The sequence below is a fragment of the Geodermatophilus sp. SYSU D01036 genome, assembly GCF_054050435.1.
The window spans coordinates 1-113,903 of sequence record NZ_JBJGZJ010000003.1; the positions used below are offsets into that span (position 1 = coordinate 1).

106 protein-coding genes, 1 tRNA gene and 3 rRNA genes (1 of these 110 running past the window's edge) are annotated in these 113,903 nt (G+C 75.5%); 76 read left to right on the forward strand and 34 right to left on the reverse strand.

Features of this window, described 5'->3' with window-relative positions; genetic code table 11:
* The 5 genes from ACI8AR_RS04520 to ACI8AR_RS04540 all read left to right on the forward strand — a co-directional run.
* Positions 1-116, forward strand: a 16S ribosomal RNA gene (locus ACI8AR_RS04520); the annotation flags it as partial.
* Positions 117-555: 439 nt separating this feature from the next.
* Positions 556-3,695: ribosomal RNA gene (locus ACI8AR_RS04525) — 23S ribosomal RNA — on the forward strand.
* 110 nt (positions 3,696-3,805) lie between these two features.
* Positions 3,806-3,922, forward strand: a 5S ribosomal RNA gene (gene rrf, locus ACI8AR_RS04530).
* A 925-nt stretch (positions 3,923-4,847) separates the two neighbouring features.
* On the forward strand, positions 4,848-5,723 hold the full coding sequence (locus tag ACI8AR_RS04535; protein ID WP_457049906.1) for a tetratricopeptide repeat protein: 876 nt from the start codon (positions 4,848-4,850) through the stop codon (positions 5,721-5,723).
* Positions 5,724-5,822: 99 nt separating this feature from the next.
* A complete protein-coding gene (locus tag ACI8AR_RS04540) occupies positions 5,823-6,182 on the forward strand; it encodes a single-stranded DNA-binding protein (RefSeq protein ID WP_457049907.1) in 360 nt (119 codons plus the stop codon).
* Positions 6,183-6,211: 29 nt separating this feature from the next.
* Here the strand turns inward: ACI8AR_RS04540 and ACI8AR_RS04545 are convergent, their stop codons facing one another.
* Positions 6,212-7,537, reverse strand: a complete 1,326-nt coding sequence (locus tag ACI8AR_RS04545; RefSeq protein WP_457049908.1) for a DUF1015 domain-containing protein — start codon at positions 7,535-7,537, stop codon at positions 6,212-6,214.
* Between the two features lie 114 nt (positions 7,538-7,651).
* Between ACI8AR_RS04545 and ACI8AR_RS04550 the strand changes: the two genes are divergently transcribed.
* From ACI8AR_RS04550 to ACI8AR_RS04580, 7 genes are all read left to right on the forward strand, one after another.
* On the forward strand, positions 7,652-8,083 hold the full coding sequence (locus ACI8AR_RS04550) for a tetratricopeptide repeat protein (protein WP_456943493.1): 432 nt from the start codon (positions 7,652-7,654) through the stop codon (positions 8,081-8,083).
* A complete protein-coding gene (locus tag ACI8AR_RS04555) occupies positions 8,080-9,156 on the forward strand; it encodes an HAD-IIA family hydrolase (RefSeq protein WP_457049909.1) in 1,077 nt (358 codons plus the stop codon). Before ACI8AR_RS04550 ends, ACI8AR_RS04555 begins: the two co-directional genes overlap by 4 nt.
* A 175-nt stretch (positions 9,157-9,331) precedes the next feature.
* The gene (locus tag ACI8AR_RS04560; protein WP_457049910.1) at positions 9,332-9,583 is read left to right on the forward strand and encodes a hypothetical protein; all 252 of its coding nucleotides are present in this window, start codon (positions 9,332-9,334) and stop codon (positions 9,581-9,583) included.
* On the forward strand, positions 9,583-10,380 hold the full coding sequence (locus tag ACI8AR_RS04565) for a TlyA family RNA methyltransferase (RefSeq protein WP_457049911.1): 798 nt from the start codon (positions 9,583-9,585) through the stop codon (positions 10,378-10,380). The genes ACI8AR_RS04560 and ACI8AR_RS04565 overlap by 1 nt, the downstream gene beginning before the upstream one ends.
* A 112-nt stretch (positions 10,381-10,492) precedes the next feature.
* Positions 10,493-11,545 (forward strand): NAD kinase, encoded by a 1,053-nt coding sequence (locus tag ACI8AR_RS04570; protein ID WP_457049912.1) that lies wholly within the window; start codon positions 10,493-10,495, stop codon positions 11,543-11,545.
* A complete protein-coding gene (gene recN, locus ACI8AR_RS04575) occupies positions 11,520-13,394 on the forward strand; it encodes a DNA repair protein RecN (RefSeq protein WP_457049913.1) in 1,875 nt (624 codons plus the stop codon). Before ACI8AR_RS04570 ends, recN begins: the two co-directional genes overlap by 26 nt.
* Before the next feature lie 149 nt (positions 13,395-13,543).
* A complete protein-coding gene (locus tag ACI8AR_RS04580; protein WP_457049914.1) occupies positions 13,544-14,260 on the forward strand; it encodes a methylase in 717 nt (238 codons plus the stop codon).
* Between the two features lie 10 nt (positions 14,261-14,270).
* Here the strand turns inward: ACI8AR_RS04580 and ACI8AR_RS04585 are convergent, their stop codons facing one another.
* Both ACI8AR_RS04585 and ACI8AR_RS04590 read right to left on the reverse strand, forming a co-directional pair.
* A complete protein-coding gene (locus tag ACI8AR_RS04585) occupies positions 14,271-14,987 on the reverse strand; it encodes a hypothetical protein (protein WP_457049915.1) in 717 nt (238 codons plus the stop codon).
* 45 nt (positions 14,988-15,032) lie between these two features.
* Positions 15,033-15,653 (reverse strand): TetR/AcrR family transcriptional regulator, encoded by a 621-nt coding sequence (locus ACI8AR_RS04590; RefSeq protein ID WP_456902372.1) that lies wholly within the window; start codon positions 15,651-15,653, stop codon positions 15,033-15,035.
* 441 nt (positions 15,654-16,094) lie between these two features.
* On the opposite strand from ACI8AR_RS04590, the gene steA reads away from it, so the two are divergent.
* The 8 genes from steA to ACI8AR_RS04630 are packed head-to-tail and all read left to right on the forward strand — an operon-like array spanning position 16,095 to position 26,443.
* Positions 16,095-17,231 (forward strand): putative cytokinetic ring protein SteA, encoded by a 1,137-nt coding sequence (gene steA, locus ACI8AR_RS04595; protein ID WP_457049916.1) that lies wholly within the window; start codon positions 16,095-16,097, stop codon positions 17,229-17,231.
* Positions 17,228-18,178, forward strand: coding sequence for a copper transporter (locus ACI8AR_RS04600; RefSeq protein ID WP_457049917.1), 951 nt, complete (start codon positions 17,228-17,230; stop codon positions 18,176-18,178). Before steA ends, ACI8AR_RS04600 begins: the two co-directional genes overlap by 4 nt.
* Complete coding sequence (locus tag ACI8AR_RS04605; RefSeq protein ID WP_457049918.1) at positions 18,175-18,999, forward strand: hypothetical protein; 825 nt, start codon at positions 18,175-18,177, stop codon at positions 18,997-18,999. Before ACI8AR_RS04600 ends, ACI8AR_RS04605 begins: the two co-directional genes overlap by 4 nt.
* Positions 18,996-20,642: a murein biosynthesis integral membrane protein MurJ gene (gene murJ, locus ACI8AR_RS04610; protein ID WP_457049919.1), complete on the forward strand. Its 1,647-nt coding sequence runs from the start codon at positions 18,996-18,998 to the stop codon at positions 20,640-20,642. The genes ACI8AR_RS04605 and murJ overlap by 4 nt, the downstream gene beginning before the upstream one ends.
* Entirely contained in the window at positions 20,635-21,765 is a 1,131-nt protein-coding gene (locus ACI8AR_RS04615) for a glycosyltransferase family 4 protein (RefSeq protein ID WP_457049920.1), read from the forward strand. The genes murJ and ACI8AR_RS04615 overlap by 8 nt, the downstream gene beginning before the upstream one ends.
* Complete coding sequence (locus ACI8AR_RS04620; RefSeq protein WP_457049921.1) at positions 21,762-24,128, forward strand: hypothetical protein; 2,367 nt, start codon at positions 21,762-21,764, stop codon at positions 24,126-24,128. The genes ACI8AR_RS04615 and ACI8AR_RS04620 overlap by 4 nt, the downstream gene beginning before the upstream one ends.
* Positions 24,121-25,842 carry a CTP synthase gene (locus ACI8AR_RS04625; RefSeq protein ID WP_457049922.1) on the forward strand — a complete coding sequence of 574 codons (1,722 nt, stop codon included), beginning with the start codon at positions 24,121-24,123 and terminating at the stop codon, positions 25,840-25,842. The genes ACI8AR_RS04620 and ACI8AR_RS04625 overlap by 8 nt, the downstream gene beginning before the upstream one ends.
* A 1-nt stretch (position 25,843) precedes the next feature.
* A complete protein-coding gene (locus ACI8AR_RS04630) occupies positions 25,844-26,443 on the forward strand; it encodes an NUDIX domain-containing protein (RefSeq protein ID WP_457049923.1) in 600 nt (199 codons plus the stop codon).
* An 86-nt stretch (positions 26,444-26,529) separates the two neighbouring features.
* Here ACI8AR_RS04630 and ACI8AR_RS04635 read toward each other — a convergent pair whose 3' ends face one another.
* Together ACI8AR_RS04635 and ACI8AR_RS04640 are read right to left on the reverse strand one after the other, a co-directional pair.
* The gene (locus ACI8AR_RS04635; RefSeq protein WP_457049924.1) at positions 26,530-27,201 is read right to left on the reverse strand and encodes a hypothetical protein; all 672 of its coding nucleotides are present in this window, start codon (positions 27,199-27,201) and stop codon (positions 26,530-26,532) included.
* A gap of 48 nt (positions 27,202-27,249) precedes the next feature.
* Positions 27,250-27,963: a hypothetical protein gene (locus tag ACI8AR_RS04640; protein WP_457049925.1), complete on the reverse strand. Its 714-nt coding sequence runs from the start codon at positions 27,961-27,963 to the stop codon at positions 27,250-27,252.
* 179 nt (positions 27,964-28,142) lie between these two features.
* Between ACI8AR_RS04640 and ald the strand changes: the two genes are divergently transcribed.
* From ald to ACI8AR_RS04685, 9 genes are all read left to right on the forward strand, one after another.
* A complete protein-coding gene (gene ald, locus ACI8AR_RS04645; RefSeq protein ID WP_456902380.1) occupies positions 28,143-29,258 on the forward strand; it encodes an alanine dehydrogenase in 1,116 nt (371 codons plus the stop codon).
* A gap of 35 nt (positions 29,259-29,293) precedes the next feature.
* Positions 29,294-30,223, forward strand: a complete 930-nt coding sequence (locus tag ACI8AR_RS04650; protein ID WP_457049926.1) for a site-specific tyrosine recombinase XerD — start codon at positions 29,294-29,296, stop codon at positions 30,221-30,223.
* Between the two features lie 200 nt (positions 30,224-30,423).
* On the forward strand, positions 30,424-31,329 hold the full coding sequence (locus tag ACI8AR_RS04655; RefSeq protein WP_457049927.1) for a ParA family protein: 906 nt from the start codon (positions 30,424-30,426) through the stop codon (positions 31,327-31,329).
* Entirely contained in the window at positions 31,326-31,820 is a 495-nt protein-coding gene (locus ACI8AR_RS04660) for a hypothetical protein (RefSeq protein WP_457049928.1), read from the forward strand. The genes ACI8AR_RS04655 and ACI8AR_RS04660 overlap by 4 nt, the downstream gene beginning before the upstream one ends.
* A 31-nt stretch (positions 31,821-31,851) precedes the next feature.
* Positions 31,852-32,703: a segregation and condensation protein A gene (locus ACI8AR_RS04665; RefSeq protein ID WP_457049929.1), complete on the forward strand. Its 852-nt coding sequence runs from the start codon at positions 31,852-31,854 to the stop codon at positions 32,701-32,703.
* Positions 32,700-33,536 carry an SMC-Scp complex subunit ScpB gene (gene scpB, locus ACI8AR_RS04670; RefSeq protein ID WP_457049930.1) on the forward strand — a complete coding sequence of 279 codons (837 nt, stop codon included), beginning with the start codon at positions 32,700-32,702 and terminating at the stop codon, positions 33,534-33,536. The genes ACI8AR_RS04665 and scpB overlap by 4 nt, the downstream gene beginning before the upstream one ends.
* Positions 33,533-33,946: a hypothetical protein gene (locus ACI8AR_RS04675; protein WP_457049931.1), complete on the forward strand. Its 414-nt coding sequence runs from the start codon at positions 33,533-33,535 to the stop codon at positions 33,944-33,946. The genes scpB and ACI8AR_RS04675 overlap by 4 nt, the downstream gene beginning before the upstream one ends.
* A gap of 55 nt (positions 33,947-34,001) precedes the next feature.
* Complete coding sequence (locus ACI8AR_RS04680; RefSeq protein ID WP_457049932.1) at positions 34,002-34,868, forward strand: pseudouridine synthase; 867 nt, start codon at positions 34,002-34,004, stop codon at positions 34,866-34,868.
* Between the two features lie 176 nt (positions 34,869-35,044).
* Positions 35,045-35,926: a hypothetical protein gene (locus ACI8AR_RS04685; protein WP_457049933.1), complete on the forward strand. Its 882-nt coding sequence runs from the start codon at positions 35,045-35,047 to the stop codon at positions 35,924-35,926.
* A 77-nt stretch (positions 35,927-36,003) separates the two neighbouring features.
* Here ACI8AR_RS04685 and ACI8AR_RS04690 read toward each other — a convergent pair whose 3' ends face one another.
* Positions 36,004-38,349 (reverse strand): beta-xylosidase/alpha-l-arabinosidase, encoded by a 2,346-nt coding sequence (locus ACI8AR_RS04690; protein WP_457049934.1) that lies wholly within the window; start codon positions 38,347-38,349, stop codon positions 36,004-36,006.
* Between the two features lie 73 nt (positions 38,350-38,422).
* The gene (locus ACI8AR_RS04695; RefSeq protein WP_456938387.1) at positions 38,423-39,430 is read right to left on the reverse strand and encodes a LacI family DNA-binding transcriptional regulator; all 1,008 of its coding nucleotides are present in this window, start codon (positions 39,428-39,430) and stop codon (positions 38,423-38,425) included.
* A 454-nt stretch (positions 39,431-39,884) separates the two neighbouring features.
* Here ACI8AR_RS04695 and ACI8AR_RS04700 point away from each other — a divergent pair, with 454 nt between their 5' ends.
* From ACI8AR_RS04700 to ACI8AR_RS04710, 3 genes are read left to right on the forward strand one after another with little or no spacing between them, the layout of a single operon-like run.
* The gene (locus tag ACI8AR_RS04700; RefSeq protein ID WP_457049935.1) at positions 39,885-41,069 is read left to right on the forward strand and encodes an extracellular solute-binding protein; all 1,185 of its coding nucleotides are present in this window, start codon (positions 39,885-39,887) and stop codon (positions 41,067-41,069) included.
* A gap of 55 nt (positions 41,070-41,124) precedes the next feature.
* On the forward strand, positions 41,125-42,063 hold the full coding sequence (locus tag ACI8AR_RS04705) for a carbohydrate ABC transporter permease (protein WP_456938389.1): 939 nt from the start codon (positions 41,125-41,127) through the stop codon (positions 42,061-42,063).
* Entirely contained in the window at positions 42,060-42,950 is an 891-nt protein-coding gene (locus ACI8AR_RS04710; protein ID WP_457049936.1) for a carbohydrate ABC transporter permease, read from the forward strand. Before ACI8AR_RS04705 ends, ACI8AR_RS04710 begins: the two co-directional genes overlap by 4 nt.
* 1 nt (position 42,951) lies before the next feature.
* On the opposite strand, the gene ACI8AR_RS04715 is transcribed toward ACI8AR_RS04710, so the two are convergent.
* The gene (locus tag ACI8AR_RS04715; RefSeq protein ID WP_457049937.1) at positions 42,952-44,160 is read right to left on the reverse strand and encodes an ROK family protein; all 1,209 of its coding nucleotides are present in this window, start codon (positions 44,158-44,160) and stop codon (positions 42,952-42,954) included.
* A 125-nt stretch (positions 44,161-44,285) separates the two neighbouring features.
* Between ACI8AR_RS04715 and xylA the strand changes: the two genes are divergently transcribed.
* Genes xylA through ACI8AR_RS04735 form a run of 4 tightly spaced genes read left to right on the forward strand, consistent with a single transcriptional unit; the run spans position 44,286 to position 48,916 of the window.
* The gene (gene xylA, locus ACI8AR_RS04720; RefSeq protein WP_457049938.1) at positions 44,286-45,470 is read left to right on the forward strand and encodes a xylose isomerase; all 1,185 of its coding nucleotides are present in this window, start codon (positions 44,286-44,288) and stop codon (positions 45,468-45,470) included.
* The gene (gene xylB, locus ACI8AR_RS04725; protein ID WP_457049939.1) at positions 45,470-46,879 is read left to right on the forward strand and encodes a xylulokinase; all 1,410 of its coding nucleotides are present in this window, start codon (positions 45,470-45,472) and stop codon (positions 46,877-46,879) included. Before xylA ends, xylB begins: the two co-directional genes overlap by 1 nt.
* Before the next feature lie 49 nt (positions 46,880-46,928).
* Positions 46,929-48,002, forward strand: coding sequence for an ABC transporter ATP-binding protein (locus ACI8AR_RS04730; protein WP_457049940.1), 1,074 nt, complete (start codon positions 46,929-46,931; stop codon positions 48,000-48,002).
* Complete coding sequence (locus ACI8AR_RS04735; protein WP_457049941.1) at positions 47,999-48,916, forward strand: aldose 1-epimerase family protein; 918 nt, start codon at positions 47,999-48,001, stop codon at positions 48,914-48,916. Before ACI8AR_RS04730 ends, ACI8AR_RS04735 begins: the two co-directional genes overlap by 4 nt.
* A 15-nt stretch (positions 48,917-48,931) precedes the next feature.
* Here the strand turns inward: ACI8AR_RS04735 and ACI8AR_RS04740 are convergent, their stop codons facing one another.
* From ACI8AR_RS04740 to ACI8AR_RS04750, 3 genes are all read right to left on the reverse strand, one after another.
* A complete protein-coding gene (locus ACI8AR_RS04740; RefSeq protein ID WP_456928749.1) occupies positions 48,932-49,186 on the reverse strand; it encodes a hypothetical protein in 255 nt (84 codons plus the stop codon).
* A complete protein-coding gene (locus tag ACI8AR_RS04745; RefSeq protein ID WP_457049942.1) occupies positions 49,183-49,521 on the reverse strand; it encodes a hypothetical protein in 339 nt (112 codons plus the stop codon). The genes ACI8AR_RS04740 and ACI8AR_RS04745 overlap by 4 nt, the downstream gene beginning before the upstream one ends.
* A gap of 121 nt (positions 49,522-49,642) precedes the next feature.
* A complete protein-coding gene (locus tag ACI8AR_RS04750; protein WP_457049943.1) occupies positions 49,643-51,046 on the reverse strand; it encodes an FAD-binding oxidoreductase in 1,404 nt (467 codons plus the stop codon).
* Between the two features lie 339 nt (positions 51,047-51,385).
* On the opposite strand from ACI8AR_RS04750, the gene aroH reads away from it, so the two are divergent.
* From aroH to ACI8AR_RS04770, 4 genes are all read left to right on the forward strand, one after another.
* Positions 51,386-51,748: a chorismate mutase gene (gene aroH / locus ACI8AR_RS04755; protein ID WP_456938400.1), complete on the forward strand. Its 363-nt coding sequence runs from the start codon at positions 51,386-51,388 to the stop codon at positions 51,746-51,748.
* 44 nt (positions 51,749-51,792) lie between these two features.
* Positions 51,793-52,491 carry a (d)CMP kinase gene (cmk, locus tag ACI8AR_RS04760; protein WP_457049944.1) on the forward strand — a complete coding sequence of 233 codons (699 nt, stop codon included), beginning with the start codon at positions 51,793-51,795 and terminating at the stop codon, positions 52,489-52,491.
* Positions 52,488-53,834, forward strand: coding sequence for a ribosome biogenesis GTPase Der (gene der, locus ACI8AR_RS04765; protein WP_457049945.1), 1,347 nt, complete (start codon positions 52,488-52,490; stop codon positions 53,832-53,834). The genes cmk and der overlap by 4 nt, the downstream gene beginning before the upstream one ends.
* Positions 53,835-54,029: 195 nt before the next feature.
* Complete coding sequence (locus ACI8AR_RS04770) at positions 54,030-55,496, forward strand: M1 family metallopeptidase (protein WP_457049946.1); 1,467 nt, start codon at positions 54,030-54,032, stop codon at positions 55,494-55,496.
* 58 nt (positions 55,497-55,554) lie between these two features.
* Here the strand turns inward: ACI8AR_RS04770 and ACI8AR_RS04775 are convergent, their stop codons facing one another.
* Positions 55,555-57,078, reverse strand: coding sequence for an MDR family MFS transporter (locus tag ACI8AR_RS04775; RefSeq protein ID WP_457049947.1), 1,524 nt, complete (start codon positions 57,076-57,078; stop codon positions 55,555-55,557).
* 129 nt (positions 57,079-57,207) lie between these two features.
* Between ACI8AR_RS04775 and ACI8AR_RS04780 the strand changes: the two genes are divergently transcribed.
* Positions 57,208-57,281, forward strand: a tRNA-Pro gene (locus ACI8AR_RS04780).
* Positions 57,282-57,621: 340 nt separating this feature from the next.
* Here the strand turns inward: ACI8AR_RS04780 and ACI8AR_RS04785 are convergent.
* The 10 genes from ACI8AR_RS04785 to ACI8AR_RS04830 form a co-directional block, all read right to left on the reverse strand.
* A complete protein-coding gene (locus ACI8AR_RS04785) occupies positions 57,622-59,037 on the reverse strand; it encodes an NAD-dependent succinate-semialdehyde dehydrogenase (RefSeq protein WP_457049948.1) in 1,416 nt (471 codons plus the stop codon).
* 22 nt (positions 59,038-59,059) lie between these two features.
* Positions 59,060-59,761, reverse strand: a complete 702-nt coding sequence (locus ACI8AR_RS04790; RefSeq protein WP_457049949.1) for an SRPBCC domain-containing protein — start codon at positions 59,759-59,761, stop codon at positions 59,060-59,062.
* A gap of 38 nt (positions 59,762-59,799) precedes the next feature.
* Positions 59,800-60,483, reverse strand: a complete 684-nt coding sequence (locus tag ACI8AR_RS04795; RefSeq protein ID WP_457049950.1) for a phosphoglycerate mutase family protein — start codon at positions 60,481-60,483, stop codon at positions 59,800-59,802.
* The gene (locus tag ACI8AR_RS04800; protein WP_457049951.1) at positions 60,476-60,769 is read right to left on the reverse strand and encodes a putative quinol monooxygenase; all 294 of its coding nucleotides are present in this window, start codon (positions 60,767-60,769) and stop codon (positions 60,476-60,478) included. The genes ACI8AR_RS04795 and ACI8AR_RS04800 overlap by 8 nt, the downstream gene beginning before the upstream one ends.
* A gap of 1 nt (position 60,770) precedes the next feature.
* Positions 60,771-61,619, reverse strand: a complete 849-nt coding sequence (locus ACI8AR_RS04805; protein ID WP_457049952.1) for a fumarylacetoacetate hydrolase family protein — start codon at positions 61,617-61,619, stop codon at positions 60,771-60,773.
* Positions 61,616-62,071, reverse strand: coding sequence for a (2Fe-2S)-binding protein (locus tag ACI8AR_RS04810; RefSeq protein WP_457049953.1), 456 nt, complete (start codon positions 62,069-62,071; stop codon positions 61,616-61,618). Before ACI8AR_RS04810 ends, ACI8AR_RS04805 begins: the two co-directional genes overlap by 4 nt.
* On the reverse strand, positions 62,068-64,197 hold the full coding sequence (locus ACI8AR_RS04815; protein WP_457049954.1) for a xanthine dehydrogenase family protein molybdopterin-binding subunit: 2,130 nt from the start codon (positions 64,195-64,197) through the stop codon (positions 62,068-62,070). The genes ACI8AR_RS04810 and ACI8AR_RS04815 overlap by 4 nt, the downstream gene beginning before the upstream one ends.
* On the reverse strand, positions 64,194-65,039 hold the full coding sequence (locus tag ACI8AR_RS04820; protein ID WP_457050183.1) for an FAD binding domain-containing protein: 846 nt from the start codon (positions 65,037-65,039) through the stop codon (positions 64,194-64,196). Before ACI8AR_RS04820 ends, ACI8AR_RS04815 begins: the two co-directional genes overlap by 4 nt.
* Before the next feature lie 106 nt (positions 65,040-65,145).
* Positions 65,146-66,024, reverse strand: coding sequence for a PEP/pyruvate-binding domain-containing protein (locus tag ACI8AR_RS04825; RefSeq protein ID WP_457049955.1), 879 nt, complete (start codon positions 66,022-66,024; stop codon positions 65,146-65,148).
* Positions 66,025-66,034: 10 nt separating this feature from the next.
* Positions 66,035-67,798 (reverse strand): PEP-utilizing enzyme, encoded by a 1,764-nt coding sequence (locus ACI8AR_RS04830; protein WP_457049956.1) that lies wholly within the window; start codon positions 67,796-67,798, stop codon positions 66,035-66,037.
* A 253-nt stretch (positions 67,799-68,051) separates the two neighbouring features.
* On the opposite strand from ACI8AR_RS04830, the gene ACI8AR_RS04835 reads away from it, so the two are divergent.
* Complete coding sequence (locus tag ACI8AR_RS04835; RefSeq protein WP_457049957.1) at positions 68,052-68,717, forward strand: GntR family transcriptional regulator; 666 nt, start codon at positions 68,052-68,054, stop codon at positions 68,715-68,717.
* A 50-nt stretch (positions 68,718-68,767) separates the two neighbouring features.
* A complete protein-coding gene (locus tag ACI8AR_RS04840) occupies positions 68,768-69,652 on the forward strand; it encodes an MBL fold metallo-hydrolase (protein WP_457049958.1) in 885 nt (294 codons plus the stop codon).
* A 266-nt stretch (positions 69,653-69,918) separates the two neighbouring features.
* Here the strand turns inward: ACI8AR_RS04840 and ACI8AR_RS04845 are convergent, their stop codons facing one another.
* Positions 69,919-70,224 (reverse strand): antibiotic biosynthesis monooxygenase family protein, encoded by a 306-nt coding sequence (locus ACI8AR_RS04845; protein ID WP_457049959.1) that lies wholly within the window; start codon positions 70,222-70,224, stop codon positions 69,919-69,921.
* A 282-nt stretch (positions 70,225-70,506) separates the two neighbouring features.
* Here ACI8AR_RS04845 and ACI8AR_RS04850 point away from each other — a divergent pair, with 282 nt between their 5' ends.
* Positions 70,507-70,686, forward strand: coding sequence for a hypothetical protein (locus ACI8AR_RS04850; protein WP_457049960.1), 180 nt, complete (start codon positions 70,507-70,509; stop codon positions 70,684-70,686).
* A 244-nt stretch (positions 70,687-70,930) separates the two neighbouring features.
* Here the strand turns inward: ACI8AR_RS04850 and zwf are convergent, their stop codons facing one another.
* Positions 70,931-72,421, reverse strand: a complete 1,491-nt coding sequence (zwf, locus tag ACI8AR_RS04855; protein WP_457049961.1) for a glucose-6-phosphate dehydrogenase — start codon at positions 72,419-72,421, stop codon at positions 70,931-70,933.
* Positions 72,422-72,614: 193 nt separating this feature from the next.
* Here zwf and ACI8AR_RS04860 point away from each other — a divergent pair, with 193 nt between their 5' ends.
* Positions 72,615-72,890 (forward strand): hypothetical protein, encoded by a 276-nt coding sequence (locus ACI8AR_RS04860; protein WP_457049962.1) that lies wholly within the window; start codon positions 72,615-72,617, stop codon positions 72,888-72,890.
* A 408-nt stretch (positions 72,891-73,298) separates the two neighbouring features.
* Here ACI8AR_RS04860 and ACI8AR_RS04865 read toward each other — a convergent pair whose 3' ends face one another.
* Both ACI8AR_RS04865 and ACI8AR_RS04870 read right to left on the reverse strand, forming a co-directional pair.
* A complete protein-coding gene (locus tag ACI8AR_RS04865; protein WP_457049963.1) occupies positions 73,299-74,276 on the reverse strand; it encodes a helix-turn-helix transcriptional regulator in 978 nt (325 codons plus the stop codon).
* 35 nt (positions 74,277-74,311) lie between these two features.
* Positions 74,312-75,274, reverse strand: a complete 963-nt coding sequence (locus ACI8AR_RS04870; protein WP_457049964.1) for an AraC family transcriptional regulator — start codon at positions 75,272-75,274, stop codon at positions 74,312-74,314.
* Positions 75,275-76,052: 778 nt separating this feature from the next.
* Here ACI8AR_RS04870 and ACI8AR_RS04875 point away from each other — a divergent pair.
* Positions 76,053-76,271 carry a hypothetical protein gene (locus ACI8AR_RS04875; protein ID WP_457049965.1) on the forward strand — a complete coding sequence of 73 codons (219 nt, stop codon included), beginning with the start codon at positions 76,053-76,055 and terminating at the stop codon, positions 76,269-76,271.
* A gap of 75 nt (positions 76,272-76,346) precedes the next feature.
* On the opposite strand, the gene trhA is transcribed toward ACI8AR_RS04875, so the two are convergent.
* Complete coding sequence (gene trhA, locus ACI8AR_RS04880) at positions 76,347-77,003, reverse strand: PAQR family membrane homeostasis protein TrhA (protein WP_457049966.1); 657 nt, start codon at positions 77,001-77,003, stop codon at positions 76,347-76,349.
* A gap of 743 nt (positions 77,004-77,746) precedes the next feature.
* Between trhA and ACI8AR_RS04885 the strand changes: the two genes are divergently transcribed.
* The 4 genes from ACI8AR_RS04885 to ACI8AR_RS04900 all read left to right on the forward strand — a co-directional run bounded on the left by ACI8AR_RS04885 (position 77,747) and on the right by ACI8AR_RS04900 (position 81,223).
* Entirely contained in the window at positions 77,747-78,478 is a 732-nt protein-coding gene (locus ACI8AR_RS04885; RefSeq protein WP_457049967.1) for a GAF domain-containing protein, read from the forward strand.
* 326 nt (positions 78,479-78,804) lie between these two features.
* Positions 78,805-79,467, forward strand: a complete 663-nt coding sequence (locus ACI8AR_RS04890) for an ANTAR domain-containing protein (RefSeq protein WP_457049968.1) — start codon at positions 78,805-78,807, stop codon at positions 79,465-79,467.
* A 188-nt stretch (positions 79,468-79,655) separates the two neighbouring features.
* Positions 79,656-80,069: a VOC family protein gene (locus tag ACI8AR_RS04895; protein ID WP_457049969.1), complete on the forward strand. Its 414-nt coding sequence runs from the start codon at positions 79,656-79,658 to the stop codon at positions 80,067-80,069.
* Between the two features lie 185 nt (positions 80,070-80,254).
* Positions 80,255-81,223, forward strand: a complete 969-nt coding sequence (locus tag ACI8AR_RS04900) for an SDR family oxidoreductase (RefSeq protein WP_457049970.1) — start codon at positions 80,255-80,257, stop codon at positions 81,221-81,223.
* 20 nt (positions 81,224-81,243) lie between these two features.
* Here the strand turns inward: ACI8AR_RS04900 and ACI8AR_RS04905 are convergent, their stop codons facing one another.
* On the reverse strand, positions 81,244-82,104 hold the full coding sequence (locus ACI8AR_RS04905) for a helix-turn-helix transcriptional regulator (protein WP_457049971.1): 861 nt from the start codon (positions 82,102-82,104) through the stop codon (positions 81,244-81,246).
* Positions 82,105-82,323: 219 nt separating this feature from the next.
* Here ACI8AR_RS04905 and ACI8AR_RS04910 point away from each other — a divergent pair, with 219 nt between their 5' ends.
* From ACI8AR_RS04910 to ACI8AR_RS04970, 13 genes are all read left to right on the forward strand, one after another.
* Positions 82,324-83,511 (forward strand): MFS transporter, encoded by a 1,188-nt coding sequence (locus ACI8AR_RS04910; RefSeq protein WP_457049972.1) that lies wholly within the window; start codon positions 82,324-82,326, stop codon positions 83,509-83,511.
* On the forward strand, positions 83,508-83,729 hold the full coding sequence (locus ACI8AR_RS04915; RefSeq protein ID WP_457049973.1) for a hypothetical protein: 222 nt from the start codon (positions 83,508-83,510) through the stop codon (positions 83,727-83,729). The genes ACI8AR_RS04910 and ACI8AR_RS04915 overlap by 4 nt, the downstream gene beginning before the upstream one ends.
* Before the next feature lie 120 nt (positions 83,730-83,849).
* On the forward strand, positions 83,850-84,425 hold the full coding sequence (locus ACI8AR_RS04920; RefSeq protein ID WP_457050184.1) for an alcohol dehydrogenase catalytic domain-containing protein: 576 nt from the start codon (positions 83,850-83,852) through the stop codon (positions 84,423-84,425).
* Positions 84,323-84,781, forward strand: coding sequence for a zinc-binding dehydrogenase (locus ACI8AR_RS04925; protein ID WP_457049974.1), 459 nt, complete (start codon positions 84,323-84,325; stop codon positions 84,779-84,781). Before ACI8AR_RS04920 ends, ACI8AR_RS04925 begins: the two co-directional genes overlap by 103 nt.
* 105 nt (positions 84,782-84,886) lie before the next feature.
* The gene (locus tag ACI8AR_RS04930) at positions 84,887-86,728 is read left to right on the forward strand and encodes a GMC family oxidoreductase (protein ID WP_457049975.1); all 1,842 of its coding nucleotides are present in this window, start codon (positions 84,887-84,889) and stop codon (positions 86,726-86,728) included.
* A gap of 94 nt (positions 86,729-86,822) precedes the next feature.
* Entirely contained in the window at positions 86,823-87,263 is a 441-nt protein-coding gene (locus ACI8AR_RS04935) for a YciI family protein (RefSeq protein WP_457049976.1), read from the forward strand.
* A complete protein-coding gene (locus tag ACI8AR_RS04940; protein ID WP_457049977.1) occupies positions 87,260-88,417 on the forward strand; it encodes an RNA polymerase sigma factor in 1,158 nt (385 codons plus the stop codon). Before ACI8AR_RS04935 ends, ACI8AR_RS04940 begins: the two co-directional genes overlap by 4 nt.
* A 94-nt stretch (positions 88,418-88,511) precedes the next feature.
* Positions 88,512-89,978 (forward strand): serine/threonine-protein kinase, encoded by a 1,467-nt coding sequence (locus tag ACI8AR_RS04945; RefSeq protein ID WP_457049978.1) that lies wholly within the window; start codon positions 88,512-88,514, stop codon positions 89,976-89,978.
* A gap of 93 nt (positions 89,979-90,071) precedes the next feature.
* Positions 90,072-90,209 (forward strand): hypothetical protein, encoded by a 138-nt coding sequence (locus tag ACI8AR_RS04950; protein ID WP_457049979.1) that lies wholly within the window; start codon positions 90,072-90,074, stop codon positions 90,207-90,209.
* A 345-nt stretch (positions 90,210-90,554) separates the two neighbouring features.
* Entirely contained in the window at positions 90,555-92,369 is a 1,815-nt protein-coding gene (locus ACI8AR_RS04955; protein ID WP_457049980.1) for a glycosyltransferase family 2 protein, read from the forward strand.
* Complete coding sequence (gene glxA / locus ACI8AR_RS04960; RefSeq protein ID WP_457049981.1) at positions 92,366-94,321, forward strand: radical copper oxidase GlxA; 1,956 nt, start codon at positions 92,366-92,368, stop codon at positions 94,319-94,321. Before ACI8AR_RS04955 ends, glxA begins: the two co-directional genes overlap by 4 nt.
* On the forward strand, positions 94,318-95,364 hold the full coding sequence (locus ACI8AR_RS04965) for a glycoside hydrolase family 6 protein (RefSeq protein WP_457049982.1): 1,047 nt from the start codon (positions 94,318-94,320) through the stop codon (positions 95,362-95,364). The genes glxA and ACI8AR_RS04965 overlap by 4 nt, the downstream gene beginning before the upstream one ends.
* A 404-nt stretch (positions 95,365-95,768) precedes the next feature.
* The gene (locus ACI8AR_RS04970; protein WP_457049983.1) at positions 95,769-96,146 is read left to right on the forward strand and encodes an amphi-Trp domain-containing protein; all 378 of its coding nucleotides are present in this window, start codon (positions 95,769-95,771) and stop codon (positions 96,144-96,146) included.
* A gap of 18 nt (positions 96,147-96,164) precedes the next feature.
* Here the strand turns inward: ACI8AR_RS04970 and ACI8AR_RS04975 are convergent, their stop codons facing one another.
* Positions 96,165-96,818 (reverse strand): ATP-binding protein, encoded by a 654-nt coding sequence (locus tag ACI8AR_RS04975; protein ID WP_457049984.1) that lies wholly within the window; start codon positions 96,816-96,818, stop codon positions 96,165-96,167.
* A gap of 172 nt (positions 96,819-96,990) precedes the next feature.
* Here ACI8AR_RS04975 and ACI8AR_RS04980 point away from each other — a divergent pair, with 172 nt between their 5' ends.
* Positions 96,991-97,185 (forward strand): hypothetical protein, encoded by a 195-nt coding sequence (locus tag ACI8AR_RS04980; protein ID WP_457049985.1) that lies wholly within the window; start codon positions 96,991-96,993, stop codon positions 97,183-97,185.
* A gap of 184 nt (positions 97,186-97,369) precedes the next feature.
* Entirely contained in the window at positions 97,370-97,855 is a 486-nt protein-coding gene (locus ACI8AR_RS04985; RefSeq protein WP_457049986.1) for a universal stress protein, read from the forward strand.
* Positions 97,856-97,880: 25 nt separating this feature from the next.
* On the opposite strand, the gene ACI8AR_RS04990 is transcribed toward ACI8AR_RS04985, so the two are convergent.
* Positions 97,881-98,378 carry an Lrp/AsnC family transcriptional regulator gene (locus ACI8AR_RS04990; RefSeq protein WP_457049987.1) on the reverse strand — a complete coding sequence of 166 codons (498 nt, stop codon included), beginning with the start codon at positions 98,376-98,378 and terminating at the stop codon, positions 97,881-97,883.
* Positions 98,379-98,533: 155 nt separating this feature from the next.
* Here ACI8AR_RS04990 and hppD point away from each other — a divergent pair, with 155 nt between their 5' ends.
* Both hppD and ACI8AR_RS05000 read left to right on the forward strand, forming a co-directional pair.
* The gene (gene hppD / locus ACI8AR_RS04995) at positions 98,534-99,739 is read left to right on the forward strand and encodes a 4-hydroxyphenylpyruvate dioxygenase (protein ID WP_457049988.1); all 1,206 of its coding nucleotides are present in this window, start codon (positions 98,534-98,536) and stop codon (positions 99,737-99,739) included.
* A gap of 91 nt (positions 99,740-99,830) precedes the next feature.
* Positions 99,831-101,036, forward strand: coding sequence for a homogentisate 1,2-dioxygenase (locus tag ACI8AR_RS05000; protein WP_457049989.1), 1,206 nt, complete (start codon positions 99,831-99,833; stop codon positions 101,034-101,036).
* On the opposite strand, the gene ACI8AR_RS05005 is transcribed toward ACI8AR_RS05000, so the two are convergent.
* Positions 100,997-101,617: a hypothetical protein gene (locus ACI8AR_RS05005; RefSeq protein ID WP_457049990.1), complete on the reverse strand. Its 621-nt coding sequence runs from the start codon at positions 101,615-101,617 to the stop codon at positions 100,997-100,999. The genes ACI8AR_RS05000 and ACI8AR_RS05005 overlap by 40 nt on opposite strands.
* A gap of 219 nt (positions 101,618-101,836) precedes the next feature.
* Here ACI8AR_RS05005 and ACI8AR_RS05010 point away from each other — a divergent pair, with 219 nt between their 5' ends.
* Complete coding sequence (locus tag ACI8AR_RS05010; protein WP_457049991.1) at positions 101,837-102,697, forward strand: MIP/aquaporin family protein; 861 nt, start codon at positions 101,837-101,839, stop codon at positions 102,695-102,697.
* On the opposite strand, the gene ACI8AR_RS05015 is transcribed toward ACI8AR_RS05010, so the two are convergent.
* Positions 102,672-103,244 carry an N-acetyltransferase family protein gene (locus tag ACI8AR_RS05015; RefSeq protein WP_457049992.1) on the reverse strand — a complete coding sequence of 191 codons (573 nt, stop codon included), beginning with the start codon at positions 103,242-103,244 and terminating at the stop codon, positions 102,672-102,674. The two genes, ACI8AR_RS05010 and ACI8AR_RS05015, sit on opposite strands and share 26 nt — an antisense overlap.
* A 231-nt stretch (positions 103,245-103,475) precedes the next feature.
* Positions 103,476-104,141 carry a histidine phosphatase family protein gene (locus tag ACI8AR_RS05020; protein ID WP_457049993.1) on the reverse strand — a complete coding sequence of 222 codons (666 nt, stop codon included), beginning with the start codon at positions 104,139-104,141 and terminating at the stop codon, positions 103,476-103,478.
* A gap of 403 nt (positions 104,142-104,544) precedes the next feature.
* Between ACI8AR_RS05020 and ACI8AR_RS05025 the strand changes: the two genes are divergently transcribed.
* Positions 104,545-105,888, forward strand: a complete 1,344-nt coding sequence (locus ACI8AR_RS05025; protein WP_457049994.1) for a cation:proton antiporter — start codon at positions 104,545-104,547, stop codon at positions 105,886-105,888.
* Positions 105,889-105,935: 47 nt separating this feature from the next.
* Positions 105,936-107,627: a sulfate adenylyltransferase gene (gene sat / locus ACI8AR_RS05030; RefSeq protein WP_457050185.1), complete on the forward strand. Its 1,692-nt coding sequence runs from the start codon at positions 105,936-105,938 to the stop codon at positions 107,625-107,627.
* Positions 107,628-107,677: 50 nt separating this feature from the next.
* Here sat and ACI8AR_RS05035 read toward each other — a convergent pair whose 3' ends face one another.
* On the reverse strand, positions 107,678-108,571 hold the full coding sequence (locus ACI8AR_RS05035; protein ID WP_457049995.1) for a sulfotransferase domain-containing protein: 894 nt from the start codon (positions 108,569-108,571) through the stop codon (positions 107,678-107,680).
* A gap of 202 nt (positions 108,572-108,773) precedes the next feature.
* Here ACI8AR_RS05035 and ACI8AR_RS05040 point away from each other — a divergent pair, with 202 nt between their 5' ends.
* From ACI8AR_RS05040 to ACI8AR_RS05065, 6 genes are all read left to right on the forward strand, one after another.
* Entirely contained in the window at positions 108,774-110,093 is a 1,320-nt protein-coding gene (locus tag ACI8AR_RS05040; protein ID WP_457049996.1) for a UDP-glucose dehydrogenase family protein, read from the forward strand.
* A gap of 326 nt (positions 110,094-110,419) precedes the next feature.
* Positions 110,420-111,055 carry a sensor histidine kinase gene (locus ACI8AR_RS05045; protein ID WP_457049997.1) on the forward strand — a complete coding sequence of 212 codons (636 nt, stop codon included), beginning with the start codon at positions 110,420-110,422 and terminating at the stop codon, positions 111,053-111,055.
* A gap of 7 nt (positions 111,056-111,062) precedes the next feature.
* Positions 111,063-111,803: a response regulator gene (locus ACI8AR_RS05050; RefSeq protein ID WP_457049998.1), complete on the forward strand. Its 741-nt coding sequence runs from the start codon at positions 111,063-111,065 to the stop codon at positions 111,801-111,803.
* Positions 111,775-112,422 (forward strand): response regulator transcription factor, encoded by a 648-nt coding sequence (locus tag ACI8AR_RS05055; RefSeq protein WP_457049999.1) that lies wholly within the window; start codon positions 111,775-111,777, stop codon positions 112,420-112,422. The genes ACI8AR_RS05050 and ACI8AR_RS05055 overlap by 29 nt, the downstream gene beginning before the upstream one ends.
* 199 nt (positions 112,423-112,621) lie before the next feature.
* Positions 112,622-113,596: an NAD-dependent epimerase/dehydratase family protein gene (locus ACI8AR_RS05060; RefSeq protein ID WP_457050000.1), complete on the forward strand. Its 975-nt coding sequence runs from the start codon at positions 112,622-112,624 to the stop codon at positions 113,594-113,596.
* 122 nt (positions 113,597-113,718) lie between these two features.
* Positions 113,719-113,903: the 5' end (the start) of a sugar transferase gene (locus ACI8AR_RS05065; protein ID WP_457050001.1), read on the forward strand. The gene runs 1,174 nt beyond the window's last position; 185 of the gene's 1,359 nt are visible here — the first part of the coding sequence; its start codon is at positions 113,719-113,721; its stop codon lies off the right edge, out of view.

Sequence of the window (113,903 nt, forward strand, 5' to 3'; positions counted from 1 at the left end):
CGAAGCCGGTGGCCCAACCCCTTACCGGGAGGGAGCCGTCGAAGGCGGGATCGGCGATTGGGACGAAGTCGTAACAAGGTAGCCGTACCGGAAGGTGCGGCTGGATCACCTCCTTTCTAAGGAGCACCGACCGGCCAGCCCTGCTGCGCCGGTCCAAGCCATGCCCGGACCGAGGACCCGGTGCCCAGCAGGGGCGCCGGGCGGGTGTTCGGGATGGTGCTCGAGGGTGGAACGCTGACCAGTTCGGCCGCCGGCTCGCCGCCGGCTCCCAGTACTGCCCGTCAGGGCGTGGACCGGAGTCGCGGGTGGGACGGGGGGTCGTAGGCACGCTGTTGGGTCCTGAGGGAGCGGACCGGCCGGGGAACCGGTTGGGTCTGCGCCTTCGTCCGGGCCCGTCCCGATCTCACATCGCCGCACCTCGTGCGGGCCGGTGGGGTCAGTGGGGGCGGGTGACGGGTCGGTCGTTGAGAACTGCACAGTGGACGCGAGCATCTTTTGAGCTCCGACTCCGCAGGGGTCGGAGTTCTCAGTTCGATGGTTTGTGGGTTTGTGTGTGGTCAAGATGTTGAGGGCACACGGTGGATGCCTGGGCACCAGGAGCCGATGAAGGACGTGGGAGGCTGCGATAAGCCTCGGGGAGCTGCCAACCGAGCGTTGATCCGAGGGTGTCCGAATGGGGAAACCCCGCACCAGTCATGTGGTGTGACCCGCGCCTGAACACATAGGGCGTGTGGAGGGAACGTGGGGAAGTGAAACATCTCAGTACCCACAGGAGAAGAAAACAACCGTGATTCCGTGAGTAGTGGCGAGCGAAAGCGGAGGAGGCTAAACCGTTTCCATGTGATACCCGGCAGGGGTTGTGGAGGCGGGGTCGTGGGACGCGTGTGTGCCGGTGCTGCCGCGCCGGCGGGAAGTCAGAAAAGATCGTGGTTAGGGGAAGGCCTCTGGAAGGGGTCGCCGTAGAGGGTGAGAGCCCCGTACCCGAAAGCCCGGTCTCTTCCTGGCACGTGTTCCCAAGTAGCACCGAGCCCGTGGAATTCGGTGTGAATCGGGCGGGACCACCCGCTAAGCCTGAATACTCCCTGGTGACCGATAGCGGACGAGTACCGTGAGGGAAAGGTGAAAAGTACCCCGGGAGGGGAGTGAAATAGTTCCTGAAACCGTGTGCCTACAAGCCGTCAGGGCCGTGAAGCCGCGCCTCGTGCGCGGGCGGTGATGGCGTGCCTTTTGAAGAATGAGCCTGCGAGTTAGCGGTACGTGGCGAGGTTAACCCGTGAGGGGTAGCCGTAGCGAAAGCGAGTCCGAACAGGGCGAGTCCAGTCGCGTGCTCTAGACCCGAAGCCGGGTGATCTACCCATGGCCAGGTTGAAGCGCGGGTAAGACCGCGTGGAGGACCGAACCCACCAGGGTTGAAAACCTGGGGGATGAGCTGTGGGTAGGGGTGAAAGGCCAATCAAACCCGGTGATAGCTGGTTCTCCCCGAAATGCATTTAGGTGCAGCGTCGCGTGTTTCTTGCCGGAGGTAGAGCACTGGATGGCCGATGGGCCCCACAAGGTTACTGACGTCAACCAAACTCCGAATGCCGGTAAGTGAGAGCGCGGCAGTGAGACTGCGGGCGATAAGGTTCGTAGTCGAGAGGGAAACAGCCCAGATCATCGGCTAAGGCCCCTAAGCGTGTGCTAAGTGGAAAAGGATGTGGGATCGCAGTGACAACCAGGAGGTTGGCTTAGAAGCAGCCATCCTTGAAAGAGTGCGTAATAGCTCACTGGTCAAGTGGTTCCGCGCCGACAATGTAGCGGGGCTCAAGCACACCGCCGAAGCCGTGGCACTCACGCGACAGCCCGTCGGTTCTCCTCGCGAGGACCGGCCAGGTGCGTGGGTGGGTAGGGGAGCGTCGTGTGGCGGGTGAAGCGGCGGCGGAAGCCAGCCGTGGACGCCACGCGAGTGAGAATGCAGGCATGAGTAGCGAGAGGGGAGTGAGAACCTCCCCCGCCGGAAGACCAAGGGTTCCTGGGCCAGGCTAATCCGCCCAGGGTGAGTCGGGACCTAAGGCGAGGCCGACAGGCGTAGTCGATGGACAACGGGTTGATATTCCCGTACCCGCGAAGGAGCGCCCCTGCCCAGGCCAGTGATGCTGACCCACCGAAACCGGTGCCGGCTCTCGAGCCGGTGCTGGGAGTAGCTGGGGACCCGAGCTGGTAGTAGGCAAGCGATGGGGTGACGCAGGAAGGTAGTCGGGCCGGTGAGTGGTGGTACCGGTGCAAGGGTGTGGCCCGCGCCATAGGCAAATCCGTGGCGCACACAGGGTGAGGCCTGACGCGTAGCCGAATGAGGCGAATCCGATGATCCTATGCTGCCGAGAAAAGCCTCTAGCGAGTTCCGAGCGGCCCGTACCCCAAACCAACTCAGGTGGTCAGGTAGAGAATACCGAGGCGATCGAGCGAACTGTGGTTAAGGAACTCGGCAAAATGCCCCCGTAACTTCGGGAGAAGGGGGGCCCCCGTTCGTGAACCGCCTCGCGCGGGGCAGCGGAGGGGGGCCGCAGAGACCAGTGAGAAGCGACTGTTTACTAAAAACACAGGTCCGTGCGAAGTCGTAAGACGAGGTATACGGACTGACGCCTGCCCGGTGCTGGAACGTTAAGGGGACGGGTTAGCCCTTCGGGGCGAAGCTCAGAACTCAAGCGCCAGTAAACGGCGGTGGTAACTATAACCATCCTAAGGTAGCGAAATTCCTTGTCGGGTAAGTTCCGACCTGCACGAATGGCGTAACGACTTCTCAGCTGTCTCAACCACAGGCTCGGCGAAATTGCACTACGAGTAAAGATGCTCGTTACGCGCGGCAGGACGGAAAGACCCCGGGACCTTCACTACAGCTTGATATTGGTGTTCGGTTCGGCTTGTGTAGGATAGGTGGGAGACTGGGAAGCCGGCACGCCAGTGTCGGTGGAGTCGCCGTTGAAATACCACTCTGGTCGAATTGGATGTCTAACCTCGGTCCGTGATCCGGATCAGGAACAGTGTCAGGTGGGTAGTTTAACTGGGGCGGTTGCCTCCCAAAATGTAACGGAGGCGCCCAAAGGTTCCCTCAGCCTGGTTGGCAATCAGGTGTCGAGTGCAAGTGCACAAGGGAGCTTGACTGTGAGACCGACGGGTCGAGCAGGAGCGAAAGCTGGGACTAGTGACCCGGCACCGGCATGTGGAAGCGGTGTCGCTCAACGGATAAAAGGTACCCCGGGGATAACAGGCTGATCTTCCCCAAGAGTCCATATCGACGGGATGGTTTGGCACCTCGATGTCGGCTCGTCGCATCCTGGGGCTGGAGTAGGTCCCAAGGGTTGGGCTGTTCGCCCATTAAAGCGGTACGCGAGCTGGGTTTAGAACGTCGTGAGACAGTTCGGTCCCTATCCGCCGTGCGCGTAAGAGACTTGCGAAGAGCTGTCCCTAGTACGAGAGGACCGGGACGGACGAACCTCTGGTGTGCCAGTTGTACCGCCAGGTGCACTGCTGGTTGGCTACGTTCGGCAGGGATAACCGCTGAAAGCATCTAAGCGGGAAGCTCGCTTCAAGATGAGGTCTCTCACCGGGTCAACCGGGTAAGGCCCCCGCCCAGACCAGCGGGTTGATAGGCCGGAAGTGGAAGCGCCGCAAGGCGTGCGAGCTGACCGGTACTAACAGGCCGAGGGCTTGACCACACACCTCTACACACTTCGTGTCTCGCGTCCACTGTGCGGTTCTGAACGCACCCGACCCCCCACCCCCGACAATTGTTCGCGGGGTGGGGCCGGGACACCGTTCACAGCGTTACGGCGGCCATGGCGAGAGGGAAACGCCCGGCTCCATTCCGAACCCGGAAGCTAAGCCTCTCAGCGCCGATGGTACTGCCCCGGAGACGGGGTGGGAGAGTAGGACGCCGCCGGACAACCATTCAGGAACGGGGGTCGGAGCCATTGGCTCCGGCCCCCGTTTCGCGTGTCCGGCACACCATTCCGGCGCTCCGAGGAGTGCCGCCTTTCGACCGAGGTACTGACGACGACATGACTGCTCCTCGACGAGGCTCCGCCGGACGTGGCCGCCCCGACGGCCAGGACCCGCGCGGCGGTGCACGCCCGCGGCGGGACGACCGGGCGGGTGGCTCCTCCAGCGGTGGGGCGACCGGTCAGCGCGGGTCCGGCTCCGGCCGGCAGGGCGCCCAGGGCCGCCGCGACGGCGCCGCCTCGGGCGAGCGCAGTGGTCGACCGCTGGCCGGTGGCCGCCGGGCCGGAGGCCAGCAGGAGCGGCGTCCGGGTGGGGACCGCGGTGACACGGGATGGCAGGACCGCCGTCCGGTCGCCGGCGGACGGTCCGAGGGCTCGTGGCGGGGCCGCCGTCCGACCGGTGACCGGGCCGAGCGCTCCTGGCAGGACCGCCGTCCCGGTGCGGATCGCACCGAGCGGACCGGTCAGGACCGCCGTCCCGCCGGCGACCGCCCGCAGCGGTCCTGGCAGGACCGGCGTCCCGGGACCGACCGGACCGAGGGCTCCTGGCGCGATCGTCGGAGCAGCGGCGGCGACCGGCCGGAGGGCTCGTGGCGCGACCGCCGTCCCACCGGGGACCGTCCAGGCAGCGACCGTGGCCGCGACGCCCGCGGAGCGGGCTCTCAGGGCGGTGGCCGGTCCTGGGAGGACCGCCGGTCGGGTCGCCCGGCGGACCGCGGCGAGCGCCCGACCGGTCGGGACCGGGACCAGGCCGCCGGCCGCCCGGGCCGCCCGGCGGGCGCGGGACGTCCCGACCGGTCCGGTGGGGGCAACTGGCGCGAGCGCCGGCCGGGCGAGGACCGTCGCGGGCGCGCCGGTGGGCCGGCCAGGGTGGACCGCACGCCTCCGGCGCCCGCCGGCCCCCCGCTGCCCGAGTGGGCCGACCCGCGGGACCTCGATCCGGCCGTCCGCGCAGGCCTCCGGGGGCTCGACTTCCGCAATGCGGAGACCGTCGCGCGGCACCTGGTGGTCGCTGGTGCGCTCGTCGACGAGGATCCCGAGCAGGCGCTCGCGCACGCCCGGGCGGCGCGCGACCGGGCGTCCCGGATCGCCCTCGTGCGCGAGGCCGTCGGGGTCGCCGCCTACCACGCCGGGGACTACGCCGAGGCCTCGCGGGAGCTGCGCGCCTACCGGCGGATGAGCGGTGACCAGGGCTACCGGGCCGTGCTGGCCGACTGCGAGCGGGCGCAGGGACGTCCCGAGGTGGCACTGCGGCTGGTCCGCGAGGCGCTGGCGGAGCAGCCCGACCGGGACGAGACCGTGGAGCTGCAGCTCGTCGAGGCGGGCGTCCGCCAGGACCTCGGCGAGGTGCCCGCGGCCCGCCTGGTGCTCGAGGGCGCGCTCGGCGGCCGCCCCCAGCCCGACCGGGTGAACTGGGACGACGAGCCCACCCGCCGGCTGGCCATCGCCTACGCCGGCCTGCTCACCGCCGTCGACGACCCGGCCGCCGTGGCCTGGCAGGAGGCCGTGGCCGCTGCCGAGCCCGAGGACGACGACGTCGCCTTCGGCGAGGAGGAGCTGCCGGAGGTCCCCGACATCGAGCCGGTCGCGGACGACGACGACGCCGTGGTGGCGGACGAGGTCGACGTCGACGCGGGCGTCGACGCGGGCGACGACGAACTGGACTTCGACGCCGACGTGGAGCGCGAGGTGGCCGAGCTGCTCGGTGAGGTCGAGCCGTCCGCCGAGGACGAGCCCGGACCCTGACCACCGACGATCGGGTCCCTGTCGTCCACACCGCGGCCGCCGTTCCACAGGCGTGCCGCCGCGCCTCCCGGGGGGCCGGGGCCGGGTGAGGCTGCCGCCATGAGCGTGGCAGTCATCGACCGGAACGACGTGGTGCTCCGCGGGCGGCTCTCGGCTCCCGCGGAGCTCAAGACCCTCCCCAGCGGGGACACCCTGGTGAGCTTCCGCCTGGTGGTGCGCCGGCCCGAGCCGCGGGCCCGCGGGCAGTCGGTGGACGTGCTGACCTGCATCACCTACGACCGCGCGCTGCAGCGGCGGGTGGCGGCCTGGGAGGCCGGGGACGTCGTCGAGGTCGAGGGCGCACTGCAGCGGCGGTTCTGGCGGACGCCCGGCGGCACGGCCTCGGTGTGCGAGGTCAACTGCCGGCGCGGCCGCAAGGTGCCGCGCACCAGCGCCGGCGGGACGGTGCGGACGGCGTGACGCTCGGCCGGCCGGGCCGTCGCGGCCGGTCAGTCCCCGTGGGGGCGCAGGACCAGCCCGGTCCGCGGCTTGGGCACGAACAGCGTCGACTTCCGCGGCATGCGGGCCCCCGCCCGCGCCACCGCGGCGACGTCCGTGGGGGAGGGCGGCCGCAGCAGCAGCGCCACACCGTGGCGCCGGTCGGCCAGGCCCAGCGCCTCGGGGACGTCGTGGGCCACGAGCACCGACCCGGGGTCGTCGGGCCGGCCCCACAGGTGCCCGATCAGCCCGGTCGTGGCCAGCACGACGTCGAGGCCGCGCCAGGCCGGCGGCGCCTCGGCGGGCACGGTCGCCCGGACCTCGGCCGACGGCGCGGACAGCCGCAGCAGCCGGCGGCCGTCGCTGAGCAGGAAGAGGACCTCGGCGGCGGCGTGCACGTGACCCACGGCGGCCTCGACGTCGTCGGGGTCCGGGCCGGCCGGGACCTCGGTGACGGTGAACCCGCGGGCGGCGGCCTCCGCGGCCGCGTCGAGGGAGAGGTCGGGCACGACCCGGTGGATCGCCTCGACCCGCAGCCCGCCGGCGCCCATCGGCGTGAGCAGCGCGAGCACCCGGCAGTCACCGTCGGGACGGGTCCGGTGCAGCGCGCGGGCCGCGGCGAAGCGGTGGTGGCCGTCGGCGATCACCGCGCCGGTGCGGGCGAGGGCCTCGGACAGGCGGCGCAGCACGTCCGGGTCGGCGACCCGCCACAGCCGGTGCCGGACACCGTCGGGGTCGGTGACGTCCATCGTGGGCGGGCCGGCCGGCGCCGCTTGCGTCAGCGCGGCGACCTCCGGCTCCGGGTCGTGGGCCAGGACGATCGGCTCGAGGTCGGTGGCCGTGGCCGCGAGCAGCGCGCGGCGGCCCTCGACGGCGGCCGGGAAGGTGTCCTCGTGCGGCAGCACCGCGCGGCCACCCCCGGCGGCGACCGCGACCGCCCCCAGCCAGCCGACCGTGGCCGCGCCCTCGACGGGCTGCATCTCGTACAGCCACAGGGCCGGCTCACCGTCCCGGACGAGCACCCCGGCGTCCACCCACTCGCGCAGCGTGCGGGCCGCACGGGCCGCGGTGCCCTCGCCGGCGCTGCCGCCGCAGGGGCCGGTGGCCCCGGCCGTGCCGGGTCCGGACGTGCCGCCGGGCAGGATGAGGCGGACGATGTTGTGCGGATCGGCGGCGGCCAGCCGCTCGCGGCCGTCCGGCGTCACCAGGTCGTAGGCTGGCGAGCTCACGCGGGCCAGGTGCCCGGGGTCGTGTCGCCGGTAGGTCAGGGCCCGGAACGGACGGACGTCCAGTCCCGCCACAGCGTGGGGCAGGGGGCCTGCCGACGACGAGTGCACGACGGGATCGTAGGAGCCGTCGGCCGCGCGCTGCCGCGGCGGCCGGGTCCCCGGTCCCTTCCGGGCCTCGCACCGCCCGGCGCGCACGCGAGCGGCAGGAGCGGGAGGACAGCGGTGTCGACAGCAGGCTCACCGGAGGACGACCTCCCGGGCGGGGGAGTGCCCGAGGGCGGGGTCTACGAGTGGTACCGGCGCGGCCTGGACCTGCTCAGCGGCGGCGACCCCGCGGCCGCGGCGACCCTGCTCGCCCGGGCGGCGGAGGCCGAGCCCGGCTCGCGCAGCATCCTCGAGGCGCTGGCCCGCGCCCAGTACGACGCCGGGCGCTACCGCGACGCCATCGACAGCTTCGCCGAGTTGGCGGCGGTCAACCCCACCGACGACTACGCCCAGTTCGGCCTGGGCATGGCCGCCAGCCGGGCCGGCGAGCTGGGCCTGGCCGCCGAGCACCTCGCGCTGGCGGTCGCCATGCGCCCGGACCAGGCGCACTACGCCCGTGCCCTGCGCGGTGTGCGGGCCCGGCGGGCGTCGGGAGGGGGAGCGGCGTGAGCGACCCGTCCGCGCGGCCGGCGCTCGCGGCCGGCAGCCCCCGGCCGCCGGCCGAGGTGCACGACGTCGCGCTGCTCGACCTCGACGGCGTCGTCTACGTCGGGCCGGACGCGGTGCCCGGCGTGCCCCAGGCCCTCGCCGCCGCCCGCGAGCGGGGGATGCGGCTGGGCTTCGTCACCAACAACGCCGCCCGCCCGCCGGAGGAGGTGGCCCACCACCTGACCGACCTCGGCGTGCCGGCCGGCGCGGACGAGGTCATCACCAGTTCCCAGGCGGCGGCCTCGGTCGTGGCCGGGATGCTCGGGCCGGGCGCGCGGGTGCTGCCCGTCGGCGGCCCCGGAGTCGCGGCGGCGCTGCGGGCGGCCGGGCTCACCGTCGTCGAGCGCGCCGAGGACGAGCCGGCCGCGGTGGTGCAGGGTTACGGCCGCGAGGTGGGCTGGGCGCAGCTGGCCGAGGCGGTGGTCGCCGTCCGCAACGGCGCCCGCCACGTGGCCACCAACGCCGACGCGACCATCCCCTCGCCGCGGGGCCCGCTGCCCGGCAACGGGGCCATGGTCGGCGTGGTCCGCGGCGTGACCGGCCGCGAGCCGCTGGTCACCGGCAAGCCGGACCCCGCCATGCACGCCGAGTGCGTCCGCCGCACCGGGGCCGAGCGCCCGCTGGTCGTCGGCGACCGGCTGGACACCGACGTCGAGGGCAGCCACCGGGCCGGCGCGGCCAGCCTGCTGGTCCTCAGCGGGGTCACCGTCCCCGCCACCCTGCTGGCCGCCGGCCCGCTGCACCGCCCCGACCTGCTGGCCGCCGACGCCGGCGGCCTGCTGGTGCCGCACCCGCCGGTCACCGCCGAAAGCGGCGGCTGGCGCTGCGGGGGCTGGCTGGCCACCGCGGACGGCGCCGGCCTCCTGGAGCTGCGCGCCGGGGACGGGGACGGCGCCGGGGACGGTCTGGACGGGCTCCGCGCGCTGTGCCTCGCCGCCTGGACCGGGACGCCCGAGGGTGCTCCGGTGCGGGTGCGCGCCGCCGACGGCGAGGCGCGCCGGGTGCTCGCCGCGTGGGGCCTGGCGGAGCGGTGAGACGGCGCGCCGGCACCCCGGGCCGGGGGACCGAGCGGGGCGCCCGCGGCCCCCTCGGGCGGCCCGCGCCGTCGTCCCCGGCCGGTACCCTCGCAGGCCAGGGGTGCGGCACCGCGCCGCCCCGTGCCCGCCGTCCGGCGACCCCGTTCCCCGTCCCGTCCGAGAGGCCAGCGCCATGACCGAGCCGACCCGGCCGCGACCGGTGCCCGGCCCGCCGCGGCCCGGTCCCGGGGGTGTCCCGGCCCGGCCCGTCGCCGCGGGGCCGCACGTCGACGCGGCGGCCGCCGGTCCGGGCATCGACGCGCCCGGGCAGCCGGGTGCGCGGTTCGCCGACCTGGCGCAGCGCCCGGTGGGGGAGCACGTCGCCGTCTTCGAGGCCGAGCACGACCGCCTGAAGGCCGAGCTCGGCACGATCGACCAGCTCTGATGCCGCGCCGCAGCCGACTCGACGCCGAGCTGGTCCGCCGGGGCCTGGCCCGCTCCCGCGAGCACGCCGTCGAGCTGATCACCGAGGGGCGGGTCGCCGTCGCCGGGCGCGCCGCCACCAAGCCGGCCACCGGCGTGGAGGCCGGCACCCCCGTCGTCGTCCGCACCGACCCCGACGAGCACCGCTGGGTCTCCCGCGGCGCGCACAAGCTGATCGGCGCCCTGGACGCCTTCGCGGTGCCGGTCGAGGGCCGCCGCGCCCTGGACGCCGGCGCCTCCACCGGGGGCTTCACCGAGGTGCTGCTGACCCGGGGCGCCCGCGAGGTGGTCGCCGTCGACGTCGGCTACGGCGAGCTGGCCTGGTCGCTGCGCACCGACGACCGGGTGCGGGTGCACGAGCGCACCAACGTCCGCACGCTGACGCCCGGGCAGATCGACGGCCCGGCCGACCTGGTGGTGGCCGACCTGTCGTTCATCTCGCTGCGGCTGGTGCTGCCCGCGCTCACCGCCTGCGCCACCGACGACGCCGACCTGCTGCCCATGGTGAAGCCGCAGTTCGAGGTCGGCCGCGAGCGGCTGGGCTCGGGCGGGGTGGTGCGGGACCCGGCGGCGCGCGCGGCGGCCGTGCTCGAGGTCGCCGAGGCCGCGGCCGCGCTGGGCTGGGGCACCGCCGGCGTCGTCGCCAGCCCGCTGCCCGGCCCGGCCGGCAACGTCGAGTTCTTCCTGCGGCTGCGCCGCGACGCCGGCGCGCCGGCCGAGGAGGACGTGCGGCGCGCCGTCGAGGAGGGGCCGCGGTGACGCGGGGGACCGGCCGGGCGGGGACGCCCGTCCGGGGGGACGCTGGGGACCGGCGGCGGACGCCGCGGCACAGGGCACGGACGGGCAGAGCAGCCCGGATCGAGGAGGACCGATGAGCGAGGCCGGCCAGGGCGGATGGCGCCCGGGAGGCGGGCGGCACGTGCTGCTGGCCGTGCACACCGGGCGGCAGGACATCACCGAGCTGGCCCGCAGCTCCGCCGCGCGGCTGGCGCGCGCCGGCATCACCGTGCGCGTGCTCGACGACGAGGCCGAGGCGCTGGGCATCGAGGGCGCCGAGGTGGTCGCCGCCGACGCCGAGGCCGCCCGCGGCGCCGAGATCGTCATGGTCTTCGGGGGCGACGGCACCTTCCTGCGCGCCGCGGAGCTCGCCCGCTACAGCCACGCCGCGCTCATGGGCGTCAACCTCGGCCGCGTCGGCTTCCTCGCCGAGACCGAGCCCGAGGCGGTCGAGGAGACGCTGACGGCCATCGAGCAGTGCGAGTACTCGGTGGAGAAGCGGCTCGCCATCGAGGTCGACGTCCTCGACGCGGCGGGCAACGTCGTCGCCGGCACGTGGGGCCTCAACGAGGTCTCGGTGGAGAAGGCCGAGCGCTCGCGGGTGCTCGACGTCGTGGTCTCCATCGACGGGCGGCCGCTGACCAGCTTCGGCTGCGACGGCGTCCTGTTCGCCACCCCCACCGGCTCCACCGCCTACGCGTTCTCCGCCGGCGGCCCGGTGGTGTGGCCCGACGTCGAGGCGATGCTGATGGTCCCCAGCAACGCGCACGCGCTGTTCTCCCGGCCGCTGGTCACCTCGCCCGACGCCGTGCTGTCGGTCGCGATCCCGCCCGACGGCAACCGCGCCCGCGTCTCGGCCGACGGCCGGCGCGCGCTCGACGTGCCCGACGGCGGCCGCGTCGACGTGCGGCGCGCGGCCCGGCCGGTGCGCATCGCGCGGGTGCACACGACGACGTTCGGGGACCGGCTGGTCGCCAAGTTCGGGCTGCCGGTGCGCGGCTTCCGCGAGGTCCGCCGGCACGACCCCGGCCACGAGCTGCGGCCCTCGCGCAACGTCCTCGCCCGCGACGTCGTGGCCTACCCGGGCAACGGCGACGGGGGCGTCCGGGAGGAGGTGCGCGGTGGCACCGCGGACCCCGACGCGTGAGCGCACCGGCCGCGCGCGCACCGCGCCGGCCGCCGGGCCCGCCGTCCCGGCCGACGCCGACGGCGCCCGCCCGCCCGCCCGCGGGGAGGGCGCCGCGCCGCGCACCGCGCACGGCCTCGGCCGGCTGACCGAGCTGCGCATCCGCGGCCTGGGCGCGATCGACGACGTCACCCTCGAGCTCGGCCGCGGCCTGACCGTGGTCACCGGCGAGACCGGCGCCGGCAAGACGATGGTCGTCACCGGCCTGACGCTGCTGTTCGGCGGCCGCGCCGACCCCGGCCGGGTGCGCGCCACCGGGCGGGCCGGCGTGGAGGGCCGGCTGGAGCTGCCGCCGGACTCCCCGGTGTGGGAGCGGGCCGCCGACGCCGGCGCCGAGCCCGACGACGACGGCAGCCTGATCCTCGCCCGCACGGTCAACGCCGAGGGCCGCTCGCGGGCGCACCTGGGCGGGCGCAGCGTGCCGGTCGGCGTGGTCTCCGAGCTCGCCGAGGGCCTGCTGGCCGTGCACGGGCAGAGCGACCAGCTGCGGCTGTCCCGCCCGGCCGAGCAGCGGCACGCCCTCGACCGCTACGCCGGGCCGGCGCACCTGCAGCTGCTGGAGACCTACCGGGCCGCCTACGCGCGGTGGCGGGAGCTCGCCGCCGACCTCGACCGCCGCCGCGGCCAGGCCCGCGAGCTGGCCCAGGCCGCCGAGGTGCTGCGGCACGGCCTGCAGGAGATCGAGGGGCTGGCGCCCGAGCCGGGTGAGGACGAGGCGCTCGACGCGCAGGCCAAGCGGCTGGGCGACGCCGACGCGCTGCGCGCCGCGGTCGACGAGGCGCGCATGGCGCTGGTCGGCGACGTCACCGGCGACCTCGGCGCCGAGGGGCTGCCCCAGGACGCCACCGCGGCGCTGGCCACCGCCGAGCGCGCGCTGGCCGGCACCGACGACCCCGCGCTGGTCCTGCTCGCCCGCGACCTCGCCGACGCGGTCGCGGTCGTGTCCGACGTGAGCGTGCAGCTGGCCGGCTACGTCGCCGACCTCGACGCCGACCCCGCCCGGCTGGCCGAGGTGCTCGACCGGCGGGCGGCGATCACCGCGCTGGTGCGCAAGTACGCCGACCCGGGGGAGGGGCTGGCCGGCGTGCTGGGCTGGGCCGAGGACGCGCGCGCCAAGCTCGACGCGCTCGACGTCTCCGACGAGGCCCTCGAGGCGCTGGAGGCCGCCCGCGACACCGCCCGGGCCGAGGTCGACGACCTCGCCGCCCGGATCTCGGCCGGCCGCCGCGCCGCCGCCGACGGGTTCGCCGCCGAGGTGGGCCGGGAGCTCGCGGGCCTGGCGATGAAGAGCGCGCGGGTCTCGTTCTCGATCGACAGCCACCCCGACCAGCCCGGGCCCGACGGTGTCGACGAGGTCGCGCTGCTCATGGCCGCCCACCCCGGCGCCCCGCCGCGGCCGGTGCACCGCGGCGCCTCCGGCGGTGAGCTGTCCCGGGTGATGCTCGCGATCGAGGTGGTCTTCGCCGGCGCCGACCCGGTGCCGGTGATGGTCTTCGACGAGGTCGACGCCGGCGTCGGCGGGCAGGCCGCCGGCGAGATCGGGCGGCGGCTGGCCCGGCTGGCCCGCGACCACCAGGTCGTCGTCGTCACCCACCTTGCGCAGGTGGCCGCCTTCGCCGACACCCACCTCGTGGTCGACAAGTCCCCGGACACCGCCGCGGGCGTCACCGCCACCGACATCCGCGCCGTCGACGGCGAGGACCGGGTGCGGGAGCTGGCGCGCATGCTGTCCGGCCTGGCCGACAGCGACACCGGGCAGGCGCACGCCCGCGAGCTGCTCGCCGTCGCCGCCGCGGCGCGGACCGCGTAGAAGCCCGCCACCCGGTCGCACACGACCGGGTGGCGGGACGCAGGAGTGTCGATCGCGGAACGCGGGTAGGCCGACACCGTGCGCGCCGATGCCCCGCTCCCGTTCCCCCTCGCCGCGGCCCGCGCCGCCCGGACCGCCGGCGGCGCCCGGTGAGCTGCTTCAGCTCCGCCGACGAGTCGGCGCACTACGGCTTCTCGGTCTGCATGCTGCTGCAGCAGTACCGCGAGCGGCTGGGCTGGGAGTCCGCGCCGCTGGTCGAGCTGGGCACCGGTGACGCCTCGGCGATCGCCGACGTCGTGCAGGGCCTGCCCGGCCTGCGCATCCGCAGCTACGACATCAGCGAGGACTCGGTGCGCGAGGCGCAGGCGAACGTCGCCGAACGCGGGGTCGCCGACCGCTACACCGTCGAGCTCGGCGACTTCTTCGACCAGGCCGACGCCGCCGGCGGGGAGCCGGTGACCACCGCGATCGCCAACCCGCCGTACATCCCGGCGCCCGACCGCGGCATCCTCATGCCCGAGCTGTGGGGCGGCGTCCGCGGCAACGACCTCACGCTGCAGCTGCTCAAGGCCGGCTACGAGCACGTGATCACCGCGGTCGCGAGCTACGCCGACCCGGTCACCACCGTGAGCACCGCCGCCGACCTCGGCTACCGGGTGGTCAACTTCCTCGCCATGGGCCTGGACTACGGGCCCTACAGCAGCGAGCCGAAGGTGCGCGAGCAGATCCGCCGGATCGTCGCCGAGGGCCGGGGCTGGGCCGGCGACGACGAGTACATGGTCGCCGTCGCGCTGTTCACGAAGGACCCGGAGATCCCCGGCGACCGCGCCGACCAGCTGCTGCGGGCGCTGCAGCTGCCGGCCTGAGCCCGGGCGCTCAGCCCAGCGGCACGCACAGCGCGTCCGGGGCGCCGGCGCACGCCCCGGCCGTCACGGTCACCTCGTCCCAGGGGCCGGTGGCGTTCGACCCGGCCTCGTTGCGGAGCCCGGAGATCCGCAGCACCAGGTCGCTGGTGGGGGCGGCGTCGCGCGCGACGACGTGGACGGTCGCCGCGGCGCCGTTCCCGGCCGCGGCGGCCAGGCCGAAGCCGTCGCGGGTGGGGGTGGTGTCCCCGTCCCGGCACCAGCGGGCCGCCGGCGACGACGACGCGACGAACACCGCGGTGCCCGCCCGCGGGGCGCCGCCGTCCGCGGTCGTGAGCTCCACGGTCGCGGCGAGCCCGGCCTCGGCGAACGTGTCGTTGGCGAACTCGACGTCGACGGCCAGCGTCCGCACGGAACCGTCGTCGGGCAGCGCGCAGTCCTGCGGGAAGGGCGGCGGCATCGGCGGCAGCCCGACCGCCACCGCGGACCGGGTGACCCGTACCGACCCATTGAAGGCCAGCTGCCCGGAGGAGTCGGCCAGCTCCGCCGCGGCCACCTCGACCGGCGCGGGCGGCGGCGGGACGGAGGGGGCGGGCTCCGGGCTGCTCACCGCGACCGGCCGCTCCTCGTCCGGTGCCGCGACGGCGGCCAGCAGGCTGCACCCGGAGGTGGCGAGGACGGCGAGGGCCGCCCCGGACAGGACGGCGGCCGGTCGCCGCAGTGCGCGCACGGCGCGCAGCCTGGCAGACGCCGGCCGGTTCCGGAACTCCGGCGGTCAGCGGCGCTTGGCGTAGCCGGCCAGGCCGAACTGCAGCAGCGACAGCCCGCGGCGGCCGGCGGTGCGCAGCTCCTCGGCCAGCTCGGGGCCGGTGACGCCGGCCAGCACCCGGTCGCGGGCGAGCTCCAGCAGCCGTCCGTAGAGCGCGGTGACCGCCGCGGCGGTGAGCTCGGGCTCGACCGCGCCGTCGCCGGCGCCGGTCTCGGCGCGGATCTGCGCGGCGAGCGCCGCGGTCAGCTCGCCGAGGATCTCCCGCTCGCGGGCCTGCAGCGTCCGCGAGCCCCGGACGACCTGGGCCATCGCGGCCACGCCCTCGGCGGCCTCGGGGGTGCCGAGCATGGACATCGCCCGGACGACGAACGTCCCCGCCGCCGCGGCCACCGACTCCCCGGCCGGGCGGGTGGCGACGGCGTCGAGCAGCGCGGCGCGCATCGGCGGGTCGGCGGCGAGGACCAGCCCCTCCTTGACCGGGAAGTGGTTGAAGACCGTCTTCTCCACCACGCCCGCGCGCTGCGCGATCTCCACGACGCTCACCGCGTCGAAGCCGCGCTCGGCGAACAGCTCGGCGGCGGCGTCGACGATCCGGTCGTGGGTCTCCCGCCGGCGGCGCTCGCGCACGCCCGAGCCGCGCCGCTCCCGCCGGCGCGCGGTCCGGCGCTCCCCGGCGGGCGCGTCCCCGGGCCGCCCTGCGGGGGCGGGCGGCGGGCCGCCCACGGGAGCCGGCGCGGGCGCCGGGCCCCCCGGCACCGCGCGGATGTGCGGGGGAGCTGTCGTCTCCGGCCCTTCCTCCGCGGCCCCGGGACGGGTCGCCGGGATGCTGGCAGCAGGAGCCGAACGTGTCACAGCGGGCAACGCTAGACAGCCCCGTGGGGGGATGGAGCGGTGCTGGTGGGGCGTGCGTGCCGGGCGTGTCGCGTCTGCCGTGGTGTCGGACACCCTGCGTGACCAGGCCGTTGCAGTTGCGCGTCGGAGGAGAGCCGCCGAGGGCGTGCGTGGGACCATCGGCCAATGCGCATCGGCACCCTGCGACGGAGCCGGGCCCAGGAGGCGGCACCCGGGGTGAGCGGCACCGTCCGGCTGGACCGTCGCACCAAGAACCTCACCAAGCGCCTGCGGCCCGGCGACATCGCCGTCATCGACCACGTGGACATCGACCGGGTCAGCGCCGACTCCCTCGTCGCCGCCCGGGTCGGCGCCGTCGTCAACGCCGCCCCCAGCATCTCCGGCCGCTACCCGAACCTGGGCCCGGAGATCATCACCGCGGCCGGCATCCCCCTCGTCGACGGCGTCGGCAAGGACGTGTTCGGCGCGCTCAAGGAGGGCGCGCAGGTCCGCGTCGAGGGCGACACGCTCTACGGCCCCGACGGCGGCGCCGTCGCGAAGGGCACCGAGCAGACGCCGGAGACCGTCGCCACCGCGATGGCCGAGGCCAAGGCCGGGCTGTCCACGCAGTTGGAGGCGTTCGCCACCAACACGATGGAGTACATGAAGCGCGAGCGCGCGCTGCTGCTCGACGGCGTCGGCGTGCCCGACGTGCAGACCGCCATCGAGGGCCGGCACGTGCTCGTCGTCGTCCGCGGCTACGACTACAAGGAGGACCTGCAGGCGCTGCGGTCCTACATCCGCGACTACCGGCCGGTCCTCATCGGCGTCGACGGTGGCGCGGACGCGCTCATCGAGGCCGGCTACTCGCCGGACATGATCATCGGCGACATGGACTCGGTCAGCGACCACGTCCTCAAGAGCGGCGCCGAGGTCGTCGTGCACGCCTACGTCGACGGCCGCGCCCCCGGCCTCAAGCGGGTGCAGGACCTCGGCGTCGACGCGATCACCTTCCCGGCCGCGGCGACCAGCGAGGACATCGCGATGCTGCTGGCCGACGAGAAGGGCGCCAAGCTCATCGTCGCCGTCGGCACCCACGCCACGCTGGTGGAGTTCCTCGACAAGGGCCGCGGCGGCATGGCCTCCACCTTCCTCACCCGGCTGCGGCTGGGCGGCAAGCTGGTCGACGCCAAGGGCGTGAGCCGGCTCTACCGCAGCCGCATCTCGACCGCCGCCCTGGTCGTGCTCGTGCTCGCCGCGCTCGTCGCCATCGTCTCCGCCCTGGCCGTCACCACCGCCGGGCGGATCTACTTCGACCTGCTGGTCGACCAGTGGGACAGCTTCGTGTTCTGGTTGGAGAACCTCTTCTCGTGATCGACTTCCGGTACCACCTGGTCTCCCTGATCGCGGTGTTCCTCGCGATCGCCCTGGGGCTGGTGATCGGCGCGACCCAGCTGTCGGGCCCGCTGCTGGACAACCTGCAGGGCCAGGTCACCTCGCTGCAGGAGGACAAGCGCGCGCTGGAGGACACCACCCAGCAGCTGCAGGCGCAGGTCGACACCGACCAGGCCTTCGAGTCCGCCGTCGCCCCCACCCTGGTGCAGGGCGCCCTGACCGGCCGCAGCGTGCTGCTGGTGCAGGCCTCCGAGGAGGTCACCACCGACACCGTCGAGGAGGTCACCGCGCTGGTCACCGAGGCCGGCGGCACGATCACCGGGCAGCTCTCGCTGGCGCCGGAGTACAGCGACCCGGCAAGCGAGCCCGGCCTGCAGAGCTACGTGACCGGCCCGGGCCGCCCGGCCGGCGTCACCCTGCCCGAGACCGACGACACCGGCCAGCTGGTCGGCGCGCTGCTCGCCCAGGTCCTCATGGTCCCGACCGACGGCACCCCGGCCCCCGACACCGCCGCGGTGTCCACCGTGCTGGCCGGGCTGTCGGCTCTCGAGGTCCTCTCCCAGGACTCCGCGTCGGTCACCCCGGCCGACTTCGCCGTGGTGCTCACCGCCGGGGCGCTCACCGGGGACGACGCCGCCGACCGCAACGACGTGCTGCTCGACCTGGTCACCGCCCTCGACGCCGAGGGCTCGGGCGCGGTCGTGGCCGGCGACGCCGACGCGGCGGGGGAGAACGGCCTGGTGGGCGTCGTGCGCGCCGACCCGGAGGTCTCCGCGGCGGTCTCCTCGGTGGACAACGTGACCAGCCCCTCGGGCCAGATCAGCACCGTGCTGGCGCTGGGCCGCGAGCGCGAGGGCACTTCCGGCAAGTACGGCACGGGGGAGGACACCCAGCCGGTCCCGCCGGTGCCGGCCACCACGCCGTGACCCGGCGCCGGCTCCTGCTCGCCCTCGCGGGGGCGGCCGCGGTCCGGGCCGGCCTGGCCGGGGCGGTCGCGCTCGACGCCCGCCCCGCGGGCGCCCCGTGGCGGCGGACCAACTACGCCGGGCGCCCGGTGACCCTGCTCGGCGGGCCAGCGCTAACCGCGGCCGCCACCGCCGGCACCGTGCTCGGCGCCCCGGCCGGCACCCGCGCCGCCGCCGTCGTCGCCGGGGCGGTGTCCGGGCTGGTCGGCGGCTACGACGACCTCGCCGGCGCCCGCCCCGAGCAGGCGCGGGACAAGGGCCTCGCCGGGCACCTGGCCGCGCTGCGCGCCGGCCGGGTGTCGGCCGGCGCGGTCAAGGTCGCCGGCATCGGCGCGGCCGCCGCGGTCGCCGCTCTGCTGACCCGCCGGGACCGGGGGCTCGCCGACGCCGTGCTCACCACCGGCCTGGTCGCGGGCACCGCCAACCTGGTCAACCTGCTCGACCTGCGCCCCGGCCGCGCCGCCAAAGCCGGTGCGCTCGCCGCCGCGGCGGGCCTGCGCGGCCCGGCCGGCGGCCTGGCCGCCGGCCCGCTCGGCGCGGCGCTGGCGGTGCTGCCCGCCGACCTCGGCGAGCGGGTGATGCTGGGCGACGCCGGCGCCAACGCCCTCGGCGCGCTGCTCGGCCTGCGGGCCGCCGCCGTCCCCTCGCGCCCGGCGCGCGCGGGCCTGCTGGCCGCGGTCACCGCGCTCACCCTCGCCAGCGAGCGGGTCAGCTTCACCCGGGTCATCGAGGCCACGCCGGGCCTGCGCGAGCTCGACCGGCTCGGCCGCCGCCCGGCGTGAGCGCGGGACCGGCGGTGCGGCCGCCCGGCCGCCGCGTCGCGCAGGGGGTCGCCGGCGCCGCCGCGCTCATCGCCGTCCTCACCGTGCTGGCCCGCCTCGCCGGCTTCGGGCGCACGCTGGTGTTCACCAACGCCGTCGGCGCGGACAGCACCGGCGACACCTACACCGCGGCCAACACCGTCCCGAACATCGTCTTCGAGGTGGTGGCGGGCGGGGCGCTGGCCTCCCTCGTCGTCCCGATGCTGGCCGGGGGCATCGCCGCCGGGGACCGCGAGCAGGTCCGCCGGACCGCCTCGGCGCTGCTGGGCTGGACGCTGCTGGTGCTCACGCCGCTGGCCGCGCTGCTCGCCCTCCTCGCGCACCCGGTCGCCGAGCTGCTGCTCGGCGGCGGCACCCCCGCCGAGGTCGACCTCGCCGCCCGCTTCCTGGTCGTGTTCGCGCCGCAGGTGGTGCTCTACGGCCTCGCCGTCGTCGCCACCGGCGTGCTGCAGGCCCACCGCCGCTTCGCCTGGCCGGCGCTGGCGCCGCTGCTGTCCAGCGTCGTCGTCGCCGCCGCCTACGCCGCCTTCGCCTGGACCGACGGCGGCCGCGAGGTGCAGGACCTGACGACGACGGGCGAGCTGGTCCTCGGGGTCGGGACGACGCTCGGCGTGCTGGCGCTGGCCCTGGCGGTGCTGGTGCCGGTGCGGGGGCTGCACCTGGGGCTGCGGCCCGCGCTGCGCTTCCCGGTGGGCGCGGCGCCGCAGGTGCGCCGGCTGGCGGTCGCCGGGGTGCTCACCCTGGCCGGGCAGCAGCTGGTGGCCGCGGTCGCCATCCGGCTGGCCGGCGACGGGCCCGACGGCACCCAGGTCGCCTACACCGCCGCGCTCACGCTGTTCCTCGTGCCGTGGGCCGCGGTCGCGGTGCCGCTGGCCACCTCCGCCTACCCGCTCATGGCCGAGCGCGCCGCCGTGGGGGACCTGCCCGGCTACCGCCGCGCGCTGGCGCCGGTCACCGCCCTTGTCGTGGTCGCCAGCGCCGGGGCCGCCGCGGTGCTGGCCGCCGTCGCCGGGCCGATGGCGCGGGTGTTCCTCGTCGACGGCGGCGACGACCGGGTGGCCGCGCTGCGCGACGCCGTCGTCGCCTTCGCCCCGGGCCTGGTCGGCTACGGCCTGGTCGCCGTCCTCACCCGGGCGCTGTACGCCCGCGGGCTGTGGAAGGCGCCGACGGCGTGCGTGCTCGGCGGGTGGCTGCTCGCCGTGGCCGCCGACGTCGTCCTGTCCGCCGCGCTGCCGGCCGCCGACCGGGCGCTGGCGCTGGCCGCCGGGCACAGCGTCGGCGTGACGGCGGCGGGCATCGGCCTGCTCGCCGTCACCGCGTGGACGGCGGGGTCGGCGGGGCTGGCCGGGCTGGCCCGCCTGGGGCTGCCCGCGCTGCTCGCCGCCGGGGCGGGCGCGGCCGCGGGCCTGGCGGTCGCCCGGGCGCTGGGCGCCGACCCGGTGCCGGGCGGGTCCCTGTTCGGCGCGGTGGGCGCGGGGCTGCTGGCGGCGGCGACCGTGACCGCGGTGGCGGCGGCGGTCATGATGGGGACGGCGCGCCGCCCGCTGACCGCGGCGGTGCGCGCGCTGCGGACGCCCGGGGGGACGGAGGTGCACGGTGGCTGAGGCCCGACCGCTGGCCGGCCGCCGGGTCGCCGAGGTGCTCGCCACCAGCACCGGCGGTGTGGGCACCCACCTACGCTCGGTGCTGCCCGCGCTGGCCGCCGCCGGCGCGCAGGTCACCGTCTGCGGGCCCGCGGCCACCGACGCGCTGTTCGGCTTCTCCGCCGCCGCCGGGTTCACCCCGGTGGAGATCGCCGCCGGGCTCGACCCGCTGGCCGACACCCGGGCGGTGCTCGCGCTGCGCCGCGCCACTGCCGGGGCCGACCTCGTGCACGCCCACGGGCTGCGCGCCGGCCTGGTCGCCGCCGTCGCGGTGCGCACCGGCCCGCGCCGCCCGCTGGTGGTGACCCTGCACAACGCGCTGCCCGAGCGCTCCGGCCCGCTGCGCCGGGTGCTGGCCGCCGCCGAGCGGGCCACCGTCCGTGCCGCCGACGTCGTGCTGGCCGCCTCCGGCGACCTCGCCGACAACGCCCGCCGCCTCGGCGCCCGCGACGTCCGGGTGGCGCCGGTGTCGGCGCCCGCGCTGCCGCCGGCACGGAGGGCCCGCGAGGAGGTCCGCGCCGGCCTGGGCCTGGCCGACGGCCGGCCGCTGGTGCTCGCCGTCGGCCGGCTGCACCCGCAGAAGGGCTACGACGTCCTCCTCGACGCCGCCGCGGCCCTGACCCGGGGAGTGGCCGGCGACCCCGCGCCGCTGGTCGCGATCGCCGGCGACGGCCCGCTGGAGGCCGAGCTGTCCGCCCGGATCGCCGCGCAGCGGCTGCCGGTGACCCTGCTCGGCCGCCGTGACGACGTCGCCGACCTGCTGGCCGCCGCCGACCTGGTGGTGCTGCCCTCCCGCTGGGAGGCGCGCTCGCTCACCGCCCAGGAGGCGCTGCGGGCCGGCACGCCGCTGGTCGCCACCCGCACCGGCGGGCTGCCGGAGCTGCTCGGCGACGGCGCGGTGCTGGTGCCCCCCGGCGACGCCCCCGCGCTGGCCGGCGCGGTCGCCGACCTGCTGGCCGACCCCGCCCGCGCCGCCGCGCTGGCGGAGGCCGGGCGGGCGCAGGCGGCGGGCTGGCCGGACGAGGCCGCCACCGCCCGCACCCTCGCCGCCGTCTACCGCGAGCTGCTGGGGCCCCCGCGGTGAGGCGCGCCGCCGCCCTGCTGTCCGTGCTCCTGGCGCTGCTCGCCCTCGGGCTGCCCGGGGCAGCGGCGGCGGACGACGGCCGGCGCGCCGACCGGGTGCTCGTCGTCGGCGTGCCCGGGCTGGTGTGGGACGACGTCGACCCCGAGCGGACCCCGGCCCTGTGGGAGCTGGCCGACAGCTCGCCGATCGGGGCGGTGTCGGTGCGCGCGGCCCGCTCCACCACCTGCCTGCTCGACGGCTGGGCCACCCTGGGCGCGGGCAACCGGGCCCGCTTCCCGGCGCCGGACGAGATGCTGCCGATGGTCCCGCTGCCCACCGTGCCGCTGCCGGGGGCGACGCCGGACGTCCCCGGCGGGCCCGGCGCGGCCCCCTCGCAGGAGCCGGTGCCGGCCGGGCCGCCGGCCAGCCCCGAGCTGTCGCACTGCGGGCTGCAGGAGCGGTTGGCGGAGGTGGGGCTGGCCGATCCGCTCAGCGCCGTCCGCGCGGTCGCCGAGGACGACGCCAGCGCCCGCTTCGGCGCCGAGCCCGGTGCGCTGGGTGCCGCGGTCGGCTGCGCGACGGTCGTCGGGCGGGCGGCGGCGCTGGCCGTGGCCGCGCCCGGGGTCGGGCTGACCCGCGAGGACGCGCTGCCGGCCGACCCGGCGGCGCTGGCCGCGCTGCTGGAGCCCTGCCCGCTCACCCTGGTCTCCCTGGACGGCCTGGTCGACGCCGGCGTGCCCGCGCCCGAGGGCAGCGAGACCGGCACCGACCCGGTCTCCCGCGAGGCCGCGCTGGCCGCCGTCGACGAGCAGGTGGCCCGGCTGCGCGCCGCCGTGGACACGCTGCCCGGCGAGACGCTGCTGCTGGTGCAGGGTGTCTCGGAGGTCAACGACGGCCGGCCGCAGCTGCACGTGGGCATCGCCTCGGGCCCCGGGTTCACCGGCCCGGGGTGGCTCACCTCGGCGAGCACCGGCCGGGCGCCGTTCACCCAGCTCATCGACGTCGCCCCGACCGTGCTGCGCGCGCTGGGCCTCGAGCAGCCGGCGTCGGTCAACGGCCAGCCGCTCACCGTCGCCGGGGGGCACCCGGCCACCGCGGAGGCGGTCGCGCAGCTGGAGCGGGCCAACACCGCCGCGGTCAGCCACCACCGCAGCACCGGCACGTTCTTCACGGCCCTGGTGGCGGTGCAGGCCGCGGTCGTCGTCCTCGGCGTGCTGGTGCTCGGCCTCACCCGGACCGCGCGGCCGAGCGCCCGGATGCGGCCGGTGCTGGCGCTCGCGGCGCTGGCGGCCGCGGCGCTGCCGGTGGCCACCTACCTGGCCGGCCTGCTGCCCTGGGAGCGCGCCGGCTCGCCGCGGTGGGCGCTGGCCGGGGCGCTGCTGGTGGCCGACGCCGCGGTGGTCGCGGTCGCCCTGCTGGGGCCGTGGCGCCGGCGCCGCGGCGGGCCGCCGCTGGCCGTCCTCGCGCTCACCGTCGGCACGCTGGTCGCCGACGTGCTCACCGGCTCCTCCCTGGAGCTGAACGGGCTGCTCGGCTACGACGCGATCGTCGCCGGGCGGTTCACCGGCTACGGCAACCTCACCTCCGGCCTGCTGTCGGGAGCCGCGCTGGTGGGCGCCGCCGTCGTCGCCACCGCGGCCGGCCGCCGCGCCGGCGCCGGGCGGGACGACGGCGGGCGGCGGGCCCGGCGGGTCACCGGCGCCGTGGTCCTGGGCGCCGGGCTGGTCACCGTGGCGCTGGTCGGCGCGCCGGGACTGGGCCGCGACTTCGGCGGCGTGCTCGCGGTGCTGCCCGGCTTCCTGCTGCTGGCCATGCTGCTCAGCGGCGTGCGGGTGACCGTGGTGCGGCTGGCCGCGGTGCTCGGCGCCGGGGTGGTCGCCGTCGGCACGCTGGCGTTCCTGGACTGGCTGCGGCCGGCCGCCGAGCGCAGCCACCTCGGCCGGTTCGTCGAGCAGCTGCTCACCGGCGAGGCGTGGACGGTGGTCAGCCGCAAGGCGTCGGCCAACGTCGACATCCTGCTGGGCAGCGCGCTGGCGTGGATGCTGCCGGTGGCGCTGGTGGCCGCCGTCTGGCTGGTGCGCGGCCGCCGGCCGGCGCTGCTGCGCGGCCCGGGCCTGCTCCGCGACGGCGGCTCGGGGCTGCGCCCGGCCGACGCCGCCGTGCTGCGCGCCGGGCTGGTCGCCGCGGCGCTGAGCCTGGCGCTGGGCGCCGCGGTCAACGACTCCGGCGTCGCGCTGCCCGCGACCGCCGCCGCGCTGCTCGTGCCGCTGCTGGTGACGCTGGCCACGACCGCGCCGGGCCGGCGGGGCGTGCCCGCCGGTGACCGGGGCGAGGACCCGGATCGTGTTACGGTGGGTTCCCGTGGGTCGACCTGGAATGCGTGATCGCGGGCTCCTCCACAACTCCCAGCCGACGAAGTTCGTGTTCGTCACCGGTGGAGTTGTCTCCTCTCTCGGCAAAGGCCTGACGGCCAGTTCCCTCGGCGCTCTGCTGTCCGCCCGCGGCCTGCGGGTGACCATGCAGAAGCTGGACCCGTACCTCAACGTGGACCCGGGGACGATGAACCCGTTCCAGCACGGCGAGGTCTTCGTCACCGAGGACGGCGCGGAGACCGACCTCGACGTCGGTCACTACGAGCGGTTCCTCGACACCGACCTCGGCCGGCGCTCGAACGTCACCACCGGGCAGGTCTACTCCGACGTGATCGCCAAGGAGCGGCGCGGCGAGTACCTGGGTGACACCGTGCAGGTCATCCCGCACATCACCAACGAGATCAAGTCCCGCATCCTCGCCGCGGCCGAGTCCGGCACCGACGACGACCAGGGCGTCGACGTCGTCATCACCGAGATCGGCGGCACGGTCGGCGACATCGAGTCGCTGCCCTTCCTCGAGGCCGCCCGGCAGGTGCGCCACGAGATCGGCCGGGACAACTGCTTCTTCCTGCACATCTCGCTGGTGCCCTACATCGCGCCGTCGGGCGAGCTGAAGACCAAGCCGACGCAGCACTCGGTGGCCGCGCTGCGCAACATCGGCATCCAGCCCGACGCGCTGGTCTGCCGCGCCGACCGCGAGATCGGCACCGGCCTCAAGCGCAAGATCAGCCTGATGTGCGACGTCGACGCCGAGGGCGTCATCTCCTGCCCCGACGCGCCGTCGATCTACGACATCCCCAAGGTGCTGCACCGCGAGGGCCTGGACGCCTACGTCGTCCGCCGGCTGGGCCTGCCCTTCCGCGACGTGGACTGGACCGTGTGGGGCGACCTGCTCGAGCGGGTGCACCGCCCGAAGCAGACGGTGACGATCGCGCTGGTCGGCAAGTACGTCGACCTGCCCGACGCCTACCTGTCGGTCAGCGAGGCGCTGCGCGCGGGCGGGTTCGCCCACCGCGCCCGGGTGCAGATCCGCTGGGTGCCCTCCGACGACTGCCAGACCCCCGAGGGGGCGGCGGCCGCGCTGTCCGACGTCGACGGGGTGTGCGTCCCCGGCGGGTTCGGCGTCCGCGGCATCGAGGGCAAGCTCGGCGCGATCCGCTACACCCGGACCAACGGCATCCCGACCCTGGGGCTGTGCCTGGGCCTGCAGTGCATGGTCATCGAGTACGCCCGCAACGTGGCCGGGCTCGAGCGGGCCAACTCCGCCGAGTTCGACCCCGACACCCCCGACGCCGTCATCGCCACCATGGCCAGCCAGGTCGACGTCATCGCCGGTGAGCGCGGGCTGGGCGGCACCATGCGGCTGGGCAGCTACCCGGCGCACCTGCTCAAGGGCTCGCAGGCCGCGGCGGCCTACGGCTCGACCGAGATCACCGAGCGGCACCGGCACCGCTACGAGGTGGCCAACGCCTACCGCGACCGGCTCTCCGACGCCGGCCTGGTGTTCAGCGGCACCTCGCCCGACGGCCTGCTGGTCGAGTTCGCCGAGCTGCCGCGCGAGGTGCACCCGTTCTTCGTCGGCACCCAGGCGCACCCGGAGCTCAAGAGCCGGCCCACCCGCCCGCACCCGCTGTTCGCGGCCTTCGTCGACGCGGCCATCGACCGCGCCGAGTCGGCCCGGCTGCCGGTGCCCGTGGAGGCCGAGGCGGAGAAGGTCGGGATCTGAGGTGACCGAGCCGGCCGCCGACGGCGACTACCGAGTCCTCGGCAGCGAGACGGTCTACGAGGGCCGGGTCATCACGCTGGTCAAGGACACCGTCGCCATGCCCGGCGGCGGCGACGGCGTGCGCGAGGTGGTCCGCCACCCGGGCGCGGTCGCGGTCGTCGCACTGGGCGACGACGGGCAGGTCGTGCTGCTCCGGCAGTACCGGCACCCGGTCGGCGGCTACCTGTGGGAGCTGCCCGCCGGCCTGCGCGACGCCGACGGCGAGCCGCCGCTGGAGACGGCGAAGCGGGAGCTGGCCGAGGAGGTGCGGATGGCCGCCGAGCGGTGGTCGCTGCTCACCACCAGCTTCAGCACCCCGGGCTTCTGCGACGAGCTGGTGCTGGTCTACCTCGCCGAGGGCCTGTCCGACGTCGACCAGCCCGAGGGCTTCACCGTGGAGCACGAGGAGCTGGACATGACCGTCGAGCGGGTGCCGCTGGACGAGGCGGTGCAGCGGGTGTTCGACGGGCGGATCCGCAACGCCGCCGCCGTCATCGGCCTCCTCGCCGCCGCCCAGCACCGCGCCGCGCGCCCGCGGCTGCGCCCCGTCGACGCCACGTAGCGGCGCCGGCTTCCGTCGAGATCACGTGATCTCGGCGGGTTGGCCGGCGTGTCGCCGACGAGATCACGCGATCTCGACGAGCGGCGTCAGCCGATGACGACGGGGCCGGACCAGCCGACCTGCTGGTACTCGGTGACCTGCGTGCCGGCGTCGAGGACGAGCTCCTCGAGCCAGAAGACGTAGGGGACGCCGCTGGTCAGCCCGCCGATGCTCGCGGTCACCTCGCCGCAGTCGCCGCGCTGCCCGACGGTCACCTGCGGCGGCGCCGGCTGGGGACCGGTCACCAGTTGCTGGCTGACCGCCGTCACCCGGTAGCCCTGCACGGACCCCCGGCCGTCGGCCTGCCAGCTCACCGTCGCCGACCCCACCCCGGGGACGACGCCCGGCGACAGCTGGCGCAGGCTGCCGTAACCGCCGCACTGCGCGGGCGGCGGCGTGGTCCGCAGCGGCTCGCCGTGCGGGACCAGCGGGCTCGGCACCTCGACGTGCAGCCGGCGCGGGACCGGCAGCGCGAGCACGGGGGCGTCGGCCACCGGCTCCGGCGCGTCCGCCACGGTCCGGGGCGCGTCCGCGACGCGCGCCGGCTCCGGACCGTCGGCGGTGCCCGCGTTGCGGAACGGCGCCCAGGACGCGGTCACCTGCGCGGCGAGGTCCGTGGCCGGCGCCGACAGCGCGACCAGCCCCACCGCCGCCACGGCGGCCACCCGCCCGGCGATCCCGCCGGCCGACGGGCTCCGCCGCCGTCTCGCTCGTCCCACGGACACCTCCCGGCTCGGGAGGGGACATCGGCACCGCCGGTCGCGGACTCAACCCGAGAGCGGCGGCGCGGACGACGGGGCGCCGGGCCCGGGCGCGGACGACGGGGCGCCGGGCCCGGGCGCGGACGACGTGGCGCCGGAGCCGACGGCGTCCGGCGCGGGCAGCCGCAGCCCCAGCCGCCCGGCCTCCAACGCGGCCAGCGCCCGCACCGCGGCAGGGTCACCGGCCCGCCAGGCCGCGCCGGTCCCCGGCGGCAGCGCGGCCAGCCGGGGGAGCGGGGCGGTGGCGACGGCGCGGGCGGCGAGCAGGTGCAGGTCCGGGTCGGGGCCGGCGGCCAGCCGCTGCACCGCCGTCGCCTCCTGCACCCAGCGCAGCCGCCACGGCAGCCAGCGCAGCAGCAGCCAGCCCACCGGCAGCGCCACCAGGACGACGGCGAGGACCAGCGCGAGCGTGCCGACGGCGTCCTGCGCCGCCTGCCCGGCGCCCCGCACGGAGCCCGCGGCGTCGCCGAGCGCGTCGAAGGGCGAGGACAGCTCGTCGCCGACGACCGGCACGTCCTGCGCGGCGTCCGCGGCCGAGCCCATGCTGTCGGCGACCGACGTGCCGAGGTCCTCCACCGCCCGGCCGGGTCCGGCCAGCGCCAGCACCGCCCCGTGCACCGCGCGCGCCACCAGCACCCACAGCACGGCCCAGGCCAGCAGTCCGGCGTCGGCCCCCACCTGGCGCAGGCGGTGGTCGGGTCGGGCGGCGTACAGGCGCATCAGCGGGTCCTCCCGGGGGTCAGGCGGCGCGGTCCGGCCCCCGCCATCGTCGGCGCTGCGCGCGGTCCCGGCAGCGCGGGAGCGGCCAGGCTCTAGGGTCCGGAGTGAGCTCCCTCACCCGGGAGCGGACGACAGGCGCGGGCCGACGACCTCGGCCCGGTCGACATCCAGGAGTGGTCATGCGCGTCGGGGTGCCCCGCGAGGTCAAGAACAGGGAGTACCGGGTGGCGTTGACCCCGGCCGGGGTCACGGAGCTGACCCGGGCCGGGCACACGGTGCTCGTCGAGCAGGGCGCGGGGGAGGGCAGCTCCATCCCCGACGCCGACTACACGGCCGCCGGTGCGCGGATCGTCGCGAGCGCCGACGACGTCTGGGCCGACGCCGACCTGCTGCTCAAGGTCAAGGAGCCGGTCGAGGAGGAGTACGGGCGGCTGCGCGCGGGGCAGACGCTGTTCACCTACCTCCACCTGGCCGCCTCGCGGGCGTGCACCGAGGCGCTGGTCGCCTCCGGCACCACCGCGATCGCCTACGAGACCGTGCAGACGGCCGGCGGCGCGCTGCCGCTGCTCGCGCCGATGAGCGAGGTCGCCGGGCGGATGGCGCCGCAGGTCGGCGCGCACAGCCTCGAGCGCGCGCACGGCGGCCGCGGCGTCCTGCTCGGCGGGGTGTCGGGCGTCTACGCGGCGAAGGTCGTCGTCATCGGCGCCGGGGTGTCGGGCATGAACGCCGCGACCATCGCCCTGGGCATGCAGGCCGAGGTCGTCGTCCTCGACCGCGACGTCGACAAGCTGCGCGCGGCCGACCGCGTCTACCGCGGCCACCTGCAGACGGTGACCTCCAACGCCTACGAGGTCGAGCGGGCGGTCCTCGACGCCGACCTGGTGATCGGCGCGGTGCTGGTCCCCGGCGCGAAGGCGCCCACGCTGGTGAGCAACGAGCTGGTGAGCCGGATGAAGCCGGGGTCGGTGCTCGTCGACATCGCCGTCGACCAGGGCGGGTGCTTCGAGGACTCCCGTCCCACGACACACGACGACCCGACCTTCCGGGTGCACGAGTCGGTGTTCTACTGCGTGGCGAACATGCCCGGCGCCGTCCCGAACACCTCCACGCACGCGCTCACCAACGTGACGCTGCCCTACGTCATGGCCCTGGCCGAGCAGGGGACGCGGGCGGCCGTCGCCGCGGACCCGGCGCTCGCGCACGGCGTCAACGTCGTCGCCGGGCAGGTGACGCTGTCCGAGGTCGCCGAGGCGCACGGGATGACCGCCGTGCCCTGGGAGGAGGTCCTGTCCTGACGACGACGCTGGGTGCCGGTCCCGACGTCGAGCGGGTGGTCGGCGGCTACCTCGACCACCTCGCCGTCGAGCGCGGGCTGGCCGCCAACACCATCGCCTCCTACCGGCGGGACCTGCGCCGGTACGCGCGGTTCCTCGCCGACGCCGGGGTGCGGGGCCTGGGGGAGGTCGCCGAGAGCGACGTCTCCGGCTTCCTCGCGGCGCTGCGGGCCGGCGACGACGAGCACCCGCCGCTGTCGGCCACCTCGGCCGCGCGCGCCGTCGTCGCCGTCCGCGGGCTGCACCGCTTCGCGCTGCTGGACGGGCTGGTGCCCGGCGACGTCGCCGCGGCGGTCCGTCCGCCCGCGCCGGCGCGGCGGCTGCCCAAGGCGATCCCGGTCGAGGCGGTGGTGGCGCTGATCGAGGCCGCGGGGTCGGTGGAGGGCCCGCGCGGGCTGCGCGACCGGGCGCTGCTCGAGGTGCTCTACGGCACCGGTGCGCGCATCTCCGAGGCGGTCGGTCTCGCCGTCGACGACCTCGACCGCGGCCAGGCCGTGGTGCGGCTGGCCGGCAAGGGTGGCAAGGAGCGGATCGTCCCGGTGGGCAGCTACGCGCTGCGCGCGGTCGAGGAGTACCTGGTGCGGGCCCGCCCGGCGCTGGCCATGGCGGGGGCGAGGGCCGGGCGGGACGGCGTCCGGGGCGGGCGGCTGTTCCTCAACGCCCGCGGCGGGCCGCTGTCGCGGCAGAGCGCCTGGGCGATCCTGCGGTCGGCGGCCGAGCGGGGCGGACTGGACCTCGACCACGTCTCGCCACACACGCTGCGGCACTCGTTCGCCACCCACCTGCTCGACGGCGGCGCCGACGTCCGCGTGGTGCAGGAGCTGCTCGGCCACGCGTCGGTGACGACGACCCAGGTCTACACGCTGGTCACCGTCGACAAGCTGCGCGAGGTGTACGCCAGCAGCCACCCGAGGGCCCTGTCCTGACGAGGGCGGGGTGGCCCGTCTGGCAGGTCCTGCCCACGGCTACCCGCCGGTACGCCGGAACCTGGGCGACTTCCGCCAGCAACCGGCGTGTTGCGTGGATCGTTTGAGTTGATCTCCCTACCGTCGCAGAGGACCCGAGCGGACCGGGCCGGCCGAGACCGCGGCCGGCTCCGCCGGGGAGCACGGAGGAGTGGCGACTCATGGCGATCCGAGGGGACGTGGCCGGGCAGGCTCTCGCACTCCCGGCCGACGGCGGGGAGATGGGTGCGGCCGCCTCGAAGCTGGACCCCGCCCGCGCGCGGCAGCGCAAGCTGCCCGAGCCGCCGCCGCTGACGCAGCACGGCCCGGCGCAGGTCATCGCGATGTGCAACCAGAAGGGCGGCGTCGGCAAGACGACGTCGACGATCAACCTGGGTGCCGCGCTGGTCGAGTACGGCCGCAAGGTGCTGCTGGTCGACCTGGACCCGCAGGGCGCGCTGTCGGTCGGCCTGGGCGTGCCCTCCCAGCAGCTGGACCGCACGATCTACAACGCGCTCATGGAGCCGCGGACCACGCTGGCCGACGTCCGCGTGCCCACCGACGTGCCCGGCCTGGACCTGGTGCCCAGCAACATCGACCTGTCCGCCGCCGAGGTGCAGCTGGTCAGCGAGGTCGCCCGCGAGCAGACGCTGCTGCGCAAGCTGGCCGACGTCCGCGACGAGTACGACTACGTCCTCATCGACTGCCAGCCCTCGCTGGGCCTGCTCACGGTCAACGCCCTGACCGCGGCGCACGGCGTGGTCATCCCGCTGGAGTGCGAGTTCTTCTCGCTGCGCGGCGTGGCGCTGCTGGTCGACACGATCGACAAGGTGCGCGAGCGGCTCAACCCCGCGCTGGAGATCTCCGGGATCCTCGCCACGATGTACGACACCCGGACCGTGCACTGCCGGGAGGTGTTCAGCCGGGTGGTCGAGGCCTTCGGCGACACCGTGTTCCAGACGGTCATCCAGCGCACCGTGCGCTTCCCGGAGACGACCGTCGCCGGCCAGCCGATCACCACCTGGGCGCCGACCTCCTCGGGTGCGGCCGCCTACCGCGACCTGGCCAAGGAGGTCATCGCCCTGTGACGCGTCGCCCCGTCCTCCCCGGCGCGGCCGAGCTGTTCCGCCGCACCGACGTGCCGCAGGCGGAGGTCACCGAGCTGCCGAGCGTGAGCTCGGCGGTCAGCTCCCCGGCGCTGCGGGGTGCCCGCCGCGCGGCGGAGCCGGCCCCCGCCGAGGAGGCGCCCGCCCCGCTCACGCTGGTCCCCGGCGGCGCGCCGGCCGACGCGCTGGCCGCCTTCCGCGCGCCGGCCCCCGCCCCGGCCCCCGGCGCCCGCACCCGCGGCAAGCCCGCCCGGGCCTCGGGCAACGGCCGGACCAAGCACGACGAGAAGATCACCGTGTACCTCTCCGCCGAGGAGCTGCTGGGCCTGGAGAGCGCCCGGCTCACGCTGCGCGCCCAGCACGGCGTGGCCGCGGACCGCGGCCGGATCGTGCGCGAGGCGATCGCGGTGCTGCTCGCCGACCTCGAGGAGCAGGGCGAGGACTCGGTGCTGGTGCGCCGGCTCCGGGGCTGAACGTCGTCCGGGGCGCATACGCTTGCTCCCCGTGAGCGGTGAGGTGCAGGCGGTGGCGGAGCGTCCGGCGGAGCCGGCCCGCTTCACCGTCCGGCTCACCAACTTCGAGGGCCCGTTCGACCTGCTGCTGCAGCTGATCGGCAAGCACCAGCTCGACGTCACCGAGATCGCCCTGTCGGTGGTCACCGACGAGTTCATCGCCCACCTGCGGGCGCTCGGCGACGAGCTCGACCTCGACCAGGCCAGCGAGTTCCTCGTCGTGGCCTCCACCCTGCTCGACCTCAAGGCCGCGCGGCTGCTGCCCGCCGCCGAGATCGAGGACGAGGAGGACCTCGAGCTGCTCGAGGCCCGTGACCTGCTGTTCGCCCGGCTGCTGCAGTACCGCGCCTACAAGCAGGCCGCCGCGTTCCTGCGCGAGCGCGAGACCGTCGCCGCCGGCCGGTACCCCCGCGAGGCGCCGCTGGAGCCGCGGTTCGCCGAGCTGCTGCCCGAGGTGCTGCTCGGCGTCACCCCCGAGCGGTTCGCCGCGCTGGCGGCGAGGGCGCTGACGCCCAAGGAGCCGCCCACCGTCGGCGTCTCCCACCTGCACGCGCCGCCGGTGAGCGTGGCCGAGCAGCTGCTCGCCGTCCGCACCGCGCTCATCGGCGCCGGGACGCTCACCTTCCGCGCGCTGACCGCCGAGTGCTCCTCGACCCTGGAGGTCGTGGCCCGCTTCCTCGCGCTGCTCGAGCTGTACCGGCAGCAGCGGGTCACCTTCACCCAGCTGACGCCGCTGGGGGAGCTGCACGTGCGGTGGACCGGCCCGGTCCCGTCCGGTCCCGCCGGGGAGGACCCCGCCGACGACGACGCGACCGAGGACGTCGCGACCGAGGACCTGCCGTGAGCGACCGGCCGGAGGAGCAGGAGGCCGGGCGCGGCCCGATCTCCTGGGAGACCCTCGCCGCCGAGCTCGAGGCCACCCGCGAGCAGGAGACCGGCCGTCCCGACGCGGCCGACCCCGCGGTGTGGGACGCCGTCGCGGCGGAGCTCGCCGCCCGCGTCGCCGAGCGCCCGGCACCGGGGCACGACGACGTCCCGCCGGTCCCCGAGGAGCCGCTCGTCCTCCCGGGGATGCCCGAGCCCGCGCCCGCGCCGGCACCCGAGCCCGAGCCGGAGGTGGAGCTCGACCCGGCGGAGCTGCGCGGCGGGCTGGAGGCGCTGCTGTTCGTCGCCGACGGGCCGGTCGACGAGGCGACGCTGGCCGGCGCGCTGCGCTGCCCGGTCGCCCGGGTGCAGACCGCGCTGGCCGACCTCGCCGCCGAGCACGACGCGCGCCGGTCCGGCATCACGCTGCACCGGGTGGGGGAGGGCTGGCGGTTCTACACCCGCGAGGAGTTCGCGCCCGTCGTCGAGCGGCACCTCGCGGAGGGGCAGCGGACCCGGCTGACCCAGGCGGCGCTGGAGACCCTCGCCGTCATCGCCTACCGGCAGCCGGTGACCCGCGCGCGGGTGTCGGCGATCCGCGGGGTCGGCGTCGACGGCGTCATGCGCACCCTGCTCGCCCGCGGCCTGGTCGCCGAGGTCGGCACCGACCCCGACAGCGGCGGCGGCCTCTACGGCACGACGCCGCTGTTCCTCGAGCGGCTCGGGCTCACCGGCCTCGACGAGCTCCCGCCGCTGGCGCCGCTGCTGCCCGACCCCACCGCGCTGGCCCGCGAGGAGGACCCGGACCGGTGACCGGCCACAGCACCCCGCGCGCTGCCGCCGCGCTCGCCCTCGTCGCGCTGGCCGCGGCCGGCTGCTCGTCGGAGGAGGCGCAGTGGCAGGAGGCCTTCTGCGCGGAGGTCCCCGCCCTGCTGGAGGAGATCACCGCCGACGTCGACGCCGTCGCCGCCGACCCCCGGTCGGCGCCGCGGGTGGTGGAGGAGGCCGTCGGCCGGCTGGAGGCCGTCGAGCCGCCGGAGGCGGTGGCCGCGGACTGGGGCGATCTGGTCACCTCCTGGCGGGCGCTGTCGGACCTGCTCGGCGAGGCCGACCTCACCGACCCCTCGGCGAACGCCGACCTGGCGCCGCGGCTGCAGCAGCTCCAGCAGGACCTCACCTCCTCCGGCGAGGCCGTGGACGCCTACGGCCGGGAGGCCTGCTGACCCTCCGCCCGCGCCGCCCGGCGCCCGCCGCGGGGGTGGGAGACTGGGCGGCGACATGGACACCGCACCGCACAGCGACGAGTACACCGACCCGGACGAGACCCCCGGCACCCCCGGCGGGGAGGGCTGGTCGGAGGACATGGCGCTCGCCCCGGCCCACCCCGGCGACCGCGGGGCCACCGGCGCGCCGGAGGAGCGCGAGGGGGAGCGGCTGCAGAAGGTGCTCGCCCGCGCCGGCGTCGGCTCCCGCCGCGTCTGCGAGGAGATGATCGACCGGGGCCGGATCAGCGTGAACGGCCGCGTCGTCACCGTGCAGGGCATGCGGGTCGACCCCCGCACCGACAAGATCGCCGTCGACGGGCGGCGGATCGAGCTGCGCGACGACCGGGTCACCTACGCGCTGAACAAGCCGCCGGGCGTCATCACCGCGATGAGCGACGACCGCGACCGGCCCACCGTCGGCGACATGGTCGGCGACCTCGCGCCCGGGCTGGTGCACGTCGGCCGGCTCGACCAGGACACCGAGGGCCTGCTGCTGGTCACCAACGACGGCGAGCTGGCGCACCGGCTGGCGCACCCCTCCTACGAGGTGAAGAAGACCTACCTGGCGCAGGTGTCCGGCTCGATCCCGCGCGACCTGCACCGCCGGCTGCGCGCCGGGATCGAGCTCGAGGACGGCCCGGTGAAGGTCGACTCCTTCCGGGTCGTGGACACCCACGCCGGCCAGTCGGTCGTCGAGGTCGTGCTGCACGAGGGCCGCAAGCACATCGTCCGGCGGCTGCTGGCCGCGGTGGACCTGCCGGTGTCCCGGCTGACCCGCACCGCGATCGGCCCGGTGTCGCTGCAGCGGATGCGCAGCGGCTCGATCCGCCGGCTCACCCGCCAGGAGGTCGGCGCGCTGGAGGAGTCCGTCGGCCTGTAGCCGCCTCCGCCCGTGATCTTCCGCCCGTGATCATCGGCATCCGGCGGCCCCGGGCGGCGTGTCAGGCAGCCACCCGCCGATGATCACGGCGGGAGGCCGGTGTCCACAGGGCGGCGCCCGTCCACGCTCGCCCGCCGGGCACCCGGCCCGGGGCCGTCCACCGGCAGCGTGGCGGCGTGTCCCTGCCACCGGCGTACACCGCCGCCTCCGCCCGTGCCGCCGGACTGACCCGCGCCCGCCTGCGCGGTCCCGGGTTCGTGCGGCTGGCCCACGACCTCGTCGTCCGCCTGGACGACGCCATCGACGGACGGGAACGTCTCGCGCTGCTCGCCGGCCTGCTCCCCGACGACGCCGCCTTCAGCCACCGCACCGCCGCGGCGCTCCTCGGCGCGCACGTCGACCTGCCGGCGCGGGCCCACGTCGCCCTGACCCCGCGCCGGGTGCTCCCGCAGCGCGCCGAGTTCGTCGTCCACACCCGGCGGCTCGCCGCGGAGGACGTCGTCGTGCACCGTGGACTGCGGACGACGTCGGGGCCGCAGACCTGGCTGGACCTCGCCGAGCACCTGCCGCCCCACGAGCTGGTCGCGGTGGGCGACGCGCTGGCACGCGCGGGCCACCTGACCCCGGGAGCGCTCGCCCGGCGCCTGGACCGCGCCCGCCGGGTCCGTGGCGTCGTCCGTGCCCGGCGGAGCGCACCCCTGCTGACGCCGGCCTCGATGTCCCGGCCGGAGAGCCTGCTGCGGTACTGGCTGGTGGCCAGCGAGCTGCCCGACCCCCAGCCGCAGCTCGCGGTCCGGGACGGCCGGGGACGCGTGGTCGCGCACGGCGACCTCGGCTACGAGCGGTGGCGTCTGCTGATCGAGTACGAGGGGCGCCGGCACGCCGAGCCCGGGCAGTTCGGCAGGGACGTCGACCGCTACTCGCTGATGGCCGCCGACGGCTGGCTGGTGCTGCGGTTCGCGGCGGGCCACGCGGAGTCGCCGACCGTGGTCGTCGAGCGCACGCGCCGGGCGCTGATCAGCCGCGGCCGGCGTCCCGGCGTGACCCCCTCGGCGTGATCATCGGCATCCGGCGGCCCCGGGCGGCGTGCCGGGCCGCCACCCGCCGATGATCACGGCCGAGGAGGCCGGGGCGGTCAGAGCGCGGTGACCTCGGCCGGGGTGGTGAGCACCCGGTCCGGGCCGACGACCCGGTCCGGACCCGTGAGCCGCACGGTCGCGCGCAGCCGCAGGTCCTCGCTGGAGGCGCCGACGGCGAGCTGCACCTCCCCGGCCTCGACCACGCGGCGCAGGTCCCGCCCGGTGAACGACGCCCGGTCGGCGTGCAGGCGGAAGCTCACCCGCGCCGCGGCGCCGGCGTCGAGCTCCACCCGGGCGAAGCCGACCAGCCGGCGCAGCGGCTGCACGGCGCTGGCCACCGGGTCGGACAGGTACAGCTGCACCACCTCGGCGCCCGCGCGGCCGCCGGTGTTGCGGACCGTGCAGGAGACGGTCAGCTCGCCGTCGGTGGCCCACTCCTCGCCGGACACCGCGAGGTCGGACCAGTCGGCGGTCGTGTAGCCGAGGCCGTGGCCGAACGGGAACAGCGGCGTCGGGTCGGCCGAGCTGATCCCGCCGGCGCGGCCGAGGGTGGGCGCCAGGTAGGTGGCCGGCGACCCGCCGGGCCCGCGCGGCACCGACACCGGCAGCCGGCCCGAGGGGTTCACGCGGCCACTGAGCACGCCCGCGACCGCGCCGGCGCCCTCCTCGCCGGGGAAGAACGCCTGCACGACCGCCGCGGCCCGGCCGGCGACGTCGCCGAGGGCGTAGGGCCGGCCGGTGAGCAGCACGACGACGACCGGGGTGCCCGACCCCAGCAGCGCGTCGAGCAGCTCGCCCTGCACCCCGGGCAGCCGCAGGTCGGCGGCGTCGCAGCCCTCGCCGGAGGTGCCGCGGCCGAACAGGCCTGAGGTGTCGCCGACGACGGCCACGCACACGTCGGCGTCGCGGGCGGCGGCCACGGCGGCGTCGAAGCCGCTGCGGTCGGGCTCCTGCACCGGGCAGCCCGGGGCGGTGGTCACCTCGGCGCCGGCGAACTCGGCGCGGACGGCGTCGAGCAGCGTGGGCACGTCCAGGCCCACCGGCACGTCGGGGTGCTGCGGGCCGACGTGGTTGGGGAAGGCGTAGCAGCCCATGAGCGACAGCACCGAGTCCGCGCACGGGCCGACGACGGCGATCCGCCGCGGCGCCGCCAGCGGCAGCGCGCCGCCGGGGTTGTCCAGCAGCACCACCGAGCGCTCGGCGAGCACGCGGGCGATCTCACGCAGGTGCGGCGGGTCGAAGTCCAGCGGCTCGCCGCTGCGCAGCGCCTCCGGCTCGGGGTCCCAGCCGGCGTCGAGGAGGCCGAGCTCGCCCTTCTGCCGCAGCACCCGCTCCACCGCGCGGTCGACCAGCGCCTCGGGCACCTCGCCCGAGCGCACCCGCTCCAGCAGCGGCGCGCCGTAGCAGCGGACGGTGGGCAGCTCGACGTCGACGCCGGCGGCCAGCGCCTGCGCCGCGGCCTCGCCGGGCGAGCCGGCGACGTGCTGGGTGGTCTCGAGGAACGAGACGCCGAAGTAGTCGGCGACCACGACGCCCTCGAAGCCCAGCGTCCCGCGCAGCAGGTCGGTGAGCAGCGCCGGGTCGGCGGCGGGCGGGACGCCGTCGACGGCGGCGTAGGAGTGCATGACCGAGCGGGCGCCACCCTCGCGCAGCGCCGTCTCGAACGGCGGCAGCAGCAGGTCGGCGAACTCGCGCGGGCCCAGCCGCACCGGGGCGTGGTTGCGCCCGGCGCCGGAGGCGGAGTAGCCGGCGAAGTGCTTGAGGGTGGCGACGACGCCGGTGCCCTCCAGGCCGCGCACGTAGGCGGTGCCCAGCGCGGCGACCAGGTACGGGTCCTCGCCGATCGTCTCCTCGGTGCGGCCCCAGCGGGCGTCCACGGTGACGTCGAGGACCGGCGCCAGGCCCTGGTGCACGCCGATGCGGCGCATCAGCCCGCCGATGCCCGCGGCCATGGCGTGCACGGTCGCGGGGTCGAAGGAGGCGCCCCACGCCAGCGGCGTCGGGAATACGGTGGCCTGCCAGGCGGCGAGCCCGGTCAGGCACTCCTCGTGCGCGATCGCCGGGATGCCCAGCCGCGAGCCCTCGACGATGCCGCGCTGGGTGCTGGCCAGCACGCGGGCGCCGGTGAGCGGCTCGACCGGCACGGTGCCGAACACGCGGGTCAGCTGCCCGAGCCCGGGCCGGGTGAGCTCCTCCCACGGCGGCAGCGGCTCGGAGAACTCGTGCTGGTTGGGGGCGACGTCCTCGCTGTCGCCGATCGTCGTCCACACGCCGTAGAGCTGGGCGACCTTCTCCTCGAGGGTCATCTCGGCCATCAGCTCGCGCACCCGCTCGCCCAGCGGCCGGGACGGGTCCCGCCAGTCGCCGGCGGCGGGTGCGTCGAGGAGGGATCGGTCGGTCACGGGGCGGCTCCAGACGTGCGGGGAGGAGCCGGACGACGCGTGCGCCGCCCGGCCGGGGGGTACGGGGATGGGGTCAGGGACGGCGCGCCGTCGAGGCGCGCGGGACCAGCGAGGTGGCCAGCTCCACCCGCTGGCTGGCCAGCTCCCGGCCGCTGATGAGGTCGAGCAGCATGCGCCCGGCCATCCGGCCCATGTCGGCCAGCGGCTGGCGCACGGTGGTCAGGGGAGGGGAGGACCAGCGGGCCATCGGCAGGTCGTCGAAACCGACGACGGACAGGTCGCCCGGGACCGAGAGACCCGCCTGGCGGGCGGCCTCCAGCACGCCGAAGGCCTGCTCGTCGCTGCCGGCGAACACCGCCGTCGGCGGGTCGGGCAGCGCCAGCAGCTCGCGGGCCCGCTCGTAGCCGCCGTCGTGGTGGAAGTTGCCGTGCCGCACCAGCGCCGGGTCGGCCGGGATGCCGGCGCGGTCGAGCGCGGCGCGGTAGCCGTCGATCCGGGCCCGGCTGCACAGGTAGTCCTCGGGACCGCCGATGACCGCGATCCGCCGGTGCCCCAGCTCGACCAGGTGCTCGGTGGCGGCCATGCCGCCGGACCAGTTGGTGGCGCCGACGCTGGGCACGTCGGGCCCGGGCATGTCGACCGGGTCGATGACGACGACCGGCAGGTGGGAGCGGCCGAGCCGGCGCTGGTCGGCGGCGGTGATGCGGGAGGTGACGACGATGGCGCCGCGGCGGCCCCCGGCGATCAGCGAGCGGACCCAGTCCCCGCCCTGCGGCCGCGCGGCGAGCGAGTCGAGGACGATCTCCAGGCCGCTCTCGGTGATGCCGCGCAGCAGCTCGACCGCCCAGGGGCTGTCCAGCGCGGTGAACACGACGTCGACCAGCGGGCTCTCCGGCTCGGGGACGGCGCGCCGGGACACCGGGACGTAGTCGTACTGGTCGAGCAGGGCCAGCACGCGCTCGCGGGTGGCGGGGGCGACGTCGGTCTTGCCGTTGACGACCTTGCTCACGGTGGGCAGCGAGACGCCTGCCGCCGCGGCGATGCTCGCCAGGGTCGGGCGGCCTGCCGTCTGCTCGGACACGAGGGGTCCTCCTGGGTCGCCGGTCGCCGGCGGCCGGGGTGCCCGCCGGGTGTCGTCCAGCCTGGCGTCCCGGGGTGGGCCGGAGGAGGGCCCCGGCGGCGGTGCCGGACGAATGTGAGCGGGAACGCTATCGAAACATCTCCGAAACCGCCAGCCCCGCTCATCCGTGCTGGTCAGTCCGCGCGTGCGCCCAGGACACCCCGCAGGCCGGGAAGATCGGCTGCGGCGCGCCCACGGCGGGCGCGTTGACACGGCCGGTGACGTGGCTTACGTTCTCGCACCACTCCGAAACTTTCGGTTTTCAACGTCGAAACAGAAAGGCGGCGATGGGATGTCATCCCGGCGTCTGACCCGCGGAGCCGCGTCTGCCGGCGCGCTCCTCCTCGCAGCGAGCCTGGCCGCCTGCGGCTCCTCCGGCCCCGGCGGAGGCGGTGGCGGCGGCGACGCCGCCCAGGTGTGGGCCCTGCAGGACACCGTCCTCAACCCGATCGAGGAGTCCTCGGTCTCCCGCTTCAACGAGGTCAGCGAGGCGGGTGACGCCGAGCTGACGACGTTCGGCAACGACCCGTACAAGCAGCGGCTGCGCGTGGCCCTGGGGTCGCCCGAGGCCCCCGACGTCTTCTTCAACTGGGGCGGCGGCAACCTCAAGGAGTACGTCGACGCCGGCGCGGTGGAGGACCTCACCCCGCTGCTCGAGGAGGACACCGAGCTCCGCGACTCGTTCATCCCGAGCGTCCTCGAGGCCGCCCAGCTCGACGGCAAGTACTACGGGATCCCGATGCGCGGCGTGCAGCCGGTCGCGCTCTTCTACAACAAGCAGGTCCTCGACGCCGCCGGCGTCCAGGTCCCGCAGACCTGGGACCAGCTGCTGGCCGCCGTCGACGCCCTCAAGGCCAACGGGGTCACCCCGATCGCGCTGGCCGGCTCGCAGTCGTGGACCGAGCTGATGTGGATCGAGTACCTGCTCGACCGCGTCGGCGGCCCGGAGGTCTTCCAGGCCATCCGCGACGGCGAGGACGGCGCCTGGGAGAACCCCGCCGTCCTGCAGTCCCTGCAGATGATCACCGACCTGGTCGACCGCGGCGCCTTCGGCGACGACTTCGCCTCCGTCGGCTACGACGTCGGCGGCGCGTCGACGATCCTCGCCCAGGGCGACGCCGGCTTCCACCTCATGGGATCGTGGGAGTACGTGAACCAGCTCGGCCAGAGCCCCGAGTTCGTCGAGGCGGGCAACCTGGGCTGGGCGCCGTTCCCGGCCGTCGAGGGCGGCGCCGGTGACCCGGCCAACGTCGTCGGCAACCCGACCAACTTCTACTCGGTGGCCGCGGACTCCGACCACAAGGACGCCGCGCTGGAGTACGTGTCGACCGCGCTCAACGACGAGCAGTACGTCGAGGACCTGGTGGCGGCCGGTGACGTGCCGGCGGTGACCGGCGTCCGCGAGCAGCTCGAGGCGGGGGAGAACGCCGACTACACGACCTGGATCTACGACCTGGTCGAGGGCGCCCCGAACTTCCAGCTGTCCTGGGACCAGGACCTGCCCGCCGACCAGGCCACGGAGATGCTGACCGAGCTGCAGCGCCTGTTCCTCGGTGAGCAGACCCCCGAGGGCTTCGTCTCGGCGATGTCCGCGGCCTGACGCGACCCGACGACACCACCGCACCACCGCACCACCACACGGCAGGGGAACCGGCATGGCAGGCAGCACCCTCGTGACACCCGAGGCGACCCCGGCGGCGTCCGCGCCGCCGGGGAGGCCGAAGGGGGCGCGGGAGCGTCCCTCGGGCTGGTACCTGGCACCCGCGCTGGCCTTCTTCGGGTTCTTCGCGGTGCTGCCGATGCTCCTGGTCGTCTACCTCAGCTTCACCGACTGGGACGGCTTCGGGTTCCCGCAGCCGTCCGGGGCGGCGAACTGGGAGCGGCTGGTCGCCGACGGCGAGGCGCGCGACGCCCTGCTGCTCACCCTGCTGTTCATGGTGGCCTCCTGGGCCGTCCAGACCCCGATCGCACTCCTGATCGGGGTCTGGGCGGCCGGGCGGCAGCGCAACCGCGCCGTGCTCAGCTCGCTGTTCTTCCTGCCCCTGCTCCTGTCGACGGCGGCCATCGCGCTGCTGTGGGCCTCGGTGCTCGACCCGAACTTCGGGGTCACCCAGGCGCTGCCGTTCCTCGACCGGTTCAACTTCCTCGGCGACACCGAGATCGTCATCTACACCGTGGTCTGGGTCGTCTCCTGGCAGTACGTCCCGTTCCACACGCTGCTCTACCAAGGCGCGGCGCGGCAGATCCCGCACAGCCTCTACGAGGCGGCCACCATCGACGGCGCCGGCCGCTTCCGCCGGTTCTTCACGATCACGCTGCCGCTGCTGAAGTACACGGTGATCACCTCCAGCGTGCTCATGCTGGTCGGCTCGTTCACCACCTTCGACACGATCCTCATCCTCACCGGGGGCGGTCCCGGGACGACGACCCGCATCGCGCCGCTGTACATGTACATCACCGGCTTCAGCGGTTTCGAGTTCGGCTACGCCAGCGCGATCGCCGTGCTGCTGCTGGTGCTCGGCGCCGGCCTGTCCCTCTTCGTCACCCGCGTCACCGGCTTCCGGGCCATGCAGAGCCAGCAGGAGGGCCTGTGACCGCCACCGCGCTGCCCACCACCGGCGCGGGCGCGGCCCCCGCGCCGCCCCGCCCCCGCCGCCGGCGCCGCCGCGAGCGCCCCAACGTCCTGGCCGGCGTCCTGTCACTGGTCTGGCTGGTGCTGGTCGCCGTCCCGCTGTACTACCTGGTCTCGGGGAGCCTGCGGACCCGGCAGGACTACCTGTCGGACAACCCGCTGGTCCCGCCGTCGGACCCGACGCTGGACAACTACCGGACCGTCTTCGAGGGCGGGTTCACGACCTACCTGCTCAACACGGTCGTCGTGACCGTCGCGACGGTGGCGATCGTCGTCGGGCTCACCCTGCCGGCGGCCTACGCGGTGGCCCGCAACGCCGGCCGGTTCGTGCAGCGCGGCTTCTCGCTGATGCTCGTGGGGCTGGCCATCCCGGCGCAGGCGGCGATCATCCCCGTCTACCTGATGATCACGCAGATGCGGCTGTACGACACCCTGCTGGCGGTCATCCTGCCGACGGCGGCGTTCGCCATGCCGGTGGCGCTGCTGGTGATGGTCAACAGCCTGCGCGACATCCCCGGCGAGCTCTACGAGGCGCAGACCCTCGACGGCGCCGGCCCGTTCGCGGTGCTGCGCCACCTGGTGCTGCCGCTGGCCAAGCCCGCGATCACCACGGTGTCGGTATTCACCTCGCTCACCGCCTGGAACGGCTTCCTGTTCCCGCTGGTGCTCACCCAGTCCGAGGACAACCGGGTGCTCACCCTCGGCCTGTGGGACTTCCAGGGCCAGTTCGGCACCAACGTGCCCGGCCTGCTCGCCGCCGTGACCCTGTCGGTGGTGCCGATCTTCGTGCTCTACCTGGTCGGCCGCCGGTACCTGCTCAGCGGCCTCACCGCCGGCTTCGGCAAGTAGCTCAGTGCGGTCGCAGCCAGCGCGCGGGGTCGGCGACCACGCCGGCCAGCGCGCGCAGCGCCGCCCCGGTCGCCCCGGCGGCCGGGGCGGCGAGCGCGGCCTCCACGCGGGGCCGGCGCCAGCGGGCCGACAGCACCCGCCGGCCCAGCGTCTCCTCGAGCGCCGGGCACAGCAGCGCGGCCAGCTCGCCGAGGTGGCCGCCGAGCACGACGGTCGGCACGTCCAGGACGTTGAGCACCCCGGCCAGCGCCACGCCCAGCGCCCGGGCGGCGCCGTCGACCGCCGCGCGGGCCGCGGGGTCGCCGTCGGCGGCGCGGCGGGCCAGCTCGCCGGAGCCGGTGTCGCGGGGGAGCCCGGCGGCGGCCAGCAGCGCGTCGCGGCCGGCGTACTGCTCCAGGCAGCCGGTGGAGCCGCAGCGGCAGGCCGGCCCCGCGGGGTCGACGCACACGTGGCCCATCTCGCCGGCCCAGCCGGAGCTGCCGCTCACCACCCGGCCGTCCATGACGGTCGCGCCGCCGACGCCGATCTGCCCGGACAGGTAGACGAAGTCCCGGTGCGGCCCCGGCCGGCCGGGCGCGGTCTCGGCGACCGTGCGCGCGGCCAGGTCGGCTTCGTTGCCCAGGACCAGCTCCGCGGGCAGCGGCGGGCCGAGCAGGTCGGCCGGGCGCAGGTCGGACCAGCCGAGGTTGGGCGCGCGCAGCAGGACGCCGGCGTCGACGTCGACGATGCCGGGCAGCGCGAGGCCGGCGCCGGCGACCCGGGCGCCGTCGGGCAGCCCGTCGAGCAGGCCGGCCGCCAGCCGGCCGAGCCGGCCGAGCGTGGGTGCGGGGTCGCTGCCGCGGAAGTCGCCGGGCTCGACCCGCTCGCCCACCACCCGGCCGCGCAGGTCCAGCAGCCGGCCGGCGAGCAGGCCGGCGTCGGCCTGCAGGCCCAGGGCCACGACCCGCGCGCCGGGGGCCAGCGGCGTGGCCGGGCGGCCGCGGCGGCCCGACGGCGTGGACTCGACCTCGTCGAGCAGCCCGCCGGCGACCAGGTCGTCGGCCAGCCGGGCGGCGGTCGCCCGGGTCATCCCGGTGGCCGCCGCGACGTCGGCGCGCGAGGGTGGGGTGGTGGCGGAGCACACCGTCCGCAGCACCAGCGCGAGGTTCGCCGGCCGCGGGGTCGACGGCCGCGTGCGACCCGTCTCGGGGCTCGCACCGGGCTCGGACACGGGGTTGAGGTTAGCTGTGACGTGCATTATGTTCTAGTCCGAAACAAAATCAGCGCCGCTCCGCCGGCCACCGGTCTGTGCGCATCCCCGCACGGCCTCCCCGCTCAGTTCCCGGGAGTTACCCCATGACGCACCCCACCCGCGACGACAGGTTCTCGTTCGGCCTCTGGACGGTCGGCTGGACGGCGCGCGACCCGTTCGGCGAGGCCACGCGCCCCGAGCTGGACCCGGTCGAGAGCGTCCACAGGCTCGCCGAGCTCGGCGCCTACGGCGTCACCTTCCACGACGACGACCTCATCCCGTTCGGCAGCGACGACGCCGCCCGCACCCAGCGGATCGACGCGTTCAAGAAGGCGCTGGCCGACACCGGCCTGGTCGTGCCGATGGTGACCACCAACCTGTTCACCCACCCGGTGTTCAAGGAGGGCGGGCTCACCGCCAACGACCGCGGCGTCCGCCGGTTCGCGATGCGCAAGATCATGCGCAACATGGATCTCGCCGCCGAGCTCGGCGCGCAGACCTACGTGCTGTGGGGCGGCCGCGAGGGCGCCGAGGTCGACAGCGCCAAGGACCTCAAGGCCGCGCTCGACCGCTACCGCGAGGGCATCGACACCCTGGCCCAGTACTCCGAGGACCGCGGCTACGGCCTGCGCTTCGCCCTGGAGCCCAAGCCCAACGAGCCGCGCGGCGACATCTTCCTGCCGACCATCGGCCACGCCATCGCCTTCATCAACACCCTCGAGCACGCCGACCTGGTGGGCGTGAACCCCGAGGTCGGGCACGAGCAGATGGCCGGCCTCAACTACACGCACGGCATCGCCCAGGCGCTGTGGCAGGGCAAGCTCTTCCACATCGACCTCAACGGGCAGAAGGGCCCGCGCTACGACCAGGACTTCGTCTTCGGTCACGGCGACCTGCTCTCCGCCTTCGCCACCGTCGACCTGCTGGAGAACGGCTTCCCGTCCGGCGGCGCCCGCTACGAGGGCCCCCGCCACTTCGACTACAAGCCGCTGCGCACCGAGGACGTCAAGGGCGTCTGGGAGTCGGCCGAGGCCAACATGCGCACCTACCTGCTGCTCAAGGAGCGGGCCGCCGCGTTCCGCGCCGACCCGGAGGTGCAGGAGGCCCTCGCCGACGCCGCCGTGCCGGAGCTCGCCCAGCCGACCCTCGGCGACGGCGAGACCTACGAGCAGCTGCTGGCCGACCGCTCGGCGTTCGAGGACTTCGACGCCGAGGCCGCCGGCGCCCGCCGCGGCGGTCAGGTCCGCCTGTCCCAGCTGGCCCTCGAGCACCTGCTCGGCGCCCGCTGATGTCCCTGGTCGCGGGGGTCGACACCTCGACCCAGGCCTGCAAGGTCGTCGTCCGGGACGCGGCGTCCGGTGCCCTCGTGCGCGAGGGCCGGGCGCCGCACCCCGAGGGCACCGAGGTGGCCCCCGCGGCCTGGGCGGCCGCGCTGGAGCAGGCGGTGGCGCAGGCCGGCGGGCTCGACGACGTCGCCGCCGTCGCCGTCGGCGGTCAGCAGCACGGCATGGTCTGCCTCGACGGGGACGGCCGGGTCGTGCGCGACGCCCTGCTCTGGAACGACACCCGCTCCGCCGGCGCGGCCGCCGACCTCACCCGTGAGCTCGGCGGCCCGCAGGCGTGGGCCGACGCCGTCGGCCTGGTGCCGGTGGCGTCGTTCACCGTCACCAAGCTGCGCTGGCTGGCCGAGCACGAGCCGGCCAACGCCGAGCGCACCGCCGCGGTCTGCCTGCCGCACGACTGGCTGACCTGGGTGCTCGCCGGGCAGCCGGGCCTGGGCGCGCTGGTCACCGACCGCGGCGACGCGAGCGGCACCGGCTACTGGTCGGCGGCGACGGGGGAGTACCGCCCCGACCTGCTGGAGCGCGCCTTCGGCAGCACCCCGGTGCTGCCGCGGGTGCTCGGCCCGGCCGAGTCCGCCGGGACGCTGGCGTGGGCGGGCACCACCGGCGCCGTCCTCGGCCCCGGCACCGGCGACAACGCCGCCGCGGCGCTGGGCCTGGCGGCCGAGCCCGGCGACGTCGTCTGCTCGATCGGCACCTCCGGCGTCGTCTCGATCGTCTCCACCACGCCGGCCGCCGACGCCAGCGGCGCCGTGGCCGGGTTCGCCGACGCCACCGGCAACTACCTGCCGCTGGTGGCCACGCTGAACGCCGCCCGCGTCCTCGACGCCACGGCGCGGCTGCTCGGCGTCGGCCACGACGAGCTGTCCCGGCTGGCCCTGTCGGCGCCGGCGGGCGCCGGCGGCCTGGTCCTCGTGCCCTACCTGGAGGGCGAGCGGACGCCGGACCGCCCCGACTCGACCGGCGCGCTGCACGGCCTGACGCTCGCCACCTCCACCCCCGCCTCGCTCGCCCGCGCCGCCGTCGAGGGGCTGCTGTGCGGCCTCGCCGACGGCCTGGACGCCGTCCGCGCCACCGGCGCGGAGGTGCGGCGGGTGTTCCTGGTCGGCGGCGGCGCCCGCTCGGAGGCGGTCCGCCGGATCGCCCCCGCCGTCCTCGGCGTGCCGGTGCTCGTGCCGCCGCCGGGGGAGTACGTGGCCGACGGCGCCGCCCGCCAGGCCGCCTGGGTGCTGTCCGGCGCGGACACCGCGCCCGAGTGGCCCCGGCCGGGCACCGAGGTGCACGAGGCCGACCCGACCCCCGCCGTCCGCGAGCGCTACGCCGAGGTCCGCGACCTCACCGCGAACCGCACCTGATCCGCCCCGCACCGCCGGCACCGTCGCCGTACCCCCGAGGAGCACCCCCATGGCCACCGTCACCTACGACTCCGCGACCCGGATCTACTCCGGCGCGGACCGGCCCGCCGTCGACGCGCTGGACCTGCAGGTCGAGGACGGCGAGTTCCTCGTCCTGGTCGGCCCGTCCGGCTGCGGCAAGTCCACGTCGCTGCGGATGCTCGCCGGTCTGGAGGACGTCGACGCCGGCCGCATCCTCATCGGCGAGCGGGACGTCACCGACCTGCCGGCCAAGGCGCGCGACATCGCGATGGTCTTCCAGAACTACGCGCTGTACCCGCACATGACCGTGGCCGACAACATGGGCTTCGCGCTCAGGATGGCCAAGGTCGGCAAGGCCGAGATCGGCGAGCGGGTGCGCGAGGCCGCGAAGCTGCTCGACCTCGAGCAGTACCTGGACCGCAAGCCGCGCGCGCTGTCCGGCGGCCAGCGCCAGCGGGTGGCGATGGGCCGGGCGATCGTCCGCAAGCCGCAGGTCTTCCTCATGGACGAGCCGCTGTCCAACCTCGACGCGAAGCTGCGCGTGCAGACCCGCACCCAGATCGCCCAGCTGCAGCGCCGCCTGGGGATCACGACGGTCTACGTCACCCACGACCAGACCGAGGCCATGACCATGGGCGACCGCGTGGCGGTGCTCAAGGACGGCCTGCTCATGCAGGCCGGCCGGCCGCGCGAGCTCTACGACCGGCCGCGCAACGTCTTCGTCGCGGGCTTCATCGGCTCCCCGGCGATGAACCTCGTCGAGCTGCCGGTGGCCGACGGCGGCGTCCGCTTCGGCGACACCGTGCACCCGGTCGAGCGCGAGGTGCTCGGCCGCGCGGACGCCGACCGGGTGGTGCTCGGCGTCCGGCCCGAGGACCTCGAGGTCGGGGAGCACGGCATCCCGGTGGAGGTCGACGTCGTCGAGGAGCTCGGCGCGGACGCCTACGTCTACGGCCACGCCGACCTCGACGGCACCCGGCACACCGTCACCGTCCGGGTCGACGGCCGCCGCCCGCCGCTCAAGGGCGACCGGGTGCACGTCACCCCGCGCGCCGGCCACGTGCACCTGTTCTCCACCGTCGACGGCGAGCGGCTCGGGTGAGCCTCCCGCCCACCGGCGAGCAGCACGTCCTGCGCCGCGGGGACGCCGAGGCCGTCGTCGTCGAGGTCGGCGGCGGCCTGCGCACCTACCGCGCCGGCGGCCGCGACGTCGTCGACGGCTACGACGCGGGCGAGATGGCCGCCGACGTCCGCGGGCACGTGCTCGCGCCCTGGCCCAACCGGCTGCGCGACGGCGTCTGGTCCTGGGACGGCGTCCGGCACGTCACCCCGGTGACCGAGCCCGAGCGCGGGACGGCGATCCACGGGCTGGTGCGGCACGTGCCCTGGCGGGTGCTCGACCGGGCGGAGGACCGCGTCGTCCTCGGGTACGTGCTGCACCCGCAGCCGGGCTACCCGTTCACCCTGCGGCTGCAGGTGGCGTGGGAGCTCACCGACGACGGCCTGCGGGTGACCACCACCGCCACCAACGAGGGCGGCACCGACCTGCCCTACGGCGAGGGCCACCACCCCTACCTCGCCGCCGGCCCGGGGCTGCGGGTCGACGACTGCACCCTCACCCTGCCCGCCGCCACCCGGCTGCTGACCGACGACCGGCTGCTGCCGGTGGGCCGCGAGCCGGTGGAGGGGACGCCGTTCGACCTGCGCGCCGGCCGGCGGGTGGGCGACCTGGTCGTCGACGACTGCTTCACCGACCTGATCCGGGACGACGACGGCGTGGCCGAGGTGCGGCTGGTCCGCCCGGACGGCAGCGGCGCCGCGGTCTGGATGGACGCCTCCTACGGGCACCTGCAGGTGTTCACCGGCGACGTCGTCGAGCCGCCGTCGCGGCGCCGGCACGGCCTCGCCGTCGAGCCGATGACCTGCCCGCCGGACGCGTTCCGCTCCGGCGAGGCGGTGCGCCGGCTGGCGCCGGGGGAGTCCACGACCGGCGCCTGGGGCATCCGCCCGCTCTGACGGCCGGCCCGCGGGTCAGGCGGTCAGCGCGAGGCAGATCCAGCACAGCGGGTCGCCGGCCTCGTCCCGGTCCTCGGGCCAGGACCACACCGCCGGGTCGAGCAGCGTCACCGGCGCCAGGCACACCGACCGGCCGACCAGCAGGCCGTCGCCGCTGACCGCGTGCAGGCGGCCCACGGGCAGGTCCAGCGACTCCCCGCCGCACTCGAGGGGGCGCACCGCGTCCGCGCCCATCGTCCAGTGCTCGCGGCGCCTGGTGTCCGCGCTCACCGGAGCACGAGGCGCTCGCCGGCGGGCATCCGGCGGGCGAGGTCGGCGAGCAGTGCCCGGGCGTCGTCGGCCACGGTCGCCGCGGCGAGCCGCACGACGACCTGCCGGTGGCCCAGCCGTCGCAGCCCGGTCACGGTCCGGCACAGCGCCTCGGCGCCGATCCGGTCGAGGCGGCCGCGGACGGTGATGACGCCGGTGCTCCGGTCGGTGCGCGCGGTGGACAGCGGGGGCAGCGGGCGGGCGTCCTCCCCGGACGCCCGCGGGGGGGCGGGCGGTCCCGCGGGGGTCCGCCGTCGGCGGGCAGGGGTGCGGCGGTGGGCCTCTTCTCGACTCACCCCTCGACCGTGACGAATCCGTCCGAAACACCCCAGGGCCCTAGGTCCCTGCGGCAGGAGGGTGCGCCGCGGGCCGACACGCAAGGGGTGCGTCCCCTCACGGTCCGCGGTGGAGGCCGGGTCAGGTGGTGTGCGGGCGGGGTGGCGGCACGGGGCTCGGCGGGACGTTCTGGTTGAGGTGGAACAGGTTGTCCGGGTCGTAGCGGCGCTTGATCTCGGTCAGCCGACCGTAGGACGCCCCCACGTCCTCCGGCGTCCGCGCCGCGTCGTCGGCCGAGGCGAAGTTGGTGTAGCCGCCGGGCTGGGCGTGCGGCGCGAGGGCAGCGTGGTAGTCGCGGACCCAGCGGGTGACCCGCTCGTCGTCCGCGGGGTCGGCCCACATCCCGGCGATGTTGACGACGTAGGTGGCGTCCCGGTGTCCGAACGCCGTGGCGTCCCCGGGGACCTCCCTCGGTGCGCCGTCGAGCGTGTACATGTGCATCGCCGAGGTGACCATCGGCAGCCGGGCGCCGTGCTCCACGTGCACGGCGATCGCCTCGTCGGGCACCTCGTCCACGTACACGCTCTTCCAGTAGCACCGCGTGCCCGGCGGGAGCAGCGGGTCGAACAGCTCGTTGACGGCCGGGTAGGGCATCGGGGCCACCATCTCGGCAGCCGGCCGCGCGACCTCCCGGAAGCCCGTGAGGAACCGCTCGCCGTCCGCCGGGTCCCCCGTCCAGCAGGACACGACGACGGCGAAGGCCTCGCCCACGCGGTTCTCGGGGACGAACGGCAGCGGGGGCGCCAGGTGCATCGCGGGGTAGCCGCCGTACTCCCGGGGCGCGGCGGAGATCGTGTCGCGGAAGTGGGCGAAGACCGCCGGGCCGTCGGAGAGCTCGAAGAACTGCAGGGCGGCCAGGACGGTGTCCGGGACGGGGTGCACCCGGTAGGTGAACTCCGTGACGACGCCGAAGTTGCCGCCGCCGCCGCGCAGCGCCCAGAACAGCTCCGGGTTCTCCTCCTCGCTCGCGCCGAGCTGCTCGCCGGCGGCCGTGACCACGCGCGCGGCCAGCAGGTTGTCGCAGGTGAGCCCGTGCGCGCGGCTGAGGTAGCCGATCCCGCCGCCGAGCGTGAGCCCGCCGATCCCCGTGGTCGAGATGATGCCGCCGGTGGTGGCCAGGCCGTGCGCGGCGGCGACGTCGTTCAGCCGCCCCCAGGTCGTGCCGCCCCCGGCCCGCGCCGTGGCCGCCGCGTCGTCGACGTCGACCTGCCGCATCGGGGACAGGTCCGCCACGACGACGCCGTCCCCGGTCCCGAAACCGGCCACGCCGTGGCCGCCGCCGCGGACGGCGAGCTCCATCCGCTGGTCCTGCGCGAGACGGACGACGGCGGCGACGTCGTCGGCGGTCGCGCAGCGGACGACCGCGGCGGGGTGGGCGTCGATCGCCCCGTTCCAGACCCGCCGGGCCTCGTCGTAGTCCGCGTCCCCGGGCCGGATCACCTGCCCGGTCACCCGGTCGGCCAGTGTCGTCAGTGCCTGGGTCATGGCTGCTCCTCGAGGTGCTCGAGTCGCACGCGCCGCGGGCTGAGCACGCGCAGGTCGCGGCGGCGACGCTAGTCCGGGGCACCCTCGTCCGGGGACCCGTGCGAGCGGCCCGGGAGGGAAGCCGACCGGGGCGGCGCGCCCTCCCTGCCCGTCGCGGTGCGGCCACCCGCGGTCCGTCCTCGCCTTGCCGTTATCCCGAACTCCCGTGCGGACTGGAGAGGTGGCCACCCACCGGGGGACGGGAGGTCCGGTCACCGGCGACCGGGAGGTGGCGCGGGGTACCTAGACTCGACCGGGCACCCCTGATCCGGGAGCCGGGACCGACCGAGGAGGGTGCACGTGGCCGTACGGGCCATCCGGGGCGCGACACAGGTGGACGCCGACGAACGCGAGCAGGTCCTCGAGGCCACCCGGGAGCTGGTGAGCACCGTGGTCGAGCGCAACGGCCTCCACCACGACGACATCATCAGCATCCTGTTCACCGCGACCCCGGACCTGGTCTCGGAGTTCCCGGCGCTGGCCGCCCGCGAGCTCGGGATGGGCGACGTGCCGCTGATGTGCGCCACCGAGATCGGCGTGCAGCACGCGCTGCCGCGGGTGCTGCGGCTCATGGCGCACGTGGAGACCGAGCGGCCGCGCGGGGACATCCAGCACGTGTACCTGCGGGGAGCGGTGGCGCTGCGACGGGACATCGCGCAGTGAGCGAGCGCCGGCGAGCGGAGACCACTGCGCGGATCGACAGCCCGGTGAGCGAGCAGGGGTTCCGGGGGCAGGTGACCCTCGACGGGCCGTCGGGCACGGGCAAGTCCAGCGTCGCGCGCGCGGCGGCGGCCCGGCTGGGCGCGGCCTACCTCGACACCGGCGCGATGTACCGGGCCGCGACCGTGGCCGTCCTCGACGCCGGCGTCGACCCCGAGGACGCCGAGGCGGTGGCCCGCGTGGTCGCCGGCGCGCGCATCGAGGTGGGGACGGCGGCGGACACCGAGCGGGTCGAGGTCGACGGCGCCGACGTCGCGGTGCGCATCCGCGGCGCCGAGGTGACCCGCAACGTCTCGGCGGTCTCGGCGGTGCCCGCGGTGCGCCGGCAGCTGGTCGACCAGCAGCGCGCGCTGGTGGCCGCGGCCGACGCCGTCGTCGTCGAGGGCCGGGACATCGGCACCGTGGTGCTGCCCGACGCGACCGTGAAGGTCTACCTGACCGCCGCACCGGAGGCGCGCGCGCAGCGGCGGGCCGCCCAGCTGGGGCTGACCACCCCGGACGAGATCGCCGACCTGGCCGCCGACCTGCGCCGCCGGGACGAGTACGACAGCAGCCGCGCGGACAGCCCGCTGCGGCCGGCCGCCGACGCGGTGGTCGTCGACAGCACCGACCTGGACCGGGAGGGTGTCGTCGACCGCATCGTCGAGCTGGCGCTCTCGGCGGTCGGTGCGGGGGAGAGAGCATGAGCGAGGAGGGCACCGGCGGTCCGCTGCCGGTGGTGGCGATCGTCGGCCGGCCCAACGTGGGCAAGTCGACGCTGGTCAACCGCGTGCTGGGCCGCCGCGCCGCGGTGGTGCAGGACGTCCCGGGGGTGACCCGGGACCGCATCTCCTACGAGGCGCTGTGGAACGGCCGGCGGTTCACCGTCACCGACACCGGCGGCTGGGACCCGAAGGCCGAGGGGCTGGGCGCGTCGATCAGCCGGCAGGCGGAGTTCGCGATGCGCACCGCCGACGTCATCGTGTTCGTCGTCGACAGCCGGGTGGGCGCCACCGACACCGACCTGGCCGCCGCGCGCATCCTGCGCCGCAGCGACCGGCCGGTGATCGTCGTCGCCAACAAGGTCGACGACGAGCGCAGCGAGGCCAACGCCGCGGAGCTGTGGTCGCTGGGCCTGGGCGAGCCGCAGCCGGTCAGCGCGCTGCACGGCCGGGGGAGCGGGGACCTGCTCGACCTGGTGCTCGACGCGCTGCCCGAGGCGCCGCGGGAGCAGCCCGAGGAGGGCGGCCCGCGGCGGGTGGCGCTCGTCGGGCGGCCCAACGTGGGCAAGTCCAGCCTGCTCAACCGGTTGGCCAAGGAGGAGCGGTCGGTCGTCGACTCGGTCGCCGGCACCACCGTGGACCCGGTCGACTCGATCATCACCCTCGGCGGCGAGGAGTGGCGGTTCGTCGACACCGCGGGGCTGCGCCGCAAGGTGAACACGGCCAGCGGCACCGAGTACTACGCCAGCCTGCGCACCGAGGCCGCCATCCAGGCCGCCGAGGTCGCCGTCGTCCTGCTGGCCGCCGACGAGGTGATCAGCGAGCAGGACCAGCGGGTGATCACCCAGGTCATCGAGGCCGGCCGCGCCCTGGTCATCGCGTTCAACAAGTGGGACACCCTCGACGAGGACCGGCACGCCCAGCTGGAGCGCGAGATCGAGCGCGACCTCGCCCGCGTGAAGTGGGCCAGCCGGGTCAACATCTCCGCGGCCACCGGCCGCGGGATCGGCAAGCTGCCCGACCACCTGCACGCCGCGCTCGCCTCCTGGGAGACCCGGGTGCCGACGGCGGAGCTCAACGCCTACGTCCGGCAGCTGGTGCAGGAGACGCCGCCGCCGGCCCGCGGCGGGCGCGCTCCGAAGATCAAGTACGTGACGCAGGCGGACATCCGGCCGCCGCGGTTCGTCGTCTTCTCGACCGGGTTCCTCGAGGCCGGCTACCGCCGGTTCCTCGAGCGCAAGCTGCGCGAGCGGTTCGGCTTCGGCGGCACGCCGCTGGACATCTCGGTGAAGGTCCGCGAGGGCCGGGGGAACGACAAGCGCGGCTGACCGCCGGGTGGACGCTCCCTGGCGGTAGTCGTCCACGGACCGCCCGCCGCGACAGGCCGGGGGCGGCGTCCTCTGGCCCGTCCGTCCGCTCCCAGCGACCTCCCAGCGGCTTCCCAGCTGCGCTTCACTGCCCCGATCCGGAACCGCTCCGACCCACGGACGGGGGCAGCGATGCACCGCAGATCGGCAGTGTTGGTGACGGCGGGGGTGCTGGTGGCGATGGGCACCGGCACCGCCGTGGCGGACGGCGGGGGGCGAGGCGATCCCCAGCCCGGGGCGCCGGGCCTCGGCGACCCGTACTTCCCGCTCGACGGCAACGGCGGCTACGACGTCCGGCACTACGGGCTGGACCTGCGCTACGACCCGGCCACCGACGTCCTCGCCGGCACCGCCACCATCACGGCGCGGGCGACCCAGTCCCTGTCGAGCTTCGACCTCGACCTGCAGGGCCTGGAGGTCCGATCGGTGCGCGTCGGCGGCCACGCGGCGACGTGGACGCGGGACGGCCAGGAACTGGTGGTCACGCCGAAGCACCCGCTCCACGAGGGGCGCCGGTTCGTCGTCGAGGTCGTCTACGACGGGATCCCCGAGACCATCCAGGACGCATTCGGGGCGTCGGGCTTCCTCCACACCGACGACGGCGCCGTCGTCGCCGGGCAGCCGCACGGCGCGGCCACCTGGTTCCCGGCCAACGACCACCCGCGCGACGCCGCCTCGGTCGCTGTGTCGATCACCGTCCCCGAGGGCCTGGAGGGCATCTCGAACGGAGAGCTCCGCGGGACGCGGACCCGGGACGGCTGGACCACCTGGTCGTGGTCGGCGGAGGAGCCCATGGCCACCTACCTGGTCACGCTGGCCGTCGGCGAGTTCGACGTGCGCGAGTACCAGGCCGACGGCATCGCCTACTGGGACGCCGTCGACCCCGACCTCGCCACCTTCGACGCCGACCCGGAGGCCGAGGGGCCGCTGGCCGGTGAGTTGGTCGACGCCGCGCTCGCCCGCCAGCCGGAGGTCATCGCGGCCGCGGAGGGCTGGTTCGGGCCGTACCCGTTCAGCACCTCCGGCGGCATCGTCGACGACGCCGAGGAGCTGACCTTCGCGCTGGAGACCCAGACCCGGCCGGTGTACTCGCCGTGGTTCTTCTTCGACCCGGTGGCCGCCGAGGGCGTCGTCGTCCACGAGCTCGCCCACCAGTGGTACGGCGACTCGGTTCGGCTCGACGCGTGGCAGCACATCTGGCTGAACGAGGGCTTCGCCATCTACGCCGAGTGGCTGTGGCTGGAGCGCGAGGGCCTGAGCACGCCGCAGCAGGAGTTCGACACGATCGCCACCCTGTCGGAGGAGCAGTTGGGCGCGGACTTCTGGGACGTCGTGATCGGCGACCCCGGACCCGCCACCGAGCAGTTGTTCCACTCGGCGGTGTACTACCGCGGGGCGATGACGCTGCAGGCCCTGCGCAACCAGGTCGGTGACGACGCCTTCTTCACCATCCTGCGGACGTGGGCCACCACGCAGGCGGGCCAGACGGTGACCACGGACGAGTTCATCGCGCACGCCGAGCAGGTGTCGGGGCAGCAGCTCGACGACCTGTTCACCGCCTGGCTGTTCACTCCCGGCCGCCCGGCCGGGCTGCCCGAGCCGGCGGAGGTCCCGGCCGCCTGAGCGGCGTCCCGGGAGGGGCCGCCCGCGGGCACCGCGCCCGCGGGCGGTCCCGTGCCGTTCAGTGCGCCGGGGCCGGGTCGTCGTCGAAGCGCAGGGGCTCGGTCCGGCGGGGCATCGCCAGCACGGCCAGCGCGATGACGACGGCGGTCACGGCGGTCGCGACGAACACGCCGTGCGAGGCCGCGTGCAGGCTCTCCCGCGCGAACTCCGCGACGGCGCCGCCCTGCGACAGCGCCGCGGTGGTGCTGTCGACGTCGGTGGGGACCTCGCCGTCGAGGCCCGGCGGCGGCGCGGCGAACCGGGCGGCCAGCGTGGTGTTCGCGATCGCGCCGAACACCGCCGCGCCGACCGCGGACCCCATGGACCGGGCGAACATGTTGGTGGCGGTGACGACGCCGCGCCGGTCCCAGCCGACCACCGACTGCACCGCGACGATCAGCGGCGACGACGACAGCCCGAGGCCCGCGCCGGTGACGAACATCCACGCGCCGACCTGCCACAGCCGCGCGTCGGCGCCGAGCAACGCCGTCCCGACGGTCCCGGCGACGGCGAGTGCGACACCGAGCAGCGCGGTGCTGCGGAAGCCGATCCGCAGGTACAGCCGGCCGGCGAGGCTCGCCGCGACCGGCCAGCCGAGGGTCAGCGCGGCGAGCGCGAAGCCCGCCTCGAGCGCGCCGGCGCCGAGGACGCCCTGCGCCCAGGTCGGCAGGTAGGAGCTCAGCCCGATCAGCAGCGCGCCCAGGCCGAGCGCGGCCACGTTGCCGGACAGCAGGATGCGGCGGCGCAGCACCCACGGCGGCAGCACCGGCTCCGCGGCCCGCCGCTCGACCAGCGCGAAGGCCACGAGCAGCACGACCGCCGTCACGAGGACCGCGATCGACGTCCCCGACGTCCACGCCCACGCGCTGCCGCCCTGCAGCAGCCCGAGGATGAGGAGCGCGAAGCCGGCCGACAGCAGGACGGCGCCGGCGACGTCGAAGCGGTGGGTGCGGCGCTCGACCCGCTCGTTCCACCGGCGCAGCAGCGCGACGAACGCCAGCGCGCCCAGCGGCAGGTTCACCAGGAAGATCCAGCGCCAGGACAGGTAGTCGCTGAAGACGCCGCCGAGGGTGGGCCCGAGCACCGAGGAGACGCCCCACACCGAGGCGAGGTAGCCCTGCACCCGGGCGCGCTCCTCGACGGTGTAGATGTCGCCGATGACGGTCATGCCGATCGGCTGGATGGCGCCGGCGCCGATGCCCTGCAGCGCCCGCCCGACGATCAGCGCCGGCATCGACCAGGCCAGCCCGCAGAACAGCGAGGCGGCGACGAACACCGCGATGCCGAACAGCAGCACCGGCTTGCGCCCGAGGACGTCGGCGAGCTTGCCGTAGACCGGCACGGTCACCGCCTGGGTGAGCAGGTAGACGCTGAACAGCCAGGGGAACTGGCTGAACCCGCCGAGGTCGTCGACGACGGCGGGGACGGCGGTGGCGATGATCGTGCTGTCGAGGGCGATCAGCGCGGTGCTGAGCATGACCGCCCCGAGCACGGGGCCGCGCTCGGAACGGAGCCCGACCGAGGCCCGGGTCACGGTTGTCACGGACAACCACCAACGCGGGCCGGCGCCGGGCATTCCCGTGCGGCGCGCGCCGACCACCCCGGAACGTGAAGGGGCGGGTGCGGTAACCTGCTCCACGCAGCGATCGGGCGGCGCGAGCCGCCCGGCGCTCGGGCTGTAGCGCAGCTTGGTAGCGCACTTGACTGGGGGTCAAGGGGTCGCAGGTTCAAATCCTGTCAGCCCGACAGCGGAACCGCAGGTCAGAGGCGGGTCACCCGACGAGGGTGGCCCGCCTCTCGCGTGAGTACGGCAACGCGGCCGGAGGGGCGGAGGAAGCTGGCCGCCGAGTGGCGCAACGTCTGCAGGGGCACGCCCTCCAGGCCCGCGCACCGGACGAGTTGCTCGAAGCGGCGCGAGACGTCAGTGGGACGCCGGCGGTGAGCATCGCTGACGGCCGGACGAGGAGTACAGGGTCGAGAGCTGAACGGCGGTGGGGTGTGACGACAGCACCCGCCGCATCGCCAGCACTCCTGCGCCGGTCGCGCTACCGAACGGTGTGCCAGCAGGATGACGCGCAGCAGGACCTCACTCCGTGACCGGGCCGGTGGGCACGGCGCCGGTGCCGACGACGTACGTGCGGGTGTTGGTGAACTCGACCGCGCCGGCCTCGCCCAGTTCGCGGCCGTAGCCGCTGCGCTTGGTGCCTCCGAAGGGCAGGCGGGGGTCGGAGGCCACCACGGCGTTGACGAACAGTGCCCCGGAGGTGATGCGCCGGCCGACTGCCAGGGCCCGCTCGGGGTCCGCACTCCACACGCTGGCGGCCAGCCCGTAGCGGGTGGCGTCGGCGACGCGGGCGGCCTCGTCGTCGTCGGTGACGGTGACGACGGCGGCGACCGGGCCGAAGGTCTCCTCGGCCATCACGGGCATGTCGAGGGTGACGTCGGTCAGGACCGTCGGCGGGAACCAGGCGCCGGGACGGTCCAGGCGCCGGCCGCCGACGAGGACCGTGGCGCCGGCGTCGACCGACTCGCGGACCTGCCGCTCGAGGCCGTCGACGAGGTCGGCGCGGGCCATCGGGCCGATGGCGGTGGCCTCGTCCGCGGGGTCCCCGACGCGCAGGCCGGCGACGGCCTCGGCGAAGCGGCGGGTGAACTGCTCGGCGACGGCCCGGTGCACGACGAACCGCTTGGCCGCCAGGCAGCTCTGCCCGGAGTTGATGAAGCGGCTCTTCACGGCTCCGGCGACCGCGGCATCGAGGTCGGCGTCGTCGAGGACGACGAACGGATCTGAGCCGCCGAGCTCCAGGAGGCTCTTCTTGACCGCCCGCCCCGCCGCGGCGGCCACCGCGGCGCCGGCCCGCTCGCTGCCGGTGAGGCTGACCGCGGCGATCCGGTCGTCCTCGACGAGGGTCTGCGTGACCGCCGGGACGTCCTCCTCCGCGACCACGATGCTGCGGAAGACGTCCTCCGGCAGGCCCGCCTCCCGGAAGAGCTGCTCGATGGCCAGCGCGCAGCCGGTGACGTTGGGGGAGTGCTTGAGGACGGCGGTGTTCCCGGCGAGCAGCGTCGGCGCGGCGAAGCGCAGCACCTGCCAGAACGGGAAGTTCCACGGCATCACGGCGAGCACGACGCCGAGGGGCTCGTGGGCCACCCAGCTGCGCTGGTCGCCGGTGTCCACCTCGATGGGCGCGAGCGCCGCGGGCCCGTGGTCGGCGTAGTGGTCGCAGGCGGTGGCGGACTTCTCCACCTCCGCGCGGGCCTCTCCGATGGGCTTGCCCATCTCGGCGGTCATCAGGGCGGCGAGCTCGTCGGCCTGCTTGCGCAGCCGGGCGCCGATCGCCCGGACGGTCTCGGCTCGCTCGGTGAGGGATGTGGCGGCCCAGGCGGGCTGGGCCGCGGCGACGGAGGCCAGGACCGACAACACCGTGTCGGCGTCGGCACCGGGGTAGGTGCGCAGCGTCTGGCCGGTGGCCGGGTCGACGGTGGTGACGGTGGAGGGCACGGGAGCTCCCGGGGTCGGCGGGTCAGCGACGGTTGCCGAGCCGGCCGATGGCCCAGCCCAGGACGAAGACGTCGGCGAGGACGAGTGCGGCGGTCAGCCGCCGGCGGACCGCGGGGGTGATGCCGAGCAGGGCGAAGGCGTCGAGCTCGGCGGCCGCGGGCACGGCCGCGACGGTCCGGGGAGCCGGTGCCGGGGTCGGTCCGGTGGCCGGTGCGGCCGAGCCCGCGGTCGAGGGAGCCGGCGCCGGGGCCCGCTCGGCCGAGCCAGTGGCGGCGCCGGTGTCCGAGGTCAGCAGGGCGGCGAGGTTGGCCGCGAACTGGCCGACGATCTTGTTGGCGACGTCGTTCATGACCCCGCGGCCGAACTGGGCCGGCTTGCCGGTGATGGCCAGGTCGGTCGTGGTGGTGACGGTGGTGCTCCCGGCGTCCTCGGTGAGGACGGCGGTGACGGTGGCGCTGGCGGTCCCGTTGCCCTTGGCGTCCTTGCCCGTGCCCTCGATGACGACCGTGCTGGTCGCGGGGTCGGCCTCGACGAACCGGGCCCTGCCCCGGTAGGTGAGCCCGATGGGGCCGAGCTTGACCTTGACGCTGCCGGTGAAGGCGTCGCCCTCGACCGCCTCGAGGGTGGCGCCGGGCATGCAGGGTGCGATGCGCTCGGGGTCGTTGAGCGCCTTCCAGGCGATGTCGAGGGGGACGGGGACGGTGAAGGTCTGCTGGAGTTCCATGTCTGCTTCCGGGGCGTCGCGCCGGGGGACCGGCGACGTCAGGTGGGGTCGACGGCGAAGGAGCTGACCCGCAGCGTGCGGTCGGGGAGGACGGCGTACTCCAGGCCGCCCACCCACGGCGGCTCGCCGGGGTCGTCGCCGAGGTGGGCCAGCGCGCAGGCCCGCAGGACGGGGGAGTGGGTGACCGCGACGGTCAGCCCGCCGGCGGGCCCGCCGGGGTCGGCGAGGCTGCCGGCGAACGCGTCGATGCGGCGGGCGAGGGTGGCCGCGTCGTCGCCGGGGACGGCGCACAGCCGCAACCACCAGCCGATCCGGTCGGGGTGGTCGAAGAAATCGGCGAAGAACGGATGGGCGGCTGCCTCGTCCTCGCTCATGCCGGGCACCTGCTCGGCGAGGGCGGCGGCGCTGCTGACCATGTCGACCCGCTCGCCGGCGACGTAGACGTCGGGGTTGCGCAGGGCGAACGCCACCCGCGGCCCGTCGACCTGCGCGCCCTCGCTGCGGGCACCCTCGGCCACGGCGTCGGCGGTCTGCCGGGTGCGCAGGGTGCCGCCGGTGAGCACCCGGAAGGCGGGGTTCTCCTTGCCCAGCTCGCGGCCGGTGCGCAGGGCGATCTGCACCCCCTCGTCGGTGAGGGGGACGTCGCCGCGGTGGGAGGCGATCGCGCTGTGGCGCACCAGCAGGAGCCGGTGCGCCACCGCGACGTCGCTGCGCTCAGGCATCGATCGTTTCGTAGGTCTTCACGTTGCGCTCGGCCAGGTACTCGAGGACGTAGCCGAACACGTTCTCCTGGAAGTGCTGCGTGTTCTTGTGGTCCTCGTAGGCCTGCGCGTCGGTGTACTGCTCGTAGAGGAAGAACGTCCCGGGGTCCTCGGGGCTGACCTGCGCCTGGTAGTAGAGGTTGCCCGGCTCCGCTCGGGACAGCGGCGTCATCTTCTCGATGACCTCGCGGACCCGATCGGCCTCTCCGGGCTTGGCCTTCCAGATCGCCGCGACGACGAACGCCATGTCAGTGGTCCTTCCTGTGGGGTGTTCCGACGGTGTTGCGCAGGACGCCGATCGGGCCGGCCTCCATCTCGATGAGGTCCCCGGGCTGCAGCCACCGGTCCAGCTCCAGCCCCGAGCCGCCGGTGGCGGTGCCCGAGCCGAGCACCTCACCGGGGAGCAGGGTCTGGTCCTGGGCGGCGTAGGCGATGAGGTCACCGAAGCTGTGGTGCATGGCGGCGGTGCTGTCGCCGCCCCAGCGCTCCCCGTTGACGCGGACCTCGAGCGCGAGCGTGCTGAGGTCGATCTCGTCGGGGGTGACGATGCACGGGCCGAGGACGTTGGAGCCGTCCCACTCCTTGGCCTTGGCCGGGCCCATCCCGACCGGCAGCTCGCGGCGCTGGACGTCGCGGGCGGACACGTCGTTCCAGATGGTGAAGCCGAAGACGTACTCCAGCGCCTCGGCGGCGCTGACGTCCTTGCACGGCCGGCCGATGACGGCGGCGAGCTCGAGCTCGTGGTCGAGCTGGCGGGTGTAGGAGGGCCAGGTCAGCTCGGTGTCCGGGCCGGTGACGGTGGTGCCCACGCTGCGGTAGAAGGCCGGCACCTCGTACCACTCGGCGGGGATGTCCCGGCCGAGGTTCTTGAACGCGTTCCTCAGGTGTCCCTCGAAGGCGAGGAAGTCCCGGAACGAGCGGGGCTGCAGCGGGGCGAGCAGGCGCGCGTCCGGCACCGGGCGTTCGGTCCCGATCGGGGCGCCGGCCTCGATGAAGGCGATCATGTCGCCGTCGAAGCCGACGTCGAGGACGGTCCCGCCGTCGAGGCGGCCGACCCTCGCCGCGCCGTCCGGGGACGTGTAGGTCACGAACTTCACGACCCGACCTCCTGCACCGCGTCGATGATCTTGACGTAGCAGCCGCAGCGGCAGAGGTTGCCGCCGAGGGCCTCGGCGATCTGCTCGCGGGACGGGCAGGTGCGGGCGGCCGAGCACTCGCCGAGGAAGGCCTTCGAGGTGAGCACCATCCCGGGGATGCAGTAGCCGCACTGGAAGGCGTGGTGCCGGTCGAAGGCCTGCACCACCGGGTCGTCGTCGGGGAGGCCCTCCACGGTGGTGATGGCCCGGCCCTGGGCCAGCGGGGCCAGCAGGATGCAGGAGGAGATCGGCTGACCGTCCAGCAGCACCGTGCAGGCGCCGCACAGGCCCACGCCGCAGGTGCCGCGGGCGCCCAGCAGGCCGAGCTGGTCGCGCAGGACCTCGAGCAGCATCACGCCCTCGTCGACGTCGAGGTCGACCGGGGCACCGTTGATCTGCAGGGTGACGTTCACGCGGGCTGCTTCTCCTTCACCGTCTCGTGAGCCGCCGCGAGCACCCGTTCCGGGGTCAGCGGCAGCTGGGTGGGGCGGTAGCCCAGGCTGGCCAGGGCGTTGCCGATCGCCGGCGGCACCGGGGGCAGGGCCGTCTCGCCGAGTCCGTGCACCTCGGCGCCCTCGACCTCGAGGATGGTCTGGCTGATCGCGGCGCAGTCCAGCGCGGACGGGATGTTGTAGTCCGACAGGTTGGGGCCGACCACCTGGCCCTCGTCGAAGACGATCTCCTCGAACAGGGTGGTGCCGATCGCCATGACCATCGACCCCTCCTGCTGGAGCTCGGCGGCGGCCCTGTTCACCACCCGCCCGGCGTAGGAGGCGGCGTGCAGCCGCCGGAGGGTCAGGACGCCGGTCTCCTCGTCGACGTCCACCTGGGCGGCGGCGGCGCCCTGGTGCCAGTGCGAGGAGGCCACGCCCTGGCCGGTGTCGACGTCGAGGCCGCCGTCGTTGGCGATGCGCCCGTGCCCGGCGTCGGTGCCGTTGTCCTTCATGTCGGCGACGGCGACCTCGAGCGCGCGGCTCATCATGTGCGTCGACCGGCTGGAGGTCGTGCGGGTGTCGTAGGGGACGCGGTCGGTGTCCGGGGGCGGCACGTCGACCCGGTCGGCGTCCACGCCGAGCAGGTCGGCGGCGAGCTGGGCGATCGCCCTGGCCGAGCCCTGTCCCATCTCGGTGGTGGCGCTGAGCACCTCGTAGCGGTCGGGGCCGGTGCGCCGGATGCCGACCTCGGCCCGGCTCGGGGTCTGCATCCCCTTGAGCATCACGGCGATGCCCTTGCCGGGGTTCGGCCCGCCGGGCTGCCAGTCGACGGCACGGGCCGCGTCGTCGAGCAGCTCCTCGAAGTGGACGTCGTGCATGGTCTCGCCGGTGCAGTAGACGTCCCCGTCGACCAGCAGGTTGCGGCGGCGCAGCTCGACCGGGTCCATCCCGAGCCGCTCGGCCATGAGGTCGGTGACCCGCTCGGAGGCCCACACCGACTGGGTGGCTCCGTAGCCGCGGTAGGCGCCAGCCGGGGGCAGGTTGGTGTAGATGCAGTAGGAGTCGACGGCGACGGCGTCGAACCGGTAGGGGCCGACGCCGGCGTAGCCCATCTTCATCGCGACGCCGGGCCCGCAGTCGGCGTAGGCGCCGGTGTTGACCCAGCACCACACCCGCTTGGCCACGAACCGCCCGTCGCGGGTGGCGCCGAGCCTGATCCGCACGGTCGCCGCGTGGCGGGTCAGGGTGACGAACTCCTCGTCCCGGTCGAGGGCCAGCCGTACCGGCCGGTCCAGCCGCTGGGCGACGGCGGCGGCGATGGCCTCGGTGCGGACGAAGGTCTTGGCGCCGAACGACCCGCCCATGGGCGGGACGACGATGCGGACGTCGGTCTCGGGCAGGTCGAACAGGCCGGCGAGGTCCTGCCGCATGTTGAACGGCGTCTGGGTGCCGGTGACCAGCTCCAGGCGCCCGTCGGTCCAGGTGGCGATGCAGGCGTGCGGCTCCATGGCCACGTGCTGCACCGCCGGCATGGCGAAGGTCTCGTCGACGATCACGTCCGCGGCTCCGAAGCCCTCGGCGACGTCGTCGGGGACGGGGTCGGCGGTGTAGGGCTCACCCTGCGGGATGCCCGCGGTGCGGATCCGGAACCGGTGGCAGGTGTTGGTCCCGTTCAGCGGGCGCAGGCCGAAGTAGGCGGAGTCGCTGCGGCTGACCGGGATGGTCTCGTGCACCAGCGGGGCCCCGGGGCGCAGGGCGTCGCGCTCGTCGAAGACCGCGGGCAGTTCCTCGTAGCTGACGTCGACGAGCGCGGCCGCCTCGCGGGCGGTGGCCTCGTCCGGGGCGGCGACCACGGCGACCGGGTCGCCGACGTGCCGGGCGATCCCGGCCAGCACGTGCTGGTCGGCGATTTGCGCGCCGTAGCGGCCGAGGTGCTCGACGTCGGCCGGGGTGAGGACGACGACGCCGTCCGGGACGGAGGACGTGTCCACGCCGGTGACGCGGGCGGCGGCGTGCGGGGAGCGGACCAGCCGGGCGTGCCACATGCCGGGGACGGTGAGGTCGTTGGGGTAGCGGATCTGGGCGCGGATGCGGGGATCGGTCATGCCACGTGCTCCTGGATGGTGGCCTTGCGCGAGCTCAGGGCGGCCGGTGTGAGGTCCTCCAGCGCGCGGCGGACCTCGACGGCGATGGCGCGGGTGCGGTAGGCGGCCGATCCGCGGTTGTCGCTGATCGGGTCGATGCGCTCGGCGTAGCCCCGAGCGATGTCGCGGACGCTGTCCTCGCTGCCGGGCACCCAGGTCGCGCACAGGTCGGGGAACACCTGCGGGCGCCCGGTGACCGCACCGACGGCCACCGTGACCGTTCCCTCGTGCAGGGCGGCGGCGACCGAGACGCTCGGCCGGTCCTCCCGGCTGCGGGTGAGCAGCTTGCGATAGGTGGTGTGGTGGCGGCCGCGGGGGACGAGGACCCGGGTGATGAGCTCGTCCTCCTCGAGGCTGGTCTCGTAGTGGTCGACGATGAGGTCGGCGACGGGGATCCGGCGCAGGCCGCGGACGCTCAGCGCCTCCACCCAGGCGTCGCAGGCGACGAGCATGGCCGGCGGATCGGACGCGTAGTCGGCGTCGCCGAGGACGCCGCCGATGGTGGCGGCGTTGCGGACCCGGGGGTTGGCGACGACGGCGAAGACCCGCTGGATGCCCGGCCACCCGGCGGCGATCTCGGGGTGGAGCTCGATCTGCCGGTGGGTGACCATCGCGCCCAGGGCCAGCTCCGCGCTGGTCGAGACCAGCCGCAGCTCGCGGACGTTCTGCAGCGAGATCCAGTCCTCACTGGCGAGCAGGCCCTGCCGGGTGAGGATGCCGACGAAGGTCCCGCCGGCCACCACGGTGGCGTCGGGGTGGGCGGCCTTGAGCTCCACCGCCTCGGCGACGGTGCGGGGCGCCATCCAGGTCACGTCGTGTGCTCCTGATCGTGGTTCGGGGACGTCGGCGGGCAGGGCTCCGCCCGAGGGGCGGCGGTCGGGTCGCCGCGCCTCCGGGCGGAGCCGCCGCTCAGACGGTGGTGATCGGCCGGGACTGCAGCAGGTAGAGGTCCCCGGCGGCGTCGAAGGCCCACTCGATGTCCTGGGGGACCCCGTGCAGGTCGGCCAGCTTCTGACCCATCTGTGCCAGGGCGACGCACTCGTCGTCGGAGAGGATCCGTTCGGCGTCGACCACCTTCGACTTCTTCACGACGCCCTGGCGGGACAGCGTGTAGTTGTCGGGCGTGACCTCGCCGGAGACGACGGCCTCGCCGAGGCCGCGGGCGGCCTCGACGACCATCCGGTCCTTGCGGCCGTGCACCGGGTCGACGGTGAACATGACGCCGGACTTCTGGCTGTCGATCATCTGCTGGACGACGACGGCCATCGCGACGTCCTCCAGCGACCCCTTCTCCTGCCGGTAGAAGACGGCGCGGTCGGTGAAGAAGGACAGCCAGCACTCGACGACGTTGTGCAGCACCGCCTCGAGGCCGTCGGTGTTGAGGAACGTCTCCTGCTGGCCGGCGTAGCTGGCGCCCTCGGAGTCCTCGGCGCAGGCCGAGGAGCGCACGGCGACCGGGCCCTGCAGCCTCGCGTACTCGCGCTCGATGAGCTCGCGCGGGGGCCTCGCCGCGGCGACGAGGGCACGGGCGGCGTCGACGTCCTTGCGGCGCATGGCCTCACGGAGTGCCTCCTCGTCCACCGCGGCGGAGAACGCCGCCGAGGTGATGACGAAGCCCGGGGGCACCGGGAGCTCCTCGGCGGTCATGGTCGCGAGGCTGGCGCCCTTGCCGCCGGTCAGCTCCGCCACGCGGCAGCGAGGGTCGCTGAAGGGCAGGACGAGCGGCTGGTCGTGCGTCGACACGGCGGCGTGCTGCTCCGTGGTCGGGGGCGGGAGGATCGCGGTCATCGGGTTCTCCTCAGAGGGCCGGGGCGGGCGCGGCCGGGACGGCGCCGACGATCTCGACGCGGCCGGTGGAGCCGTTGACCCGGACCCGGTCCCCGGTCGAGATGCGCCGGGTGGCGTCGGAGGTGCCGACGACGGCCGGGATGCCGAACTCGCGGGAGACGACGGCCGGGTGCGAGGCCATCCCGCCGGCGTCGGTGACGAGGCCGGAGATCTTGGTGAACAGCACGACCCAGGCGGGGCTGGTCATCCGGCAGACGACGATCTCGTCGCGCTCGACCTCGCTGAACTGCTCGGGGGAGAGCACGACCCGCGCGGTCCCCTCCACGACGCCGGCCGACGCGGGCAGGCCCGGGATCTCGCCGGCGTGCGACGGGGCAGGCCGCTCGAGCTTCTCGGGGAAGGCCCACAGCGACAGGTAGGGGAAGGCGACGGCCTCCCGGGTGGCGGTGCCGACCCAGTCGCGGGGCCGCAGCTCGTAGGCGTCCTCGCGGGCGTCGCGGCGGTCGCCGACCAGCTCCTGGGCGTCGAAGGAGTTGGTGCCGGCCATGAGGCGGCGCAGCTCGTTGTACTTGAGGTACATGACGTCCTCGGGGTCGGCGAGCCTGCCGTCGCCGACCAGCTTCTCGCCGATCGCGATGAGCACCAGCCGCACCCGGGCGTTGGTGCCCTGGTCGATGTAGAAGTGGTGGTCCGGGGTGAGCGGGTTCATCCGCAGGCTGAGGTCGAGCGCGCGCTCCAGCTCGTCCCGCGCCGGGCCGGGCTCCACGCCCTCGAACACCTCGGCCTTCGCCCTCTCCAGGTCCTCGGCGACGGCCTTGAGCTCGGCCGGGTAGTCGTAGTCGGACTCGAGGTAGCCGCGGACGGCCTCGACGATCGGCGCCGGGTTCTCCCGCCAGGTCTTGAAGGAGAACTCGTGGGCGTACATCGACTTGTAGCCGAAGACCTTCTGGTACGGCTCGATGTGCTCGGCGAGGAACGCGCGGCCGGCGTCGGTGGCCTCCAGGGCGCGGATCACGTCACCGGCGGTGGCGCGGGTGAAGGCCTTGGCGACCTCGCCCTGCTCCTTCTTGACCCACTCCTTGATGTTCCAGAGCTCCTCGATGGAGTCCCAGTTGCGGTTCTCCGTGGAGCTCTGCAGCCGGCCCATCAGTGCCGAGTGGTCGCCCTCGCCCTTGGCCGCGGCGATCGCGGCGTTGAGGGCCAGGGTGGAGGAGAACTGGGCGAAGTTCAGCACCCAGTGGATCTGCCAGTGCCGGTCGTGCACGTCGATCGCGTCCTCGAGCAGGATCGCGAGCTCCACCAGGCTGGCGCCGGCGTAGTCGTACTCGTCGAAGCGGACGAAGTTGCGCTCCATCTCCGGCCGCAGGCGCGTGCGCCACCAGACGAGGAAGTTCTCCGCGTAGTACGGGAGCGTCCAGCCCATGTAGCCGCCGAGCTCGGCGGGGTCCTGCGGGTCCAGCGGGACGCGCGGGGTGTAGCGGGCGCCGTACTCGGAGGCCTCGGCCGACAGACCCGGCGTCGCCGGGATCGCCGCGGTGTAGACGTAGCCGTTGACGATCTTGGAGATCCAGTCGGAGGCGAACGGGGTACCGAAGCGCCGGAACATGTAGTCGCACTTCAGCCACCACCCGCCGATGTCGGCGTACATGGGGGAGACCGGGTTCGGGATGTGCAGGTCGTCGTGCACCCAGAACAGTTCCTTCTGGCCCGCCTCCCACTGCACGGGGAACTCGTCGTCCCCGAAGAAGGTCGCCAGGACGTTGTCGTCGCTCATGCCCACTCCGGTGTAGGGGTGTCGGGATCGGTGAGGGGCGGTACGTCGGCGACCTCGCCACGGTCGGCCGAACTATCGATAATCTGGCGGACGAGTGTGATGCGCGTCAACCCCTTGGCGCGACTTTTCGTGACCCAGACCGCAGGCAGTGCCGGCATGGCTCTCGATGACCGTGATTGACAGCACGATCCGCGCCCGTACTATCGATGAGCAGACAGGCCGCCGGGGGCGGTCCGCACCCCAGGGAGAACGAGTGGACCGGCCACTGCACCGCAACGGTGCCCTGCGTGAACAGATCAAGGACCTCATCGTCGAGCGCATCCTCGACGGCACCTACGGCCCGGGGGACCGGGTCAAGGAGAGCGTCCTGGCCGCCGAGTTCGGCGTGAGTCAGGCTCCGGTCCGGGAGGCGCTGCGCGACCTCGAGGCCATGCGGTTCATCGAGTCACAGCCGCACAAGGGTGCCCGGGTCCGGGAGGTGACCGTCGAGGAGCTCGGTCAGATCTACCCCGTGCGGGCGGCCCTCGAGGAGGTCGCCGGCCGCGAGGCCGCGACGCGCATGACCGAGGCGCAACTGCAGGCACTGGAGGAACAGCTCGCCGGGATGCGGCAGGCCGCCGCCGACGACGACCTCCACGCGCTCCTGGTCCACGACACGCGGTTCCACGAGCTCATCGTGGAGGCGTCGGGCAACCAGGTGCTGCTCGAGGTCTGGCGTTCCCTGCGGGTGGAAGCCCGGACCGTGGTGAGCGTCCTGCGCGGCCACTCAGACCTGCACGCGATCGCCGAGCTCCACCGCCCGGTCCTCATGGCCGTGCAGTTCCGCGACCCGGACCTGGCGGGCAAGGAGATGCGCGCTCACATCGAGTTCTTCGGCGCCTCCGTGGTGAAGCGCATCACCGCGTCGCAGGACGACTGACCGACCCGTCCTCCCTCTCCGAGCACCGACCCGAGCCGACGGAGGCTTCGATGCAGCAGCTCAACGACCGTGTCTTCACCGAGACGAAGGTGCGGGGGTGCAATCCCAGCTGCGTCGTCACCTCGGCCGGCCCGGTCGTCATCGACACGCCCCAGCTGCCGACCCGGGCGGTGGAGATGCGCCGCTTCGTCGAGTCCTTCGGTCGGGTCCAGTACCTGATCAACACGGAGCACCACGTCGACCACATCTTCGGCAACTACTACTTCCGCGGCGCCGGCACGGTGGTCAACCACAAGGGGCTCTACGACAACTTCATGACCGTCTACCCGGAGCTCGACCCGTTCGAGTACGCCCGGGAAGCCCTCGCCACCGACGACCCCGACGGCATCGAGCTGTTCCCGGACCGGGACGAGTACTACGAGGACCCGAACAAGGGGCAGGTCGTCTTCACCGGCGACCTGTCACTACGCGTCGGCGACCACGACTTCCACCTCCTGCACACCCCCGGGCACACACCCGGCCAGCTGGCCGTGTACGTGCCGCAGGAGCGGATGGTCTTCACCGGGGACAGCGTCTTCTGCGAGTGCCAGACGTGGCTGATGACCAGCGACGTCGACCAGTGGCTGGCGTCGCTGGAGATCATCCGCTCGCTCGACGTCGACGTCGTCGTGCCCGGCCACGGGCCGGTCACGGACCTGTCCTACGTCGACAAGCAGCGGGCGGTGCTGCTCAGCTGGAAGGCGGCCGTCGCCGAGGCCGTGGCCGCCGGCTGGACCAGGGAGGAGACCCAGGAACGGGTCAAGTTCCCGGAGCTCGGCCCGGTCGACGTCGGCCAGGAGTACATGCTCGAGTACGTCGAGACCCTCAACGCCGGCTCGCTGTTCGACAGGCTCACCGCCCGCCGAACCGCACCGGTCCCTCCCCGCAGCTGCTGAACCGCGACGCCGTGTGGCGGCCGCGCCATCCCGAGCGCTCCAGCGGCCCCGACGTGGTGGCCGCGATGAGGGCCCATGAGGAGCCTGCCGGTCCTGCGGTGGTCGTCGCCTGGGGAGGCGAGGCGCTCCTCGTCTGGCCGGCCCGGCCTCGCGCTGAGGGGCGGGGCGGTCGTCGTCGGCGGTGACGGGCGGGGGCGCAGCTGCCGCCGAGACGGGCAGCTCGACCCAGCGGGAGGCGGACCGATCCCGAGCTCAGGGCAGGTCGGTCAGCCGCCCACCCCGGCATCGGCCACGACGGAGAACCACCGGGTCACGTTGGGCGCTGACTCCAGGCCCTCGAGCACCGTGCGCTTGTCGAGGAACGCCGGATCGTCGTGCCAGGCCATCCAGTCCTCGCGGCTGTTCCAGGTGCCGATGATCACCCGCGACAGCGGGTCGTCCTCGGGGGTCAGCACCTGGCCGGAGATCCACCCCGGCATGCGCCGTGCTGCCTCGAACCGGTCCCGCATCACTGCGTCCCACTCCTGCTGACCTCCAGGCCGCAGCGTGCTGGTGGTGAGCACGGTCATCATCGCCCGCTCCCTCGCCGAAGGATCCGCTCCTGCAGGTTCTCCGGTGTCCGTGGGGCGGGCGGTGAAACCCTGGCGCCAGGGATCACCGCCGTCCCGGGGCCGGCCGGGTTTCGGCCGCGGGTCGTCATGCTGTCCACTGGGCAGGCGGGGTCGGCGGCCAGGTCCGCCTCGACACGGGCTCGGCCCGACGAGGCTCCGGCTGCCCGGACGACGTGGGCAGTGGACAGTCGGCTGACGCGACACCCCGGTCGCACCGGCCGCCGGCAGCGATCGGGAGGACGGATGGCCGACTTCACCGCGACCGCCGTCAGCGAGGGCGACCACTGGGTGATCGACGTGCCGGGTGTCGGTACGACCGGGGCCGACAGGTTCGAGGACATCGAGGAGATGGCACTCGAGCTGGTCGTCGCCGTGACCCACGCCGCCCGCGGGGACGTGCGCATCGATCTGCGCATCGTCTGACCGGCCATCGGCTCGTGCGTCGCTGTGGCTCGACCGGAGTCGCCGGCGTCGTCGTGCACCTCCTCCCCTGCGGTTCCGCTCCAGCGCGAGGGGATCGACTGGAGAGGAACTGCGGAGTCGCACGGCCGATCCCGTGCGCACGGCCGGCTCGGCCCCGATGTGGGTTTCCGACGACGCGGACCTGCGCCGGGCCGCGAAGAGCCTGCGCGACTGCTCGTGGTCGCACCCGCCGCGTCGGCGCCGGTCAGGACGAGTGGCGCCAGCTCCGGCCGTCCCGGGCGATCAGGGCACTCGCCTCGGGCGGACCCCACGTGGCTGCCTGGTACAGCGGGATGGGGCGCTCGTCACGGGCCCAGAACTGCATCACCGGGTCGACGATGCGCCAGGACCGGCCGACCTCGTCGGCGCGGATGAACAGGGTGGGGTCGCCGATCAGGGCATCGAGGATGACCCGCTCGTAGGCGTCGGGCGACTGCTCCTCGAAGCTCTCGTAGGAGAAGTCCATCGAGGCCTTCTGCACGCGGAAGGCGTGGCCGGGCACCTTGGCGCCGAAGCGCAGGCTCAGACCCTCGTCGGGCTGCACGCGCACGATGAGGGCGTCGGGCTCGAGGCCCGCCGCCGTCCCGGGGAACAGCGGGAGCTGCGGTGGGCGGCGGAACTCCATGGCGACGTCGGTGATCCGGGCGGGGAGCCGCTTGCCGGTGCGCACGTAGACCGGGACGCCGGTCCAGCGCCAGTTCCGGACCTCCAGTCGCATCGCGACGAAGGTCTCGGTCGCGCTCAGCGGATCGACCCCGGGCTCCTCCCGGTACCCCGGCATCAGCTCCTCCCGGGTGCCGCCGCGGGTGTACTGCCCCCGCACCGCGTTCTCGGCGATCTCCGCGTCGCCGTCCAGCGTCCGGATCGCGCGCAGCAGCTTCACCTTCTCGTCGCGGATCGCCTCCGGGTGGAACGACGTGGGCGGCTCCATGAGGAACAGCGAGAGCACCTGGAGGACGTGGTTCTGCACGATGTCGCGCATCGCGCCGGTGGTCTCGTAGAAACCGCCCCGCTCGCCGACGCCCAGGGTCTCGGCGACGGTGATCTGCACGTTGTCGACCCACGTCCGGTTCCAGATCGGCTCGAAGATCGAGTTGGCGAACCGCAGCGCCAGCAGGTTCTGCACCGTCTCCTTGGCCAGGTAGTGGTCGATCCGGAAGATCTGTTCCTCGACGAACGCCGACGAGAGGTCGGCGTACAGCTCCCGGGCGCTGGCCTCGTCCCAGCCGAACGGCTTCTCGACGACCACGCGGATGGAGCTGTCGCCGGCCGGCACGGACAGCCCCGCCTTGCCGAGGTTGACCGCGATCGGCCCGAACAGGCGCGGGGGCGTGGCGAGGTAGTACACCCGGTTCCCGGCGGTCCCGTGCCGGCCGTCGCACGTCGCGAGGACCTCGGCCAGGCGCTGGTAGGTGGCCGGGTCGTCGTAGTGGCCGCTCACGTAGCGGGCCGTCGCCGTCATGTCCTGCCACCGCGGGTTCCCCGCGGTGGGGGCGTCGCGGCGGCAGGCGTCCGCGAACTCGGCGTCGGTCATCGGCGTGCGGGCGACGCCGACGAGCGTCACCTCCGGAGGGAGCGCCCCGTAGCCGGCCAGCCGGGCGAGGGCGGGCAGGAGCTTGCGGGCGGTGAGGTCACCCGAGGCGCCGAAGATCACCAGCGCGCAGGGCGGAGACCGACGACCCGTGTCGATGCTCATGTCCGGAGAGCATGCCCATCCCGGATGCCTATGGACAGGCCTCTCGGGGGGGGCGCCGGCAGGCGCGCCCGATCCGAGCCGGACAGCTCCTCGGCCCCGTCGCCGGCCGCGGCTTCGCCTGCGGGCGAATCCGCAGGACGACCGTTCGCCTGCGGTCGTAGCCGACGGGGGATCCGCCGGTCACGCTCGCGTCGTGACCGCGTCATTGGCGCAGCGGCCGCTGGATCACCGGTGGGCCGAGGCATCGCGCAGCACTGTCGCAGCGATCCGTGCGGCTGCCGCGGCCGCCGCGGAGGCGGCGCTGACCTACGACGACGTCGCGTGCGCCGCGGAGGCCGCCTGCAGCGCCGACCCGTCCGGGCCGCACCGCGACCGGGCAGCCCGCATGCGCCGGCGTGCAGGGGAGGAGCGGCGCGAGGCGGTGCGGATGTGGGCGTTGGCCGACGCGCTCGAGTTCGCCGCGCACTGACCGGTGGTTCCCGGACACGCGAACCGACACCCCCACGGTGCGCAGCCGCGTGCCCGCTCGTCCGGCGGGGCCCGCGGCCGGCGCGTCTGCTGACCGCGGGTGGCCGCGCGCGATCGGCTTCTCGGACGAGCAGGACGCCGCTGAGCCCAGGCGGGGTGCCTCCGCGCGCGGCGCCCCACGAGCAGGCAGCCGGGGCACGGGTGGGGCGCGATGGCCGACAGCCGGGGGCACGCGCAGCGCGCGGGGCCGACGAGCCGGTCCGGGGTGGCGGCGCGTCGCGCCGCGGCCGAGCGGGCCCGGCGCTCCGCGGTGGAGCTCGTCGCCGAGGCCGGCGCCTGCCGGCAGCGGGCGGAGGAGCTGCGCCGGGGACTGGAGGCCCGGCGGCTGCGGGCCGCCGCGGGCGGCGGGTCAGGTGCGCAGGGTGGCGCTGGGCAGCACGCCGTAGGCGGCGCGGTAGCGCTCGGTGAACCGGCTGGGCGTGAAGCCCCAGCGGGCGGCGACGGCGGTCACGGTGACTCCGTCGCCGGGGGTGGCGTCGCGCAGCTGCCGGTGCGCCTCGGCCAGCCGCACCTGGCGGAGGTAGGCGGTCGGGGTGGTGTCCAGGTGCCGGCGGAAGGCCAGCTGCACCGCGCGGGGGGTGACGTAGGCGGCGCGGGCGATGTCGGCGAGCCCGATGTCGCGGTCGTAGTTGGCGTCGATGAACGCGATCGCGCGGCGCAGCGTGGCGGGGTGGGCGTCGACGCGGTCCGCGGGGACCGGCGGTGCGACGGCGGTGTTCGGGAAGACCGCGAGTGCGGTGGCGGCCAGCAGCCGCGCGGCCGGCCCGAGCAGCAGCGGTGAGTCTGCGGCCTCGGGGTCGGCGAGCAGGTCGTCGACGAAGCGGGTGACCTGCCGCCAGCGTGCGGCGTCACCGGGGGCCGGATGCATGGCCGTGAACTGCCACCACCCGCCGGGCGCGGCGGCGCCGCGGGCCACGTCGGTGAGCAGCGCCTGCGGCAGGGTGACGGTGCGAGCCTGGGCCTTGTGGGTGCGACTGACGTCGGTGGACTGTGGATGGACGGCGACGTAGACGTCCCCCGGCGCGTAGCGGTCGGTGCTCTGTCCGCGCTCGAGCCCGATGGTGCCCCGGATGACCGTGCTGATGACGACGTCGTCTCGGCCGTGGACGTCGAAGGTGATGTCGGCCGGCAGCGTGAGGTCGCAGAAGGTGAACGGGCCGGGGTCGACCGTCCGCAGGTCCAGCAGCCAAGTGGCGTCGCGCGGGGCGTCCACCTGGAGGCGACCGCTGTAGAGGGTGTCGAGGAGCTCGCGTGCCTCGGCCGGGTCGCGGGTGCGGAACTCGGTGCGTCGGGGCGCTGTGGTGGTCGGGGCGGTCTCGGCGGTCATTACCCTCTCCTCGGGGCGTGTGCGGCCGCGGTGGTTCAGGTGCGCAGGGTGTGGGCGGGGGTCACCCCGTAGGCGGCGCGGTAGGCGGCGGCGAACCGGTCGGGCTTGGCGAAGCCCCAGCGGCCCGCGATCGCCGCGACCGTGTCCCCGGCGGTGGGGTCGGCGGCCTGCAGCTCCCGGTGCGCGCCTTCCAGCCGCACCCGCCGCGCGTAGCCCATCGGACTCAGCCCGAGGTGGCGGGCGAAGGCCAGCTGCAGCGCCCGCGGCCCGACCCCGGCGGCGCGGGCGACGTCGGTGACGGTGATCGGCAGCGAGGCGTGCGCGTCGATGAACGCCACCGCCCGGCGCACCACCGCCGGCGCCACCGCACCCGGCTCGGGCAGGTAGCCGGACGTCATCGTGGTGTTCGGGAACGCCGCCAGCGCGGTCGCCGCCAACAGCTCGGCCAGGTGCGCGGCGACCAGCGGCTCGGCCAGCCCGCTGCCGGGGTCGGCCATCTGCTGGTGCACGAACCGCATCAGCCCCAGCCACGTGCGGCGCATCGGCTCGGACACCGGACTCATCCCGTCGAACCGCACGTCGGTACCGGGCACGCCCAGCCGCTCCTCGGCCACCCGCTCGATCACCGCCAGCGGCAGCCGCACGATGCTCACGTCCACGTCGTCCCACACGTTCCAGAACGGCACGCCGGTCGGGCACCGCAACACCACGCCCGGTCGCGTGGTGACCTGGTCCCGGCCCGCCACGTACCGGCACCCACCGCTCACCGGACTGGCCACCACCAGGTGGCTCAGCGGAGCGACCGCGCAGCGCATGCCCGCGGTGAACCGCAGCCGGTCCGCGGTCAGGTGACCGGCCGTTGCCGACCGGAGCTCGCAGGTGAACGACCCGCGGACGCCGGAGAACACGAGCGGGCGCTCCGGCCGGTAGAGATCGGTGAGCACGGCCTCGGCGACGTCCGGCTCCCGGATGGACAACTCGACGACCTCGACCGGCATGACGCGCCTCCGGGGTGCGCGTTTCCCGGGGCCGTGGCTGGGCCGCCACCGGCAGCGCCGGCCCCACCGACGGTAGCCGCCGGTACCCGATGTGCGAAGCCCCTCGCCCAGCAGCGCAGTCGGTGCCGCGTCGAGCACCCACTCGACACCGGGCGGAGGTCCCGGCGAGGTCCGTGAGGTGCTGTTCGACCGGGCCACCCTCACTCGCCGAAGGCGGCGCCGACGACCTCCATCCCCCACGCGATTCGTAGGGACCGGTGGGCCGATACGGATCGCCTCGTTCCGATACAGAGGCGTAGGTCCCTGTATCCGACAGGACCGCTCGGCCACGGTGGCGGCATGGCTGAGACCACGGTCGCCCCTGCCGGACACCTCCCGACGTCGGGGGACGCCTGCCCCGCCGTGCTCGCCCTGGCCGGGCCCGCTCCCGCCGACGGCGCCCGATGAGCTGCGCGCGAGCTCCGCACGGCCGGCGCGCCGGCTGTCAGCGAGGCGCCGCCTGCTCCCGCTCGGCCGGCTGGGCGGTCGGTGCCGACGGTGTGCTCCCCAGCCCCCGCCCGGCCGACGGGTCCCCGATCCCCGGAGCGACGGCGGTCGGCCGGTTGCACGTGATCGGACAGGCCGGGCGGGCGATCTGCTCGACCCCGGTCGTTCCCCTGGATCCCCGGACCTGGACCTGGCCCGACTCCGCCGATCGCGTCCACCCGCTGTGCTGGGCCTGCCTGGCCCTCACCCACGGGGCCGACGACGGACCCCCCCTGAACCGATGATCATCGTCATGAGCCTGCTGTCCCGGTGGTGGCAGATCCGGCAGCGCGTGCGGACCGTCGTCGCGGGGGTACCGACCCGCGGTGCCCTGGCCAACGCCCGCCGCGCCGTCGAGCGTGACCTGGAGGCCGCCGCCCAACGGGAGGAAGCCGAGCGAGCAGTCGCCCGGGCCGTGGCGCGCGCCGCCGAGCACCCCTCGGTTCTGCCGCGCCCCGCCCGCTCCCGCTGAACCCCCCCACCGCCGACCGTGGCCGGCTCGGCCGGCCGGTGTCCCGGTGCGGGTGCGCCGGCCCACCCCGCGGGCTCACCTGACCAGCAGCGCGATGGCGGCGTAGTGGCAGGTGGCGGCGGCACACACGAACGCGTGGAAGACCTCGTGATACCCGAAGACCGACGGGAGCGGGTCGGGGCGGCGGAAGTGGTAGGCGACGGCGCCGGTGATGTAGAGCAGCCCGCCCGCGACGACGAGGGCCGCGGCGAGGCCGCCGGCCGCGGCCCACAGCGCCGGCACCGCGAGCGCGTTGACGGCCCCCAGCGCGATGAACGCTCCTCCGACCAGCCACTCCGGCGCGTCCATGCGGGCCAGACGGGCCCGGATCCCCAGGGCGGTGAGGGCCCACAGCAGGACCAGGCACAGCCGCCCGTAGGTGCCGGGCACGGCGTGGAGGAACACCGGAGTCGCCGTCCCGGCGATCAACAGGAAGATCATCACGTGGTCGGCCCGCTGCAGGACCCGGCGGGCGACCGGCCCCCAGCTGCCCCGGTGGTACAGGGCACTGACGCCGAACAGCCCGCTGAGGCAGCCGGTGTAGATCCCGACGCCGATCACCGGCCCCCGGCCGTGGACGGCGGCCCACAGCAGCGGGCCGGCGACGAGCGACGCGGCGAACCACACCAGGTGCAGCCAGCCGCGCAGGAGGGGCTTGGCGTAGGACACCGCGCGCCGCGCGTCGTAGTGCACCGTCGGACCGGTCCTGGCAGGGCGGTCCCCGTGGCCCGGCCGGCTGACGGTCATGCCACCTGCCCGGCGCGCAGCCGGAGCGTGCCCCACGTGGTCCTGCGGGCACCGGTCGGGCGTCGACGAGGGATCGGTGGCGTGGGCGGGCCACCCGCCCGTGGCGGCAGCGGCCGAGAGCCGGTCCGGACGACGCACGGGGCTGCCGGTCCTCCGCCGTCCGGCCCTCGGTCACGCACGGTCGCCGGCCCGGCGGTGGCCTCCCGTCCGGACGCGCGGGGGAGGCGGGTCACCCGGGGAGCCGCGGCCCGGGCGGTGGGCGGACCCAGCCCGCGGCCGGCGTGCCCTTCGGCGGGCGTCGTCCCGGTGGTGCGCGTCGCGATGTCCACGGCTGGCCCTTCACGGTCCTGCAGGTGGGGAGCCGCGGGCACGAGCGGATGCGCAGCCGATGTCCATCCGTGCCCGCGCCACCACGTCGCAAACCCGCGAGGAGACGGTGCGGGAGTCCGAGGACCCACGCGCCGGCCGGGCCGGCACCCACGCGGACGCCGTCCCGGCCCCTCCCGCCGTCCCGGCTGGCACTCGCACGAACGGGGGCCACCCGGCGTCCGGAGTTTGGGCACCGGTCGTTTGCGGGAGGAAGTGACCGCAGGCGGTCCCACCGTGCCGACGCCCGACGCCCGGGGCGGTTCGCCGCCCGGCCCCGGCGGACGGGGCCGGCGCCACCGACGGGTCGGGACGGGAGGATCGTGACGGTCGTCGCGGAGTTCCGGTCCGTGCTCGCCGAGTCGGCGGGGGAGCTGGCCGGGCCCGAGCTGCTGCCCGAGCGGCTGGCCCGTGCGTGCGCCCGGGTGCTGCCGGTCGACGGTGCGGGCATCGGGCTCTTCTTCGTCGACGGCCAACGGCTGCCGCTGGGCTCGAGTGACGCGGCGGCGGCGACGGCGGAGCGGCTGCAGTTCACGATCGGGGCCGGGCCGTGCCTGACGGCGCACGCCGAGGGCGGCCCCGTGGTGGCCGACGAGGTGACGATCCGGTCCCGGTGGCCGGCGTTCCACGACGGGCTGGTCACCAGCACCCCGATCCGTGGGGTCATCTCGCTGCCGCTGCACGGGGGGCTGCGCGGCATCGGGGCGCTGGACCTGTACACGGTCCCGCCGAACGACGTGACCGCGTTGAGCCTGGCGCACGCGCTGGCGATCAGTGCCGAGGTGAGCTCGACGTTCCAGCAGAACAGCGAGGCGACGCGCGGTGAGAGCGACGGGCCGGTGTGGCTGGACGCGCCGGCCGCCGGACGGCGCTCGGTCGTGTGGCGGGCCATGGGCTTCGTCAACGCCGGCCTCGAGGTCAGCAGCACCGACGCGCTGGCGCTGCTCCGGGCGCATGCCTACACCCGCGGCGGGGACCTCGACGAGCTCGCCCGGCGCATCGTCGAGGGAGAGGTCCCCCTGAGCGGCCTGCTCGACCGCGGCGGAGACCTCTAGCCCCGCCGTCGCCGTCCGTGTCCCTGCGGCGGCCGGGACGGCGGGCGGTGACCGCAGGCGGTGACGTCCTGGACGCGGCGATGCGCCCGCCCCGACGGAGAGCTGCGTACGCTCGGGTCCGGTCGTGGGAGCCAGCCTGCGCCGACCGTGCGTCCAACCCCGGCGTGCCACGTCAGCGCGGGCTCCGAGGCGGAGTCCGCAACCGAGGTGCCCGCCCCGGTGCAGCAGACCGGAGCCGTGCCGTGGACAGCAGCCAGGATCCCCGCCTCGACGACGCTGCCGGGGCACCCCGGCGGCGGGGGCGCCTGCCTGCTCCGGAGCTGTCGATGGAGGACGAGCTGCACACCGTGGCCGCGCTGGCCAGGACGGTGGTGCCCGGCGACACCGAGACGTCGGTGTCGCTGCTCGTCGACGACGTGCCCACCACGGTGGCCGCCACCGGCCGGCTGGCCGTCGACGTCGACGAGGCGCAGTACGAGCGTGACCACGGGCCCTGCCTGCACGCCGCGCGCACCGGTGAGCTGGTCGAGGTCGCCGACACCCGCACCGACAGCCGGTGGCCGGACTACGTGCCGCGGGCGGTCGCCCACGGCGCCCTGAGCTCGCTGTCCGTCCCACTGGTGATCGACGCCGACCGCGGCGTCGCCGGCGCGCTGAACATCTACGCCCGCCAGGCCCACGCCTTCGACGAGGACGCCCGGGCCGCCGCCACCCGCCTGGGCCCGCACGCCGCCGCGGCGGCCGGCGATCTGCACGCGATGCGGAGCGCCCGTGCGATGGCCGACGACCTGCGGATCGCCCTCGAGGCCCGCGCGGTGATCGACCAGGCCACGGGCGTGCTGATGCAGCGGTTCGGGCTGACCGCCGACCAGGCGATCCGCGCGCTGGTCCGGGCGTCGGCGGGCGCGGCCTGCCGGGTCCGCGACGTCGCCCACGTCCTGGTGCGGACGGGGGAGCTGCCGGCCGGACCGCCGGGTGGGGAGGGGTGACCGCCCCCGCCGGATGCGCGCCGGCGGCCTGCACCGGGGCGGTCCGCAGCTGGTCGCCGGTGCGCGGGCCGACGAGGGTGTCCGATGGTCCCGGTCGTCCGACGGGAGCCGGCGTCCGGTCCGACCCGCGCGCGTGCGACACGATGACCTCTCGCGGCACGCCCCCCACCGCGGCCGAGGAGTCCCCCATGACGCAGCGACGGCAGCGGGTCACCGAACTCCGCCTCGTGGTCACCGCGACGGACCACGAGGCCGCGGTCCGCTTCTTCCGCGACGTGCTGGGGCTGCCGGAGCAGGAGGCCCACGAGGCCCGCGGTGGCCACGTCGTCATCCTCGACGCCGGCCGGGCGACGCTGGAGATCAACGACCCGCCCTACGCCGAGTACATCGACGAGGTCGAGGTGGGACACCGCGTCCCGGGCCGGATCCGCGTCGCGTTCGAGGTGCCCGACACCCGCGCCGCGACCGCGGACCTGGTCGAGGCCGGCGCGGAACTGGTCGCCGAGCCGACCGTCACCCCGTGGGACACGCTCAACTCCCGGCTCCACGGCCCGGAACGGCTCCTGCTGACCGTCTTCGGTCCCGTGGAGGAGCAGCCGTAGCGTCCGGGCCGCAGCGGCGGCTCCCGCCCCGACGCCCGCACGGCGGCCGCGCCGGCACGCCGAGGTGCCGTGCGTCCCGGCCGGCGCCGCCGCAGCCGGGGACCGCCGATCCGCGGATCGGCCGTCCCTGAACACGGGCGCCACGCGCGGTGAGGCTGGGGTCCCCACGACCCGAGGAGCACCCGATGCCGCGCACCCGACCCGACGTCCCCGTCCCCGACCTCACCGGCCGCCGCGCCGTCGTCACGGGAGGCAGCGACGGGGTCGGCCTCGTGCTGGCCCGCCGGCTCGCCGCGGCCGGCGCCGAGGTGGTCCTGCCGGTCCGCAACCCGCGCAAGGGCGAGGCCGCGGTCGCCCGGATCCGCGCCCAGGTCCCGGACGCCGGCGTCTCCCTGCGCGACCTCGACCTGTCCTCCCTCGCCTCCGTCGCGGCGCTGGGCGAGACGCTGCGCGCCGAGGGGCGGCCGGTGCACCTGCTCGTCGCGAACGCCGGCGTCATGCGGCCGCCGGACCGGCAGACGACGGCCGACGGCTTCGAGCTGCAGTTCGGCACCAACCACCTGGGGCACGTCGCGCTCGTCGCCGCCCTGCTGCCGCTGCTGCGGGCCGGCCGGGCGCGGGTGACCTCGCAGACCAGCGTCGCGGCGCGCCGGGGGGCGGTGAACTGGGACGACCCGAACTGGGAGCGGTCCTACGACGGGCAGCGCGCCTACGCCCAGTCGAAGGTCGCCGTCGGCCTGTTCGCCCTGGAGCTGCAGCGGCGCAGCGCCGCCGCGGGCTGGGGGATCACCAGCGACCTGGCGCACCCCGGGATCGCGCCGACCAGCCTGCTCGCGGCCCGGCCCGAGGTCGGCCGCGCCCGGGACACCACCGCCGTGCGGCTCATCCGCGTGCTGTCGCGGCTGGGCCTCACCGGCACCGTGGAGAGCGCGGCGCTGCCGGCCCTGCTCGCCGCGACCGCGCCGGACGGCGGCGGCCGGTTCTACGGCCCGGACGGTCCCGGCTCCGCCGGTGGCGCCCCCGCGGAGCAGGAGCCCTACCGCCCGGTGCGCGGTCCCGGGGACGCCGAGCGGATGTGGCGCCTGTCCGAGCAGCTGACGGGGGTGGCCTTCCCCGCGGCCGCGCGCGACGGGGTGCGGCCCCTCCCGCGCTGACCGTCCCGGGCCGTCCCCGCTCAGCCGGGGACGGCCCGGTCGGCGGGCGACGCCGAGGTGCCGAGGACGGCCAGCAGCTGCAGCCGCTCGGCGCTCTCGCTGCCCGGGACGGCGGTGTACACGAGCAGCCGGTGCGACTGGTCCGGGTCGACGAGTGACTGGCAGGCCAGCTCCAGCGGTCCGACGACGGGGTGGACGAACCGCTTGACCTCGCGCGGGCGGATGCCGACCTCGTGCGCGTCCCACAGCCGCCGCAGCTCCTCGCTGCGGGCCAGCGCCAGCTCGGCGAGGCGCGCGGCCCGCGAGCCGGGGCCGCGCAGGGTGACCAGCTCACGCAGGCCCGAGGCGTACAGCCGGGACAGGAACGCGTGCTCCTCCGGGGCGTACAGCGCCCGCGTGGCCGGGTCGGTGAACCACCGGTAGCCGAGGCTGCGCGCCGGCCCGGCGCGCAGGGTCGCGTCGCCGGTGAGCGCGACGGCGAGCGGGGTCTGCCGCAGCGTCTCGCCGAGCTCGGTGACGATCTCCGCCGGCGTGTCGCCGAGCCGGTCCAGGATCCGCAGCAGCCCAGGGCCGACGTGCTCGCCGTCGGCACCGCGGGCGGGTGGGTGGTGGCCGGCCAGCCGGAACAGGTGGTCGCGCTCGTCGAGCGAGAGGTGCAGGCCCTGCGCGATCGCGGCCACCATCTGCTCCGACGGCTGCGGCCCGCGTTCCTGCTCCAGCCGCGCGTAGTAGTCGGTGGACATGTGGCAGAGGACGGCGAGCTCCTCGCGCCGCAGCCCGCTCGTCCGGCGGCGCGGCCCGCGGGGGAGGCCCACGTCCTCCGGCTGCAGCGCCTCCCGACGGCGGCGGAGGAACTCGGCCAGCCCGGCCCGGTCGATCACGTCGCCTCCCTCGTCGGTGCTGCGTCGTTCCTACCGTCGCCGGGAGCGGTCATCCACGGACCGCCGGTCCCTCCCTCGTCCGGACGGGGACCGCCGCGCGCACGGCGCCGGCCGGCGGTGAGCCGGTCCCGAGCGGCTCGCCCTACTGCCGGCGGGGTGGTGGACTCGGCGCGGTGACGCGCCCCGGCGTCGCCGGCCGGCGGGTGCGGAGGTGGGGGCGTGCGGCTGCGTCCACGCGGGCTGGTCCTGCTGGTGGCGCTGGCCTCCGCCGTCGCCCAGGCCTTCGGCCGGTTCTCCTACGCCCTGCTGCTGCCGGCGATCGACCGCGACCTGCTCGGGTCCTACGCCGTCGCCGGGCTGGTCGCCACGGCCAACGTCACCGCCTACCTCCTCGGCACCGTCGCGGTCAGCGCGCTGTCCCGCCGCGCCCGGCCGGCCGGGCTGATCAAGGCCGGCCTCGCCTGCAGCGCGGCGGGGCTGGGCCTGCTCTCCGTCGCCGGGGGCGCCGGCGGCCTCGCGGTGGGGCTCACCCTGACCGGCGTCGGCGGGGCCTTCATCTGGGTGCCGGCCCCCGGGCTCGCCGGCTCCGTCGTCCGCCCCTCCCGCCGGGGCGCGGCGATCGGCGTCGCCGGCTCGGGCATCGGCGGCGGCATCGTGCTGGCCAGCGCCCTGACCTGGACCCTGCGGTCCTGGGGCGGGGACGCCTCCTGGCGCACGGTGTACCTGGTGGAGGCCGCGATCGCCGTCGCCGTCCTCGGACTGTGCCTGCTGCTGCTGCGCCCGGCGCCCCGCCGCGACGACGACGTCCCCGTGCGCGCGGGCGCCCTGCGCCGGGTCCCCGGGTGGATCGGCCTGGCCGGCGGCTACGCCGCGTACGGCCTGGCCTACTCCGTCTACACCAGCTACCTGGTGACCGCCCTCGAGGACGACGCGGGCTTCTCGGCCGGTCACGCGTCGGCGGCCTACACGCTCGTCGGCGTCGGGCTGGTCGCCGGCGGGATCGTGCTCGGGCCGCTGTCGGACCGGTGGGGCCGCGGCCCCACGCTCGTCGGCGGCTACCTCCTCATGTCCGCGGCGATCCTGCTCGTGCCGCTGGGTGCCGAGCCGCCGGCCTCGGCGTCGGCGCTGCTGTTCGGGCTGACGATGTCCGGGCTGCCGGCGGTCATCGCGGCCCACCTGTCGGACTCCCTGACCCCGCGGGAGTTCGCCGGGGCCTTCGGCCGCTGCACCCTCGCCTTCGGCCTGGCGCAGCTGGCCGGCCCCCCGCTCGGCGGCTGGCTCGCCGAGACGACGGGCGGCTTCCTCGTCCCGTTCCTCCTCGCCGGCCTGGTGGCGGCGGCCGGCGCGGGACTGAGCGTCGACGTCGTCCGCACCTCACGCCGGCGGCGGGACGACGTCCCCGCGTGACCGGCGCGCCGGCCGTGCGGCACGAGCGCCTCCCCTCCGACAGCACCGCAGCGGGAAGTCGGTGGCGCACCGAGACGGTCGTCCCGGACGGCGCCGCCGGACACCCGTCCGGCGCGCAGGCGATGGACCCGTCGCTGCGCCCGCCCGCGGCCCGGGTCGGCCACGACGAGGGCAGGGCCCGCGCCGGGCGGCTCAGCGGGTCCTGGTGCGACGCCTGACAGCATGTGCCGGTGCGCGCCGTCGTCGTCGACTCGGTCCGGGCCCGGCCCCAGGTGCGGGAGGTGCCCGAGCCCACCGCCCCGCCCGGCGGGGTGGTGCTGCGCGTGCTGGCCACCGGGATGTGCCGCAGCGACTGGCACGCCTGGGCCGGACACGACGACGAGGTCGCGTTCCCCCACGTGCCCGGGCACGAGCTCGCCGGGGTGGTGGCCGAGGTCGGGGCGGAGGTCACCCGCTGGCGGGCGGGGGACCGGGTGACCGTCCCGTTCGTGTGCGGCTGCGGGCGCTGCGCGTGGTGCCGGGCCGGGGAGGCGCAGGTCTGCCCGGACCAGCAGCAGCCGGGCTTCACCCACTGGGGGTCCTTCGCCGAGTACGTCGCCCTGCACGCCGCGGACACCACTGGTGCGCATCCCCGACGAGGTCGACGTCGGGAGCGCGGCGAGCCTGGGGTGCCGGTTCGCCACGGCCTACCGCGCCCTGGCCGCCCGCGCGCGGGTCGGCGAGGGGGAGTGGGTCACCGTGGTGGGCGCGGGCGGCGTCGGCCTGAGCGCGGTGGCGGTCGCCCGCGCGCTGGGGGCCCCGGGTGGTCGCGGTGGACCGCAACCCCGAGGCCCTCGCCGTGGCCGCCGCTCTCGGCGCGGAGCACACGGTGCGGGCCGACGGACGTGACGTCCCGGCCGCCGTCGCGGAGCTGACCTCCGGCGGCAGCCACGTCGCCGTCGACGCCGTGGGCAGCGAGCAGACCTGCGCGGACTCGGTCCTGAGCCTGCGCCGGCGGGGGCGCCACGTGCAGGTGGGGCTGCTGCCGCCGGTCGACGGCCACCCGCGGGTCCCGATGGCACGGGTGATCGGCTGGGAGCTGGACCTGCTGGGCAGCCACGGCATGGCCGCGGCCGACTACCCGGCGATGATGGCGCTCGTCGAGCAGGGCTCGCTGCAGCCGCAGCGGCTGGTCGAGCGGACCATCGGCCTCGACGGGGCGGCGGCCCTGCTGCCGGTGTTCGACCGGACGACGGTCGCCGGGATCACCGTGGTCGACCCCGCCCGCTGACCCCCCGGCCCGGGCGCCCGTCCGACGGCGGCTCCCCGGCTCCGGCCTCCGCGGACGGCGGCGGACGCCCTGTCGGCGCCCGGGTGCCGGTACTACCGTCGCGCGATGGCGGGCAGCGTGGACTTCGTCGTCGTGGGCGGTGGCTCGGCCGGGGCGGTGGTCGCCGCCCGGCTGTCGGAGGACCCGGACGTCCGGGTGGCGCTGGTCGAGGCCGGGGGACGGCCGCCGGCGGCCGAGCTGGTGCCGGCCGCCTGTCCCGTCCTGCAGGCGGACCCCGAGACCGACTGGATGCTCACCGCCGACGCGGGCGCCTGCGGCAAGGGGCTGCGGGGCGGCCGGATGATGGTGCCCCGCGGCCGGATGCTCGGCGGCTCGTCGGGCATCAACTACATGGCCTACGTGCGCGGCCACCCGGGTGACTTCGACGCCTGGGCCGCCGGGGGTGCCGACGGCTGGGGCTTCGCGGACGTCCTGCCCTACTTCCGGAAGAGCGAGGGGCTGGTGCCGAGCGAGGCCCTCCCGCTCGACCTGCCCGCCCACGGCACCGACGGGCCGCTCGGCGTGTCGGTGCGCAGCCCGGTGCTGCCAGGGGCGCAGGCGTTCGTCGACGCCGCGGTCGCCGCCGGCATCCCGCTCGGTGACTACAACGGCCGCGACCGGGGCGGCCCGGCCGGCGTCGTCTCGCTGTTCCAGACGACCACGAAGCACGGCATGCGCTCGAGCACCTACCACGCGTTCCTCGAGGGCGAGGCCGAGCAGCGGCCGAACCTGACGGTGATCCCGCACGCCCGGGCCACCCGGGTGCTCCTCTCGGGCGAGCCGGGTGCCCTGCGGGCCACCGGGGTCGAGTACGTCACCGCCGCCGGCACCACCGAGGTGGTCGAGGCCGGCCGCGAGGTGGTCCTCAGCGCCGGCGCGGTCGGGTCACCGCACCTGCTCCTGCTCTCGGGCGTCGGGCCGCGCGAGCAGCTGGAGTCCCTCGGCGTCCGGTGCCTGGTCGACGCCCCCGAGGTGGGCCGCCACCTCAAGGACCACCTGCAGGTGGGGCTGATGTTCCCGGCGCCCGGGCTGGGCGTCCCGATGGCCACCGTGCGCGTGGCCCTGGGGCCGGACGCGCTGCGGGCGCCGGCCGGTCCGCTGCCGGCCGACCCGGCCGACGACGCGGTCCTGCCGCCGGAGCTGCAGGAGCTCAAGGCGGAGGCGGAGCGCCGGCTCACCGAGTGGTTCACGACCGGCAGCGGGCTGGCGTCCTCGTCGCTCTACGACGCGGGCGCCTGGTTCTCGACGGGCCTCGGGGACGAGCACACCCACGACGGGCAGATCGCCATCTTCGTGTGCGGCTACGACGTCGGCATCTGGGACTCCTGCCTGCACGTCGACGCGGCGGAGTACTTCGACGACCCGGCCGCCGACCTGTCGCCGACCGCCGAGAACGTCTTCGTGCTCGCCAACCCGGTGCAGCCGCACAGCGAGGGCGAGATCCGCCTGGCCGGTGCCGATCCGCTGGCCGCCCCCGACATCCGGATGAACTACCTCACCGACCCGCACGACGTCGCCGTGATGACCGCGGTGGTGCGCCGCGCGCTCGACGTCGTGGACCGGATGCGGCGGGAGCACGAGATCGGCGACCTCCTGGTGCCGCGGCGGCTGGCCGAGGCGCACGGGTACACCCGCGGCGACGTCCCGAGCGACGAGCTGATCGCCGACCTGGCGCGCCACTACGCGTTCACCGTCTACCACCTGACGAGCACCTGCCGGATCGGGTCGGTCGTCGACCCGCGGCTGCGCGTCCTCGGCGTCGGCGGGCTGCGCGTCGCGGACGCGAGCGTCATGCCGAACGTGGTCAGCGGCAACACGAACGCCGCAGCGATCATGATCGGCGAGAAGGCGGCCGAGCTGATCGCGCGGGAGCACGGCGTCGGGCTCCGGGAGTTCGTCGGCGCGTGACCCGCCGCACCATCGCCCCGTCCCGGCGCCGGGTCCCGGGGGGCGATGTCGAGAACGCGGGACCGGCTCCGTCCCCGGGGTGCGAGCGGCCAGGATGGGCCGCACCAGCACCGAGGAGAGACCACAGATGGCCAAGTACCTGCTGCTCAAGCACTACCGCGGCGCCCCGGCGGCGGTGAACGACGTCCCGATGGAGAAGTGGACGCCGGAGGAGATCTCCGCCCACGTGCGGTACATGGAGGACTTCGCGGCCCGGCTGGCGGGGACCGGTGAGTTCGTCGACGGGCAGGCGCTGTCCCCGGAGGGGATGTGGGTCCGGTACGACGGCGAGGGGCGCCCGCCGGTCACCGACGGCCCGTTCGCCGAGACCAAGGACCTCATCGCCGGCTGGATGGTGATCGACGTCGACAGCCAGGAGCGCGCCGTCGAGCTGGCCGGGGAGCTGTCGGCCGCGCCCGGGGCGGGCGGGGAGCCGATCCACGAGTGGCTCGAGGTGCGCCCCTTCCTGGGCGCGCCGCCCACCATCGAGGGATGACCGCCCCGCTGGACGAGGTCCTGCTGCGCAGCCTCACCCCCAGCGTGCTCGGCGTCCTCGTCCGCCGCGGAGCCGACTTCGCGGCGGCCGAGGACGCCGTGCAGGACGCGCTGGTGGAGGCGGTCCGCACCTGGCCGGCCGACCCGCCGCGGGACCCGAAGGGCTGGCTGGTCACCGTGGCCTGGCGCCGGTTCCTCGACGCGACCCGGGCCGACGCCGCCCGCCGCCGGCGCGAGGACGTCGTCGACGAGCAGCCCGCGCCCGGGCCCGTGCCCGGCGCGGACGACACGCTGCACCTCTACTTCCTGTGCGCCCACCCGTCGCTGACGCCGTCGTCGGCGGTCGCGCTCACGCTGCGCGCCGTCGGCGGGCTGACCACCCGCCAGATCGCGCAGGCCTACCTGGTGCCCGAGGCGACGATGGCGCAGCGCATCAGCCGGGCCAAGCGCACCGTCTCCGGCGTGCGGTTCGACCGGCCCGGCGACGTCGCGACCGTGCTGCGCGTCCTCTACCTGGTCTTCAACGAGGGCTACTCCGGCGACGTCGACCTCGCCGCCGAGGCCGTCCGGCTCACCCGGCAGCTCGCGGCCGTGGTCGACCACCCCGAGGTGGCGGGGCTGCTGGCCCTCATGCTGCTCCACTCCGCCCGGCGCCCCGCCCGGACCGCGCCCGACGGCAGCCTGGTGCCGCTCGCCGAGCAGGACCGGAGCCGGTGGGACACCGGGATGGTCGCCGAGGGCGTCGCGGTCCTGCAGGCGGCCCTCGCGCGGGACCGGCTGGGGGAGTACCAGGCCCAGGCCGCCATCGCGGCCCTGCACGCGGACGCACCCACCGCCGCGGAGACCGACTGGGGGCAGATCGTCGAGTGGTACGACGAGCTCGTCCGCCTGACCGGCAGCCCGGTCGTCCGGCTCAACCGGGCGGTGGCCGTCGGCGAGGCCGACGGGCCACGCGCCGGCCTGGCCGCGCTCGCGGTCCTGGACGACGACCTGCCCCGCCACACCGCGGTCGCGGCGTACCTGCACGAGCGCGACGGCGACCTCGCGACGGCGGCGCGGCTGTACGCCGAGGCGGCGGCGAGGGCGACCGACCGCGCCGAGCGCGACCACCTGCTGCGCCAGGCCGCCCGGCTCAACGCCGGCCGTGGACGCTGAGGGCACCGACCGGCGCTGCACCGCCCACCCGCCGCCACCGCCGGGCATCCTCGGACCGGGCCGGTCCCGGCCCGCGGCGACGAGGGAGGTGCGGGTGGAGGGGACGACGCTGGGCGGCCGGTACCGGCTGGACGGCGTGCTGGGCCGCGGCGGCATGGGCACCGTCCACGCGGCCACCGACGTCGCCCTCGGCCGCCGGGTCGCGGTCAAGGTGCTCGACCCCGCCGTCGCCGACCGCGCCGGGACGTCCCGCTTCCGCCGCGAGGCCCGGGCGCTGGCCGCGCTCGAGCACCCGCACGTGGTGAGCGTCTTCGACGTCGGCGTCGACGCATCGGCCGCCTGGCTGGTCATGCCGCTGCTGCCCGGCCCCGACCTGCAGTCCCTCCTCGGCCGCGAAGGGCCCCTCCCCATCGCCGACGTCACCCGGTACGGCCGGCAGGCCGCGGGGGGCCTGGCCGCCGCGCACGCCGCGGGCATCGTGCACCGGGACGTCAAGCCGGCCAACCTCGTGCTCGCCGCGGACGGCTCCTGCGTGCTGGTGGACCTGGGCATCGCCCGGCTGGCCGACGGCGGCCCCGGTGCCGCTCCGCTGACCGGCACCGGGCTCGTGCTGGGCAGCACGCCGTTCCTCGCGCCGGAGGTCGTCGCCGGGGCGCCGGCCGGCCCGGAGGCCGACCTCTACGGCCTGGGCGCGACGCTGTTCACCCTGCTGACCGGCCGCCCGCCGTTCGAGGCCGCCGGCGTCGCGGTCCTCGCCCAGCACCTGCACGCGCCGGTCCCCTCGGCCGTGCCCCTGCGGCCGGACACCCCGGCCGCGGTGGACCGGCTGCTCGGCCGGATGCTCGCCAAGGACCCCGCCGCCCGGCCGACGGCCGCGGAGGCGGCCGCGGCGCTCGCGGGAGCGCCGGACGCACCCGGCCCCGCGCCGACGCGGGTGCTCCCGCGGCCCGCGCTCTCCGAGCACCTCCCCCCAGCGGACGGCACCCCGCGGCGACGGCGCCCGGTGCGCCTGCCGGCCGCCGTGGGGGCGGGCGCCGGGGCCCTGGCCGTGGCCGCCGCCCTGCTGACCGGCGGGGGGAGCGGGACGGCCACGGGCGGCGCGGCGGCCTCGGACAGCGGCGCGGCGGCCGCCCCGTCGTCGGCGCCGGCCCCGAGCCCGTCGCCCGTGCCGCCGCCGGCGGCCGTCCCGACCACCCCGGTGACCACCCCGCCCGCGGCCCCGCCGCCCGCCGCGGACCCGGTGCGGTCGGCGCTGGCCGCGCTGCGCGCGGCCGTCGAGCAGGCCGAGGCGGGGGGCGCGCTGACCGGCGGGGGCCGGCGCGACGTCGACCGCCGGGTGGCCGACGTCGAGCGCGCGCTGGACCGGGAGGACCCCGACCGGGTGGCGCGGGAGGTCGACGACCTCGAGCGCCGCCTCGACGACCTCCGGCGCCGCGACCGCCTCACCGGGGACGGCGCCGCCGCGCTGGCCGCCGCCGTCGCGGACCTGCGCGCCGCCCTGGGCGCGCCCGCCGGCGACGGCGGGGAGGACGGCGACGGCGGGGAGGACGGCGAGGGCTGACGGCGGTCCGCCCCGCCCCGGCCGGGGACCCGGGCCGCGGGCGTCGCGCCGGCGACCCCGGCGGATCCGCCCGGGAGGGAGGAGCCTCCTCCCATGGCCCTGCCCACGCCGCCCCTGAGCGCCCGCCTGCTGGTGATCACCGGCCTGCTGGTCACCGGTGCCGTGGCCCTCGTCTGGCTGGTCCGCTACGTGGGGTGGCGGACGGTCCGGAGGCGGCGCGGCCGCGGCTGACCGCCCCGGAGCCGTCGCTCGTCGCGAGGGCCGACACGCCGGTCGGGACGGCCGGCCGGGGCTGTGTTCCTGCCCATGCGGCAGCGGTGTTTGGGAGGGCCGGGCAGCCGTTCCCGCGGCGCCGCGTCACACCTCGTCAGCGGTCGGGCACACCGGGAGACCGCGCCGTCCCGGCTCCGGTCCGGGAGCCGCGGAGGCCGCTCGCGAGGGGCGGATCGGTCCGTACCGTCGCTCCGGCGGGAGAGACCCCTCCCGATCCACGTGGTGCAGCGCCGGAGGCCCGACCGGGCCCGGGGCGCACCACAGCGAGGCCGCCGGTGACAGGTGAGCCGGTGGGAGTGATCGGTGGCAATCCGAGACGGCGCCAGCGCGCCGCCGCAGTACCCGTACGACGCCTACAGCACGCTGGCCGGGCCCCTCGGGGAGGCCGGTGAGGGCTACACCGTCCAGTTCGAGCGGCTGGTGCGGCGCGACCACCGGCGCGGGCGCGCCCTGGTCATCAGCGCGGCCGCCATCGTCCTGGAGCTGCTGTTCCTGGTGTGGCTGCTCCGGCCCGCGCACTGGCCGGCCGACACCGGCGGCTGGACCTGGTACCTGAGCCTCACGATGGTCGTCACCATCGGGCTCATCGAGGTCCTGCGGCTGGTCAACGTGGTGACGCTGGCGCTGGCCACCTGGAACGCGCACGACCCCCTCCCGGTGCGGCCCGAGACCGGCACCCGGCTGGCGCTGCTCACCACGATCGTCCCCGGCAAGGAGCCGGTGGAGATGGTGGAGACCACCCTGCGGGCCGCGCTGCGCGTGCGGCACGACGGCCCGCTCGACGTGTGGCTGCTCGACGAGGGCGACGACGACGGGATCCGGGCCATGTGCGCCCGCCTGGGCGTGCGGCACTTCAGCCGTCGCGGGGTGGCCGCGTGGAACACCGAGTCCGGCGCGCACAAGCGCCGGACCAAGCACGGCAACTACAACGCGTGGCTCGCCCGGCACGGCGAGCAGTACGACTTCTGGATCAGCGTCGACACCGACCACGCGCCGCTGCCGAACATCGCCGAGCGGCTCCTGGGCTACTTCCGCGACCCGGACGTCGCCTTCGTCGTCGGCCCGCAGGTCTACGGCAACTACGACAACTTCACGACCCGCGCCGCGGAGTCGCAGCAGTACCTGTTCCACGCGGTCCTGCAGCGGGCGGGCAACCGCAGCACCTCGGCGATGTTCGTGGGCACCAACAACGCGGTGCGGCTCTCGGCCCTCGCCGACGTCGGCGGCCTGGCCGACAGCATCACCGAGGACGCCGCGACGTCGCTGGTCCTCCACTCCTCGCGCAACCCCGACACCGGACGGCGCTGGAAGAGCGTCTACACCCCCGACGTGCTCGCCGTGGGCGAGGGCCCGACGAGCTGGAGCGACTACTTCGTCCAGCAGAACCGGTGGGCCCGGGGCACCGACGAGGTGCTGCTGCGGCAGTTCTGGCGGCGGGTCCGCCGGCTGTCCCCGGCGCGGGCCCTGCACTACGGGCTGCTGATGTCCTACTACCCGTCGGCGGCCGTCAGCTGGGTGCTCGGGTCGGCCAACCTCTGCCTGTACCTCGTCACCGGGGTGGGCGGCGTGGTCGTGGCGGCGAACCTCTGGGCGGTCCTCTACGTCAACGCGGCCGCCCTGCAGGTCGGCGTCTACTTCTGGAACCGGCGCTACAACGTGTCGCCGCACGAGGAGGAGGGCTCCTCGGGGCTGTCGGGCATGTTCGTGTCGGTGCTCTCCGCACCCGTGTACGTCACGGCGCTGGCCGACGCCGTCCGCGGGCGGAACGTGCCCTTCGCGGTCACGCCGAAGGGCGACGACAGCAACCCGGACCGGCTCGCGACGTTCCGCAAGAACCTCGCCTGGGGCGGGGGGCTGGCCGCGGCGCTGGTCGCGTCCGTGCCTCTGGGCCACGACCACCCGGCGATGCGCGGCTGGGCGCTGCTCGCCCTGCTCACCTGCCTCCTGCCCGTCCTCATCTGGGTCGCGCAGCGCCGCCGGCCGCGTCCGGCCGCCGCGCCCCGTCCGACCACCGCACCGCAGGCCGTCCGCTTCAGCGGCAACACCGTCGCACCCGCACCACCGCTGCCCGCCGAGCAGCAGCTGGTCACCACAGGCACCCAGGGAGAGCAGCGATGAAGGGCTTCGGCGGGAGGGCGCCCCGGCGCCGGCGCGCACGCAACGTCGCGATCGTCACGACCGCGGCACTGGCCGTCGGCACCGTGAACGCACAGGTGGCCGGGGCGGCCGTGGACGACCTGGTCACCGGCTACCAGCAGGGCCGGCCCGACTACACGGCGCAGTACGGCTCGTGGGAGACCGTCGAGCTGCCGGAGGAGTTCCGCGTGCGGGCCGTCCACGCCGTCCTGCTGCGCACCGGCAAGGTCCTCATCGTGGCCGGGTCCGGCAACGACCCGGCCTCCTTCGACGCCGGGACCTTCGAGACGGTCCTGTGGGACCCGGCCGCGGACACCTACGAGCACGTCGAGACGCCGGAGGACCTCTTCTGCGGCGGCCACGCGCAGCTGCCCGACGGCAACGTCCTGATCGCCGGCGGCACCAGTCGGTACGAGGTGCTCGCCGACGACGTCACGCACGCCGCCGGGGTCATGACCGTCACGAACGAGGACCCGACCCTGACGGCGACCCTCGAGGAGGGCACCGTCTTCGTCGGGGAGGACGGGCAGCGCTACCGCGCCACGGCGCAGGCGCTGGTCACCCCCGCCGTCCAGCACGTGATGGACGGCGAGCCGATGCACATGGCGTCGGAGACGACGGTGTGGGTCGAGGCGCTGGAGGAGGGGGAGGACCCCGTCGTCCGCGGCGGCGCGCAGTTCGCCGTCGAGGGGCTGGCCGGCCGGCAGGCCCAGGACGTCTACGGGATCGCCGACGCGATCACCCTGGACAAGCAGGAGTACCGCGGCATCCCCGACTCCTACGTCTTCGACGTCACCACCGAGCGCTACGAGCGGGTCGGCGACCTCCACCACTCCCGCTGGTACCCGACGCTCGTCCCGGTGGCCGGCGGCGACGTCATGGCGGTCAGCGGGCTCGACGAGCACGGCCGCCCCTCGGCCGGCGAGGTCGAGGTGTTCGACCGGGCCACCGGGCAGTGGCGCGAGCGGCCCGAGCTGTTCCGCTACTTCCCGACCTACCCCGCGCTGCTGCGGCTGGCCGACGACCGGCTGTTCTACACCTCGTCCAACGCCGGCTACGGCCCGGCCACGGAGGGCCGCACGCCCGGCTACTGGGACCTGACGGACAACTCCTTCGACCCGGTGCCCGGGCTGCGCGACCCGCACATGAACGAGACGTCGTCGTCGGTGCTGCTCCCGCCCGCGCAGGAGCAGCAGGTGCTCGTCGCGGGCGGCGGCGAGGTCGGGGAGGGCGAGGGCAGCACCGCACGGGTCGACGTCATCGACACCGACACCCACGACGCCCACTGGACCCCGGCGCCGGACCTGCCCGCACCGGCGCGGTACGTCTCCACGGTGGTCCTGCCCGACGACCGGGTGCTGCTCACCGGCGGGAGCACCGGCTACCGCGGCAACGGGCACAGCGACACGCACGCCCCGGTCCTCTACGACGCCGGCACCAACACCATGGCCGCCGCCGCGCCCAACGAGGTCGGCCGGAACTACCACTCCGAGGCGCTCCTGCTGCCCGACGGCCGGGTGGTCACGCTCGGCTCGGACCCGCTGTACGCCGACGCGGAGAACACGCGCCCGGGGACGTTCGAGACCCGGGTGGAGATCTACACCCCGCCGTACCTGCACACCGGCGGCGAGCGCCCGCGGGTCACCGAGGCGCCGGCCGAGGTCGACCGGGGCGCGACCTTCCCGGTGCGGGCGACCGGTGCGGTGACCGCCGCCCGGCTGATGCGCCCGTCGGCGGTCACGCACGTCACCGACGTGGAGCAGCGGTCGGTCGCGCTGGACGTGTCCGGTGCCTGTCCCGGCGACGGGTCGGCCTGCGACCTGCAGCTGTCGCTGGACCCGGCCGAGGGGCTCACCCCGGCGGGCTGGTACATGCTCTTCCTGGTCGACGCCGACGGCGTGCCGTCGGTGGCCCGCTGGGTGCACGTCCGATGAGGCGCGACCGGACGACGCGCAGCCGGGTCGCGGCCGCGCTGGCCGCCGTCGCCGTGCTGGCCGGCTGCGGCGCGGGCGACCCGCCGGCCCCGGCCGGCGCCCCCGCCGACAGCTCCGCCGGGCTGGACCAGCCCGGCGGCGAGGGCAACCCGCTGGCCTGGAACGTCCTCTACGCCAACCCGGCCAGCACCGCCGGGCAGGCGGTCGCGGCGGCCTCCGAGCGGGGCGACGAGGCCACGGCGGAGCGGCTGCGGCGGATCGCCGACCGGCCGACGGGCACCTGGCTCGCCGGCGGCGTGGACCCCTACCGCACGGCGCGGGAGCTCACCGCCGCGGCCCAGGAGGTCGAGCGGGTGCCGCTGCTGGTGGCCTACAACCTCCCCCAGCGGGACTGCGGCCAGTACAGCTCGGGCGGTGCCGCCGACGTCGACGAGTACCTGGACTGGCTGGGGTCGCTCGCGGCCGGCATCGGCGACGCCCCGGCCGTCGTCGTCCTCGAGCCCGACGCCATCCCCCACGCGCTGGAGGGCTGCGCCGGCTCCCAGTCCGCCGACGAGCGCTACAGCATGCTGCGCGAGGCCGTGCGCATCCTCGGGCGCCAGCCGGAGACCGCCGTCTACGTCGACGCGGGCAACGCCAGCTGGATCGACGACCAGGACGCCCTCGCCGACGCGCTGCTCGCCTCCGGGATCGAGGAGGCCGACGGCTTCGCGCTGAACACCAGCAACTTCGAGACGACCGAGGCGACGGCGGCGTACGGCACGGAGCTCTCCGACCGGGTCGGCGGCGCGCACTTCGTCGTCGACACCAGCCGCAACGGCGCCGGCCCCCCGCCGGGCGGCGGCGACGGCGACCACTCCGCCTGGTGCAACCCCTCGGGGATGCGGCTGGGGGAGCCGCCCACGACCGACAGCGGGATCGAGCGGGTCGACGCGCTGCTGTGGATCAAGCAGCCCGGTGACTCCGACGGCGAGTGCGGCCGGGGTGAGCCGCCGGCCGGGCAGTGGTTCCCCGAGTACGCCGACCGGTTGCTGGCCGGGTAGCCGGGCGGCCGCACGGGCGCCGCGCCCGGTCGGCCGGGCGCCGGTTCTCCCGGTCGACGGCCCCGGCGCCGCCGGGGTCGCCGGCTCAGTCGTGCGGTCCTCGCGCGACCGCCACCGCGGCCCCGAGCACGGCCCCGGTACCGATGCAGCCGGCGAGGAAGCGTGCCGCGTCCCGGTGCCACCCCGTGATCCTGGAGTCGCTCCTGCGAGGGGTCACACGCACTGCTGCGTCCATGGCCGACACGGTCCCGCCGGATCGCCGTGGCGGACTCATCCCGGAGGGGTGGGAGACCGGATCGTCCGGATGCCGGGCGCCGGGACCGTCGACGCCACCGGCCCCGCGTGCCACCGTGGTCCCCAGGTGCGGTGCACCGTGCGGCGCGCCCGGGAGGACGGAGAGGGCCGTGGCCGACGTGAAGATCGAGCAGCAACTGACACTCAGCCGCCCGGAGGTCGCCCGCCTCCTCCGGTCGCTGGCGGAGGGGCTGGACTCCGACGACGGCGAGGTCGCCGTCCGGCTGGGGACCAGCACCGTCGAGCTGTCGGTCGGGGACCGGCTCCGGTGCGAGCTGGAGGTGGAGGTCGACGGGGACGAGATCGAGCTGGAGCTCGAGCTGAAGTGGCCGACCTCGCGCGGCGCGGCCTCCGCGTCGCAGCAGGACCGCGCGGACGAGGAGGTGCCGACCGCCGCGGAGAGCTGGGCGGAGCCGGCTCCTCCCGCGCCGCGGAGCGCCCCGGAGACCCGGACGAAGCCGGAGAAGCGCCGCCCGTCGCCGGCCTGACCGGGCGCGGGCGGAGGATCAGGGCCGGCGCGCGGCCCGCCGGCCCTGCGCCGCGTCGCGCCGGAAGCGCCGGGCGACCGTGCGGTAGGTGTCGGCGCGGTCGGCCCGGCCGCGCTCCGTCGCCTCGGCGGTCAGCCGGTCGAAGGTCGCGGCGAGCCGGGTGTCGGTGTCGGCCAGGAGCCGGCCGAGCTCGCGGGCCCGCTGGGAGGCCCGCGACACCCGCTCGGGCAGCAGGAGCGCCGGCGGCGCCGGGGAGCCGAGCCACGCCCAGACGGTCTTCCGGTCGCCGTCGGCGTGCCAGCCGTGCGCGGCCGACAGCCGGGCCACCATCGGCAGGCCCATGCCGCCGGCGGCCGCGTCCCGGTCGACCGCCGGGACCGGCGGGCAGTCGCGGGCCGCGTCGGACACCTCGAGCAGCCAGCCGCCGTCGGCGGTCACGGCGGCGGTCACCGGCGGCCGCCCGTGCCGCAGGCCGTTGGACACGAGCTCCTCGACCGCGAGCAGCAGCCGCTCCCCGGTGGCCTCGGGCAGCCCGTCGGCGGCCAGCGCACCGCGCAGCCGCATCCGCATCCGCGTCAGCTCGGCGGCAGTGCGCACCTGCCCGCGCCACACCGTGGCGGCCCGGGCGCTCGGGGCGGGCGGCGGCCGGTGCGCCCACGTCGTCCCGTCCATGTGTCCCGTCCCCGGCGCCGGGCCGTGTCCGGCGCCCGCCCGCGCCGCCGGACACGGCCGGAACCCGTGTCGTCCCGGCTCCCTGCGGGTCCCCGCGTACCCACGCCGCGGCGCGCCCACGCACGGGGAGCGGGACGACGTCAGGGAACCGACGGGACCGGCACCTCGTCCCGTGCGGCACCTGGCCGCCGTCGCCGAGGACCTCGCCATCGCCCCGCAGACCCTCGTCGGCACCCTGCTCGCCGACGGCCTCATCACCCAGGACGAGGCCGACCGGTACCCGGCGGCGCTCGAGGAGGCCTTCTCCTCCCGCGGGGACCGGGACGGCGAGGAGGCGACGCCGACCTCCACCGGCCTGGCCGCCTGAGCCCCGCCGCGACGCGACGGGGGGCCGCGGGACGTCCGCGGAACTCCGCGGGCCGGCGGGCAGTTGCCCGTGTGACGGCGCCGCGACAGCCCCGCCCGGCGCCGCTGCCCGCCCGCGACCGGCGGGCGGGTGCGGGGTGCCGATCGCGAGGAGGACCGGGCCGGTGGCCGAGGTGTGCGAGTCCGTGACCATCGACGGAGGGGTGCTCGTCGGGCACGACGGCTCCGCCGGCGCCCAGGAGGCGCTGGTGTGGGCCGCCGGCCTGGCCGGGCGGACCGGCCTCCCGCTGCACGTGCTGCGGGCGTGGAGCCTGACCACCGCGCCGCGGCCGGCGACCTGGGAACCGGGCTACGTGCCGCCGCTCGAGGACTCCGAGCGGGCCGTCCGCGACGACCTGGAGCGCTGCGTCGCCGCGGCCGGCCTGGACCCGGCGGTGCGGGTGCGCACGCACACGGTGCACGGCCCGGTGGCCGCGGCCCTGGTGCAGGCGGCCGGCGGCGCGGACCTGCTCGTCGTCGGCGCCCGAGGCGGCGGCGGGTTCGCCGGGCTGCTGCTGGGGTCGACCAGCGACCAGCTGGTCCACCACGCGCCGTGCCCGGTCACGGTGGTCCGCACCGGCACCGGACGCCGGCACACCTGGGCCGCGGTGCCCGGGGAGGCCACCGCCTGACGCCGCGCCGGCGCCGGGGCGGCGGTCAGGCGCGGGGCATCCGGGAGCGGCCGGCGTCCGGGGCCGCCCCGGTCCGCAGCAGCGGCAGGGTCCGCCGCGGCACCAGCTCCGACAGCGCGACGACGCTGGTCGACCGGACCACCGACGGCGACCGGTTGAGGTCGACCAGCACCTGCTGCAGCGCCTCGTGCGACGCCGCGCCCACCCGGCACAGCACGTCGCCGCTGCCCGTCGTCGCGTGCGCCTCCAGCACGCCGGGGATGGCCTCGAGGTCCGCGCGGACCGCCTCGATCGCGCCCTGCGCGATCTCCAGCGTCACGAACGCCTGGACGCCGAACCCGGCCGCCGCGACGTCGACGTCCGGGCCGTAGCCGGTGACCACGCCCGACTGCTCCAGGCGCGCGATGCGGGCGGTGACCGTCGCCCGGGCCACCCCGAGCAGCCGGGACAGCTCCAGCGCGCCGGCGCGCGGGTGCGCGCGCAGCGCCTCCAGCACCGCGACGTCCAGCGCGTCGAGCGGCATGCGTCCTCCCGGGGTGCGAGCTGTGCAGTCTGTCCAGCCGACGGGCCGGTCCGCTGGGCCAGCGGTGCAGCCGGACCAGCAACAGCGGTCAGGGTTGCACAGGACGGCCGACCGCAGTGGGCTTCCCCCACGTCCCCGTGCAGAGGAGGCCTCCCGTGTCGATCGAGCAGACCCTCAACGACGAGGAGCGCCTGGCCGGCCTCGACCTGCGGCAGCTGGAGCAGCTGGTCGGCCTGGTGCAGTACGACGAGTCGGCCGACCCGTTCCCGGTCACGGGCTGGGACGCGCTGGTGTGGGTCGTCGGCAGCGCCGTGCAGACCGCGCACTTCCTCCAGTCCGCCTTCGGCATGGAGCTGGTCGCCTACTCCGGCCCCGAGACCGGCAACCGCGACCACCGCGCCTACGTGCTGCGCTCCGGCGCCGCCCGTTTCGTGGTCACCGGCGCCTACGACCCGGCCAGCCCCCGCGCCGACCACCACCGCGCGCACGGTGACGGCATCGTCGACATCGCCCTCGCCGTGCCCGACGTCGACCGGTGCGTCGCCCACGCCCGCGCCCAGGGCGCGACCGTCGTCGCCGAGCCGCACGACCTCACCGACGAGCACGGCACCGTCCGGCTGGCCACCATCGGCGCCTACGGCGACACCGTGCACAGCCTCGTCGACCGCTCCCGCTACACCGGCCCCTACCTGCCCGGCTACGTCGCCCGGACGTCGTCCCACCGGCCCCGGCCGGACCGCCCGAAGCGGCTGTTCCAGGCCGTCGACCACGTCGTCGGCAACGTGGAGCTGGGCGCCATGGACCGCTGGGTCGACTTCTACAACCGGGTCATGGGCTTCACCAACATGGCGGAGTTCATCGGCGACGACATCGCCACCGACTACTCCGCCCTGATGAGCAAGGTCGTCGCCAACGGCAACCACCGGGTGAAGTTCCCGCTCAACGAGCCGGCGGTGGGGAGGAAGAAGTCGCAGATCGACGAGTTCCTCGAGTTCTACCGCGGCCCCGGCGCCCAGCACGTCGCGCTGGCGACCAACGACATCGTCGCCACCGTCGACGCGATGCGCGCCGAGGGGGTGGAGTTCCTCGCGACGCCGGACTCCTACTACGAGGACCCGCAGCTGCGCGCCCGCATCGGCGAGGTGCGCGTGCCGATCGAGGAGCTGCAGGCCCGCGGGATCCTCGTCGACCGCGACGAGGACGGCTACCTGCTGCAGATCTTCACCACGCCCACCGGCGACCGGCCGACGGTGTTCTTCGAGCTCATCGAGCGGCACGGCTCGCTCGGCTTCGGCAAGGGCAACTTCAAGGCACTCTTCGAGGCCATCGAGCGCGAGCAGGAGAAGCGCGGCAACTTCTAGGAGGACCCCGCTGCCCCCCGCCACTCGCTCCGCTCGCGGCGGGACCCTGCAGCGGGGCCGTTCCGGTCCGTCACCACGAGGGGAGGTCCCGATGGCGTACTACCGGCGGGTGGGCGAGGTCCCGCCCAAGCGGCACACGCAGTTCCGGCGTCCCGACGGCGGCCTGTACGCCGAGGAGCTGATGGGGGAGGAGGGCTTCTCCAGCGACTCCTCGCTGCTCTACCACCGGGGCCTGCCCTCGGCGCTGGTCGACGCCCGCCCCTGGGAGCTGCCCGACCAGACCCTGACGCCGAACGCGCCGCTGGTGCCGCGGCACCTCAGGCTGCACGACCTGTTCCCCGGCGAGGAGCACAAGGCGGTCGACCCGGTGACCGGGCGGCGGCTGGTGCTGGGCAACGCCGACGTCCGCATCTCCTACGCGGTCTCGTCGCTGCCCAGCCCGTGCTACCGCAACGCGGTCGGCGACGAGTGCGTGTTCGTCGAGCGCGGCACCGCCACGGTGGAGACGGTGTTCGGCGCGCTGCAGGCCGGCCCGGGCGACTACGTGGTCGTCCCGCGGGCCACCACCCACCGCTGGGTGCCCACCGGCGACGAGCCGCTGCGCACCTACGCGATCGAGGCCAACTCCCACGTCGCGCCGCCCAAGCGGTACCTGTCGCGGTACGGGCAGTTCCTCGAGCACGCGCCCTACTGCGAGCGCGACCTGCGCGGCCCGGACGGGCCGCTGCTGGCCGAGGGCAGCGACGTCGAGGTGTACGTCAAGCACCGCGGCCCCGGGCCTGGCGGACTGGCCGGCACCGTCCACGTGACGCCGGAGCACCCCTTCGACGTCGTCGGCTGGGACGGCTGCCTCTACCCCTACGCCTTCAACGTCGCCGACTTCGAGCCGATCACCGGCCGCGTGCACCAGCCGCCGCCGGTGCACCAGGTGTTCGAGGGCGCCAACTTCGTGATCTGCAACTTCGTGCCGCGGAAGGTCGACTACCACCCGCTGGCCGTGCCGGTGCCCTACTACCACTCCAACGTCGACAGCGACGAGGTCATGTTCTACGTCGACGGCGACTACGAGGCGCGCCGGGGCTCCGGGATCGGCAGGGGGTCGGTCAGCCTGCACCCGGGCGGGCACTCCCACGGCCCGCAGCCGGGCGCCGTCGAGCGGTCGCTCGGCGCGGAGCGCTTCGACGAGCTGGCGGTCATGGTCGACACGTTCCGCCCGCTCGAGCTGGGCGAGGCCGGCACCGCCTCCGACGACGGCCGCTACGCCTGGACCTGGTCGGGCCGGGCCCCCGGCACCTGAACCGGCGCCGGCCGCCCGTCCTCGACCGGGGCGCGGGCGGCCGCGATCGCCGCACCGAGCGCGGCATGCAGGGCGGCGTCCCGCCGCGGTCCGGGCAGGTCCCGCAGCGCGGCGACCGCCGCCTCCAGGAGGTGGCGCCCCGGCCCCTGCCGGTACAGCGGGTCCAGCCGCCGGGCGAGGTCGGCCCACGGCCCGGTGCCCGCGACCCGGGCGCACCTGCGCCCGGCGCGGGCGAGGTGCCGGCGCAGCACGGCCGGGTGCTCCGCCGCAGCGGCGGCGGCCCGAACCGCGGCGTGGACGACGGCGGCCGTGCGGCGCGCGTCCCGGAAGCGGGCGGTGCCGGCCAGGGCGGGGGCGAAGGCGGCGAGCAGCGGCCGCCCGTCGTCGGTGGAGGCGTCGTTCACCAGCCGGGCCAGCGCGGCCAGCGTGGGGTCGGTGCAGCGGGGGTGGTCGTCGAAGGAGGCCCCGGCGAGCACCGAGACGTACTCCATGAGGCACGCGCCCTGCTCCGGCGAGGCATGCCACCCCGCCCGGAGCCGGGGGAGCCCGTCGGGGACGACGGGACGGTCGGTCGTCGTCATGGCCACCACCTGTTCGGTCGACGGGCGGCGACGGCCGCGCACGGAACCGCGGCGCGCCGCCGGGACGGGAGTCCCGGCAGGCGCAGCCTCGTCCGGTGCGCCCCCCCGCGCGTCGCCCGGACCGGATGAGTCGCGACCGCAGGATCGTCCCGCGCGGACGGTGTCCGCGGGCGCGTGCGCGGCCACGGTCGTCGGCGGACCGGTGCGCGGAGGTGGGCGATGGCCGACGACACGACGGCACCCCTGGAGCGGCGCCTGCTGCGCGCCATGGGCACGCCCGACTCGATGCTCGACGAGTTCGACTTCTGGGACCGCCGCCAGGAGGGACGGCGCCTATTCGCCGAGCTGCTCGGCACCTTCCTCCTGGTGCTCGTGGCCGTCGGTGGGGGGATGGTGGACGCCCGCTTCGGCGGGTCGGCCGTGCCCTACGGCGCGCTGGTCGTCGCCCCGGCGCTCATGGTCACGGCGGTCATCCTGTCCATGGGAGCCGTCTCGGGGGCGCACCTGAACCCGGCGGTGAGCATCGCGTTCGCGCTGCGCGGCGACTTCCCGTTCCGGCGGGTGCCCGCCTACGTCGTCGCCCAGTCTCTCGGCGCCGTCCTCGCGACCCTGCTGCTGTGGGCCCTGCTCGGCCGGCAGGGGAGCGCCGGGCTCACCCTGCCCGGCCCGGGGATCCCGGTCACCACGGCGATGCTGTGGGAGGTCGTCCTCACCGTCGGGCTGGTCAGCGTGGTCCTCGGCGTGTCCTCGGGGGCGCAGAACCTGGGGCCGATCGCGGCGGTCGGCGTCGGCAGCTACATCGCCCTGGCCGGGCTGTGGGGCGCGCCGGTGAGCGGCGCCTCCATGAACCCCGCCCGGTCGCTGGGGCCGGCCCTCGTCCTCGGCGACTGGACGGCGTGGTGGGCCTACCTGCTCGGGCCCGCCACCGGCGCGGTGGTCGCCGTGGGGATCGCGGTCGTGCTGCGCGGCGCCGGGGGAGGGCGCAGCGGGCGGCTCGCGGCCCAGGGGGTGCTGGGCGAGGACCGGCGGGCGCCCGCCGGCGGCGCACCCAGGGTCAGGGGACCGGGGGCAGGTCGGTGACCTCGACGGTGAGCTCGCCGCCGCCCGCGTGCCGCACGGTCATCGACCCGGCCCGGCGCAGCATCCCCAGCGAGGAGCGGTTGTGCGCGGCCACGCTGGTGCGCAGCCGGACGACGTCGCGGGGCCGGCGGGCGAGCACGGCGTCCAGCAGCGCCCGGCCCACGCCGCGGCCCTGCCAGGCGTCGAGCACGGTGACCGCGACGTCCGCCGTCCCCGGCTCGCCCGGCCAGCGCACCAGCCGGGCCACGCCGACCGGGCGGGCACCGCCCTCGGCCGGGAAGGCGGTGAGGACGACGGCGACGTGGTCGACGCCGTCCACGCCGTCGACCAGCAGCCGCAGCAGGGAGTCGGACAGCTCGGGCAGGTCGGTGAGGAAGCGGGAGCGGCGCGACTCGCGCGAGAGCTCGGCGTAGCCGGCCCGCAGCGCCTCGCCGTCGGTGTCCAGCAGCGGCCAGATCAGGGCGGGCGTGCCGTCGGCGAGGACGGCCTCCGTCAGCGGGCCGGCCGCGCCGCGGACCCGCTCGGTGGTCGCGCTCGGATTGCTCATGACAGGTGCAACGCCGGGCGGGCGCCGATCCGTCCGCGGTGTGCCCGGGACCACGGAGGGCATCCCGCCCGGTCCCTCCCCGGATGCCGTCCCCGGGACGGGCAGGGGCCGGAGGGCGTGCCCCACGCCCTCCGGCCCTGCGCCGGGGCGCCGTCCCCACCGCCCCGGGACGACCGCTGACCGCTCCTGCGGCCGTGCGGCCGGGTGGTCTCCCGCGTCGACGCCCCGTCGTCAGTCGACGTCGTCGCCCTCGGGCAGTTCGGCCAGCGAGACGACCCCGTCGCGGACGTGGAACCGGGTCAGCGACCCACGACCGACCGGGATGCGCCAGTCCTCGCCGTCCACGCCGGTCAGCCGCGCGACCGCCAGCCGGATCATGACCGCGTGGGTGACCGCGACGACCGTCTCCCCGGGATGCCGGCTGCCGATCAGCTGCAGCGCCTGCAGCATGCGGGTCTGCGCGTCACTGAGGCGCTCACCCAGCGGGCACGCCGCGCGGCTCGGTGACGTGCGGTAGAGCTCGAAGGCCTCGGGGTCGTACATCGCGGCCTCGGTCGAGGTCATGGCCTCCCAGGCGCCGTAGTCGACGTTGTTGAGGCCGTGCACGATGCGCAGGTCGGGCACCCTCGCCTCGTCGGCGATGATCTGCGCCGTCGCGATGGTGCGCCGCAGGGGTCCGCAGTAGACCGCCGTGAGGCCCACCCCGGAGAGCAGGCGGGCGGCATCCACGGCGTCCTGGTACCCCTGCGCGTCGAGGGGCACGTCGCAGCGGCCGCGGTAGCGGTTCTCGACGTTCATCGTCGTCGTGCCGTGCCGGACGACGAACAGTCGGCAGGTGTCGGACGGCAGGGTCTCCGGCCGGTCCTCGACGGGCGTGGTGACGGGCGGCGTGTCCACGGCTCTCCTCTGGTGGGTCCGAGCGGTCCGGCAGCCCGGTCCGGACGGAGCGGGGCGGCGGTCCGGCGACCGTAGGAGCCGGCGGGCGGTGGCGGGCGGTGTCCGGCCAGCCGTTCCGGGGCCTTTCCCGGTACCGTCGGAATGGCGGGACCGAGCGCGTGGACGTCCTTTCTGTGTGTGAGCGGACAGCGGGCGGGACGAAACCGACGTAATGGCCGGCTCCACCAGGAGGACGAGGCCGTCTCGTGCAGATGACGGTTGACGGGATCAATTCCGTCGCCATTCCCGGCCCATCTCGAAAATGGTCGTACTCCCTCTGCCCGCAGGTCCCTCGCCTCGCTATGTTGACGGCCGCCCGCACCGTCGGGACGCACCGCGCCGCATCACAGCCAGTGGGGGCCCCATGTCGACCGAGAGCCTGGGACGACTGGCGCTGGCCCTGCTGCTGCTGGTCCTCGGCGCGAACCTCCTGGGGCAGGTCGCGGTGCGGCTCCGCCAGCCGCGGGTGGTCGGCGAGATCCTCGCCGGCGTGCTGCTCGGGCCCTCCGTGCTGGGCCTGCTGGCGCCCGACGTCGTCGCCGGTGTCTTCGGGCGAGGACAGGGTGACCCGACGTCGGTCGTCTTGGAGTTTCTCTACCAGCTCGGGCTGCTGCTGCTGATGTTCCTGTCCGGGACCGGCGTGCGGAACGTCCTCGGCCGCGAGAACCGCAGGCCCACCGCCTGGTTGCTGGCGGTGGGAACGGCACTGCCCTTCTGCGCCGCGCTGGGGATCGCGCCGCTCCTGCCGCTGGACGCGTTCGTGGGACCGGCGCAGAGCGAGGCCGCCCTCGTCCTCGTGCTCGCCATCGCGGCGGCGGTGACCTCCATCCCGGTCATCAGCAAGATCTTCGCCGACCTGGGCATCCTGCACACGCGCTTCGCGAGCCTGATGCTGGGCGTCGCCGTCCTCGAGGACATCATCCTGTGGGGCTTCCTGGCGCTGGCCACGGCCATCGCGTCGGCGACCGTGGCCGCGGGCGGTGGCGCGGTCGCGGGGACGGTCGCCGTGCACGTGGCCGTGAACACCGCCTTCGTCGTCCTCGGCATGACCGTGCTCCCGGTGACCCTCCGCCGGCTCGGCCGCGCCCGGTGGAACGTCGTCGCCGCCCAGTCACCGGTCGCGTGGGTGATGGTGGTCCTCCTGGGCTACGTCAGCGTCGCCGCCGCCCTCGACGTCACGCTGGCGTTCGCGGCCTTCCTGGCCGGGTTCGCCCTCGTGGGGGGCGTCGACACCGACCGGGAGCATCCCCTCCGGGTGCCGATCGAGGCGATCGGGCACGTGTCGGGGGCGGTGTTCGTGCCGATCTACTTCGCGGTGGTGGGCTACCGGCTCGACCTGACCCGGGGCTTCTCGCCCGCCATGTTCCTCGGGTTCCTCGTCGGCTCGACGCTGGTGGTCCTCGTCGCCATCGGGCTGGCCGCGCGGCTGGCGGGGTTCCGCGGGCTCGACGTCGTCAACCTCGCGCTCACCCACAACGCACGCGGCGGCCCCGGCATCGTGCTGGCCAGCGTGGCGTTCGACGCGGGGATCATCAGCGCTCCGTTCTTCACGACGCTGGTGCTCACGGCCGTCCTGACGTCCCAGGCCTGTGGCTTCTGGCTCGACCTGGTGATCCGCCGGGGCTGGCCGCTGCTGACGGCCGAGGGTCCCGTCCAACCGCGGCGGGTGGCGCTCGGGTCCTCGCCCGTGCCGGCGGCCCCGCAGTGATCCCGCCCGAGGGCCGGCCGGCCGGGACGGCGGTGACACCGGTGGACGTGCCCGGGCCGCCTCCGCACGGTGGCGTACTGGTGGATCTGCGCGTCAGGGGGGACCGGGCCGCGGAGGTCGCCGCCGCCGCACGGGCCCTGCCCGCGTGGGAGCTCAGCCGCCGGCAGCGCTGTGACCTGGAGCTGCTGGCCACCGGCGGGTTCTCGCCGCTGCGCACCTTCATGGGGCCGGCCGACCACGCGTCGGTGTGCGACACCATGCGGCTGGCCTCCGGCGAGCTGTGGCCGGTCCCGGTCACCCTTGACGTGCCCGAGCACGTCGTCGAGGTGGCCACCGCGGCCGGCGGGTTGACGCTGCAGGCCCGGGGCGTCGACCTCGCCGTCCTGTGGCTGGAGACGGCGTGGCAGCCGGATCGCGTCGCCGAGTCCTCGGCCGTCCTCGGCAGCACCGACCCGTCGCACCCGGGCGTCCGTGCCCTGCTGTACGAGGCCCACCCGTGGTGCGTGAGCGGCTCGCTGGAGGTGCTCGCGCTGCCGGCCCACTCGGCGTTCCGCGCGCTGCGCCACACGCCGGCCGAGGTCCGCCGCGAGATCGCCGACCGCGGGTGGGAGCGGGTCGTGGCGTTCCAGACCCGCAACCCGATGCACCGGGCACACCAGGAGCTCACCCTGCGGGCGGCGCGGGACCTCGACGCCGACCTGCTCCTGCACCCCGTCGTCGGGGTCACCAAGCCGGGGGACGTCGATCCGTACGTGCGGGTCCGCTGTTACCGCGCCCTGCTGCCCACCTATCCGCCGGGGAGCGCCCTGCTGTCCGTCCTGCCCCTGGCCATGCGGATGGCCGGGCCCCGCGAGGCCCTCTGGCACGCGATCGTGCGGAAGAACCACGGCGCGACCCACTTCATCGTCGGGCGGGACCACGCCGGCCCCGGGCCGGATGCACGGGGCCGGCCCTTCTACGACCCCTACGCCGCCCAGGACCTGGTGCGCCGGCACGAGCGGGAACTCGGCATCGGCGTGGTCCCGTTCCGGCAGATGGTCTACGTCCGGGAGTTGCAGCAGTACGTGCCCGAGGACGAGGTCCGCCCGGGACAGCACTGCCTGCGGATCTCCGGCACGGAGCAGCGGCGGCGCCTGGCAGCGGGTGAGGAGCTCCCCGGCTGGTTCACGCCGCCGGAGGTCGCCGCGGAGCTGCGTCGGGCCTTCCCGCCCAGGGCGGCTCGTGGGCTCGGTGTCCTGGTCGGCCCCGGCAGCGGCCACCCGGACCGGGTGGCCGCTGCCGTGGCCGCCCGACTGCGCGAGGCCGGCCGCACGGTCACCGTCCTCGACGGCGCGGTCGGTGAGGCAGCCGGAGCGGCGTCCCGGCTCGTGGTGCGGCTCGTCGGAGAGGTCATGCGCAACGGCGGCGCGGTGGTGGCCTCCGGCGGGCCGGCCCGGTGGTTGGCCGACCACGCCGTCGACGTCGCGGCGTCCGCCGGCCCGTTCCTGCTGGACGTCCGCGCCGAGGGAGCCGCCCGCGGGGTCGGCGACGGTGCGACGTCCCCGGGCGACGACCGGGCCTCGCTGTCCGTGCCGCCGGAGGCGCCGGCCGACGTGGTCGCCGAGCTCGTGTGCCGTCGGCTGGTCGCGCTGGGGCACCTGACCCCGCTGACGGACGCGGACCCGGCCCCGGAACCGGTCGCGGCCCCGGCGGCGCGCCCGGTCCCGACCGGCCGCGCCGCGCTGGTGGGGTCGGGGTGACCTCCCGGTACCCCGCCGGCCCCCGGGCCGCCTCCGGGCAGCCGGGCAGCTCAGGCGATGCCCCACCCGTCGAAGTCCGCGCCGAGGTGCTGCCGGAGCCGGCGGACGTCGTCGGCCAGCTCGGCGACGATCCGGGCCCGCACGTCGTCGGGGACGACCGCGGCCGGCCGGGGCGGATCGGCGGCCCGGCCGGTGATCCGGCGCAGGGCGCCGATGGTGTTGGTCTCGAGCTCCTTGAACCGCCGTGTCGCCGGGAAACGGCGCTTGAGGAACTTCCGCAGCGGCAGCGGGACGGGGGAGCGGGTGGCGCGGTCGCGGGTGCGGTAGAAGTCCCGGTCCAGCTCGGCGGGGACGTGGTCGGGGTCGACGCCGATGAACTCGTAGACCCGGCGCATCGTCGTCCCCCGGGACCGGCGGAGCGCCTCGGACGTGATGACGAGCAGTTGCTCGCGCGGGAAGTGCTCGAGGTACTGCTCGATCTGCATCGCGTACCGGCTGTAGTCCAGGTAGATCGGATCGGCGAACACCGCCTCGGCGAGCGGAGCGCGCTCGCTGCCCTCGGCCGCACGTGTCTCGTAGTGCGAGCGGATGCGGGCGACCGGATCCCGGACGACGTAGAGCAGCCGCACGTCGGGCAGGTGCGCGGCGATCCTCGCGGGCACGCCGCGGTAGCGGGGGTACTTCGCGTAGGAGTTGGACGCCTCACCGACGGCCAGCACCTCCGGGCCGGTGCGCGGGAACTGCCTGCGGTACCAGTCGACGCCGCGGTGCCAGTTGGACTCCTCGACGAAGAACTCCGGAGCCTTGTACTGCGGGACGGCGACCTGGGGGTGGGCGCCGAGGTAGTGGTAGAGGCTGGTCGTCCCGGCCTTCATCGCACCGATGAGCAGGAACGTGGGGAGCCGGCGGCCGTCCCCGGCGCTGCTCCCGTCCTCGTCGGTCACCGCTACCGCCCCTCGGCCCGGGTCTGCAGGGTGCGGCAGATGATGCCGGAGTGGCCGGGCAGGTGGAAGGCACCCGCCCCCGCTCCCGCGGTCACCCGCCGACCCGGCACCGGGCGCCCCGCCCGGCGTGCCGTTCCACCCCGGTGTCACCCGGCACGGCTCTCGTCCTCGATCACCGGTCGACCTGCAGGGGAGTGACGGCATGAGGATCTCGGTGGTGGGCTGCGGCTACCTGGGTGCGGTGCACGCGGCGGCGATGGTGGAGCTGGGCCACGAGGTGGTCGGGATCGACGTCGACGAGCGGAAGATCGCGGCGCTGTGCGCGGGACGGGCGCCGTTCTTCGAGCCGGACTTCGAGCAGCTGCTGGGGCAGGCGCTGGGGTCGGGACGGCTGAGCTTCAGCGCCGACGTCGCCGACGCGGCCGGCGCCCGGGTCCACTTCGTCTGCGTGGGCACTCCGCAGCGCCACGGCGAGTACGCCGCGGACCTGCGGTTCGTGCAGGCCGCCGCGGAGTCGCTGCTGGCGGTGGTGCAGCCCGGGGACCTGGTGGTGGGCAAGTCGACCGTGCCGGTGGGCACCGCGGCGGAGCTGGCGGCGATGTTCGCCGAGAAGGTGCCCGGGGTGCTGCTGGCCTGGAATCCGGAGTTCCTCCGCGAGGGCTTCGCCGTCGCCGACACCCTGCATCCGGACCGGCTGGTCTACGGCCTGCCCGCCGACGGTGACGGCGCGACCGCCGAGCGGCTGCTCGACGAGGTCTACGCGCCGATCGTGGCCCGCGGCACGCCGAAGGTGACCACCGACCACGCCACCGCGGAGATGGTGAAGACCGCGGCCAACAGCTTCCTGGCCACCAAGATCTCCTTCATCAACGCGATGGCCGAGCTGTGCGAGGCCACCGGCGCCGACGTGAAGCTGCTGGCCGACGCGATCGGCTACGACGACCGGATCGGGCGGAAGTTCCTCAACGCCGGCCTGGGCTTCGGCGGCGGCTGCCTGCCCAAGGACATCCGGGCGTTCATGGCCCGCGCCGGCGAGCTGGGCGCGGATCAGGCGCTGACGTTCCTGCGCGAGGTGGACAACATCAACATGCGCCGGCGGATCCGGATGGTGGAGCTGGCCCGCGAGGTGCTCGACGGGTCGCTGCTGGGCAAGAGGGTGGCGGTGCTGGGTGCGGCGTTCAAGCCCGATTCCGACGACATCCGCGACTCCCCGGCGCTCAACGTCGCCGCGCAGCTGCAGCTGCAGGGCGCGGTGGTGTGCGTGACCGACCCGGCGGCGATCGACAACAGCCGCCGGGAGTGGCCGCAGCTGGACTACACGAGCACCCCGGAGGAGGCCGCCGCCGGCGCCGACGCGGTGCTGGTGCTCACCGAGTGGCGGCAGTACCGCGAGCTGGACCCGGTCGCGTTCGGCCGGGTCGTGGCCCGCAGGCGGGTGCTCGACGGGCGCAACGCCCTGGACCGCGAGGCGTGGACCGCCGCCGGCTGGACCTACCGCGCCCTGGGCCGCCGCGCCGGCTGAACCGCTCCCCGGCCGGGAGCCGGGCCCCGATCACAGCACCCTGGGTGGTCGTCCGTGCGCGGGTCGTGTGGGTGAACGCCAGGAGAACGAAATGTTGACGGCCGGGTCCACGGACCCCTGTTCCGTGTACCAGGGGTGTTCTACGGTCCTGCCACGTTCTGTCGCATCCGAGGCCGTGGCACGGGGGCCGGCGACGGTGGGCGGGGCGCACGCCGGGGACATGTGCGTCTAACAGGGGGCCACGAGTGGGTGCGACGTGCGCGCGGGGGTCCGGCGACCTGGGGGACCGGGTCGAACGGGAGGTCGAGGACCGGCTCAGGGTCCTGATGCACGAGATCCGTCAGCCGGTCGCGGTGGTGCTGGCACTGGCGGAGGCGGCCCGGGGGCTCCCGGGCACGCCGGACCAGACACACGAGTACCTCGACCGGATCGTCGACCAGGTGCAGGAGGTGTCGGCAGCGGCGTTCAGCGTGCTGGTCGAGCAGGCCGACGACGACCCGCGCCAGCGGGTGCCGCTGGAACTGGAGGAGGTCCTGGCGTCCGTCCTGGACGCCTACGCGGTCACCTGGGCGGGGACCCTGGACCGGTCCGGTCCTCCGGGGCCGCTGTGGACGGCCGGCTGCCGGGCCACCGTCCGGCGTTGCCTGGTGAACGTGCTGGACAACGCCGTGCGGGCTGCGGGACCGGCGGGCACGGTGGTGGTCACCACCGTGCCCCGTGAGGACGCGATCCGGGTCGTCGTCGAGGACGACGGGCCGGGCTTCGGGCTGGGGCCCTCCGGCACCGGCATCGGGCTGTCCGCCACCCGCCGGGCGCTGCGCCTGCACGGGGGACGGCTCAAGATCGGCCGGTCGCACGCCCTGGGGGGAGCGCGGGTGACGCTGTCCCTGCCGAAGGTCGTCCCGGTCCACGAGCAGCCGGCACGGGCCGACCTCGACCGGCTGACCAGCCGGGCCTCGTGACGTCGCGATGCGTCTGGTCCTCTGCGACGACCACAGGCTGTTCGTCGAGCCGCTCGCCGTCGCCCTCGCCCGCAACGGCCACGACGTGGTGGTCGCCACCAGCCCGCCGCGCGCCCTCGAGGCGGTCGCCGAGCACCGGCCGGACCTGGTGGTGCTCGACCTCCGGTTCCCGGTCGGCGACGGCATCGACACGCTGACCGAGCTCCGCGCCCGGCGACCGGCGTGCCCCGTCGTCATCCTGTCGGGATCGGTCGACACCAGCGACCTCGCCGCGGCCGCGGCGGCCGGCGCCGCGGCGTTCCTCCGCAAGGACCAACCCGTCGCGGCGATCATCGACGCGCTCGACCGGGTGGCCGCCGGGCGAGCCGTGCCGGCGCCGCCCATGGCCCGCCGGCGAGGCGCCACGGACGCCCACGAGCGGGTCCGGCGGCTCGTCGACCGTCTCACCGACCGGGAGTCGGAGGTCCTCCAGGCGCTGATCCGGGCGGAGGACACCGTCGAGATGGCCCGGTCGCTCGGGGTCGAACCCAGCACCGCGCGCACCCACGTGCAGAACGTGCTCCTCAAGCTCGGGGTGCACACCCGGCTCCAGGCCGTGGCCCTCGCCGTCTCGGCGGGGCTCGACGCCGAACTGTCGTCCCCGTCTACTGCAAGGGACGTACGAGACCATGCGTCATCTGCATGTCGACCGTCTGCTCCGGCTGCCGGAGCATCGGCGCGTGCACGACATCCGCGTGGTCCTCGCTGACGAACAACGGTCCTTCGTCGAGGCGCTGGCGATGAGGCTGGAGCAGGAGTCGTTCATCCGGGTCGTCGCGGCGGTGACGCGACCCGACGAGGTCCTCCGCGCCGTCCGTGCGGAGCCGGTGGACCTCGCCGTCCTCGCCGTCGACCAGGGCAGCGGTCTCCTCGACGCCGGCCCACGCCTGACCGCGGCCCGTCCCGAGCTGAGACTCGTCGGGGTCGCCGGTGTGGACGACACCCTGACGATGGCGCGTGCCGTGCGGGCCGGCTTCCGCGCCTGGGTCCCCAAGGACGTCGGCATCTGCGTACTGCTGGACGTGCTGCACGCCGTCTGCCGGGGCGAGACCTGGATCCCGCCCGGATCGCTGACCCGGCTGCTGGAGCACCTGCTGCACGAGCAGGAGGAGAAGCGCCGTGCCGAGGAGCCCCTCGCGGCGCTCACGTCCCGCGAGCAGCAGGTGCTGCGGGCGATGTCCAGCGGCGCCACCCGCGACGAGATCGCCCGGCAGCTGTCCATCTCCACCAACACCGTCCGCACGCACACCCAGAGCATCCTCACCAAGCTGGGCGTCCACACCTCGCTGGCGGCCGTCACCCTGGCCCGCCGCGCCGGGGTCGGCTGACCCCGCGCCCACCTGCTCCGACCGGCCGCCGGCCGGACCCCGGGACCCGGGGTCCGGCCGGCGTGCCCGCGTGCGCACCGGCCCGGACGGGGGTGATGCCGCCTCCGGTGCGCTGCGTAGTCCCTCTCGTCTCCGTGACGGATCCGGACCGGTGGTCGTCGCCCCTAGCGTCGCGGCCGTCGGCGAGAGGGGAGCGGCCATGAGGTGCGTCGTCACGGGAGCAGCGGGGTTCGTCGGCTCCCATCTGTGCGAGCTCCTGCTGGCGCAGGGGGACGAGGTGACCGGCATCGACTGCCTCACCGAGTACTACGACCCGCGTCTCAAGGAGGCCCACCTGCTCGGGGCCCTGGAGCACGAGCGGTTCCGGCTGCACCGGGTCGATCTGCTCGAGGCTCCGCTGGAGCGGCTGTTCGACGGCGCCGAGGTCGTCTACCACCTGGCGGGGCAGCCCGGTGTGCGGCCGTCGTGGGGCGCGGAGTTCGCCACCTACGTCACCCGCAACGTGCTGGCCACGCAGGCGGTCCTCGAGGCGGCCCGGCAGGTCCGCCTGGCCAAGCTCGTCTACGCCTCGAGCTCCAGCGTGTACGGCGACGCGGAGTGCTACCCGACCGCCGAGACGGTGCGGCCGCAGCCGGTCTCGCCCTACGGGGTGACGAAGCTGGCCGCCGAACACCTGTGCGAGCTCTACCGCGGCGGCTTCGGGGTGCCGACGGTGTCCCTGCGGCTGTTCACCGTCTACGGGCCGCGGCAGCGACCGGACATGGCCTTCTCCCGGCTGGTCGCGGCCGCCGTGCACGGGGGCGTCTTCGAGCTCTACGGCGCGGGCACCCAGACCCGTGACTTCACCTTCGTCGGCGACGTCGTCCGGGCGATGGCCGATGCCGCCCGGTCGGAGTTCACCGGCGTGGCCAACGTCGGGGGCGGGAGCCGGACGTCGATGGCGGAGGTCCTCGACCTCGTCACGGAGCTGGCCGGTCCTCCCGTCGTCCGCGAGCTGCCGACCCAGCGGGGCGACGTCCGGGACACCGCGGCCGACACGCGGGTGGCGTTCGAGGGGTTCGGCTACGTGCCGTCGACGGGGCTGCGCGAGGGGCTCGCGGCCATGGTCGCGGCCGAGCGCTCGACGGCCCCGGCCTCCGCGGGACTGCTGGCACCGACCGGTGGCCGGCAGTGAGCACGGCCCGGCTCCGGACGCGGTCGCACCTCCCGCGGCCGCGGGCCTCGGGGACCTCGAAGGGCCCGGCCGCGGCGGAGGCGACGGCCCTGCCGCGACCGCGGCCGCCCGCGGAGGAGTCGGTGCCGCAGCCTGCGGGCGGGCCGCGCCGGCGCCGGGCCGGAGCACGGCTGCCCATGGTCGTGCTCCTCGCGGTCGACGTCGCCGCCTTCGGGGTGGCGATGGCCGTGACGGGGACGACGGGTCTCAAGACGCTGACCGTCCTGGCGCTGGTCGTCCTCCTCTTCGCGACCGCGGACCTCTACCG

Excerpts from the sequence above, each read along its gene's own strand:
- ACI8AR_RS04540 (WP_457049907.1), top strand. The coding sequence starts at position 5,823 with ATGAGCGTGGCAGTCATCGACCGGAACGACGTGGTGCTCCGCGGGCGG.
- ACI8AR_RS04560 (WP_457049910.1), top strand. The coding sequence starts at position 9,332 with ATGACCGAGCCGACCCGGCCGCGACCGGTGCCCGGCCCGCCGCGGCCC.
- ACI8AR_RS04565 (WP_457049911.1), top strand. The coding sequence starts at position 9,583 with ATGCCGCGCCGCAGCCGACTCGACGCCGAGCTGGTCCGCCGGGGCCTG.
- ACI8AR_RS04570 (WP_457049912.1), top strand. The coding sequence starts at position 10,493 with ATGAGCGAGGCCGGCCAGGGCGGATGGCGCCCGGGAGGCGGGCGGCAC.
- ACI8AR_RS04625 (WP_457049922.1), top strand. The coding sequence starts at position 24,121 with ATGCGTGATCGCGGGCTCCTCCACAACTCCCAGCCGACGAAGTTCGTG.
- ACI8AR_RS04640 (WP_457049925.1), bottom strand. The coding sequence starts at position 27,963 with ATGCGCCTGTACGCCGCCCGACCCGACCACCGCCTGCGCCAGGTGGGG.
- ald (WP_456902380.1), top strand. The coding sequence starts at position 28,143 with ATGCGCGTCGGGGTGCCCCGCGAGGTCAAGAACAGGGAGTACCGGGTG.
- ACI8AR_RS04655 (WP_457049927.1), top strand. The coding sequence starts at position 30,424 with ATGGCGATCCGAGGGGACGTGGCCGGGCAGGCTCTCGCACTCCCGGCC.
- ACI8AR_RS04680 (WP_457049932.1), top strand. The coding sequence starts at position 34,002 with ATGGACACCGCACCGCACAGCGACGAGTACACCGACCCGGACGAGACC.
- ACI8AR_RS04705 (WP_456938389.1), top strand. The coding sequence starts at position 41,125 with ATGGCAGGCAGCACCCTCGTGACACCCGAGGCGACCCCGGCGGCGTCC.
- xylA (WP_457049938.1), top strand. The coding sequence starts at position 44,286 with ATGACGCACCCCACCCGCGACGACAGGTTCTCGTTCGGCCTCTGGACG.
- xylB (WP_457049939.1), top strand. The coding sequence starts at position 45,470 with ATGTCCCTGGTCGCGGGGGTCGACACCTCGACCCAGGCCTGCAAGGTC.
- ACI8AR_RS04730 (WP_457049940.1), top strand. The coding sequence starts at position 46,929 with ATGGCCACCGTCACCTACGACTCCGCGACCCGGATCTACTCCGGCGCG.
- ACI8AR_RS04750 (WP_457049943.1), bottom strand. The coding sequence starts at position 51,046 with ATGACCCAGGCACTGACGACACTGGCCGACCGGGTGACCGGGCAGGTG.
- der (WP_457049945.1), top strand. The coding sequence starts at position 52,488 with ATGAGCGAGGAGGGCACCGGCGGTCCGCTGCCGGTGGTGGCGATCGTC.
- ACI8AR_RS04790 (WP_457049949.1), bottom strand. The coding sequence starts at position 59,761 with ATGGAACTCCAGCAGACCTTCACCGTCCCCGTCCCCCTCGACATCGCC.
- ACI8AR_RS04795 (WP_457049950.1), bottom strand. The coding sequence starts at position 60,483 with ATGCCTGAGCGCAGCGACGTCGCGGTGGCGCACCGGCTCCTGCTGGTG.
- ACI8AR_RS04800 (WP_457049951.1), bottom strand. The coding sequence starts at position 60,769 with ATGGCGTTCGTCGTCGCGGCGATCTGGAAGGCCAAGCCCGGAGAGGCC.
- ACI8AR_RS04815 (WP_457049954.1), bottom strand. The coding sequence starts at position 64,197 with ATGACCGATCCCCGCATCCGCGCCCAGATCCGCTACCCCAACGACCTC.
- ACI8AR_RS04820 (WP_457050183.1), bottom strand. The coding sequence starts at position 65,039 with ATGGCGCCCCGCACCGTCGCCGAGGCGGTGGAGCTCAAGGCCGCCCAC.
- ACI8AR_RS04825 (WP_457049955.1), bottom strand. The coding sequence starts at position 66,024 with ATGACCGCGATCCTCCCGCCCCCGACCACGGAGCAGCACGCCGCCGTG.
- ACI8AR_RS04830 (WP_457049956.1), bottom strand. The coding sequence starts at position 67,798 with ATGAGCGACGACAACGTCCTGGCGACCTTCTTCGGGGACGACGAGTTC.
- ACI8AR_RS04840 (WP_457049958.1), top strand. The coding sequence starts at position 68,768 with ATGCAGCAGCTCAACGACCGTGTCTTCACCGAGACGAAGGTGCGGGGG.
- ACI8AR_RS04845 (WP_457049959.1), bottom strand. The coding sequence starts at position 70,224 with ATGATGACCGTGCTCACCACCAGCACGCTGCGGCCTGGAGGTCAGCAG.
- ACI8AR_RS04850 (WP_457049960.1), top strand. The coding sequence starts at position 70,507 with ATGGCCGACTTCACCGCGACCGCCGTCAGCGAGGGCGACCACTGGGTG.
- zwf (WP_457049961.1), bottom strand. The coding sequence starts at position 72,421 with ATGAGCATCGACACGGGTCGTCGGTCTCCGCCCTGCGCGCTGGTGATC.
- ACI8AR_RS04865 (WP_457049963.1), bottom strand. The coding sequence starts at position 74,276 with ATGACCGCCGAGACCGCCCCGACCACCACAGCGCCCCGACGCACCGAG.
- ACI8AR_RS04870 (WP_457049964.1), bottom strand. The coding sequence starts at position 75,274 with ATGCCGGTCGAGGTCGTCGAGTTGTCCATCCGGGAGCCGGACGTCGCC.
- ACI8AR_RS04875 (WP_457049965.1), top strand. The coding sequence starts at position 76,053 with ATGAGCCTGCTGTCCCGGTGGTGGCAGATCCGGCAGCGCGTGCGGACC.
- ACI8AR_RS04890 (WP_457049968.1), top strand. The coding sequence starts at position 78,805 with ATGGAGGACGAGCTGCACACCGTGGCCGCGCTGGCCAGGACGGTGGTG.
- ACI8AR_RS04895 (WP_457049969.1), top strand. The coding sequence starts at position 79,656 with ATGACGCAGCGACGGCAGCGGGTCACCGAACTCCGCCTCGTGGTCACC.
- ACI8AR_RS04900 (WP_457049970.1), top strand. The coding sequence starts at position 80,255 with ATGCCGCGCACCCGACCCGACGTCCCCGTCCCCGACCTCACCGGCCGC.
- ACI8AR_RS04920 (WP_457050184.1), top strand. The coding sequence starts at position 83,850 with ATGTGCCGCAGCGACTGGCACGCCTGGGCCGGACACGACGACGAGGTC.
- ACI8AR_RS04930 (WP_457049975.1), top strand. The coding sequence starts at position 84,887 with ATGGCGGGCAGCGTGGACTTCGTCGTCGTGGGCGGTGGCTCGGCCGGG.
- ACI8AR_RS04935 (WP_457049976.1), top strand. The coding sequence starts at position 86,823 with ATGGGCCGCACCAGCACCGAGGAGAGACCACAGATGGCCAAGTACCTG.
- ACI8AR_RS04940 (WP_457049977.1), top strand. The coding sequence starts at position 87,260 with ATGACCGCCCCGCTGGACGAGGTCCTGCTGCGCAGCCTCACCCCCAGC.
- ACI8AR_RS04950 (WP_457049979.1), top strand. The coding sequence starts at position 90,072 with ATGGCCCTGCCCACGCCGCCCCTGAGCGCCCGCCTGCTGGTGATCACC.
- glxA (WP_457049981.1), top strand. The coding sequence starts at position 92,366 with ATGAAGGGCTTCGGCGGGAGGGCGCCCCGGCGCCGGCGCGCACGCAAC.
- ACI8AR_RS04965 (WP_457049982.1), top strand. The coding sequence starts at position 94,318 with ATGAGGCGCGACCGGACGACGCGCAGCCGGGTCGCGGCCGCGCTGGCC.
- ACI8AR_RS04975 (WP_457049984.1), bottom strand. The coding sequence starts at position 96,818 with ATGGACGGGACGACGTGGGCGCACCGGCCGCCGCCCGCCCCGAGCGCC.
- ACI8AR_RS04990 (WP_457049987.1), bottom strand. The coding sequence starts at position 98,378 with ATGCCGCTCGACGCGCTGGACGTCGCGGTGCTGGAGGCGCTGCGCGCG.
- ACI8AR_RS05000 (WP_457049989.1), top strand. The coding sequence starts at position 99,831 with ATGGCGTACTACCGGCGGGTGGGCGAGGTCCCGCCCAAGCGGCACACG.
- ACI8AR_RS05005 (WP_457049990.1), bottom strand. The coding sequence starts at position 101,617 with ATGACGACGACCGACCGTCCCGTCGTCCCCGACGGGCTCCCCCGGCTC.
- ACI8AR_RS05010 (WP_457049991.1), top strand. The coding sequence starts at position 101,837 with ATGGCCGACGACACGACGGCACCCCTGGAGCGGCGCCTGCTGCGCGCC.
- ACI8AR_RS05015 (WP_457049992.1), bottom strand. The coding sequence starts at position 103,244 with ATGAGCAATCCGAGCGCGACCACCGAGCGGGTCCGCGGCGCGGCCGGC.
- ACI8AR_RS05025 (WP_457049994.1), top strand. The coding sequence starts at position 104,545 with ATGTCGACCGAGAGCCTGGGACGACTGGCGCTGGCCCTGCTGCTGCTG.
- ACI8AR_RS05040 (WP_457049996.1), top strand. The coding sequence starts at position 108,774 with ATGAGGATCTCGGTGGTGGGCTGCGGCTACCTGGGTGCGGTGCACGCG.
- ACI8AR_RS05045 (WP_457049997.1), top strand. The coding sequence starts at position 110,420 with ATGCACGAGATCCGTCAGCCGGTCGCGGTGGTGCTGGCACTGGCGGAG.
- ACI8AR_RS05050 (WP_457049998.1), top strand. The coding sequence starts at position 111,063 with ATGCGTCTGGTCCTCTGCGACGACCACAGGCTGTTCGTCGAGCCGCTC.
- ACI8AR_RS05060 (WP_457050000.1), top strand. The coding sequence starts at position 112,622 with ATGAGGTGCGTCGTCACGGGAGCAGCGGGGTTCGTCGGCTCCCATCTG.